General features: G+C 55.8%; 99 protein-coding genes and 1 tRNA gene (1 of these 100 running past the window's edge). 43 read left to right on the top strand and 57 right to left on the bottom strand.

The annotated features are described in order from the left end of the window. Positions 1 to 79 precede the first annotated feature (79 nt). The 3 genes from WCA10_RS10125 to WCA10_RS10135 all read left to right on the top strand — a co-directional run bounded on the left by WCA10_RS10125 (position 80) and on the right by WCA10_RS10135 (position 3,983). The gene (locus WCA10_RS10125) at positions 80 to 2,368 is read left to right on the top strand and encodes an RHS repeat-associated core domain-containing protein (RefSeq protein ID WP_472822393.1); all 2,289 of its coding nucleotides are present in this window, start codon (positions 80 to 82) and stop codon (positions 2,366 to 2,368) included. A 7-nt stretch (positions 2,369 to 2,375) separates the two neighbouring features. After that, complete coding sequence (locus WCA10_RS10130) at positions 2,376 to 3,056, top strand: hypothetical protein (RefSeq protein WP_472822394.1); 681 nt, start codon at positions 2,376 to 2,378, stop codon at positions 3,054 to 3,056. A gap of 66 nt (positions 3,057 to 3,122) precedes the next feature. Beyond that, entirely contained in the window at positions 3,123 to 3,983 is an 861-nt protein-coding gene (locus WCA10_RS10135) for a hypothetical protein (RefSeq protein ID WP_472822395.1), read from the top strand. Between the two features lie 500 nt (positions 3,984 to 4,483). Here the strand turns inward: WCA10_RS10135 and WCA10_RS10140 are convergent, their stop codons facing one another. From WCA10_RS10140 to WCA10_RS10180, 9 genes are all read right to left on the bottom strand, one after another. After that, positions 4,484 to 6,052, bottom strand: a complete 1,569-nt coding sequence (locus tag WCA10_RS10140) for a vWA domain-containing protein (RefSeq protein ID WP_472822396.1) — start codon at positions 6,050 to 6,052, stop codon at positions 4,484 to 4,486. A 71-nt stretch (positions 6,053 to 6,123) separates the two neighbouring features. Continuing rightward, the gene (locus WCA10_RS10145) at positions 6,124 to 6,375 is read right to left on the bottom strand and encodes a hypothetical protein (RefSeq protein ID WP_472822397.1); all 252 of its coding nucleotides are present in this window, start codon (positions 6,373 to 6,375) and stop codon (positions 6,124 to 6,126) included. Positions 6,376 to 6,422: 47 nt separating this feature from the next. After that, the gene (locus WCA10_RS10150; protein ID WP_472822398.1) at positions 6,423 to 6,644 is read right to left on the bottom strand and encodes a hypothetical protein; all 222 of its coding nucleotides are present in this window, start codon (positions 6,642 to 6,644) and stop codon (positions 6,423 to 6,425) included. Next, entirely contained in the window at positions 6,641 to 7,753 is a 1,113-nt protein-coding gene (locus WCA10_RS10155; protein WP_472822399.1) for a tyrosine-type recombinase/integrase, read from the bottom strand. Before WCA10_RS10155 ends, WCA10_RS10150 begins: the two co-directional genes overlap by 4 nt. 1 nt (position 7,754) lies before the next feature. Then, on the bottom strand, positions 7,755 to 8,042 hold the full coding sequence (locus WCA10_RS10160; RefSeq protein ID WP_472822400.1) for a hypothetical protein: 288 nt from the start codon (positions 8,040 to 8,042) through the stop codon (positions 7,755 to 7,757). 46 nt (positions 8,043 to 8,088) lie between these two features. Continuing rightward, positions 8,089 to 8,502, bottom strand: coding sequence for a zinc ribbon domain-containing protein (locus tag WCA10_RS10165; RefSeq protein WP_472822401.1), 414 nt, complete (start codon positions 8,500 to 8,502; stop codon positions 8,089 to 8,091). Continuing rightward, a complete protein-coding gene (locus tag WCA10_RS10170) occupies positions 8,499 to 9,278 on the bottom strand; it encodes a replication-relaxation family protein (protein ID WP_472822402.1) in 780 nt (259 codons plus the stop codon). The genes WCA10_RS10165 and WCA10_RS10170 overlap by 4 nt, the downstream gene beginning before the upstream one ends. Beyond that, entirely contained in the window at positions 9,265 to 10,641 is a 1,377-nt protein-coding gene (locus WCA10_RS10175) for a type IV secretory system conjugative DNA transfer family protein (RefSeq protein ID WP_472822403.1), read from the bottom strand. The genes WCA10_RS10170 and WCA10_RS10175 overlap by 14 nt, the downstream gene beginning before the upstream one ends. A 127-nt stretch (positions 10,642 to 10,768) precedes the next feature. Next, on the bottom strand, positions 10,769 to 11,524 hold the full coding sequence (locus WCA10_RS10180) for a DNA adenine methylase (protein WP_472822404.1): 756 nt from the start codon (positions 11,522 to 11,524) through the stop codon (positions 10,769 to 10,771). A 177-nt stretch (positions 11,525 to 11,701) separates the two neighbouring features. On the opposite strand from WCA10_RS10180, the gene WCA10_RS10185 reads away from it, so the two are divergent. Both WCA10_RS10185 and WCA10_RS10190 read left to right on the top strand, forming a co-directional pair. Continuing rightward, on the top strand, positions 11,702 to 11,863 hold the full coding sequence (locus WCA10_RS10185; RefSeq protein WP_472822405.1) for a hypothetical protein: 162 nt from the start codon (positions 11,702 to 11,704) through the stop codon (positions 11,861 to 11,863). A gap of 70 nt (positions 11,864 to 11,933) precedes the next feature. Then, positions 11,934 to 13,448 (top strand): recombinase family protein, encoded by a 1,515-nt coding sequence (locus WCA10_RS10190; protein ID WP_472822506.1) that lies wholly within the window; start codon positions 11,934 to 11,936, stop codon positions 13,446 to 13,448. On the opposite strand, the gene WCA10_RS10195 is transcribed toward WCA10_RS10190, so the two are convergent. The 3 genes from WCA10_RS10195 to WCA10_RS10205 form a co-directional block, all read right to left on the bottom strand. Further along, positions 13,435 to 13,797 carry a hypothetical protein gene (locus WCA10_RS10195; protein ID WP_472822406.1) on the bottom strand — a complete coding sequence of 121 codons (363 nt, stop codon included), beginning with the start codon at positions 13,795 to 13,797 and terminating at the stop codon, positions 13,435 to 13,437. The two genes, WCA10_RS10190 and WCA10_RS10195, sit on opposite strands and share 14 nt — an antisense overlap. A gap of 203 nt (positions 13,798 to 14,000) precedes the next feature. Next, complete coding sequence (locus tag WCA10_RS10200) at positions 14,001 to 17,171, bottom strand: DEAD/DEAH box helicase (RefSeq protein WP_472822407.1); 3,171 nt, start codon at positions 17,169 to 17,171, stop codon at positions 14,001 to 14,003. Between the two features lie 150 nt (positions 17,172 to 17,321). Continuing rightward, positions 17,322 to 17,573, bottom strand: coding sequence for a hypothetical protein (locus WCA10_RS10205; protein ID WP_472822408.1), 252 nt, complete (start codon positions 17,571 to 17,573; stop codon positions 17,322 to 17,324). Between the two features lie 2,358 nt (positions 17,574 to 19,931). Here WCA10_RS10205 and WCA10_RS10210 point away from each other — a divergent pair. Then, on the top strand, positions 19,932 to 20,285 hold the full coding sequence (locus WCA10_RS10210; protein ID WP_472822409.1) for a helix-turn-helix transcriptional regulator: 354 nt from the start codon (positions 19,932 to 19,934) through the stop codon (positions 20,283 to 20,285). A gap of 44 nt (positions 20,286 to 20,329) precedes the next feature. Here WCA10_RS10210 and WCA10_RS10215 read toward each other — a convergent pair whose 3' ends face one another. Then, complete coding sequence (locus tag WCA10_RS10215; protein ID WP_472822410.1) at positions 20,330 to 20,854, bottom strand: hypothetical protein; 525 nt, start codon at positions 20,852 to 20,854, stop codon at positions 20,330 to 20,332. Positions 20,855 to 21,001: 147 nt separating this feature from the next. After that, positions 21,002 to 22,351 carry a hypothetical protein gene (locus tag WCA10_RS10220; RefSeq protein WP_472822411.1) on the bottom strand — a complete coding sequence of 450 codons (1,350 nt, stop codon included), beginning with the start codon at positions 22,349 to 22,351 and terminating at the stop codon, positions 21,002 to 21,004. A 513-nt stretch (positions 22,352 to 22,864) separates the two neighbouring features. Between WCA10_RS10220 and WCA10_RS10225 the strand changes: the two genes are divergently transcribed. From WCA10_RS10225 to WCA10_RS10240, 4 genes are all read left to right on the top strand, one after another. Further along, positions 22,865 to 23,449, top strand: coding sequence for a hypothetical protein (locus tag WCA10_RS10225; RefSeq protein ID WP_472822412.1), 585 nt, complete (start codon positions 22,865 to 22,867; stop codon positions 23,447 to 23,449). Position 23,450: 1 nt separating this feature from the next. Next, positions 23,451 to 23,843 (top strand): hypothetical protein, encoded by a 393-nt coding sequence (locus tag WCA10_RS10230; protein ID WP_472822413.1) that lies wholly within the window; start codon positions 23,451 to 23,453, stop codon positions 23,841 to 23,843. An 858-nt stretch (positions 23,844 to 24,701) separates the two neighbouring features. Next, positions 24,702 to 27,320: an ATP-binding protein gene (locus WCA10_RS10235; protein WP_472822414.1), complete on the top strand. Its 2,619-nt coding sequence runs from the start codon at positions 24,702 to 24,704 to the stop codon at positions 27,318 to 27,320. Positions 27,321 to 27,996: 676 nt separating this feature from the next. Further along, positions 27,997 to 29,649, top strand: coding sequence for an N-6 DNA methylase (locus tag WCA10_RS10240; RefSeq protein ID WP_472822415.1), 1,653 nt, complete (start codon positions 27,997 to 27,999; stop codon positions 29,647 to 29,649). Between the two features lie 8 nt (positions 29,650 to 29,657). On the opposite strand, the gene WCA10_RS10245 is transcribed toward WCA10_RS10240, so the two are convergent. The 4 genes from WCA10_RS10245 to WCA10_RS10260 form a co-directional block, all read right to left on the bottom strand. Then, entirely contained in the window at positions 29,658 to 30,362 is a 705-nt protein-coding gene (locus WCA10_RS10245) for a hypothetical protein (RefSeq protein WP_472822416.1), read from the bottom strand. A gap of 32 nt (positions 30,363 to 30,394) precedes the next feature. Continuing rightward, on the bottom strand, positions 30,395 to 31,408 hold the full coding sequence (locus tag WCA10_RS10250) for a hypothetical protein (protein WP_472822417.1): 1,014 nt from the start codon (positions 31,406 to 31,408) through the stop codon (positions 30,395 to 30,397). Beyond that, a complete protein-coding gene (locus tag WCA10_RS10255; RefSeq protein WP_472822418.1) occupies positions 31,405 to 33,681 on the bottom strand; it encodes a sensor histidine kinase in 2,277 nt (758 codons plus the stop codon). The genes WCA10_RS10250 and WCA10_RS10255 overlap by 4 nt, the downstream gene beginning before the upstream one ends. A gap of 534 nt (positions 33,682 to 34,215) precedes the next feature. After that, entirely contained in the window at positions 34,216 to 35,325 is a 1,110-nt protein-coding gene (locus tag WCA10_RS10260) for a trypsin-like peptidase domain-containing protein (RefSeq protein ID WP_472822419.1), read from the bottom strand. Positions 35,326 to 35,354: 29 nt separating this feature from the next. On the opposite strand from WCA10_RS10260, the gene WCA10_RS10265 reads away from it, so the two are divergent. The 5 genes from WCA10_RS10265 to WCA10_RS10285 are packed head-to-tail and all read left to right on the top strand — an operon-like array spanning position 35,355 to position 39,307. Then, positions 35,355 to 36,221 (top strand): HAD family hydrolase, encoded by an 867-nt coding sequence (locus tag WCA10_RS10265; RefSeq protein ID WP_472822420.1) that lies wholly within the window; start codon positions 35,355 to 35,357, stop codon positions 36,219 to 36,221. Positions 36,222 to 36,229: 8 nt separating this feature from the next. After that, complete coding sequence (locus WCA10_RS10270) at positions 36,230 to 36,802, top strand: hypothetical protein (protein WP_472822421.1); 573 nt, start codon at positions 36,230 to 36,232, stop codon at positions 36,800 to 36,802. Positions 36,803 to 36,806: 4 nt separating this feature from the next. After that, positions 36,807 to 38,123 carry a methyltransferase gene (locus WCA10_RS10275; protein WP_472822422.1) on the top strand — a complete coding sequence of 439 codons (1,317 nt, stop codon included), beginning with the start codon at positions 36,807 to 36,809 and terminating at the stop codon, positions 38,121 to 38,123. A 4-nt stretch (positions 38,124 to 38,127) separates the two neighbouring features. Next, positions 38,128 to 38,637 (top strand): hypothetical protein, encoded by a 510-nt coding sequence (locus tag WCA10_RS10280; RefSeq protein ID WP_472822423.1) that lies wholly within the window; start codon positions 38,128 to 38,130, stop codon positions 38,635 to 38,637. Position 38,638: 1 nt separating this feature from the next. Continuing rightward, positions 38,639 to 39,307, top strand: a complete 669-nt coding sequence (locus tag WCA10_RS10285; protein ID WP_472822424.1) for a hypothetical protein — start codon at positions 38,639 to 38,641, stop codon at positions 39,305 to 39,307. 197 nt (positions 39,308 to 39,504) lie between these two features. Here the strand turns inward: WCA10_RS10285 and WCA10_RS10290 are convergent. The 6 genes from WCA10_RS10290 to WCA10_RS10315 all read right to left on the bottom strand — a co-directional run bounded on the left by WCA10_RS10290 (position 39,505) and on the right by WCA10_RS10315 (position 43,967). Then, positions 39,505 to 39,581: transfer RNA gene (locus WCA10_RS10290), tRNA-Pro, on the bottom strand. Positions 39,582 to 39,612: 31 nt separating this feature from the next. After that, the gene (locus WCA10_RS10295; protein ID WP_472822425.1) at positions 39,613 to 40,686 is read right to left on the bottom strand and encodes a tyrosine-type recombinase/integrase; all 1,074 of its coding nucleotides are present in this window, start codon (positions 40,684 to 40,686) and stop codon (positions 39,613 to 39,615) included. A 427-nt stretch (positions 40,687 to 41,113) separates the two neighbouring features. Beyond that, a complete protein-coding gene (locus tag WCA10_RS10300) occupies positions 41,114 to 42,532 on the bottom strand; it encodes a hypothetical protein (RefSeq protein WP_472822426.1) in 1,419 nt (472 codons plus the stop codon). A gap of 50 nt (positions 42,533 to 42,582) precedes the next feature. Further along, entirely contained in the window at positions 42,583 to 42,837 is a 255-nt protein-coding gene (locus tag WCA10_RS10305; RefSeq protein WP_472822427.1) for a hypothetical protein, read from the bottom strand. Positions 42,838 to 43,108: 271 nt separating this feature from the next. Further along, positions 43,109 to 43,531, bottom strand: coding sequence for a hypothetical protein (locus tag WCA10_RS10310; RefSeq protein WP_472822428.1), 423 nt, complete (start codon positions 43,529 to 43,531; stop codon positions 43,109 to 43,111). 40 nt (positions 43,532 to 43,571) lie between these two features. After that, the gene (locus WCA10_RS10315) at positions 43,572 to 43,967 is read right to left on the bottom strand and encodes a hypothetical protein (RefSeq protein ID WP_472822429.1); all 396 of its coding nucleotides are present in this window, start codon (positions 43,965 to 43,967) and stop codon (positions 43,572 to 43,574) included. 138 nt (positions 43,968 to 44,105) lie between these two features. Between WCA10_RS10315 and WCA10_RS10320 the strand changes: the two genes are divergently transcribed. Further along, on the top strand, positions 44,106 to 45,374 hold the full coding sequence (locus WCA10_RS10320) for a hypothetical protein (protein WP_472822430.1): 1,269 nt from the start codon (positions 44,106 to 44,108) through the stop codon (positions 45,372 to 45,374). Between the two features lie 105 nt (positions 45,375 to 45,479). Here the strand turns inward: WCA10_RS10320 and WCA10_RS10325 are convergent, their stop codons facing one another. From WCA10_RS10325 to WCA10_RS10360, 8 genes are all read right to left on the bottom strand, one after another. Beyond that, a complete protein-coding gene (locus WCA10_RS10325) occupies positions 45,480 to 45,638 on the bottom strand; it encodes a hypothetical protein (RefSeq protein ID WP_472822431.1) in 159 nt (52 codons plus the stop codon). 301 nt (positions 45,639 to 45,939) lie between these two features. Continuing rightward, positions 45,940 to 46,644, bottom strand: coding sequence for a hypothetical protein (locus WCA10_RS10330; protein ID WP_472822432.1), 705 nt, complete (start codon positions 46,642 to 46,644; stop codon positions 45,940 to 45,942). 492 nt (positions 46,645 to 47,136) lie between these two features. Next, positions 47,137 to 47,433 (bottom strand): hypothetical protein, encoded by a 297-nt coding sequence (locus tag WCA10_RS10335; RefSeq protein WP_472822433.1) that lies wholly within the window; start codon positions 47,431 to 47,433, stop codon positions 47,137 to 47,139. A 522-nt stretch (positions 47,434 to 47,955) separates the two neighbouring features. Beyond that, positions 47,956 to 48,348 carry a hypothetical protein gene (locus WCA10_RS10340; protein ID WP_472822434.1) on the bottom strand — a complete coding sequence of 131 codons (393 nt, stop codon included), beginning with the start codon at positions 48,346 to 48,348 and terminating at the stop codon, positions 47,956 to 47,958. A gap of 293 nt (positions 48,349 to 48,641) precedes the next feature. Beyond that, on the bottom strand, positions 48,642 to 49,772 hold the full coding sequence (locus tag WCA10_RS10345) for an AAA family ATPase (RefSeq protein WP_472822435.1): 1,131 nt from the start codon (positions 49,770 to 49,772) through the stop codon (positions 48,642 to 48,644). Between the two features lie 497 nt (positions 49,773 to 50,269). Continuing rightward, positions 50,270 to 50,569, bottom strand: a complete 300-nt coding sequence (locus WCA10_RS10350; RefSeq protein WP_472822436.1) for a hypothetical protein — start codon at positions 50,567 to 50,569, stop codon at positions 50,270 to 50,272. Further along, on the bottom strand, positions 50,550 to 50,858 hold the full coding sequence (locus WCA10_RS10355) for a hypothetical protein (protein ID WP_472822437.1): 309 nt from the start codon (positions 50,856 to 50,858) through the stop codon (positions 50,550 to 50,552). Before WCA10_RS10355 ends, WCA10_RS10350 begins: the two co-directional genes overlap by 20 nt. 345 nt (positions 50,859 to 51,203) lie before the next feature. Next, complete coding sequence (locus WCA10_RS10360) at positions 51,204 to 51,881, bottom strand: recombinase family protein (protein WP_472822438.1); 678 nt, start codon at positions 51,879 to 51,881, stop codon at positions 51,204 to 51,206. Positions 51,882 to 52,218: 337 nt separating this feature from the next. Between WCA10_RS10360 and WCA10_RS10365 the strand changes: the two genes are divergently transcribed. Continuing rightward, positions 52,219 to 53,223 (top strand): hypothetical protein, encoded by a 1,005-nt coding sequence (locus WCA10_RS10365; protein WP_472822439.1) that lies wholly within the window; start codon positions 52,219 to 52,221, stop codon positions 53,221 to 53,223. 232 nt (positions 53,224 to 53,455) lie between these two features. Here the strand turns inward: WCA10_RS10365 and WCA10_RS10370 are convergent, their stop codons facing one another. Together WCA10_RS10370 and WCA10_RS10375 are read right to left on the bottom strand one after the other, a co-directional pair. Next, the gene (locus WCA10_RS10370) at positions 53,456 to 54,400 is read right to left on the bottom strand and encodes a hypothetical protein (RefSeq protein ID WP_472822440.1); all 945 of its coding nucleotides are present in this window, start codon (positions 54,398 to 54,400) and stop codon (positions 53,456 to 53,458) included. A 71-nt stretch (positions 54,401 to 54,471) separates the two neighbouring features. Beyond that, complete coding sequence (locus tag WCA10_RS10375) at positions 54,472 to 55,884, bottom strand: tetratricopeptide repeat protein (RefSeq protein WP_472822441.1); 1,413 nt, start codon at positions 55,882 to 55,884, stop codon at positions 54,472 to 54,474. Positions 55,885 to 56,016: 132 nt separating this feature from the next. Between WCA10_RS10375 and WCA10_RS10380 the strand changes: the two genes are divergently transcribed. Next, entirely contained in the window at positions 56,017 to 56,553 is a 537-nt protein-coding gene (locus WCA10_RS10380) for a DUF3761 domain-containing protein (protein ID WP_472822442.1), read from the top strand. 231 nt (positions 56,554 to 56,784) lie between these two features. On the opposite strand, the gene WCA10_RS10385 is transcribed toward WCA10_RS10380, so the two are convergent. Then, a complete protein-coding gene (locus WCA10_RS10385) occupies positions 56,785 to 58,260 on the bottom strand; it encodes an RNA-binding domain-containing protein (protein WP_472822443.1) in 1,476 nt (491 codons plus the stop codon). Between the two features lie 350 nt (positions 58,261 to 58,610). On the opposite strand from WCA10_RS10385, the gene WCA10_RS10390 reads away from it, so the two are divergent. After that, positions 58,611 to 58,835, top strand: coding sequence for a hypothetical protein (locus WCA10_RS10390; RefSeq protein ID WP_472822444.1), 225 nt, complete (start codon positions 58,611 to 58,613; stop codon positions 58,833 to 58,835). A 582-nt stretch (positions 58,836 to 59,417) separates the two neighbouring features. Here WCA10_RS10390 and WCA10_RS10395 read toward each other — a convergent pair. Together WCA10_RS10395 and WCA10_RS10400 are read right to left on the bottom strand one after the other, a co-directional pair. After that, entirely contained in the window at positions 59,418 to 61,202 is a 1,785-nt protein-coding gene (locus WCA10_RS10395; RefSeq protein ID WP_472822445.1) for a M20/M25/M40 family metallo-hydrolase, read from the bottom strand. Between the two features lie 120 nt (positions 61,203 to 61,322). After that, positions 61,323 to 61,934: a hypothetical protein gene (locus WCA10_RS10400; protein ID WP_472822446.1), complete on the bottom strand. Its 612-nt coding sequence runs from the start codon at positions 61,932 to 61,934 to the stop codon at positions 61,323 to 61,325. A gap of 239 nt (positions 61,935 to 62,173) precedes the next feature. Here WCA10_RS10400 and WCA10_RS10405 point away from each other — a divergent pair, with 239 nt between their 5' ends. The 3 genes from WCA10_RS10405 (at position 62,174) to WCA10_RS10415 (ending at position 66,592) form a co-directional block, all read left to right on the top strand. After that, the gene (locus WCA10_RS10405; protein WP_472822447.1) at positions 62,174 to 64,501 is read left to right on the top strand and encodes a DUF6600 domain-containing protein; all 2,328 of its coding nucleotides are present in this window, start codon (positions 62,174 to 62,176) and stop codon (positions 64,499 to 64,501) included. Positions 64,502 to 64,924: 423 nt separating this feature from the next. Next, positions 64,925 to 66,004 (top strand): aldo/keto reductase, encoded by a 1,080-nt coding sequence (locus WCA10_RS10410; protein ID WP_472822448.1) that lies wholly within the window; start codon positions 64,925 to 64,927, stop codon positions 66,002 to 66,004. A 102-nt stretch (positions 66,005 to 66,106) separates the two neighbouring features. After that, positions 66,107 to 66,592, top strand: coding sequence for a DinB family protein (locus WCA10_RS10415; protein ID WP_472822449.1), 486 nt, complete (start codon positions 66,107 to 66,109; stop codon positions 66,590 to 66,592). Positions 66,593 to 66,642: 50 nt separating this feature from the next. Here the strand turns inward: WCA10_RS10415 and WCA10_RS10420 are convergent, their stop codons facing one another. From WCA10_RS10420 to larE, 7 genes are all read right to left on the bottom strand, one after another. Continuing rightward, positions 66,643 to 67,482, bottom strand: a complete 840-nt coding sequence (locus WCA10_RS10420) for an amidohydrolase family protein (protein WP_472822450.1) — start codon at positions 67,480 to 67,482, stop codon at positions 66,643 to 66,645. A 12-nt stretch (positions 67,483 to 67,494) separates the two neighbouring features. After that, positions 67,495 to 68,172, bottom strand: a complete 678-nt coding sequence (locus tag WCA10_RS10425; RefSeq protein ID WP_472822451.1) for an amidohydrolase family protein — start codon at positions 68,170 to 68,172, stop codon at positions 67,495 to 67,497. Positions 68,173 to 68,188: 16 nt separating this feature from the next. Next, on the bottom strand, positions 68,189 to 68,800 hold the full coding sequence (locus tag WCA10_RS10430; protein WP_472822452.1) for a class I SAM-dependent methyltransferase: 612 nt from the start codon (positions 68,798 to 68,800) through the stop codon (positions 68,189 to 68,191). A gap of 94 nt (positions 68,801 to 68,894) precedes the next feature. Beyond that, positions 68,895 to 70,781 carry a beta-L-arabinofuranosidase domain-containing protein gene (locus WCA10_RS10435; protein WP_472822453.1) on the bottom strand — a complete coding sequence of 629 codons (1,887 nt, stop codon included), beginning with the start codon at positions 70,779 to 70,781 and terminating at the stop codon, positions 68,895 to 68,897. 34 nt (positions 70,782 to 70,815) lie between these two features. After that, positions 70,816 to 71,565: a nickel pincer cofactor biosynthesis protein LarB gene (gene larB, locus WCA10_RS10440; protein WP_472822454.1), complete on the bottom strand. Its 750-nt coding sequence runs from the start codon at positions 71,563 to 71,565 to the stop codon at positions 70,816 to 70,818. Next, entirely contained in the window at positions 71,565 to 72,893 is a 1,329-nt protein-coding gene (larC, locus tag WCA10_RS10445) for a nickel pincer cofactor biosynthesis protein LarC (RefSeq protein ID WP_472822455.1), read from the bottom strand. Before larC ends, larB begins: the two co-directional genes overlap by 1 nt. Before the next feature lie 16 nt (positions 72,894 to 72,909). Continuing rightward, a complete protein-coding gene (gene larE / locus WCA10_RS10450; RefSeq protein WP_472822456.1) occupies positions 72,910 to 73,887 on the bottom strand; it encodes an ATP-dependent sacrificial sulfur transferase LarE in 978 nt (325 codons plus the stop codon). Positions 73,888 to 73,934: 47 nt separating this feature from the next. Here larE and WCA10_RS10455 point away from each other — a divergent pair, with 47 nt between their 5' ends. Both WCA10_RS10455 and WCA10_RS10460 read left to right on the top strand, forming a co-directional pair. Further along, positions 73,935 to 74,453 (top strand): hypothetical protein, encoded by a 519-nt coding sequence (locus WCA10_RS10455; protein ID WP_472822457.1) that lies wholly within the window; start codon positions 73,935 to 73,937, stop codon positions 74,451 to 74,453. 406 nt (positions 74,454 to 74,859) lie between these two features. Beyond that, entirely contained in the window at positions 74,860 to 75,393 is a 534-nt protein-coding gene (locus tag WCA10_RS10460) for a bactofilin family protein (RefSeq protein ID WP_472822458.1), read from the top strand. 17 nt (positions 75,394 to 75,410) lie between these two features. On the opposite strand, the gene WCA10_RS10465 is transcribed toward WCA10_RS10460, so the two are convergent. Together WCA10_RS10465 and WCA10_RS10470 are read right to left on the bottom strand one after the other, a co-directional pair. Next, positions 75,411 to 75,695, bottom strand: coding sequence for a helix-turn-helix domain-containing protein (locus tag WCA10_RS10465; protein WP_472822459.1), 285 nt, complete (start codon positions 75,693 to 75,695; stop codon positions 75,411 to 75,413). Continuing rightward, a complete protein-coding gene (locus WCA10_RS10470) occupies positions 75,692 to 75,991 on the bottom strand; it encodes a type II toxin-antitoxin system RelE/ParE family toxin (protein ID WP_472822460.1) in 300 nt (99 codons plus the stop codon). The genes WCA10_RS10465 and WCA10_RS10470 overlap by 4 nt, the downstream gene beginning before the upstream one ends. Positions 75,992 to 76,349: 358 nt before the next feature. Here WCA10_RS10470 and WCA10_RS10475 point away from each other — a divergent pair, with 358 nt between their 5' ends. Further along, on the top strand, positions 76,350 to 76,559 hold the full coding sequence (locus WCA10_RS10475) for a 2-phospho-L-lactate guanylyltransferase (RefSeq protein WP_472822461.1): 210 nt from the start codon (positions 76,350 to 76,352) through the stop codon (positions 76,557 to 76,559). Between the two features lie 510 nt (positions 76,560 to 77,069). Here WCA10_RS10475 and WCA10_RS10480 read toward each other — a convergent pair. Beyond that, a complete protein-coding gene (locus WCA10_RS10480) occupies positions 77,070 to 81,782 on the bottom strand; it encodes a 2-oxoacid:acceptor oxidoreductase family protein (protein WP_472822462.1) in 4,713 nt (1,570 codons plus the stop codon). A gap of 420 nt (positions 81,783 to 82,202) precedes the next feature. Here WCA10_RS10480 and WCA10_RS10485 point away from each other — a divergent pair, with 420 nt between their 5' ends. Continuing rightward, positions 82,203 to 83,090, top strand: a complete 888-nt coding sequence (locus WCA10_RS10485) for an SDR family NAD(P)-dependent oxidoreductase (protein WP_472822463.1) — start codon at positions 82,203 to 82,205, stop codon at positions 83,088 to 83,090. 237 nt (positions 83,091 to 83,327) lie between these two features. Beyond that, the gene (locus tag WCA10_RS10490; RefSeq protein WP_472822464.1) at positions 83,328 to 86,663 is read left to right on the top strand and encodes an alpha-mannosidase; all 3,336 of its coding nucleotides are present in this window, start codon (positions 83,328 to 83,330) and stop codon (positions 86,661 to 86,663) included. Between the two features lie 80 nt (positions 86,664 to 86,743). Here WCA10_RS10490 and WCA10_RS10495 read toward each other — a convergent pair whose 3' ends face one another. Beyond that, positions 86,744 to 88,093, bottom strand: a complete 1,350-nt coding sequence (locus WCA10_RS10495; protein ID WP_472822465.1) for a M20/M25/M40 family metallo-hydrolase — start codon at positions 88,091 to 88,093, stop codon at positions 86,744 to 86,746. A gap of 238 nt (positions 88,094 to 88,331) precedes the next feature. Between WCA10_RS10495 and WCA10_RS10500 the strand changes: the two genes are divergently transcribed. Continuing rightward, complete coding sequence (locus WCA10_RS10500) at positions 88,332 to 89,306, top strand: VWA domain-containing protein (protein ID WP_472822466.1); 975 nt, start codon at positions 88,332 to 88,334, stop codon at positions 89,304 to 89,306. A gap of 54 nt (positions 89,307 to 89,360) precedes the next feature. Here WCA10_RS10500 and WCA10_RS10505 read toward each other — a convergent pair whose 3' ends face one another. Next, positions 89,361 to 89,525, bottom strand: coding sequence for an FmdB family zinc ribbon protein (locus WCA10_RS10505; protein ID WP_472822467.1), 165 nt, complete (start codon positions 89,523 to 89,525; stop codon positions 89,361 to 89,363). A 622-nt stretch (positions 89,526 to 90,147) separates the two neighbouring features. Between WCA10_RS10505 and WCA10_RS10510 the strand changes: the two genes are divergently transcribed. The 4 genes from WCA10_RS10510 to WCA10_RS10525 are packed head-to-tail and all read left to right on the top strand — an operon-like array spanning position 90,148 to position 92,584. Next, positions 90,148 to 90,804 carry a peroxiredoxin gene (locus WCA10_RS10510; protein WP_472822468.1) on the top strand — a complete coding sequence of 219 codons (657 nt, stop codon included), beginning with the start codon at positions 90,148 to 90,150 and terminating at the stop codon, positions 90,802 to 90,804. Positions 90,805 to 90,833: 29 nt separating this feature from the next. Next, positions 90,834 to 91,796, top strand: coding sequence for a PLP-dependent cysteine synthase family protein (locus tag WCA10_RS10515; RefSeq protein ID WP_472822469.1), 963 nt, complete (start codon positions 90,834 to 90,836; stop codon positions 91,794 to 91,796). Beyond that, positions 91,793 to 92,233 carry a M67 family metallopeptidase gene (locus WCA10_RS10520; RefSeq protein ID WP_472822470.1) on the top strand — a complete coding sequence of 147 codons (441 nt, stop codon included), beginning with the start codon at positions 91,793 to 91,795 and terminating at the stop codon, positions 92,231 to 92,233. The genes WCA10_RS10515 and WCA10_RS10520 overlap by 4 nt, the downstream gene beginning before the upstream one ends. 39 nt (positions 92,234 to 92,272) lie before the next feature. After that, positions 92,273 to 92,584, top strand: a complete 312-nt coding sequence (locus tag WCA10_RS10525; protein ID WP_472822471.1) for a MoaD/ThiS family protein — start codon at positions 92,273 to 92,275, stop codon at positions 92,582 to 92,584. A gap of 87 nt (positions 92,585 to 92,671) precedes the next feature. Here the strand turns inward: WCA10_RS10525 and WCA10_RS10530 are convergent, their stop codons facing one another. Both WCA10_RS10530 and WCA10_RS10535 read right to left on the bottom strand, forming a co-directional pair. Further along, complete coding sequence (locus tag WCA10_RS10530; protein ID WP_472822472.1) at positions 92,672 to 93,424, bottom strand: LytR/AlgR family response regulator transcription factor; 753 nt, start codon at positions 93,422 to 93,424, stop codon at positions 92,672 to 92,674. A gap of 2 nt (positions 93,425 to 93,426) precedes the next feature. Further along, entirely contained in the window at positions 93,427 to 94,614 is a 1,188-nt protein-coding gene (locus WCA10_RS10535; protein ID WP_472822473.1) for a sensor histidine kinase, read from the bottom strand. Positions 94,615 to 94,803: 189 nt separating this feature from the next. Between WCA10_RS10535 and WCA10_RS10540 the strand changes: the two genes are divergently transcribed. Further along, the gene (locus tag WCA10_RS10540) at positions 94,804 to 95,742 is read left to right on the top strand and encodes a tetratricopeptide repeat protein (RefSeq protein WP_472822474.1); all 939 of its coding nucleotides are present in this window, start codon (positions 94,804 to 94,806) and stop codon (positions 95,740 to 95,742) included. A 101-nt stretch (positions 95,743 to 95,843) separates the two neighbouring features. Here the strand turns inward: WCA10_RS10540 and WCA10_RS10545 are convergent, their stop codons facing one another. Both WCA10_RS10545 and WCA10_RS10550 read right to left on the bottom strand, forming a co-directional pair. Then, positions 95,844 to 97,961, bottom strand: a complete 2,118-nt coding sequence (locus WCA10_RS10545; protein WP_472822475.1) for a radical SAM protein — start codon at positions 97,959 to 97,961, stop codon at positions 95,844 to 95,846. Positions 97,962 to 98,210: 249 nt separating this feature from the next. Beyond that, positions 98,211 to 99,245, bottom strand: a complete 1,035-nt coding sequence (locus WCA10_RS10550) for a hypothetical protein (protein ID WP_472822476.1) — start codon at positions 99,243 to 99,245, stop codon at positions 98,211 to 98,213. A 289-nt stretch (positions 99,246 to 99,534) separates the two neighbouring features. Between WCA10_RS10550 and WCA10_RS10555 the strand changes: the two genes are divergently transcribed. The 3 genes from WCA10_RS10555 to WCA10_RS10565 all read left to right on the top strand — a co-directional run bounded on the left by WCA10_RS10555 (position 99,535) and on the right by WCA10_RS10565 (position 103,854). Continuing rightward, positions 99,535 to 99,774, top strand: a complete 240-nt coding sequence (locus tag WCA10_RS10555) for a hypothetical protein (protein WP_472822477.1) — start codon at positions 99,535 to 99,537, stop codon at positions 99,772 to 99,774. Further along, entirely contained in the window at positions 99,774 to 100,574 is an 801-nt protein-coding gene (locus tag WCA10_RS10560; RefSeq protein ID WP_472822478.1) for a septal ring lytic transglycosylase RlpA family protein, read from the top strand. The genes WCA10_RS10555 and WCA10_RS10560 overlap by 1 nt, the downstream gene beginning before the upstream one ends. Before the next feature lie 136 nt (positions 100,575 to 100,710). Further along, entirely contained in the window at positions 100,711 to 103,854 is a 3,144-nt protein-coding gene (locus WCA10_RS10565; protein WP_472822479.1) for a VWA domain-containing protein, read from the top strand. Positions 103,855 to 103,860: 6 nt separating this feature from the next. Here the strand turns inward: WCA10_RS10565 and WCA10_RS10570 are convergent, their stop codons facing one another. The 4 genes from WCA10_RS10570 to WCA10_RS10585 all read right to left on the bottom strand — a co-directional run bounded on the left by WCA10_RS10570 (position 103,861) and on the right by WCA10_RS10585 (position 108,607). Next, entirely contained in the window at positions 103,861 to 104,064 is a 204-nt protein-coding gene (locus tag WCA10_RS10570) for a hypothetical protein (protein WP_472822480.1), read from the bottom strand. Between the two features lie 194 nt (positions 104,065 to 104,258). Further along, on the bottom strand, positions 104,259 to 104,834 hold the full coding sequence (locus tag WCA10_RS10575; protein WP_472822481.1) for a hypothetical protein: 576 nt from the start codon (positions 104,832 to 104,834) through the stop codon (positions 104,259 to 104,261). A 327-nt stretch (positions 104,835 to 105,161) separates the two neighbouring features. Further along, positions 105,162 to 106,829: a metallopeptidase TldD-related protein gene (locus WCA10_RS10580; protein ID WP_472822482.1), complete on the bottom strand. Its 1,668-nt coding sequence runs from the start codon at positions 106,827 to 106,829 to the stop codon at positions 105,162 to 105,164. Then, a complete protein-coding gene (locus WCA10_RS10585) occupies positions 106,826 to 108,607 on the bottom strand; it encodes a TldD/PmbA family protein (RefSeq protein WP_472822483.1) in 1,782 nt (593 codons plus the stop codon). Before WCA10_RS10585 ends, WCA10_RS10580 begins: the two co-directional genes overlap by 4 nt. 108 nt (positions 108,608 to 108,715) lie before the next feature. On the opposite strand from WCA10_RS10585, the gene WCA10_RS10590 reads away from it, so the two are divergent. From WCA10_RS10590 to gcvPB, 7 genes are all read left to right on the top strand, one after another. Then, positions 108,716 to 110,056 (top strand): M48 family metallopeptidase, encoded by a 1,341-nt coding sequence (locus WCA10_RS10590; protein WP_472822484.1) that lies wholly within the window; start codon positions 108,716 to 108,718, stop codon positions 110,054 to 110,056. A 71-nt stretch (positions 110,057 to 110,127) separates the two neighbouring features. After that, entirely contained in the window at positions 110,128 to 110,946 is an 819-nt protein-coding gene (locus WCA10_RS10595) for a hypothetical protein (RefSeq protein WP_472822485.1), read from the top strand. A gap of 73 nt (positions 110,947 to 111,019) precedes the next feature. Further along, positions 111,020 to 111,529, top strand: a complete 510-nt coding sequence (locus WCA10_RS10600; RefSeq protein WP_472822486.1) for a CcdC family protein — start codon at positions 111,020 to 111,022, stop codon at positions 111,527 to 111,529. 31 nt (positions 111,530 to 111,560) lie between these two features. Further along, positions 111,561 to 111,854 carry a muconolactone Delta-isomerase family protein gene (locus WCA10_RS10605; protein ID WP_472822487.1) on the top strand — a complete coding sequence of 98 codons (294 nt, stop codon included), beginning with the start codon at positions 111,561 to 111,563 and terminating at the stop codon, positions 111,852 to 111,854. A 123-nt stretch (positions 111,855 to 111,977) separates the two neighbouring features. Beyond that, the gene (gene gcvH / locus WCA10_RS10610; RefSeq protein WP_472822488.1) at positions 111,978 to 112,367 is read left to right on the top strand and encodes a glycine cleavage system protein GcvH; all 390 of its coding nucleotides are present in this window, start codon (positions 111,978 to 111,980) and stop codon (positions 112,365 to 112,367) included. 137 nt (positions 112,368 to 112,504) lie between these two features. Further along, a complete protein-coding gene (gcvPA, locus tag WCA10_RS10615; RefSeq protein WP_472822489.1) occupies positions 112,505 to 113,854 on the top strand; it encodes an aminomethyl-transferring glycine dehydrogenase subunit GcvPA in 1,350 nt (449 codons plus the stop codon). A 2-nt stretch (positions 113,855 to 113,856) separates the two neighbouring features. Beyond that, a protein-coding gene (gene gcvPB, locus WCA10_RS10620; RefSeq protein ID WP_472822490.1) for an aminomethyl-transferring glycine dehydrogenase subunit GcvPB crosses the window boundary here: on the top strand, positions 113,857 to 115,343 show its 5' portion. The gene runs 169 nt beyond the window's last position; 1,487 of the gene's 1,656 nt are visible here — the first part of the coding sequence; the start codon lies at positions 113,857 to 113,859; its stop codon lies beyond the right edge, outside the window.

The raw sequence follows: 115,343 nt of genomic DNA on the forward strand, positions 1-115,343 counted from the left end.
CTCCATGATCAGAATCAGAGACTATTTCTGTCCGAGCTTCACCATTTTTCGATGCTAAGATTGCCTGTCGGACTCGAGCATGAATGAGAACTGCGACAACAACGAGCCTAGAAATCGAACTAAATACCAGTACGACGCACGCAAGCGGCTCATCGAAACTGACTATCCAGACAGCACGACGAAAACCAACACCTATGACGGCCCTGGCAACCTGATCTCGGTGACCGACCAGAACGGCAACGTGGTCGAATACGCCTACGACGCAGCTAATCAGCTTCAATCCGTCACCCAGACCAACAGCCCCAACGCGCCGAACAACGTTACGTCCTACGGATACAACGTGCTCGGCGATGTCACGGGGCTGACGGACGCCAATAGTCACCTGACCGAAAACGCCTTCGATCTGCTCTCGCAGCCGATCTCGAAGACCCTGCCCGATGGATCGCACACCGAGACGCGTCAGTACGATACCGGCGGTAATCTCACCTCGCTGACACATTTCAACGGTAAAACCACGACGTACACGTATGACGCACTGAACCGGCTGCTCAGCCGGACACCGGACACGACAACCGGCGAGCCCACGGTTAGCTTTACGTACACGGCCACCGGCAAGTGGGCATCGATGGCCGATGCCAGCGGCACCACCAACTACAACTACGACAGCATGGATCGTCTGATTACGAAGGCCACGCCGGAAGGTACTCTAAACTACACCTACGACGCGGCAGGGTACCTTGCCTCCGTGAATTCCTCGCACACCAACGGCGTTTCGATGTCCTACACCTACGACAGCCTCAACCGGCTGAGCACTGTCGTGGACGCCCGCCTTGCCGGCAACCAGACGACGACCTACGCATACGACACCGCCAGCAACGTTGCTTCGGTCACATATCCGAACGGAGTGCAGTATGGCTTCAACTACGATGAGCTGAACCGGCTGAAACAGATTGCCACTTCGCAGACTGGGTATCTCTACACCTTCGACTCAGTTGGAAATCGCAAGACCTCAACGGAGCTGAACGGTCGAGCAGTGAACTGGAGCTTCGACGGCATCTACCGGCTCACCGGGGAAACCATAACTGGCGTACCGGGCAATGAGAACGGTACGGCCAGCTACGTACCTGATCCGGTGGGCAACCGGGCCTCGGCCACATCATCGATCCAAGGCTTGACGCCGACCGGCGGCACGTTCAATGCTGACGATGAGCTAGCGGGCGAGAGCTACGACTCGGATGGAAACGTGACTGCGACCGGCGCCAAGACCTTTGCATACGACACTGAAAACCATTTGATGTCGATGAATGGCGGATCGGTGACCTTCATTTATGATGGTGATGGCAATCGTGTGGCGAAGACCGTGAATGGGGTGACAACCCGCTACCTCGTCGATGATCTAAACCCGACTGGCTACGCTCAGGTTGTTGAAGAGCTGTCAGGTGGCGGAGCAGTTCAGCGCGAATACATATATGGCCTGCAGCGTATCAGCCAGAATCAAGTCGTTTCGAACACCTGGACTCCGAGCTTCTACGGATATGACGGCTTCGGAACCGTGCGCCAATTGACGAGTTCGGCTGGCGCGATCACCGACAGCTACGATTACGACGCCTTTGGTAACAAGATCAACTCAACAGGTACGACACCAAACAACTACATGTATCGGGGTGAGGCCTACGACAGCGATCTTGGGCTGTACTACCTGAGAGCTCGCTACATGAATCCGCTCACTGGAAGGTTCGTAAGCCGTGATCCAGAAAACGGCGTAGTTACCGATCCGAAAACACTGCACAAGTACAACTATGCCGGTGGCGACCCGGTCAATGCGATAGACCCGACTGGACGCGCTGAAATTGCGGAAACTATCGAAATTGATGCACATCAGGTCGCCAAAGATGTTGCGATCGTAATTCCGGTTGCTCTCGCAATTGAATGCTCATACGAGTTGCTTAGCGGCAAAACTCAGGTATGGGTTGCTTTGGGCCTTGTCCAACAGGCGAGCCCGGACAATGTGGAACAGACTGGACCTTGCACAATAAAGAAGAAGACCCGCAATGGTTGCGAGCCCGGCGAAGACAAGCACCACATGTTGCCGCAACAATTCAGAGGTTGGTTTGAGAAGTGCGAAATTCCGGATATTGATGCTCCAGAATATACGCGGTGCGTCCCACAGCAATGCCATACCGGTTCAGGCGGACTTCATTCCAATCAAAATGGCCCCGGGACCAGCTGGAACGGACGATGGAGCACATTTACCGGCGGAGGCGCAGGTGAATGTCCAGCAGGGGGGACCCAGGCGATCGACGGTTTCATGAATCAGTTGGCACAGGAATTCGCGCAACAACTCGAATGCATCGGGGAATCGGAATGAAGAATACATGATGCCGTTTTTCAACCTGACGTATCCACACTCCCAAGGACTCCTGGCTGACAACAATAAAAGTCAGGGCGAGCGAGAGAGAATTCCATGCCCTATCACGACGAAGCATTGGGATGGTCACCGCAGAATCAGCCCGCTCTACCTGGAAGTGAAACATAATCGCAGGGACGAGTTGATGATCTGGGGGGCCGGCCTCGGTATTCATGAGCAGATTCTAGGTGAATTCAAGAAGGAGGGGTTCACGGGATACCGAGTCGCACCCGCGTCCGTGCGCTTTCGCGACGGGTCGATTTCGACGGAGTACCAAGAACTCATCGTCACCGGGTGGGCCGGAATGGCTTCACCGGAATCTGGTCTGCGACTAACGATGAGTTGCCCAGCTTGCCATTACAAGGAATACAGCCCCATCACGAACTATGACAAAGTGATCGATTGGAACCAATGGACGGGGGATGACTTCTTTGTCGTTCATCCAATTGAGTGGTATAAGCTCTGCACGGAGCGGGTGGCACAGTGGCTTCTTGCTCGAAAGGTGAAAACCTTTCGTTTAGAAGAGGGGTTTGCGGAGCGGGCTCGGGATTCGCTTGTTTCGAAGTTTGGCTTTTCTTCAGGGCGCCTCACCAATTATCTCCCAGAAGATCTAGCGATCAAGTATGGCAAACCCCTCGGCCTTGAATAGAGCCAAATCAAAAACATCAAGCTTCCTGTTATGCACTAATGGCGATGGCCTGGAGTAAAACGAGAAATGCGGAAAATGGAAATCAAGCGGTTGAAACAAGAGGCAAGTCAGCTTCCCGCAGAGCAAAGACGCGGCGCAATTTCCGACCTTCTATCCGCAGCACAAAATCGTGATGACCGCGACGAGGCTCTTCTTGCTTGTATCGATTTATGCCATGATCGCTCAATCATCAAGGATGCGCTCACGCCGCATTCGCAAACGATTCTCGCGTTCTGGTCTGAGTATGTTCACACCGTACTTCCTTTGCAAAAAGATCCTCATAAGTTGGACTGGATCATCCCGGAGAACGGCTATTCTTCTGTGCGGCGCAGCGGCGGAATCTTGCTCGATCTAATGGGGTATCTTCCCATGGATCTCGCGGAGAACTCGCTACGAGAGGTCCTTTCGCTCACTGACCCGCACCTGAAGATGTTTGCCGCGTTGTCCATGCTAAGAAATCTGAAGCACGTCGAACCTACTGATCTAGACGCCATTGGTGCCAGTCACGAAACCCGATTGCTGTTCTGGGAGCAGTTGGAGACTCTTGAAATGCAATCCCTCATGCCCTCACTTTGGGCAATGCCACAGATGCTGGCCGCTTCTGATCTGTCCAGGTGGGCCGGCTCACCGTTCGAGCTAAGCGTTCCGCCCGAAGAGATCGAATGGATGGCAACATTCCCGGTCAACATCGACGCAAAGGAGGAAGAAATCTACCTCTTTCGGTTCCGCGAGTTTCCGAAGCCGTGGGAGCCGGACGAGGGCTGGTTTGCCGGAATCGCCGGACCATATCGCGGCGGAAAGCCACTCCGCGCACCATGGAGCCGCTTTGAGAGCTGGAATTCAAAATCTCCCAAAGAACATTTCCTCGTATTGATTGGGGCTTCCTGAGGAGGCTGGCGTCGATGAACAACGGCTGGGTGCACCAGGTCACTCCTGTGAGACTCGGATTCACCTACGATGCAAGGTCTGCATCTATGATAGTTTCCGCAACTTGTGCAATCGACGAAGTGTCGCCTACGGCGTCGGCAGGAGGGCGACACGTCACCCCGTTTCGGCTGCTGCGCAGTAACCTGCGGTTACCGCGCGCGAACCATCAGAAAACAAGCGGCTAATAGAAAAAAGTCGAGAATGCGGTTACCCTAGAGGCGAGCGCACGTTGCTGAAGGGGAACCTGATGAGCATCAACCCCTTAGCCCGCGACCGCTGGCGTTGCTCCCCCGGCTGCCTGGCAGTCTGCAACGCATGGGCCTTGCACGGCCCAAATCCCCATCCCAATCCCATCGGCGGTGACGAGTGAAGCCGCCCTTACGCACAAAATCAATCGGCACCAAAGTGAGCGAGGCGGAGTTCGCGCTGCTGGAGGAGCGTGCGCGTGGCGCGGGGCTGGTTCAGGGCTGAAGCGACAGCTCCCGCAACACGGAGTAATCCTTGAGATCGGCCTTCTCGCCACGAAAATAGTTCTCCCAGAATATCCGCAAACTTTGCCAATATGCTGCGGTTCGTGTCGCCCCATCGGCACCCATTACGTAGACCTTGACGTTCTTCAGATACGCAATCGGTTCACATCGGACTCTAATCAATGATCGTCGCAGGGCATTCGATGAAAACTCCAGATTCAATTCATTGGTGTTCTGCCGCATGTCCGAAAATATGACAAGCGTTCTCGCGCCAACGCTTGGTTCCTGCGCAAGAATCTGACCCGCCAACCTTAAAGCCCCGAAAACATCGGTGTGTCGAAAATCAGAATTGAGCTGAGCGCTCCGACCCTTCCATGCCTTGACCAATTGTCCTCTGGCGGCGTCAAGTCGCTCCCCGAAGTAGCCAGGCTCAGCGGAAGTCCGCGCCGACAACAATATATCTGGTTGCGAGAAGCTGTGGTCGGTAATGCCGATGATGGTGATCCGGGAACCGGCGGGGACCTTTGAGAGAACCCGCGACACCCCGTCAACGTTCTTTTGAAATTCACTCCTGCCGTCCGGACCCTTAACTGCGACGGATTGGGTGAGGTCGATCGCAATGACAAGGTCCAAGTGATCCTGGGCGTCAGCATGGCCAACCTGGCAAAGGGAGACAGCAACAAGGAGAATCAGAAGCTTCGTGATCGCACTGCGGACAGCATTCGAAAGCATCGCTCGATAGAAATCGCGCCAGAAGCGCGCGGCGAAGATTCCGGGTTCATTGTGAAGATCCACGACTGTCCGTATGATCAGAGTTTTCCGCCCGCGGATTTGCCGCAGCTCACCCCGGAGGGCTTTCCAATCTTCTGAGGGGTTGGGTGCGGACCGCCGCGCTTCGAGGAGCGCGAGCCCGGCGCCAACCTCCATGCTGAAGGCGACGAGCAGCATTGCGGCCTCGAGCAGACGTGTCGACCGGTCGTAGAAGTCGTTATCCTGCGCTTGGGTGGGCTGGGAATCGTCGATCACAACCGCCTGTTCCTGGCTCTGCCGAAGTTGTTGCTCGAACAAGTTGCCGCGAACGGCGGCAAGAAGCATCAGCCCGGTGACGGCCGCTGCCGTGGCAATCGCAGTCAGGACCTTCACCAGAATGGCATTATTCTCGAGCAGCTTCTCGACGAGGAACGGCGTGAGGACTGCGATCCCGACCGTGAATGGCCAACTCATCACGCCGAGCTGGAACGGCGCAAGAGTGAGAACCGTGAATGCGAAGCCGGAAAGCGTAAGGATCGCCGTAAGCGCCCAGCAGTAAATTGCCCTGCGGCGAAGCCGGCGCAGGTCTCCCGAGGGCGGGGCGTGATTGAGCAGGGTTCCGATGCGGTGCTCTTCCTCGCAAAGCTGGTTGTGTTCTTCCTTAAGGGCCACAATGGCGCCCTGATTTGAGAGCTCGATATGCTTTTGTTGGTAGTCGCAGATGCGCTCGGCATTCGCGACAAGGTTGTCGACGCCGCCCGCACCGAGCTGATGGGCTACCGCCTCGGGTTCCACTTCGTGATTCACCATAATTGCCTCCGGGTATGAAATTTGACTAACAAAAAGGAGCCGGCATGGTGCGGGCTCCTATGGTTGAGGGGTTAGTCGGACTCGAGAACCTTGCGCGCCTGCTGTAATTTGGCGAGCTCGCGTTCTTCCTTCGTGATCGCTTCGCGCATCTCGGTGACCTTCTCTTCTTGTTTCGTGATCTGCTCGAGAACAACTTCGACGGGGGTCTTCTTGATCCAGGGCTTGCGGCCCGTGGATGTTCCGGTTGTTGTTGATTGCGGTGGCGCCGCAGGTGTCGGCTTCGCCGCTACTGGCGAGGACGTAGCTTTCCTTGGTGTCGTCATAACGTCTCCTTGTTCTGGTTTGGTTGTGAAAGAGCTGAGATCGCCTGCTATGGAAGCAGGAGCAATAGACTGCGCAGAGTTGCGATCCTTTGTTCGAGCCCATCGAGTCCGCCCAGGGCGGCACGATGGGCTTCCGCGTCGAGATCGGTTGTGACTGTTGAGAGCTGGGACAGAATGTTCGCGTTGATTGTTTTGGCCCGTTCGAGGACGCAGAGCCGCAGCACTTCGTCCAGGTCACGCGGGCGTGATGGGGCGTTCGGTTTGGTCATTGGGTTGATCCTCCTGTTCCGGTTGCCTTACGTTCTTGGTTGTTGGCTGAAGAAGTTTCAAGTTGGTGTGCCTCGAGAGAGCGCACTTTCTCCACGTGCCACGTATCGAGCCGGTGGATTGCATCGCGGAGGGTGGGCAATTCAATGTGGGTGTAAATCGATTGCACATCGCCGCCACGGCTGTGACCCATGAGCTCTTTTCGAACGTCGGCGATGATGCCAAGATCGCCGAGGCGCGAATTGAACGTGTGGCGCAGGTCGTGAAATCGGTAGTGGGGAAGGCCCGCACGCCGGAGCGCGCCTGCCCACCCGGTTTTGATCCGGCGAATTGAATGGCCTTCAAAGGTGAAGATCACCCCGATGGGTTTCCGCAGCCCCGCAAGTAACTCGAGCACGCGGCTGGTCATGGGGACGAGGCGATGCTCGCCTTCGGCGGTTTTCGAGTGCGACACGGAAATGACCTTGCGGTCAAAGTCCACGTCCTCGAAGGTCTGGTTCAAGAGCTCGCCCCGGCGCATGCCGGTGTCGAGCGCAGTGATGACAATGGGCCGGAGATGATCGGAACACGCGGCGAGCAGTTTCAGCTCGTCGGCTACCGGCATCACCGGACGGCGTTTCCCGCGTTCCCGCACCATGCGGATGCGGGCGATGGGGTTTGTGGGAATGAAGCCTTCGTCCGCTGCCCAAAATAGCAAATGACGAATAACCTCGATATCCCGATTGAGCGTTGTTTGCGATAACGGCTTAGGGTCTTCTGCATCCTGGCGGCGCAGGTAGTCGGATTGACGTTGCTTGCGGTAGCGCAGAATATCATTTTTCGTGATCCGTCCGATGGGCATCTCGGCGAGGTACGGCAAGAACTGCTTGGCGCGCTCCCGGTGATAGGCTTTAACGTCCCCTTCCGCGAGGAACCTGGCATAGAGTTCGGCCATGGCCATCTCGGGTTTGAAGTTTGGGAGTTGGAAGCGCATGGTGTGCAATTCATCGCGCCACTTCTGCTCCAGGGTTTCAGCCTGGCGGCGATTTGAGGTCTCAAGCGAGCGCATGTGGCGAACGCCGTCAATCCAGATGGCCGACCAATACACATGGCCACGCTTGTAGAGACTCATTTCACTTACCTCCTTTCTGTTGCCGGAGAATCCAGGCAACGACCTGATTGCGATAGAAGATGAGCTTGCCTGCAGGGCCGGAGCGGAAGCAGGGTAAGCCCTGGGGCAGATGGCGTTGCCGGACGGTCCATGCCGAGCAGCCAATCAGCCGAGCGACCTCGCGGATCGTGAGCGGTACGCCTAGCGGGCTGCCGTCGGTGTGATCGATCGGCAAAGCGTTGACATCCTGGTACTGCGGGCAATGCTGCGGGTAGCTCTGCCCTAAGCCGGAAGCGGAAAAGGGGCGCATTTCAAACGATTTCGCGTTCGCGACCAAACCCGACCTGCGTCTCTCCTCATCTGTCGCCATCGTCCCTCCTTTTGCGCTTCACGAAATTGCGCAGAATATCCTGGAGCCAGTCCGGCAACTTGGACCAGACGAGCCATAGGGCAATGAGGAGCAGGGCAAAGGCGACCAGACCCTGCTGGAACTCGGTCGTCTTTGCGACAGCAACGAGGAACGAGAGAGTGACATAGAAGAGGAAAAGTCCGAGACCGAGCCGGATGAGGATGGCAAGGAGCTTCCACATGGCGGGCACCTTTGGTTGTGGCGTGGAGAGTTCGCGGCTCCCGCATTGGGAACACACATCGGCGCTGCGGGGGTTTGCGTGGTGGCGCGGGCAAAGTTTCACGTCGTAGCTGCGGCCGCAGTAGTTGCAGTAGAGGGGTTCGCCCGGTGTGATGTGTCCGCAGTTGTAGCAGTAGTTCATGGCTTGGGCTCAAAGATTGATTCAGGTTGATTGCTGTTGGGCTTCGTCCAAATTGGGCCGAAGAATTCTGTGCGTGCGTCGTCGAGAGTAGCGAACCGGAAGATCTTTTCGGTAACAGCCGATACGGCTTTGCGAATCGATTCAAGGCGTCGTTCCGAATTCACAAGGACGAGAGCGCGAAAGCGATCCTGGCCGAAGACTCGATGGAAGGCACCCGAGAGAGCCAGCTGGAGGTACTGGCGTGTCTTCTCCCGCCAGACGGCGAGGCTTTCGGTGCCGAGATCGACTTCTAGAAATGCCGCGAAGATTCCCGCAGGCGTAATAAATTCCATGTACCCATCCGGGATCAGTCGCAGCTCCGGAACAATAGTTTCGTGAAACGCCAGCCACCGATGGAACGTCACCCCTTGGCCCGGCATCTTCCCGAATTTGACCGTGCAGTAGATCGAATTTACCGCCAACTGGTGTTCCACAAATGCGTCTGCAACGAGCATTGCGCCTTGCGACCGGCGAGGACCGCGCGCAGGAGCGTCTGCAACGAGAGAACCTTTTTCTGAGAGCGCATAGAGTGCCTTTCGCCCTCCTCCGGATCCCAGGAAGAACCGCCGGACAAGTCCTGCGCGGGTCAACTTGAGGAGCCTCGTATTCGCGCGCGTCGTCGATCCGAACCCGGCAACGATCTTTGCTTGTTCGCGGTCAACGACCCGTAGCAGGGAAAGCTCCTTCAGGAATTGCCGGTCTCTTAGCTGCACGATCATGCGATTAGTCCCATCCATGAAGAACCTCATCTGTGGTTTGGTGGACTCGCGCATGACGATCCTTAATCTCGCGCTCGACATGCGCACGGGGGCGTGCGCTTTGTATCTGCACGCGCTTCAGGAGGTCGGCATAGCTGGCTTTCGGCTCCTGTACGGTATAGGCCGCAACTTCCATCCAGCGTTCCGCGCCGGATTTGAGGACAAAATGCCGCTGAGGGAGATTCTTGAGCCGCTCGGTCAGTGCCTTGCCGCCATCGAGCGCCTCCGAAACATTACCCGCGTCGGTGGCTGAGAGCTGGAAGAAGGCGTGTGTGCCGACCGAAAGAATGGCCGCACGCATCGCTGCCGGATATTGATCAAGGAACTGGTTTGCAGAAACGACCGAGACGCCGAACTTGCGGGCTTCGGAAAGCACCGTTTCGATCCCGCTATCGACGGCCACGAGATTCTGGATTTCGTCGGCGTAGATGGTAAAGAGCGATTTGCGCTCGCGCGTGAAAAGCGCATTCTTCACGACCGTGAAGAGGAGGCTTGCTAGGGTGAGCGCTTGTTCGCCGAGCCGGCCTTTATCGAGGTCGGCGATGACCCAATATCCCCGGTCCATCGCTTCCCTCATCGAAAAAGTGGAATTCTTCTGACCCACGATGTGGCGGAAGTTTGGGTCGGCGGTAAAGGCCGAAGTCTTGTTCAAAATCGGCTCGCGCATGACGGCGCGCATCGCTTCACTGGCCTGCCCGTAGCGCAGTTCGAAGTATTGGCGAACTTCTGCGTTCTCGACATTCTTCAGGCACGCCGCTCGGAAGCCGCTGTGGGTGAGCAATGGCGCGAGCTCGAGAAGCGTCATACTGTTCGCGGCGAGCACGAAAAGCGCGTTGCGTAGAAGCTCATCGGTGCGCGCTCCGAAGTGGTCGAGCCCCCAGCGCTGTTTGAGGATCGCGGCAAACTCCGCGATGGGGACGAAGTCCGGTGTTGCCTGCTCGAGTGGGTTGAAGCCTACCGAGACTTCACGATCCGACGGCGCAATCAGCACGACACGGTCGCTCAGGTGACGCTGAAGCCTGCGTTCCTCTTCGGCGATGGACTTCAAAAGGAACGGCGTCGTATCGCCATGGAGATCGAACCAGAAGAATCCGCGACCGGCTGCGATATCACTTTGTCCCATGGAGCGCAGAAGCGAGCTCTTGCCCGTCCCGGTTTTGCCGAGCACGGCAATGTGCGTGGTGCGCCGCGCCGAACTCAACGTGGCAGCTCGCGCGGTGACCGCTTCGTCGGTCACCTGGAGCCCCAGCGAAAGTCCCGACGCCTCGGGCTTCGAGCGCTTCTTTCGGTCCCGCAGACGGTTCCAGATGGAACTCACGAGATGTTCGAGGAAGTTTGCCATTTCAAGTGGATTTTGTTCGATGGGGCGGTGATATCGGTAACAGCTTCGGGCGAGCGCGAGAGGGGCACACTGATTTCTAAGGGGTTAGGTCGCAGAAAATCTCTAAGAAAAATTCTTGACCGTAATCTCAGAAATTTGTGATCAGCACTTCGCGGAACCGCCTCCCGGCGACTTTCTGGGCGGTGTAAGCAAGCTCGATGCTCTTCACCTTGAATTTGCGAAAGATCTCGCGCACCTCGGGCGTGTCATTCAACGACAGCACGAACTTGCCACGCAGATGAGCCAGTAGCCCCGCCATTTTCACGAAGTCGTCGTGGGTCAGGTTGTAACGGTAAAGTTGCCGGGCATAGTACGGCGGGTCGAGGTAGAAAAGCGTCTGCGGTCGGTCGAACTTCTCTAGAATCTTCTCGTAAGGAAGGCACTCGATCTGCACGCGAGCTAGCCGCTTGTGGGTCTCTTCGATGAGCTGCGGAATGCGTTCCGGGTTGAACCCGGGCGGCTGCACTACGTGGCACTTATAGTTCAGGCGGAGCACCAGGCTCGCGTAGCTGTTCTTGAGAAGATACAGATGCCGGGCTGCGCGCTGAACATCCGTGAGTGTCGTGGGATCCGTCGCCTTCAGCAGCACGTGCCAAGTGCGGCTCACGACCATGAACTGCAGATAGCGAACCAGTTCCTCGAAATGCGCCTGGCATATACGGAAGAAGTTCACAATCTCGCCGTCGAGATCATTGATCACTTCAACCTGTGAGGGCTCCTTGTGGAAGAGCACCTGCGCACCGCCGGCAAACACTTCGACGTAGGTCGTATGTTTGGGAAAGGTGGCAATGATCTGATTCGCAATGGCGCGTTTGCCACCGATATAGCTGAGGGGCCCGATCATGTGCGCGTAGAGGTGGTATTTGAGCGGGAGTGAAAGCGCCCCGACTCGACCTTTAGGGATCGGAGCGTGACATCACCTTAACGCACACTCGCACCAAATTAAAAGGCGCGCTTTCCCCTGCCCGAGCGAGGGTTAGCGCACCTTGAGGGTGGCCCGTCCACCGAGTAACCTTCTCTGATGAGTGTTCAAGCGTGGCGAGGACTCTATCCGGGCCTTACCGAGGCGGAGTTGCTTATCGCATCTGAAAACATCGATGCTTATCTGGAAATCGCATGGGAAATCTTCGAGGATTTACCGGAGCGCAATGGCGCAGTTGACCGCGAACTGAATGAGCAATAAGATTTTGGAAAGGTCGAATCCCCAATAAAAAAACTAATCTACCAAGAATCTGAACGACTACTTTGGATACATTCGAGTTTCCACCACCAAGCAGGGCGAACGCAGCGTTTCGTTGCCGGAGCAGAAGAGTGCCATCGAGCGCTATGCCATCCGTTCGAATCTCACCATTGTTCGATGGTTTGAGGAGCAGCAAACAGCAGCCAAAAAAGGCCGGCCGATCTGGAATCAAATGCTCAAAGGCCTGCGCGGAGGTGAGGTGCGCGGCGTCATTATCCACAAGATCGATCGTAGTGCACGCAACCTTAAGGACTGGGCCGATCTCGGTGAACTGATCGACAGCGGAATCGAAGTACATTTTGCAAACGAGGCTCTCGATCTTCATTCGCGCGGCGGCAGACTATCGGCCGATATCCAGGCGGTCGTGGCGTCCGACTACATCCGCAACCTTCGGGAGGAGACTAAGAAGGGCATCTACGGCCGCTTGAAACAGGGCTTCTACCCGTTCCGTGCGCCGATTGGCTACCGTGATAACGGCGCGGCAAAGCCGAAAACCATAGATCCCGACAAGGGCCCTCTTGTAAAGAAAGCGTTCGATCTTTACGGCGCAGGTCAATGGAGCATCCCCACGCTCGTCGATGAACTCTATCAGCGAGGGCTCCGCAATCTCACGGGAGGACGAGTCACGATACCCGGGTTGCATACTATTCTGCGGAACCCGTTCTACACCGGGGTTATGCGCATACGGGCATCGGGACAAACCTACGAAGGGATCCATGAAGCGCTGATTACCCAAAATCTCTTTGACCGGGTGCAGGATATCCTTCACGGCCGTGTGGGTACACGCGTTAACGTCCATGATCTTCCATTCCGTCGTTTCATCACCTGTGTGTCCTGTGGGAATTCCCTGATTGGCGAAGTCCAAAAAGGAAACGTCTACTATCGGTGCCACACGAGAGCTTGCGCGAAGACAAGCGTCCGGGAAGATACAATCAATACTCTGCTCGTAGACAAACTCAGTGGACTCACATTCACGGATCGAGAGAAGGCGCAGTTCACTTCACGAATCGCCGAAATGAAGACCCTATGGATAGCCAATCGCGAACATGAGCTACAGGGGCTTAAACTTAAAATTGAACAGACAACAGAGCGTCTCAATCGGCTGACCGACGCGTACCTGGAAGGTGTTCTCGAGCGCGAAATGTTTGAAGAACGCAAAGCTGGAATCATCAAAGAGCGACGGGCGCTGCAGGACCGACGGGCCGATTATGAAGCGAACCGGGCGTCAGTGCCGGACGAGCTCAAGAGATTTGTCGAACTCGCGGGAAGCGCGAATTCCTTGTATCAAGCCGCGTCCATCGCGAAAAGAAGACGACTGCTCAGAACCCTCATGTCGAACTGCACGATCCAGCAGAAAAAGGTTGAGTTCACTTGGCAAATTCCGTTCCGCCAGATCGCAGATCGTGAAAAAGATACAGATGGTGCCCCATCTACAGAGATAGGTCGAACTTCTGCCCTACTCCTCGATCAGCTGTTCACCTTCTTTGCCGAGCGCCCCGAGATCGACTTCTCAATTATGGACGCTTGATCGGCGCTTCGGAAGACGCGTTTTTCCCCTTCTTCGCGAGGGGTCCACGCCCGCGTGAAGGTGCGGGCGTGGTTTCCTTCGGCTTATAGAACGTGATCTTGTTGAGCTTCGGAAATGCAGTATTCAACATTTCGATGATAAAGAGTGCAAAGCAGAAAAACATTACCATCCAGGGAGCCATCACGACGCCCCAGAGTGAGCCAGCATATTCCCAGATTCCCAAGTGATACGAAACCGGATCGTTAAACGAGAGAGGTTGAATGGCGACAATGGTGACGATCGTGGGGACAGCGAAACATGCAATGTCCGCGACCAGAAACCACTCGAGCGCCTTCAGGGCAAAATGCACCGGCTTGAATATCTTCGAGATCACGAAGAATGTGTAGGCAAGGATCTATAGCCCGACCAGAGGGAAAAGAGAGAAGGCATCTTTCTGCTCAGTAGCTGTTCCTCCGGTATAGGTGAAGTATGTTCCCATAAGAATGGGAAAAAACATCGCAATTGCAAGGAGGAGTGCGAATTTCTGTTCTATTCGACTGAAGAGGTTTTCCATTAAGGCTGATATGGGGGCAAAAGCGGAGTACTTAGAGGAGTGTCTGCAGGCTGATGGGAGAGATTATGAGCGAGCCTTCGGACTTCAGCTACTTTGCGCTCGCTATTCTGCAAAGCCTTCAATAGGACATCATCTGAAGCTTTCTCAATTGCATCAGCTGTCGCGCAGTTCGCCTTGAGGAGATTGAGGTAGTCACCTCTAGTGAGACGACTTGCCGTTACGGATGCTAGTTCGGCAATCGTTGACGGAACACCCACTTCGAGTCGTACCAAAAGCAACTTGCAACGCTTTGAGAGATTAAGTTCCGGATGTAGAATCTCGGCGATCCGTGCAACAATCGACAGCAAATCGCAAGTTCGAGCGGTCACTGAGCGAATTGGCCCGGCCGCACCATCAAGCGATCCACCGAACTGCGTCAAAATGGCTTCTATATTCGCGACCGGCATATCGGTAACCCATAAAAGGCATGCAACTGCCTTCTTCGCTCTTAGGGTGCTTTGCGATTTTTCTGTGACATTCCATTCGAGAGCGGACAGAACGCCAAACGGAACACCCTGATTTCGTAGTTCGTTTTTCCAAGTCTGTGGTTCCTTCTCTGTGCTTTTCCGATTCAGGGGGAACAAGAGTGAATCAACTTCGACAGTTAATTGTGTCAATGCGATCAGCGTAGGATCTGTCATCTCTGGAGCCGCTACTCCCCGGAGCGCTCCAATAATGCGTGTTATCGACTCAACCTCTACTCCACCCTGACCGGCCAACCACCCGAGTTCCGTAAGGCGGTAACCGCCAGCGTCATTCTTTTCAATCAGACCGTGCTGCTCAAGATTTTCGACAGCGTGCGTCAATCTGGCCTGATCCCAGCTCCAACCGCTACTAGCCTGTGCTTGTTGGAATGCGGCAAAACTTCCGTTCAAGAATTCGACCATTTCGATCAGAGTTAGACCCTGGTTCGCATATCGTTTAGCAGCAACCAAGACCCTGACGACGAGCGAACGGGGATCGGTGTCCCTAAAGAGGAAACGGGATTCCAAGTCTTCCGGTGAGCCTTGAATATATCGAGTCCAAAAATCATATTCGTCTCTGTAGTTAACCGCCAGAAGGAATGAAGTCCCTTTGTCGCTGAAGCCAAGTCGCCCTGCACGTCCAACGATGTTTTTATACTCCGCTACTGAATATGGCGTTGGCCCCGGATGTTCAAGGCCGACGATGACGACAGCCTCTGCAGGAGTATTCACGCCCATTGCGAGCGTCGTTGTGGCCGCTATGACACGAACCTTGCTGTTTGGAGCGCGGAAACTTTCTTCTACCGCTAGGCGTTCATCCCGGTAGAGATCGGAGATATGAAAGGCTACGCCACCGCTCAGAACTTTCCTCAGCGCCTGCGAGGCGGTTGACGGATCTCCTGCCGGTAGAGCGTCAAGCGCGTCAGTGGCAGGAGGGAGGCCGAGAGATTCCGCAAGATAGTTCGCGCAACCGCGAGCGTCTCCTTTAGTCTCACGAAAGACAATCACCTGTTTCTTCTCGCTCACGAGCTTCCTGACGAGCGGGATTACCCAATCCTGGCTGGAGCCCTTTCGATATTCACTCCTACTATAAGCATCAATTCTTTTCTCCGAACCGTCCCCAGCATCTACATAACGAAACGTACCATCCGCGAGCAAAAGACCCTCATCGAGTGGAACTGGTCGCTCAGTTCGGCGAAGCAGTCGGGCATCAAGCCATCGTTCAAGTCCATTGGTACTGCCGATCACCGCGGAAAGCGCTATCAATTGAGGTTCGATTCCTTCGCGCCGCCTCATTCTGAGTAAGGTCAATACGAATTCGAGGTTGACGCCGCGACTAACGTCAGCAATCATCTGCACCTCGTCAACCACGACAAGCCCTACCTGTTCCAGAAGGTATGGGCTGCCAAGAACGAGCGAAGCAAATTTCTCATATGTCATAAGGCAGATGTCATACTGACCGCGCATTAAGGCTGGGATATCGTCACTGATTTCACCTGTCGCACGAATCGTTCTAATGCCAAACGGATCATAGGTGCGAGTGAATGCTTGGTGCTTATCGTTCACCAGCGCCTTCAACGGTAAAAGAAAGAAGCTTCGCCTCCTCTCCAAAGCACCCTTAATTGCTGCGAGTTCCCCGACCATCGTTTTTCCTGATGATGTCGGCGCAGAGACAACGATATGGTCTCCGCGAAGTAAATTGAATTCATTGATTGCATCAAGCTGCAACTGATTCAGTGCTGGAATCGCTCCAGCCCATGCTTTCAGAATTCCATCCGGAAATCCGCACACTGCAAGGTTTGAAATATCTGCGCCGATCTTCTGGGTCTGGAGTTCTGGAAAGGCCTTCCGGTAGCTGTCGCCCGGCACAAACACGGGCCAACTCACATCCCCATCGACCTTGCCTCGTATCGTCGGATTCTGATTTCTGCCGAGCACTTTGACGGCGTCGATTACATGTTGACTGACATATTTGAGCAGATCATAGATATTGATTTTGCCGCCGACTCGAAGTTCCGTTGCTCCCTGAAATGCTTCTAAAAGATAAAAGGTGAGATAGCCATGACCCACCTTACTATTTTCCCAAGCGGGCTCGTTTGCTGCGGAAGCGGTAAGGACAAGTCGCTGATTGCCAGAAAGCTGATCAAGTACTGCATCTTCCGACGCAACATCTCTCGAGGCGAGATCCATTTGGACGGCCTTTGCTCCCATACCTCCCGAGAAGCAACAATCCAGGGCGAAAATCAGGCGACGAGATGGGATTTTACTGAACCAATCGCTAAGAACATCCAACGGGATACCGGTCGTAGGCAGATTATCAAGGTCCGTATCGTAGGCAACGAGTTCATGACTGGGTGAACCGTGGCCCGAAAATGCTATGAAGACTACGTCGTCCGGATCACATTGGGTAAGGGTGGTGAATTCGCTTTCTATTGCGGCACGCGTCGCCTGGGCATCGGTGAGGATCATGGACGACCCGCCCAGCGTATCTGTGAACAAAGCATGCAAAGCGGTCGCATCGCGAGAAGCGCAACCCAACCACTTGATTTTGGGTGAAGAGTAACGATCTATTCCAATGAAGAGCCCGTGAAATGCCATCATCAAACAATAGCGCTGCGCGGGAAAACTGTAAAACGCACGCTTTTCTTTCGGGTAAAGGTCGAACAAAACGTAATTCCGATGAACGAAAGACAGAAGGAGAATATCCGAGGATGAACCACTAAACGAGATGCCATGCGGTGACTTTGAGAATCCCAAATTGTTCTGACGACCAATTTCACCAACTGTTCATGCAGGGTGCTTTCGGGAGTCATTCTCCTACACTACAACCAGCTTGTTGTCCTTCCGAATCAATGTAAATGGTTCGCCTATCGCATCCCCTGACAAGATGTAGAGATCGCCAACGTATCCGGGCCCGGTCATGGGCGTGAAATCAAACTTCGCTCCATATACCATCTCAGCGAATTCTTCTGGAGTTTCATCGCCGGTAAGCCCCCACGATTCCTTGACGGCCGGGACTTCCATGATCTCCTTCCACTCTTCGACTGATAGCGTTCTTGGCGTGTTCATCGGATATCGATTGAACTTTACCATGTGATCGCAACGCGTCAAGTGCGCGCCATCTGCGGTGAGCAAGCTACACAGGTTACTTCTAATGCCTTGCCTTCCTGGATTTCCGTTGAGCAGTACTAATGAGAAAAATGATTGCGATGACGATCAACGCAATCCCGAGGTGCTGCCCTAAAGTCATCGAATTCCACAGAGAAGCGATGATCGTGGCAGCATGATGAGCAGGATCGCGATGCCCACGATCACGCCGAGATGCCGTGGAGCATCACTCGGCTTCACCGCGCATACCGTTACGCAGAGCGCTAGAATGATGATCGCATACAAGCAATCGCATCACGAGAAGCGCAACCCAACCGCGCGATTCTTGGGGAGGCGTAACGATCTATTCCGATGAAGAGCCCGCGAAATGCCATTTACCAAAACAATAGCTCTGCGCGGGGAAGGTGCAAAACTTGGCTCTTCTTTCAAAGGTCGAGGGCATCACTATGAAGGAACCATGGAAGAAGAGCAAACGGAAGTTGGTCCATACCTGACAGCGAGTTCAGTCTGTATCCACAGGGAATTCACAGGTCTTATTCGATTTGCACGTCTTTTCAGAATCCCCGTTACCGAATCCTGGGGAAAACTAGCTAAAGTGCAGCCAATATTCGCCTCGAAGTAGAGAGTCGCACACCTTGAGTCCCACCAGTGACCTGCTAGGCTAAAGCCAAAGGTCGACAAACAGATTGATCTTTTAAAAAATACTGTGTCACAAACACGCGCACCCACCCACCTGCGGACCTATCGAAAGAAAGCAGGTCTGAGCCAGCGAGAACTCGCGGACGTCCTTGGTGTAGCCACGGAATGGCAAATCTCTCAACATGAACGCTCGCTTGCGATCCCGCTCTTTCTGAGCGCAATCTGTTACGAGATCGTCTTTCAAATTCCCATTTCAAAACTATTCCCTGGTTTCTATGAAGAATCACGGCAGAACATCGAACGCCAGCTGAATGAAATGGAGGAGCATCTGAAGGAAAGTCCGGAGAGGGGTCGATCTGCCGCCCTCATCGCTCGCAAATTGGAATGGTTATGGGAGCGGAAAAACTCTGGGGATTTGAATCCTAAACATGGAGTCGACCAATAACTCGCGAGTCCTTGCGCTCGCAGTTCGGCATCGCAGGATCGGATATGCTGCAATCGAACGTCCTAACTTTCTTCTCGATTCTGGAGCGCGGACGTACAAGACATCTAGGAATCTTCCTCAAATTCTCGTTCCGCTCTTTTCCATCTCTATGCCAACCATTGTCGTTGCGCGAAGGGCGGATCACAGATCAATTGAACATCGAACAATTGTGGACTCAATTCTTATAATGTTGCGCCAAGAGTGCGCTCAGAGGTCAATTCCGTTTGAGACTATAGATCTTCAAGACGTTCGAGGCGCGTTTCTTGAGGTGGGACGGGCGAAAGAACAAATTGCCGAAGCTGTCGCCCGAGCCTTTCCAGAACTTCATTGGTGCCTCCCACCCAAACGCTGCCAGCGACCGTGGGTCAGCGAAGGCTGGAACACGGTGCGGTTCGATGCCGTGGCAGCAGGCCTCGCCTATCTTGCGCGCGTCGAAGAGATGACCAATATGACGCCGCCATCCTGAGGGACAATCCCGGAGCCCTTTCGCCGGCCCCTCCACAGTTGGCCTAGGACCGAAAACTGGTCCGCCAAATCAAACAATCTGAGGGGCCGACGAAAGGGCTGACTGAATTCATTGGTGCATCTCTATCCACGGAACCCGTGTATCGAGATCCGTCTCAATCGGTTTGGATCGTCCGTGGTGAATGGTTCTCCATCAAACCGGAGGCGAATCGGTCTGCGCAAGGTGGCGACGTTCGGTCTTCCGGCGATCAGTCCCGAGGATGTGCGCTCTAAGGGTATAGCGGAATGTCACCGTGGCGAAGGCTGAAAGTCGAATTCAATTGTTTACAATGGACACTATGAATTCGAACGAACTGCTTTCCCTTATTGACGCGGAGATAGCCAATTTGCGACAGGCGAGGTCAATCCTTGCGGGACTCATCTCTTCTCCCGCGAATGCGAAGCCATCCGGAAATGTCGCGCGACCAACGATTGCGAAGAGAAGTAAAAAGCGCAAACTCACACCTGAAGGGAGGGCAAGAATAGCGGACGCGGTAAAGAGGCGGTGGGCAGCGCAGAAGGCTAAGCAAAAGACGAAACCCTAGTTGTCAGAATTGATGCCCCGCATATCTCTTGACCTCGGCTCGTTGCGACGGGAATCGTCAATTCATGTTGTCGATCACTCCGTTTTGAGGTAAAAGCCCAGCCTGCTAGACTTAGAGAGAAGTCAAGAATAAACCCTTTCACGCTCGATGACATCGACTTCTGTTGGGACATACCTCAGATTCCTTCGGAGGAAAAGCGGTCTAAGCCAGCGAGATTTGGCGCGAATTCTGGGAAGTGTCACAGCCAACCAGATTTCACGTCACGAGCGATCTATATCCCCTCCTAGCTTGCTCACGGTATTCGGATATCAGGTGGTGTTCCAGAAGTCAGTCTCGGATATTTTCCCGGGGCTCTTTCATGCGGTTGAAATCGGAGTCGAAGAGCGCCTTAGGGAATTTGAAAATGAACTCGGTAATAGCGCCGCGAGCGGGCGGGACGCTGTGCGCATTGCCAGGCGATTGGAGTGGTTTTGGGAACGCACGCACTCTGAGGCTGCATGACCCGCTGCGTGCCTCTTCATTCCGCATTCGTCGTGATATTGCGATCAACCTGTTTTGGCCCTGCTCTTTTCATTTCCTGAACTCGGCAAGCTAATGGAAAGGCGAAACTCGTGCTCTCCTTGTCCGGCGGGTACTGAGCTCACTTTGGTGGCTTCACAATCGAAGAACTGTTTCGCCAGAGATCGAATCAGTCGCATCGATGCAGAATCCGGCGAACTCGTAAAGGAAATCGTCGTAGCTCCGGTGCGTTCGACAGATTCGCGAAGATAGGCAGCAAAATACTCCAGAGCGAAAGCATGATTAGGAGTCGCCGCGGCGACCTGCCAAATAGCAATGCCACTTTGCGGGTCACTTGTTGGCATTGCAAGTAGATACGCCTTCAAGTCACCAGCATCTTGCTCTAATACCCGGCAGTAATCGGGATGAAACCTCGTCAAGAACCACAGAAGGTATTCAGACGGAACTGTAAATGTCGGGAATTTGCCTGCGAGCGATCGGATGAATGCGAAGTCCTTAGGTTCGACAGGTCGGATGTGCGTATTAAAGAGGGGTTGAACGGCCTTTTTCATTGATACCTTGGATGTCTCTAGGCGTGGCAATCTCAAGAAATGCACTTGAAATCTAGATCATTTCCCGTTTTGCGTCAAGGTCCATGAACGGGCAAACAGTCTTCCGGCCTCAATTGCTCCTGGATGCGTGATCCGCGGCTCGCTCACCTAGTCACTTGATCTACGCAGGTTCGGTCTCTCAGTTCCAGTCGGAATTCCAACCATCTGAACAAGCTTTTCGAATCGGTCGCTGTCTCTCACTGGATCCCATCGTCGCTCAACCTCTAAATGTATGAGCCAATCACAATGCTGGTCGTAGGCCTCCTCGAGGGAATCTAAACAACGATTAATGTCGTTAAGACCGGCAAATATGAGTGCTTTTGCGTACCCTGGGACGTAGGATATTGCACCTTGGTTATATAGCTCGTTTAGTTCATCGAGGGCTTGCTCGGCTCTCTGCCGGTTGCCGAGTTTCGCCTCCAAATGCCCAAGAGCCGCCAGTGCGGCGGGCATGTACTCATTTTCGAGCGAGAGCATATATTCCTTCAGCGCTGGTTCAAAGCGTCCTGCAGCTTCGTAGGCCCACCCGAGCATGACATGCCCTGGCGCGAATCCAGAGTAGAAGTCCCTAACTGTATTTTCCCCCAACTCGATTGCGCCATTGACGTCGCCAGCTAAGAGATGAATCCATCCCGCGCTTGCGTGAATAATAAGATCCGTAGGAGCAATTCGAGCAGCTTTTTCGACTGCCTTCACTGCGTCTTTCGGCCTTCTGGCTCCAATTAAGTAGTGTGCATAGGAGAGCAAGGTGGCTGAGTCATTGGGATCGATCCCGAGAGCTCCTTCGAGTTGCTCTTTCGCCTTCGGCCAATCGTAGTCATAGATCAGTGAGATTAACCCGAGCAATCCCAGAGCTCGCGAGGACCGAGGATCTTTTTTGAAGGCATCCTTTGCGTGCTGACGAGCCTCCGGTATTGCTTCCCGAGGAGGTTCTGCCGAGTACGCCGCCAGACTGAGGTTTATGTAATCAAACGCTGCGGTTACGTGCGCTTCCGGAAGCCCATGGGGATTGATCTTCAAGGCCAGTAAGCTTTGTCTCAGGCTGTCCCGCATCGACCGGACGGTGTGAGTATTGAAATGCAGCTCGGACGCCTTAAAAAGGTCACCCGCTCTTTCCAAATCGCTTGCGAAAATCGGTCGCACGTTAGCGACCAGCGAGAAACCAATTTCTCTGACTAATAAGAACAATTCGTTTCTGGCGACGCCGATCTTCTTCGCTATCTTTGAAAGATAGTTGTCAATTGGCGAGCGCCCGGCTGCCGGCATTTGAAGTGGTTCAACTGATTGCCGTGCAATTACTTCCTTTGGACGCTTGAGGAAGAATTCAAGTACTTCAAATTCCTTTGCGGTAAGTGGATCCGATAGGGGTTTCCCGTTTCTAAAGACCCGGCGACTCCGTGCGTCTGCAAAGAAATTACGGTAGAATTCGTAACCTATTACCTTTTCCGGTGTCGCCATAGTTTCAACGTACCGCGAGTTGCGCAAAGCCGCAAGGTGCAGGCGCTGCAGGACGGTAGTTAGCAGTTCTACAAACTCTCTACATTTCCCAACCTCAACCTGGGTTTCAATTAGTAGGTGAGGATTCAGTGCGTCGAAGTCCTCGCTGTTTACTACGTCGTGGTTGAGTCAATCACGAACGATGGAGAAGTTCTATGCCGCGAGTGATGCTTGTCGATTCTGACTCGGAACACGCCGAGCGTGTACGCAGACGTCTTGGAGTTGATGCGGTTGCAGTTGATGTAAACGCCGACCCATGGGAAGCCATGGCGGAGTTAAGAAGGTATAGTGCCGATTATGCCGTGGTGATTCTCAACGTATCGAATGCTTCGCTCCCTTGGGCAGACACTCTCACAAAACTTCAAGAGGTTTGCTTTCAGGCACGAGTCTATCCGCCACCACTCTTCCTTTGCACTTCAACCGCGAAGCGGCCCCCGGAGTTCGAGCTACGGATAGAACGGATGGGAGGACGTTATGTGTACGAAGGATAGCTTGACGGCTCTCGTGGAGAGAGTGGCTGTGCTCTTTGCTGAATCGAGACATCTGCAATCAGCAGGATTTCATTTCCGTATAGTGCATCGCTTCCACATGCCGGGAAGTAGCGGGTGTCTGGCAGGCGAAGAGATTCTTGGCGTGTTTCTCGTCTATCACGGCCGCGAGTATTGCCTGCGACTTTCGCTTGCGCTACGCATTCTTTTTGATTACCTCGCGCGACATTCGCGGTTCCCTCAAAGTGCGCGTCAAATCGAGCTCGGGATTCACGCGGATGATTTTTATCAAGATCACGGGAAGAATGCGAACCGCGGTTCGGCGCTTACGAGGAGACTCACCCGATCAGCAATCCGGGTATACATGGAACGCTTGCGACAAGCACTCGCATTAGCTTTTCAGGAAGCGGGAATGAACATTGACCCCAACAAAGTTTTGATCGTGCGGGAGACTGTAGGAAACGAGATTGGCTATCAACTAAAAGGAAGTTTTGCCTGTACACATATTGATCTTACGTCTCGCGATGCTCAGCCGTTGCGCCGAGGTATCGCCGGACAATTCGGGAAATGAAATGCCCACCAGTGTGCGCAAATTCGTTCGTCGTCGGGAGCGACCTCAAAACCGTGACGAGGCGACGCTGCGCACGCTGACGATCCTGATTCCCCGACGCTATAACCCGGATACGCAAGGCGCGCGAAAGCCGGTTGAGCTTTCCAAGCTCGTCCGCACGTTTCGTGAGATCCGGCAACTTTCCCCGGGATACTCCCTGCAGCGCGCAGAGGGATGGTACCGAGATCGGGATACGGGAAAAGGGATTCGGGACCATCATTTCCGCTTCGAAATCGACCTCTTTGCTACGCCATCGATCATTGCAGGTCTTTCCGGGTGGAAGAGAACTCTGGAGCGCAGGCTCGAACAACAATCGATCTACATGGCCCTCTCAAAAGGGGTCACGTGGCTATGAGCCATCGTATGCTCGAACGCTTCTGGCGCGCAGCATCACCGGTCAAATTTCGTCATCCCGGCGAGTTCTACCGTGCATAGATAACTGAGAATTATCAGTGGATTCAAGACTCCTTTATCGAAATCCGTCGCCTCACCGAACTCGTTGAAAGGAGGGCCCGGCGATTGTAGTGCTCGCGGTCATAAACGTGAAGAGTGCACTCGGCGCGTGCTGGATGCGCATAGCGAGCGACTCCCTCTGCGGAGCGCATGGCGACATTCCTCGATGCAAATTGACTGCATTTCTTCTGACAAGCAAACAGATTTCCGCCGACCAATAGGTTCGCGCGTGTGACAAAAGTCGCTTGTGTCTCGGCTAATGGCCGTAGACAAGCGAGGAGTCACGGTTGCAAGTATAGAGCGCCCATAGGCATTCCACTTGACGGGCTGTCTACTGTTTATATAATTAATTAGCCAATAACTGATTGCTCGCAATACATGCTAGATCACCAGCATAGACCTAATTTTGAGAATTCATCAAATTCCGCCGACAAACTCGCTGAAGAGGGCAAGTTGCGTTGGCCGCAGATCCAAGCGACCGTGGAAATGGTCGCTAGGAACAAAATGGCGGCAGAGTCGCAGTTTTCCGATTTTGATGTCATTCTTGCGGACTTCAAGGATGCAGCCACTCCAGAGGACAGGGCAACACAGCTTGATGCCCTCATTAGAATTCTGAAGTCGCTAGACAATTCTATGGAGCGCCTAACAGAATCGCGTTCTTCGTTAGAGGCGCTAGTATACAGCGTGCGACACAATTCATAAGGTCGCTACGGTCTAGTTGATTCGAACGCAAATGTTGCAACGACTCCGGGGGGTGACCATGAATTCCAGCATCTCTGCAATTAAAGCTCGTCTCGCCGAGCATATCGCTCGCGGATCCTGCGACAAGGCGGTGGTGTACGAGCTGTTGCCTGAGGGGCAGGGTTTACAAACTGAAAAGGCCCTTTGGGACTACAAAAGAGAGTTTCCGAGCCTGGACGCGCGCACAAGCCCGACCGACGAAGATCGACTTGCACACAACGCGAAGATAGCGGGTCTCGTGAAGGATATCGTCTCGTTCTATAACTCTTATGGTGGTTACATAGTGGCGGGGGTTGACGATCGAACGCGTGCCATCCTAGGCTTTGACCGAGATTTCTCTCCAGACGATCTGCAAAAACGCGCGCGCGCCGCGACTGGTCATGATATCGATTGCAACTATGTAGTGCACCAAGTTGATACACCTGAAGGATCTGCCAAAGTTGGTCTGTTGTATATTCCCAAAAGATCTTATTCATTGGCACCTGCACAATTCAGGCGCGATGCGCCTAAGCCTCCTGGAGGTGGACTGAGTTGCTACAAGACAAATGACATTTATTTGCGGATAGCGGACGAGTGTAAGCCCGCGCAGACTGCGGAGGAGTTCACGTTTCTATGTGGAGGAGCAAGGAGAGAAATATCTTTTGCGGATGAATTCCGTCACGGTAAGTTATTGCTCAACAATCTCGGCGCCCGCGATCCAGGGTTCATCATGTTTGTCGGCAGGGAATCCTATTTGAGGCAGCTGTGGCGCTGGGTATGTGATGGATTCACGCCTGTAAAACTCTTAGCCGGATTGGGTGGTGTCGGCAAGACTACATTGGCTCGCGAATTCGCGGAGGGCATTGTGAAGAATCCTCCTGATGGGACTCAGAAACTTATCTGGCTTAGCGCCAAGAAGCGTTTCTATACTGCCATTCGAGGAAAGTTTGAGCCGACGACGAGGGTTGATTTTCTCAACACGAAGACTCTATTGACCGCCATACTTCTAGAGCTCGGAACACCAGAGAAGCATTTGGATACTGAGTGGACGGCACAGGAATTGGAGGAGCAGGTAACCCAGGCGCTCCGATTGTTTCCTTCGGTTTTGATAGTCGATGACGTCGACAGCCTTGATTCAACTGAGCAGCAAGACGTCTTTCAGACTTTAATACAGATAACGGCCGAGACAATGGGAAGGGATCATGCTCCGTCGCTTGCGCTATTGACTGCCCGGCTTGACTTAGGCTGCGCGCCACGTCAACTGCTCAGGGTCACTGGCCTCGAGCTCCCCGACTTCGCTGAATACTGCAAAATGACGGCCGACGCCTGGCAAATTCCGTTCAATATCCGTGCCACGTCGCCGTTGATGAGAAAATTTCACCAAACGACAGACGGGTCACCGACCTTTGCTGCATCAATTCTCAGACTCGTGGAGGGTGGAGCAAATCTAGACTCCGTTCTGAGTACATGGAAAGGCCGAGACGGGGATGAGGTTCGGCGATTCGCATTTGAGAAAGAGCTTGATCAATTAAGTGAATCGCAGATCCGCACGCTTTATGCAGCTTGTCTACTCGGGCAAACATCGTTCGTCGAGCTTCAGACAATATTGAGCAGCGGTGATCGATTGCTCTCTGAAGACATTGCAGCGCTCCGGAAATACCACCTTGTGACTCTCAGCGAAGATATGCCCGGTGGGGCACGCATTGTTATTCCTAGCGCCCTCCTTTTGATGATGGACATGATCGGTAAGAGAGTTCGTGACCCGCATCGATTGGAGCACGCGTGCGTCGCGAGTCGCAAGGTTGTTCCCCAATTCATCTCGGAAGTCGGCCAAGCCATCGGGCGCGTGGCCGCGCTCTGGCACGAAAACAAACAGGATGATGCTCTGCAGGTAGCGCTGGTAACAGATCGGCGTTTTCCGAATAATCCGGATGTCAAGTGTCTTCTAGGACGTGCATTGTTGCTGGTAGTCCCGGCAGATCCCACGCAAGCAGAATTGCAGTTTCGGCGTGCATATGAGCTGAAATGCGTACGGCATGAGTTGGCGAGTTTGTGGCTCCAAGCAAAAGCCATGCGCGAGGACTGGGTGGGAATACTTGATATATCTAAACTGTTCGAACAGGATGTCGACAATATCCTTTCGAGAGCGTGGGCATACCTTCAATTGGGCGATATTGCTCTGAAGTCTGGTAACTTGAGGCGGGCCACTGAGCAGTGGACATTGGGACTTAATGAGATCGATCGGCCACCAAGGGACGTGAGTTTGCGAGGTAAGGAAATCCAGGCCGGACGTTTGGCTCGAGACCTTCATGAAAATTTGATTTATGCTCAAAACCGGCTCCTGGTCCGACCCGGTGATCGTCTGCAAGTGTGGCAGGCAGTTGTTGCGGGTGTCCGGCATGGTGTCAATGACGTCGCTGTTCTTCGATTGGGCGTGAATGCTTTATCGGACTGGTGGGGCGGCGTCGAACAGCGAAAGAGAATCGATAATGCAGCCGTTGAGATTATGCTTGATCAATTGAGACGCTTGGACATTCTTATTGCGGGACTGCGTGGCGGGCATCAAACTGACCCTGGCGTTATTGAGTCGTTCGAGTCATCGCGGCTTAGCCTTTATAAGCGAGTACAAGAGCTTGACGTGGGCAATGAATACAGTTGACACGAACTGTGGTCTGCCTCGCAAAAGGCCGACCTTTTGTGGGGTCAAGCAGGCCGATGAGTCGTCTGAGTGGACCTTCTCTGCGCCAAAATTGAAGGCATGCTCCGCATCCAGCGCCTTGTCTACCCGTTCTGCGTAATCGAACCGCTTGGCCATGTGAGGACACGGCCGCCCCAAGGCCCGCGATCGCTCTTGCGTCTCTGGCTTGGGACCAGAGGGCCTGATTGCGTTATCTCCCCAATGCAATTGATCACCAATGGATTGACCTCGACCCCCTGGTGCAATGCGCAGTAGATGTAGATGGAATTGTAGCGGCAATTGCATTGTCGATGTGGCGGTAGCTGCGCACTCGCACGTCTGCATTTGACGAAGAATCCTATTCGTTGGGCCAAGCTCGTTGATTTAGAGCAGGTCAGATCGAGGGAGAGGCATTGGTCGACAGCTAATTTCCGGAGTTTCGCTCTGAGTCTGGCTAGTGATTGCAGCTTTTCTCGAACCGAGATAGATCATACAAGAGAAGAATTCGCGATTCTCCTCTGCCTGCGCCTCATCGGCAGTGGAAGATGCCCGTGATCCTCCATGTTCCGAAAGCCATTCCAACGGCGCGAACACGGTCGATTAATGAGATGATCGTTGGGGGTTCACAACAGCAAATGGATGCAAAGGAATTCTGTCATTGACAGATTTGACCCAGGCTGAGATGGATTTGACGCGGAGACGCTCTCTCGGCATCTATTACACGCCGAAGAATGCCGCTGCGATTCTCGCAAAATGGGCAATCACTCGGGCCTCAGATCGCATTTTGGAGCCGAGTTTCGGCGGTTGCACAATGCTGGAGGCAGCCGCGACCCGTCTTCGGGATTTAGGATGCAGGACACCATCAGCCCAACTCTTCGGATTCGATGTTGATGAATCTGCTTTTGCGTACCTGCGACGCCTGCTCGGAAGCCGCCACCCACGGCAATTCCACAAGCGGGACTTTCTCACCGCTTCACCCAAACGTTCAAGCGTAGACGTTGTTATCGCCAATCCTCCGTTCGTCTCGTATCACCGGATGAATAAAGATCAACGTGAGGTAATCGGACTTTGGCGAGAAAAGCATAAGCCCGAGTTTCCATTGAATGCTAGCCTCTGGGCCTACTTCCTCTGTCATTCACTCTCATTTTTGGGCGAGGGAGGACGGATCGCATTTGTTCTACCGTCGGCCGCAGATTCTGCAGATTACGCCCATCCTATTCTGAGCCGTATTGCCTCCAGTTTCGATCGAATTATGCTCTTCCGAATACGGCAACAGCTGTTCATTCAGGCGGGCGCTGAAGAACGAACAGTGGTACTCCTTGCAGAAGGGCACCGCCAGAAGCGAGGGATACAGTCCAAGTACACAAGTCGATCAGTAGCGACTACCGTCGAACTGGCATCCTTTTTGGATGAGACTTGCGTTAAGAGGGAGCAGAAAGGCGCGCAGTTTGAATCAGTCGCACAAGCTTTGGACTTGCTTACCAAGCTCCGTCAAACGCCGCGGATTTTCAACCTGGGCTCGATTGCGAGTGTCAAAATCGGCGAGGTGATTGGGGACAGTCGATTCTTTTCTCGCTCTCCTTTGATGTGGCACGAACTCGGTATTTCGGCAGAATATTTGCGTCCGATCATCACCAAGACGCGGCAAGCGCCCGGCTTGCGGATTACAAAATACGAGACGAAAGGCCTCCTAGGCAGCATTCCAAGGCTGCTGGTCGTCGATGATTCCAAGCTCGCCGGCACCATCAAGGATCTTCTCGCAAAATATCCGACGGCCGCCAAACAGCGGAATAGAACTTTCGCAAAGCGGAATCCGTGGTATGCAGTTTCATACGACACTTCGGCGGATGCGTTCATTGGTTCTATTTCGCATAGCTTCCCACGCGTTATCTGGAATTCAGCAGGCATCTCATGCGCGAACGGTCTGTACAAAATCAAACTGCATCGAGACGCGCCTTATAGAAGCGCAATACCATTGGCTGCTCTTACTACGCCATTCAGGCTCTCTGCCGAAGCTCGCGGTCGCATCCGTGGGTCGGGCTTCCTCAAATTGGAGCCAAGTGATGTTTTGGAGCTAATCTTACCGGAAATCGATCTTGACGCGGCATCCATCAGGGACCTGTTTCGCCGGGTTGAAGCTCTTGTAAGGAGCGGAGAAATGGAGTCAGCTACACGCCTAGCCGACAAAGTACTCTATGTTGACGCTGGCATTCTCACTGCTTCGGAGTTAGCTGTGTTGAATGAAGCCTACCGAAAACTAAGAGGAGAACGAGTCCCGTTCGCATCCTTGAAGCGCAAATCTCCGATCTGAACATCTCTTCAGGCATCAACACCGAGCTCGTATAGATGGCTTTGCAGGAACCTTTGCTTTGCACTAGAGGCATTTGCGAGAAATCGCGCGCCAGCGACGAAATAGGGCTTCAAAATAGCTTGCTCCGCCCGAATGACACAGTTCCGCCACGTCGGATCACTGAGGATGGCCTGTGAGGCAGGATCAGTCTGGAATTCCAATAGAAGCCAATTCAACATCAAGGCAATACTCGTCGGTGGAAGGGGAATGCGAGGCTTTTCCCAAGCAGGATACAGAGACCTTAGGCGAACTTCGGTATACCCCGCGGCCAAATGATGTGGGCTGAATTTCCCGCAGAGTTGCATGTGAGCACTGGGTTTTGGCTCTTGCGCATTCCGCCGCTCGATGGGTTCGTAATCAAAATGAACCTTGCGGACAATTGGACTGGTTGCCGGATTGGCATACCTTGCGATCAGCAAGCTATATGAGGCATTGTTGACGGAAACATTATCTGATGCCGCCTCTACAAGCGCCCCGAGGTCGATTCGTCGAGGCACCGGTTTGCCCCGTCGATCTCCACGTAATCGGATTTCGAGAGTAAAACCCAAATGCACGTTAACTCCACCGCGGAACTCATTGATCGCTGATTGAGCTCCCGCAGCTGAGGTCTGAATCTGACCGAGTCGAGAGAACGAGCCTATCTGCATGATCTTTCGAAGGGTATCGATCTCCAAAGTTCGGATCGTCTTTAGGTCTGGATACACGACTAGCTTCTGCTCTTTCGGAGAATGAGTTTTGCATCAAACCCTGGGGTGACTGCTACGCTAGCGGGGTGCAGCTCCGAATACCTTCGGTTGACCACGCGGAGTGACGCACTGGACGACGAGTCTGAATAGACAACCACATCTGGGGGTGGATCCTTCTTTTTCGATACGTAGCACTGGCTGTAGTCCATCTCCGAAATACCGGGAAGGGCCCTGCCTGCGTATTGAGGAATGTCTGATGCATCTTCTCCAACTAACTCATAGAGGACATGTCGAGTAGCGCTTGCCCACCACCGCGGTTCGGACTTGGTGGCGAAAACGCCCTTATATAAGGCTCGGGTAAACAAGTGCTCCACCTTCGACAGCCCCGGAACAGTCAATCCAAGTGCGGTAGCAGTGTGAAGTCTGTCATGCAGGAATCCTGGTCGCGCCAACAGCTCATTCAGAATCCAGCGTGCAACGCGATGTTCAGTCGTCGAATGCGCCTCATCCTGGAATTCTTCTGGCAAAATCCTTAAGAGTTCGTCCCTGTCGCGTTTCGGCGGTTTCAAGCATTCAACGAAATGCAAGCGAACGCCTTTAGCCTCCGTGTGCAACTTTGGAAAATCGCGAGCAATTCCGTATAGGTCCTCGATGTGCTTTTCAAGATGCTGATATCTGAACAGCGCTGTGTATTCTGAAATGTCCTCTTGATCAAATGACTGCGGCCGATCGAACATAGCCGTCACGCAGACCATCGGAAGGCGAGGAAATGTATTTCGTAAAAGATGCGCAACCGATGATCCCTTAAGCCCAAATGGAAGAGCTGAATTGAAAATGTGATCAATGATCAAAAGTTGGGGTGGGCGATCCGCATTCTGCTTGCACCAGTCAGCCAGCGCTCCGAGGGCGTTCTGTTTGATTTCTAGCAGTTCGATCTTGGCATGTTGTGCTCCGATGCCTGCTTCGATGACGGCTCGAAACTGCGATATTTTTGTCTTCTGATCATCGATCCAGACAAAGCGCATGGTTTTCATGGCAATTCAACCTCAACGCAAGCACTCCAGGGAGATGGAGGGGGAATAAAATGAATGTCCCCACCGCGGGAACGACAAACATCCCTAGCGATTGCCAAGCCCAATCCACTTCCCGTGCCGAAAATTGATTCATCTTCCGGATTGGCCCGCTCTTCCAATCGGTCATATAGCTTTCCTGACGGATCAGATATGAACGGAGTAAATACTTCGTCAAAGAATTCAGGCGCTAACCCTAGCCCGGAATCACAAATCTGAAGAATGGTCTGATTACCAGTTCTTTTCGCGTCGATCTTGATAACCTTCGGGGATATGTCGGAAGCAATTACCGATTTGACGGAGTTCGAGAGTAAGTTTAGGAGAATCGTGTAGAGCTCTCCCTCTATCATTGGGCCTACCGTGAGGCTTGTTGGGATGTCCCGGTCATCAACCAGAATCGAATAGTTACTCGTTACTAGATGGAAACACTGAGTCGCTCGTTCGACCGCCGTTTTCAGGTGTAGATCAGTGAGTTGGTCATCCGCCTTGAAGGCTCCAACAATTCCGGTCATTGCGACCAGATTGTCGAAGCGTTCTTTGGTCTGAACAAGCTGTGATCCAAGCGCACTTAGGTCACCCGCATACCGAGGGATCAGCTTTGCCAACTGCTCTAGTCGAGCGGAAGACGCACCAAGTGCTCCGATTACTGTTCTGACTTCGTGGGCGAAGAGCAGAGTCAATGTTGAAGCAGATGCCACCATCCGAAGGTGGCGAAGTTGCTGATAGCTCTCAGCACTTGCAGTTTCCATGGCCCTAACAGTGCGGACCAGATTGGTTTCCGTTTCTTTCTGTTGTGCTTGAGGAAGGCGCTGAACGATCCGCTTTATTTCCCGCCGCAAGTACGTTGCAGCCTTCGGAACAATATCCTCTTTGGGGCCCTCGAGGTTCAGGACGGGCCTGATCGCCTTACGAGCTTCCTCAGCCTCTTCGCTTTCCTTCAGACGAATGTAATGATCTCGATGAATGTTGGCCCAGTCGACAGCAAACCGTGCAAACTTCCGAACCTCATCGAAGACCTCATTTTCAATAAACCCCTGCCGATCGATCCGAGGTACGAGACCTTTGATATTAGATGTAAGCTCGACCTGTCCGAGGTAATTTCGCATTCCGAGCATGTTGAGAAGCACACGGGAAGCATCAACCCGGCTAAGGCTGGCTGCGAAATCAAACAGCTCTTGTTCTGGCTTACCGACTCGGCGGCCTCGATCAGAGTCAATTCTGAGCCAATCGTCTCTTGAGTCTCCATACGGGAACATACGGAATCCATTGAAGCGGACTTGAATCCCTCCCCACTCGTCAACCAACTCGGTTAGCACGTAGTTGGATAGCAATTCTGGTTTTCTTGCCTCGTCTTTCCGGGTCGGTAGGATGCCAATTCGAAGGGACGCTCCCCGGATTCGCTGAAACTTCTCTTTGCTAGTGAACTTCTTAGTGCCGCCGAGTCCCTTGGCGTTCAGCGAGCAGGCCACATGGCCATCTTTGTCGATATTCGCTGTGAGAGTGCCCCAAGTTGCGTCGATGACCGCATCTCGGAGATCAATCGTCGTACTTGTCAGTCCAGGAGCCTCGAGGATTACGTTGAAGCCCGGGTCGTACTCAAATCCAGAACGTTTTACCCCTCGATTGCTGGCCAATACTGCGAGTTGGCGTTGTAAATACTCAAATCCTCTCGTTTGCCATTCATTCTCAACGCCTCCCCAAATCTCGAGAGTGGTTCCCGGTTCTCCAATGTTCGAGCTTTCTGTACGACCGAGACAGGAAACCGATTCGACGTCAATACCTGGCTTGAACGAAAGCCAATCAAATTCAATCACGGTTGTCTGGAATCTCGGCGGTCGGTCCTTTGTTGTGACGACCGCGCAAGTGGTGAGACGCAAGTAAAGACCAAGCCGGCGACATGCAAATCGGCCTATGCCCTTTGATCCTGTTTTAAGGCGACCGTATTTCGGACTGAGTCTATTTATGTTCTTGTTAGACGTTCCGATCTTCATCCAGAAAGTCCGCACATCCTCCAGATTCATCCCGAGCCCGTTGTCCTTAACGATGACCCGTGGCGCTAGACTTCTTTGCTGGAGAATCGAGACCCGGACTTCCGTTGCGTCCGCATCGTACGCGTTCTTGATTAACTCGGCGAGCGCGACGTGCACAGTTGACACGAGCTTCTCGCCCAATTCACCAAGTAGGGCGCTATCGACCGAAAACGAAAATTCTCTTTGACCTGTCGTTCTAAGAGCCACGGGTTCTCGCTGTCATTGTATTCGCAACACGCCTGAAATCAAAGTTTTTGCAATAATGACGTTGCTTCATGCTCGGGATTCGGAGTCGATCGAAGCAACGCTAAAACTTTGGACACAGCGCAAACGCAGGTTTCAACCTGATCGGGCTTGCGTGGATCAGGAACAACTAAGGGTGCATCCGCTGCGTGACCAGCCTACTTGAGACCGAGGAGGCTGGTTGCATTACTCCGTCCGCCGCGAGATCAATGTGCTATAAGGCTGTAGCAGATATCTCCTCGTTAATGTGCTGATCCGGGCATTCAGAAATGCTTTGCGGGCCTCATGGCTTCCTCCCCGTTCGAGAGACCCACGGGCGGCTTCGATCTCTCAACTTCGCAACTGCTTCGTTTTTGTGTCTCGGGGACACGAAATGATCGACCAATCGGTTGAAGGGCTGATTTAGTATCAGCATTCCGTGAGTAGCGAGTACCTTCAGTCGAACCCGAACGAGTACAGCTTCCGCTACAAATCGGCGTCTCGATACTCAGCCGACGTTTACTTCGTTTCTCCATCAGATTTCGAAGGCGAGACCTTCCGCGATACATTGCGAAGATCGGCCTCAAAATCCTGCTGCGTAAATGAATGATCCCCTCCGGCGCTATCTTCCGAGGGAGAGCCAGCCAGTCGCGAGTAGTTGGAAAATTCGTCGTCTTTCTCTTTTCTTTGCATCTTAAATTCCTCCAAATCGAGTAGTTCTTGAATGCGCCACGCCGGAATTACACCAGCCATTCCGGTATTCACCTCAACCCATTCTTGCGGAGACTTCTTCGTTTGTCTGTTGGCCAGAAGTATCGGATGGAAATCGCTAAGATGACTCCAGTCAATTCCCAGAAGCCAAGGGCCGTGCTGCGCCTGATTGTAGGGATGAGCGAGTGGAGTCATAAAATACGGCGGTCTAGCAAGAGTTGGATTAATGTACACGAAGACCGGCGAACCGCTATAGCCGGGAATTGATTTCATCTCGACCAAAAAACTATCTTGCGGATTGCCATGACGATCTTCTAGTGGCTCAGAGTTCATGCGAGATATATTGCCAAACCTCGCGGTCGGAAGATTCCCCTGTTTCCCATCGTGCCCCATAAACCGCCCCACCATAAAGACGTCGTCGCCGGGTCCGATCTGCCGATGTCTGACGGTTTCTGGGGTGACGAAAAACATGTCACTCGAAACAAAGTTGTACTCATAATCAGGCGAAAGCATGATCGGCGTTGCTGCAATATCCAGTTTGTCGGGATGAGGTTTCCAGTCCGATATTTCGGTTGGTATGCAATCCGGTTCACCATTTTTCTTGTTGACGCGGAGAATCACACGCGGGTCTGATTTTTCTATGCAGTGCCAATTCGTAACGGCATAGATCATCTTCATGTGGGGATTCGCTTCGAGGGGCACTCCCGCAAAAAACCCCGTGCCGCCTGTCGCCAGTGCCTTCTCAGCAGAGGCGACATCCGGGTAGATGTAAAACACGCTTTGAAGAACATTAGGGTCAATCGCTGGCACAGGATTCTCCGGCATTTGGTAGGCGATTCCCGAAGTAGAGTATCGCGTTACCCATATCTTGTCTCTGTCATCATCTTTCGTCTTTTGTTCGCCTAAGGTAGAATTCATTGAAGGCCTCAACGGCCCCATGAGCAAAAATGATCCTCTTGGCAGATATTGACAACACGCTCTACGACTGGCCGTCATTTTTTGCGCCTAGCTTTAGGGCAATGATCCACGCTTTGGCCAGAGAAATGAAGGTTTCCGAAGATCAGCTCTACGACGAAGCGAAGTCCGTGTTTGCCGAGCGGGGTTCACTAGAGTATGCCTATTGGATCCAGGAACTTGAGTCGGCCAAAGGTCTAGAGACCGAGAAGCTCAGAAGAATTGTCGAAGCGGGACGAGGAGCGTTTAAGAGCGTACAGAGTCGGCGGCTCGTAGCCTACCCAGGGGTTGTCAAAACCCTTGAGTGGCTTAGTGAGCAGGACGTGATGATTGTCGGAATAACGAATTCCTCCGTTTACCGCGCACAGCATCGGCTATATGATCTGAAAATCGATTGTTTTCTTGATGGGCTGGTCGCATGGGAGGGATTCGAGCCTTCGGTAAACGATCCTGCAAATCTAGGGTTCACACGCAGCGGACGAACTCGTCGACGCTCTCGAATTGAGGTTGAGCGAGTCCTGGCGCTGACCGAACAGAGCTGCAAACCCAATGAGGAGCATTATCTGCGCGCCCTCCGTCTCTTCGATTGTTCTGCAGATCAGGCGTGGGCGATTGGTGATAGCAAGGCGAAGGACCTTGAGCCCGCAGCCCGACTCGGTATTAAGACCATTTGGGCTCGATATGGTTCGTCATTCAACCCAAGCGATCGAGACATGGCCACGCTTTTGCGAATTACTCCGTGGAGTTCCTCAAAGATTCAGTCTACATATAACAAGAAGGACTTCGAGGCAGACTTTACGATCGATGCATTCGAGCAACTGAAGTCGATCATACCGCAAAAATACCCCACGCTATTTTGAGTCGGCAAATGCCACTTTCTCCAAAATTCGGGCTAATTCTATCTGGCTTGACTGGAGTAGGTAAGTCTACGTTGCAACAGGCGCTCTTAGATGATGGCTGCTGGGCTCCCCTTCTTCTGACATCTCGAATAGTCGAACTCTCGGAAGGTGAATCAATCAAGCACGTCTCTCGCGAAGAGTTGATATCCGAGATAAAGGATGGAAGGGTCGCGGCCCCTGTTTTCTTCGGCGATAATCTCTACGGTTGGCCGAAGCTGGATTTTGAAAGGATTCGACACGAGCCTGCGGGTTGCGTCATCGCGACGCGACCTTACACGGCCCTGTTGCTTGGTGCCAATATTCCGGGTTTGATTCCTATCTGGCTCGATATCCCCGAAGAGGCGCGTCTGGAAAGACTTCGCAAACGCGCAGCCCCTCGCGATCTCAATCCGCGTATCTCAGCGCTTCGATTGGCTCGCGATACTGAAGATGCCGCATATCGCGAACTCTTCGAGAATTGCGTTTCTGCGGACGATCGCTCACAGGAGACTCTCTCCCGAATACTTGAAATAGGTCTTGTTAACAGGGGAAAGGGTCGGTGACCAGGTGGGGCTTTTAGATAATGTCGAAAATGCCCTTGAGCGAGGTGACTTCACAGAGTTAGGCAGAGCTCTGCAACGTCAACAGATGCCTGATACATTCAGGGTTCTATTGTCACCCCGCGTTATCGACATCCTTACTCCTCAGTTGGGGAGCAAGGATATTGTTAACTGGATAATGAGACCGAGGACATGGGATATCGGTTCGTATAAGCCAGGAGCGAATTTCACCAACGGAGAGACGCTTCTGCATCTTCTGTGGCAAGATCTGTCGAGCCGCTTAAATCGAAAGATGGATGTAGCTTTTCAAAAAGTAGGGCTTCCAGCGACTGGAGTAGTCTTGTGTTTTTTTGAGGGTGCGGAGTTGAGCATTATCGTCGGCTACAAGCGGTCTTTGCATGGCGTCTTGTCATTTCGTCCTGTCACTGCTGTGTTCCGTCCTTACGGCGTTTTTGAGCTGCATCACTTGCTTGCGTCTTGCTCGCAAGAGCAGCGGCATCTGATCAAGAGCGCCGCATTGTCGGTACATAAGCTCGTGTTCCAACGCGGGGTCCTCACTCATGTTGATCGGCAAGCAGAGGATGACATTTGTGGCCCGACCATTGACACCGTTCTTCTTGGTGAAGAGCTTGCAGTCTGGCTCGAGAATCAACCTGCAGATTCGCGCTTGATCGCGCTTGAAGTGGGGCCAGGCAGTGGTTTCCTGTCAAGCTTGCTTGCCGGGGCGGAATGTGTAGAGCGACTCTATGCCGTAGACCTCAATCCCTCTGCTGTCAAATGCACTCTCAAGAACCTGTATATAAACGGCGCCAGTCTAAAGGCCTTAACCCCGAAAATTTCAGTCAGGGCGGAGAGCTTCGATGCAGCTGAATTTCCAGGACGCTTTGACCTTATCGTCAGCAATCCCCCGTATTTGCCTCTGTCTCCGGATCGCGATAATCAGACGGATTCTGAGGGATATGGATTGGCGGTCGGGGGGCTTCGGTTGTGTCAAGATATCATTAACGCTCTGGAGGAGAAATTGTCTCCGAGAGGTCGGCTTCTCCTTATGACAAGCAGCGCGTCAATCACGGAGATTCGAAGATTACTACCCGCTGATTTTCGGATAATCCCGGTCATGGACGGAGCCGGTATCCGAGTTCCGCTTGACGTTGATTCTATGTGGGAAGACTCGGAATGGCGGAAGCACTTGCTTTTGGAAAAACGGATTGAGGTGGATGAAAATGGCGACCTTTGGCACTACATTCAACCAATGTGGATCGACCGAAAACCAGAAATTGCAAATTGCGGATCAGCCGGCGACGGCAATAGTCCTGCGATTTAGAGACATGGTCACGGAGGCCGGGGAGACGATTGCAGAACATCGAAAGATATTTCGGCAATTTGGGCATGTTTGGTGGGGTTGGTGGTATCGCCAATCGGAATATGTCCCCAAAAACGTCCTTGAATCGCTGTTTGCCAAAACAAACTCTCCAAGTGTCCAAATCCTATTGTTAGATTCGGGAAACCTTCAAGTCTTTGGCACTCGCGCGAGTCGAGTCGTCGTTGCTCCAAGTATTGTCGGGATAAATTCGCCCGAATATCATGCCACTCCAGAATATTACCTTCGAGGTCGCTATCCAGCCTGGTTTCACTTCAGCTGTGATATTACTCCGATGGAAGTCTCTTCGCTCTGGATCACCGGAAGGCCTACATTGGGTGCAGAGTTTGATCAGATTCCAGGAGTGATCGCCCAATCTGAGAGCGTGCCTTTGTCCGCTCTCAGGGATGATCGACCGACATTTTGGCTTGCACGTGAGCTTGAGGTCCCACAAATTGCTTCATACAGGAGAAGCTAGTTTGAAAGGTCTCGATCCTGGTGAGGCTATGAATGTTCAGCAAGAATTGCAGCGACTTGCGTTCTACGGGATTGCGTCAGCTGATTCCTTTGCGATGCGCCAGGTCGCGCGTGCAGCATTAGCGGGACTCGCCGACTTGAAAGTCACGCAGCATCCATTAGGCTTTTACCATTTGCTTCTGTACAAACAGGGCGCATTATCCATGCGTCTTCACTATTGGCCACCACGCGATCGACCTCCGAATGTTGCTGTTACTCCTTTCCATGACCACATATGGGCACTTCAAAGCTGCATACTAGTGGGGGAAATCGAGAATGTTCTTGTCTCGCTCAGTCCTAATGAGATTGGTCCATATAATCTCGCTCTTATTGAGCAGATCGACGGCGTCGATTGTGTTGTTCCTAGTTCGAAGCGAGTTGAGATTTCCAAAGAAGAATCCACCATATATAAATCGGGCGAATCCTATTCGATGGCTCCCAGGCTGATTCACTGCACGCGAATTCAAGAGGGTCTGGCAGCAGTCACGATGGTTAGGTCTGAGGTTATCGAAATGGGTGGGCCATGGACATTGATTCCTGCTGGATATTCTGGGCAATCCCCGGCAAGAATTCTTCTGGACAATAGGAGATCCAGTGAATTGAAGTCGGAAATATGTGAGTTGCTGCGGTAGAGAGCCTTTGAAGGCACCAAGGTCAGCGCTCCAATTCGGAGTCGGTTGAATCGAGCATGCAAGTGGTTTTCAGCCAGAAACGCTACGATGGACTTCGCGGAGAATTGATTCTTGAACTTGAAGACTTTCAGCGCTACAAAATCGTCTACAGTGGACTTCTTAATCGGAAAATTACGAATGTAAGCTATTGAAAGTATTGGTCGGGGAGAGAGGATTTGAACCTCCGACCCCCTGGTCCCGAACCAGGTGCTCTACCAGGCTGAGCCACTCCCCGACATGTTGGTTAGTCCCAACAATTGTTAATTTTACAGCGCCCCCGCCGAAGCTGCAAACGCGGGCAAATTGGGACCATTGGGACCACCCGGCAATTTCTCTGCCAAATTTCCCTGTGCAAAAGCCCCGTTGAACAGAGCCACTTCTGACGCAATCCGTTGACGGAAATCGTCGTTGAAATGGGTGTAAATGGATGTTGTCTTGAGAGATGAGTGTCCAACCCAGTCTTTAACCAAATCTCCCGGAACCCCGCTCGCTTGGAGCACTGAAACGCGACCATGCCGGAAGGCGTGTAATCCTGCCGTTGCCAAACTCAGGCTCTTAAGAATCTGATTCAGCTTGCGCCTCACATTCCCCTTACAAAACGGTGTTCCATTCCGAGTAGCAAAGACTCTCCCACTTGCGCGTCCTGCCAGATGAGCGGTCAGAATTTCGACTAACGCGGGTTCGATATTGACCACCCGATACCCCCGCTTGGTTTTGACAGTGCCTTCCTGTCCATTCCAGACGCTTCGACGGATGAATATTCTTCCCGTCCTCAGGTCTAAGTCTTCAACGTGTAATCCGAATGCCTCACCGCAACGCATACCAGTTCCCGCCAATGTTGCAAACAGAGCCTTCCATTGACCTTTGGCAGCGAATACGACTTGGCGCATTTCATCAGGGCTAAGACACCGTTGCTCTCGGACTGGAATCTCTGGCAAACGGAGGTCCCAATCACTGCAAGCCTTCTTCCCAACAATCTGCTTCAGAACTCCAATGATGTTTTGAATTGTTTTGGGGCTGAGTCTCTTGCTTACTCCGTTGGGCCAAACGTATTCTGTACGGCTCAAATCGGAAATGAACTCCTGAACTCGCCTCTCGTCAATCGCATTCATCGGAAGAGAACCAAAACGAGGAATCAGGTATTTGTCCAAGTGGCTTCCCATTGTTTCTTGGCAAGACGGCTTGAACATGGACAGCCTATTCTCTTTCCACCATGCAGCTTCAGAAGCAAAGGTCTTGACTGCTGCTTCGGATTCGACACGCTCAAGATGAGAATCATCATTCAAACCCATCTCTTGCAGAATCGCTCGGAGCTTTCTCTTCGCTTCAGTCTTTTTCATCGTTGTGACGGAGCCGAGTGGGACTGACGTTCTACGCCGCTCTTCCATACCGGGAATATCGACGTAATAGCGCCCGTGCCACATTTGGCCCTTACGGACTACTGTTCCACTCTGTCCGGATCGGAACGACATGCTTTTCTTCCGTTTCCGATTCGGTGTCGATTGGGGGAGTATAGCATCAGCGTTCGCGCTGTTGATTCCTGTGGCTTGCTGAGGTTCTGTCTCTAATTGAGATATTTTTCCATCGTCTAACACCTTCTACCTATAGGTGCCGTACCGCGCGTCACGGGGCATTATGCGGCAGAGTGGCGTTAATATGGCTGAGAAGCCTGCTCTGACTCAATTCACTTCTATTGTAACATTAAATCTCTGTAAAGTCAAGATAAATATAGGGTTGTATTCATTTGAAACGTAATGAATACGCGACCTAAAGTTTCGAGGCCGACTTTTGACGACTCCCATCAACCACTTGAAAACTCAATTCGATATTCCTGCTCTTTGCTAGAACCTCTACACGTTTCGGAAGTTCTCGCTCTCGCTGGACTGAACCCGCATTGTCTTTATACCGAATTGCCAAGAAGGTCCCGTTTCTTACTTCATCGCTCCTCATGTATGACGGAAGCTGTTTCTCCAGCCCGTTCCAAAACGCGCCATTGTGCAGCTTCTTCACTTCCAAATGAGCACGTCTGCTGTATCCATTTGAGAATTTGAAGTCAACAGGTCCTCTGCCTAGATTCACTTCCGCATCAAGCGAAATATTGTTTGCACGACAGTAGCTCTGAGCTATTCCTCTGAAGAGCAATTGGGCTGCGTGTTCAGGTTTGTCTTTCCCCGTCAAATCCCAAAGTAGATACCATCCGCCTTGCTCCTCAACGAATAATTTGAACCGTGCGATGACTTGTTGAATAACAGCATTGAATGCGCGCTCGTCTTTCGGAGGTGCAATGACCATTGGGTTTTGACTCACATAGGAACGGGTAACCTCATCCCATTTCCAAACTCCGAGCGGGTCATTTGCAAAGTCGTAACCATTTTGAGGAGTCTTCTCTCGCTCGGTGCTCCACTCTCGAACAAGACCGGGATGCTTGTTCGCAATTTCAATTATCGATTTCTTATCAACCTTTCCCATAATCTCGTAATTCACGTCGTCACGAAGCATTGCGGTCTCATAGAAGTTCCACCAGTCATAGGCATTGAGTGTTGGCAGATCGCGAAGGAAACGTCGTGGAACGAGCAGAAGGGGTCCACTCTTAAAGGGATTAGTAGGCAGATTCATAATCTCTACTGCCCACAACAACCGCTGCGAATCGAAGCCACTCGCGAAAAGTGTGTGCGGCTCCACCGGGACCTTGTACTTTGCAGCAATGTCTTGAGTGTACTGAATGAGCATTGACTTGAGAATCGTGCAAGCGATGTCAGAGATGCGATCTGGGCCAATCCCTTCATTGAGCACACCAAGTTCTTCAAAGTGGCTAGGATGGGAAATCCCACGTCTGATTGCATCTTCAATGGCAAGCGCAATCGATCTGGCATATGTCATGCCACCGCCAGCCCCCTTTGTCCCCCTAGCTGTATATCCAAGGCAAAGCTCATGCGGTTCATGAAACGTCAACAGGCGCAGCGCTTTCTTATACGACAAGCTCTCGCGATTCGAGCTTTGCGCAATCAATGTGAAAGCAACATCAAAGTGTTTGATAAGCGTGGAATGTGCAGTCTTCCAGAAGCCCTCTTTCTCTTTGAAGATCAGAAAAGGGTCAACGAAGAGTTGAGTGTCAGCATCAAGAATCGGATCGAACCAGTCATCATTCGCTGTGACGTTTATTTGAAATTGGCCGCTAAAGAGCATTGGGACCCCAAATCACCGCTGATTGAGTCTGTCGGAAAGCTAGCAACACCTTACTTAATCCTCTTCACGAGAATCGTCTCGTTCTCGTCTTCGACCTTCAATTTGCATCCACCGCCAGCGGCATAGATGGTCACTTCAGGCATGTACGCATAGGAGTACGTGTACGAATACTCGGACTGCTGCCAGATTTGGCCATTCGACAACTTAAAGATTGTTTCACCCTCCCATCCTTCAAAGTCGCCGTCGATTGTGGTCTCTATCGCGGGAGTGCAACCGCTATGCACCGTGTTTATGGTTGAAGGCACTTTAGACGTAGCCTGCAATACGTGCGCAGTATATCGGTTCAACCATCTATCCAATGCCGCTCGCTGTAGGGGAGTAAGAGAGCCGATCCCCGATTCAACGAATTCATCGTTCGTCATAACAGAGGACATCTTGAGACTCTGATACTGTTGCGCGGTCAACGCGCAGACCGCAACAAAGAGTAAAGGCGCAACTCCGATCAGAAAAGGTTTTGAGAAGCTGCCAAGCGTAAACTTCCGAATTCTCATTGGGAGGCCTTCCTATTCTTGCTGCTCATTGCTTATGGTCCCAATTGCTCACAACATCATTATCGAGCGTGATGCGCAGAGCGTAGCGATTCACGCCGCGTGGATTGTACTTCCACACTTCGCGTTTCAACGTCTTCAGGAGCTTCCGGTCCACACCATGCGGATTCCCGAGAGAGTCCATTAGCTGCTCTGCCGTCTGTCCCTGCCAATAACGATGATTGAAGATGTGGTCAACAATCGTCGGGTCACCGTATTTGCTCGTCAGGAATTCAATACGCTTCTTTTGTTTCTGTTTGGAATGCAGCACTATCAGAACAATGATTCCGACGATTACAGCAATGGGGAACACGAACCCGACTGAATCACGAATTGCCAGGAATGCCCACACAATTACCGCAAGCAGTATCAGAATGCCAAAAGCGCTATTCTGTCCCTTCCGTCTAGCCATGTACCTCTCGCCAAAGATGCTGTGAAGGTGGATCAGGCAATCAGTTGCCTCTTGGCCTGTCCAGAACGCCTAGAATTTTGTACGTTTCAGATTGCATCTTCTTGCCGTCTAAGCTGACTGGCCAAATGAGCCTTGCATTATCTCCGTGGAATTCAGCTTGGATGCTTTCGACAATTGGCATCCGGCAACTCCTCCGATTCCCCACAGAACCAGCGAAGTGTTCCGCGAATTTGCTCTCGCAATTGACGACGGCCAGCCGTCCGTCTGGAAGTTCAAGCGTCAGGGTTGCACCATGGACCGTGAAGGACTTACCGACGGCTATATTGTTGTAAACCGCTGCATAGTCGTATTGGTCTTCCTTGTCCTGCTGATTGACAATCTTAACGCTCAACTTTTGCGCTGAAGCATATGCTCCAAACAGGGCAATCAGACACACTGCACATTTTCGGTACATTGGCAGGTTCCTCTTTCGCTGGGTTGGGGGAATTGTACGGCGAATCCAAAGTCTTTGTCTCGCCCGACATCACAGACGAATCACCTGAAGTAACTTAGACCATCCTGCCCCGAGGACTAAATGCTTTATGAGGGCGATCCTCTTGGGTATCGTTCTACAATTACTTTGATACCTCAATTGGAAAATCGGATGAGACGCCTAATCTGGATAAGAGTTCGAAGGCGAGTGGTCATTACTGCGCTTCGCTGGTGGAGAGCCTATTTCGCGCTGGCATTCGCTCGCCGGTTCGCATTTGCTTCAATTCCGTTCTTCATTATTATCACCTTAGCCATTTGGCATTTCCGGGGAGCAATTCATGTCCCCAAAACGGGGACTGATGCATGGATAGACATCTTTCTCGGGACCGTTCTACTAGCGATTGTGCCATTTGCGATGGCAGCTTACGGCGGACATATTGCAGCGGAGAGTATTCCAGAACCGAAAAGACGACGAAAAGTTAAGCTGATGTTTTGGGGAGCATGCGTTCTAGGAGTCCTGTTTGCCTTTGTACAGCAATATCGGGCCGTCAATCAGGACGCGGAAACCAAATCCAAGACAGGGCAAGTCGAAGGGGCGATTCTGGGACAGCTTCAGAGTTTGCATGAACAAGGCCCCATTCTTACGCCCGAACAAGTTGAGGCAAATAGACGCGAAAACATTCTGGCAATGCTTAGGGGCGAATACATCCTTCAGCACGATAATGTTTCTGCGGGAATTATAGAGGGGACGGAGGCTCTTCCTTCTGATTGGGTCGATGTGAGATTGAAAGACCTTAGAGAACAATGGACGGTAGCGGAGTCCCCAAGGAAGGCAAGTCAACCAGCCGAACAAAAAAGCTACATCAGTTGGTCTGGCGCACCGTCATTTGGACGGATGAAGCTTGGTGGAGATGCACATTTTCAGGTAGGAGACTTGTTTGGGTTTAATGTGGATTACATAAACAAAGGACCCAATGCGGTAGAAGTGACGTCCCAGTGCCAATCTGTATTTGTGGAACCAGATGACTCAGCGGAGGCGGAAAAGCGCGTCGTTACAGAATTCAAGAATTTCTGCGCCGCATGGGTGAAAGTTCAACCCCACGGAAAAAGCACAATGACTCCCGGTCTGGCGCTGTGGGTCTCAGCATTTGCACCGGAACAATCGTCAGCCGAGCCTACTTTTCCAAGACCGATTAGACGCATCACCCAAGATGATTTAGACAAACTGAAGAGTGCTCGGGAATTCGCATTCGTAGTAGCCGAAATTAACTACATCGACAACGGAAAGAACCGACAACTTCGTATGTGCTCTTGGTTGCAGCCGCCTGCGGACCCGCCGGGGATTTGGCATTACTGCGGTATCTTCAACTGACCTTGCGTGACTTTGCAAAGTGCGTTCGTTTTGTGAGAGCCGTTGACGTTCAGCGAGTGAGCTTACCGCTGTAGGCGCTGTCAACGGCTGGAGGAGTGCGCCGTCTTACGCTCGATAAATTGACGCGGTAGCATCGTAGGTCCAATTCCCCGTGTAGCGTCCGCCAAACGTTCCTGCACTGATGACGCCTTGGCCGTTATGGGAGAAGCGAACACTTTGCGTGATGTTAAAGCCGTTCACCACGTCGGTCCCTTGGCAAGTCACTCCCTCTAATGAATGGCTGTTTGCTCCGGTTGCGCCGTCATGCGAATACGAGACGGATAGCGCGGGGACTCTGGAATCGGCGGGAGGGTTCCCGACTACGGTGATGGATATGATGACTAGATAATCGCCAGCAACGCATTGCGTCGCCAGAATTGCAGGCCTGTCTTGATTGAGGCTAATGGTTGATTGGGCTGCCAATGTCCCGGATGGACTGTCGGCAGGAATCTTTACTGCTATTCCGGGTTGTGGATTGTTGGAATATCTTTGTGGGTATTCTTGCGTTAATGACATAGTTCTCCTTTTACAACTTCAGAAAGTTGACGCGAGTCAATGCAGGCGTAGGAACATTGAAGACTTTCTTGAATGTTTCCGCGCTCATGCGGTCTACTTCCACTTGCGTGTATTCACGCGGCTTGCCCGTATCCGGGTCGATGCCTTTGAACGTCTGCTGTGTCTCTCGCCTGTGCGCAATAGGCTCTTTGTGCCAAGCAGGAAGACGCGGCAGGTTCTCCAAGTCCTCCAATGGCTCAGGAGCGACAGCAGGCGCAGCGACAGGCTCAGGAGCGGAGACAGGCTCTTCAAAGAGACCGCTTGCTTTGAGGGACAGGAAGGCCGCTTTGTACATGCGCCTGTCGATTATCGGAATCCCGCGATTCGTGAAATATGAAAGCAGGGTTTCAATATTCTCCTGAGTCCCATTCCAACCAAGCGGGGTGCATTCCTCATAGAACGCTCTTGCCTCTGAACGATTGAATGCTTCGATTTCTTCGTCGGTATTAAATACGCGGCTGAAAAGGTCGTCTGGGATGTACGGAGTTTCTTCGTACCCAAGAGATAGCTTTCGTTGCGCCTCAATCAGTTTTCCTGCGTTCCGTGATATCTCTTGCAGCAACTGCGCTTCTTTAATCGGACGCTCTAGACGCTCTGCAATTTCGGCTTGCTCCTTGCGGTCCTGCTCAATAAATTCTATGTACTCACGTCTTGCTCTATCAGTTCTAAACCCCATACGTTCTCCTCATTCGTTCACGCTCGCTGGCTTCTAAACCCGCTACCAGCGCGTCTGCTTCTCTCTGCTTTTCGGCTTTGATAACCGGAGCCATGATTCTTGCTTTCTGCGAATCATTCAGCATTTGAAACTCTGACCAAGTTCCGATCTTCATTTCCGGGTGACCCCATTCACGCATCTCTCGCACGTACCGCTTGTATTCGTCCGATACGTTCGAGGTGGGGACGGGGACAGGTACGGGAGCCGGTTTCCCAATCTCAGGCTCAGGCGCAATCTGCTTCCTTGGTGCCTGCACCCTTCCCAGTTGGCACGACACGTTCTTACATCGGTAATCCCCCTGCGTCAATTTGTGATGTTGCTCTATGGTTCTTGTGGAGCAGACTTCGCAGACAACAGCCCATCTGACGGGGTTCCGTCCTTGAAAGCTCTCCACCCTCACTGTTCCGAATTTCCTGCCGGTAAGGTCGGCAAAGCCTCCCATTCGTTCTATTGTCATTGGTTCCATTCCTCCCGTTCTTTCTGCTCTGCAAGAATCTCAGTCACGTTCACGCCGTTAATGACGAACGGAAAGAGCCTTGCTGCTTCTGGTGTATTGTTCACAATGTCCTCAAGGCTGACGGCTCCCTGTGCCGATGGAAGCAGGTACGGCGTTCTTGTATGGCCACAACTCAAGTACACCGTGTCACTGTCGTTTTCCTGCCATGCTTCACTCAGCTTTTCAGCATCGCGGCAAACTGCGCAGAGCATCCTGTTGGCTCTTCTTCGGCCAATTCTTATTTGCTTTTTCATTTCTTGCTCCTAACGAAGTACAGCCATGGAGCAAGCCGTCTGCGTTCAAACTCCCGTCCTACCTTCTGTACGACATCAACACGGATACCAAGGGAAAAAGACAGGTCCACGGGAGCGGTACCTGCAATTTCCCTCAGCATGGCGTCGAAGCAATCTTCCTGTTGTTCTGTGTGTAAAGACGCTCGGACAGCCTTCTCAATGTCTGCGCAATGTTCCGCTCTGAAGAACAAACCAAGAGGCTTTCTAGCATCTGGGTCCGGGTTGTAGGCTGGTATGTTCCCGATATTTATGAGAAAGTAATGTTCGAGATAGCATTCTAGCGTTGCAATGAAGAGTGAACTGAAATCTTTCGAAACATCTTTGGGCCTGCGGCCTCTCTTAGCATTTCGTGACATTCCCTTCCTGTTCGTTCTATCTATAAAAACGTATTGAATACGTTTGGTCGTCCGTGGGAATCTACGCTCCCTTGCTTTTGTTGTTGCTACTACCTTAAGAGCGCCAGAATGCCTACCGGGGACACTTTTATTCGTCCTCTTCCATCTCCGCTCTGATACAAGCCATCTCTTCAGGAGTGAGCGCTTCGCAGAATTTTCCTAGTTCATGCGGACGCTTTTCAATAATGCTATGGCGACGTTTTGTCTTTTTAATGTGATTGAGCGTGTGTCTCCGTGCGAATGCGCGTAGCCGGGCCTTCAAGGTCGCTGTTGCTGTCGTACCGGGCTGTTGGAGCTTGTCTGCGTATCCGCCTCGTATGAGGGCCAAGAGAACGTCTGAATACAGGTCATTCTCGTCTACTGATGCGTCTAGAAATCGGCGTTTCTGATTGAGAATTGCGCGAATGGTGGTCTTTAGAGGACCACAGTAATTTTGGTGAACCATCTCTAGAAATAAGTTTGCTTCGATTGCTTCTGTCATTGCTCCTTTCCTTTGGATTTACTTCCACTGCTTACTACCTACTACTAGTCTCCGCAACATTGTGAACAGCGAATCCGCACTTGCTCCCCTGAATCCTGCTCATAACGGCAGAGGTAAACTTAGAGATGTGCTCTTCAGTCATTTGCCCATTGAGCTTCCGAAACTTAATTGCAGCTTGCGCTAAGGCCTCTCGGACCGTCTCATTTCCGAATCGAGTTAACCAAATTGCAAGTTGCTGTTTCGATGGAGCGGGAACATTGCTGTCGAACATGATTGTCCACAATTCCTGTAGTTCACTGATAGTGCTTTGAATCGTTTCCATGATTCTCCTCCGGTAGAAACTTCGAAGTGAAGTCGTGCATTTGCAGAGCATCGCGGTCAAGCTTAACTGTGTACGGGTCCAAGGATGAGCCTTTCAATCCGCTATCCTTCAATACGCCAGTTTGGATGAGGTTCGATAGCGCCTCAATCTTTTTTGCGTCCTTGCCTCCTACGTTCTCCAAGACAAACTTGTACAAGGCTCGGTCATCGGGTTGTGCCGAGATGTATGCGATGATGCGTTCGTCCATGCTGGCTTTTCGCTTCTTCTCCGCATTTATCTTTTGGGCTTCGCTCCACTTTGAAAAGTCACCACCCAAAGAGAAGTCCTTAACAACATCGCACCCTTCGGAGTTCACCACGACGGCGGCAAGGATGGTCGGAGCAAGCGGCCTGCCCATTCGACATTCGGCAGTGATGACCCGCTTTCCCCCTTCCTGATAAATAGCAACGTTTGAATCGAACTCACCACGGAGGGCGCTACTTCCCAACATGCTGTCGAAGAAGTCATCCCCCGTTGTTTTCTTTGCATGGAGTAGACAGAGGAAACTCACTTGGTGGAAGTCCGCCCGAAGCTGTTTCAGGTGGTCAAATACTTTGAGCCATGGCGCATACTCGTTCCTGTCCCGAACTCTGCCGAACTTCGCAAAAGTATCGACGACAATGAGCTTGATGCCGGGATGGTCTTTGAGGACTTGGCGAAGCGCACTAATGTTGTGTTCCATCTTCGACGACACGGAATCAATCACATGAATCGCTTCATCGGCCTCTGGGTTCCAGTCCAATACTTTGAGGCAGTTTTCAACGTGCTGGATAGGGTCTTCGGCAGAGATTAGTAAAACCTCTCCCCGCTGCGTTTCCCGTCCGAGGAACGGCTTTCCCTTGGCTACACACACTGCGGCGTACCGAGAGATGGAGCTTTTTGAATGTTTGGGTTTTGCAACCAGTGCGGCAAGTCCGCCTTGAGTGAGCAGACCTTCAATCAGAAACTTTGCTTTGGGGGCATCGGGGTTGCTGAACGGCTTGATGACGGTGAATCTAAATTCTTCCTGTATTTGCGTCTGAGCGCTACTAGGCGTAGCTGTTTCAATGTTCGAATTGTCCATGTTCTCCTTGTTTTAATTTTGTGCTGCTCGTACTTGTACTACTCGTCGTTTTACTCATTCCCCGCCGTGGTCCTAGAGGGAGGGTAACTGTCCATCAGGGAATTCTTGGCTTCGACTCCCAGAAAAACAGCGGGAAAGGGAAAAAAGGAAATTAGAGGAGGAAAGAAACAAAAAATAATTAATTCCTATATCTTCTCTCCATGTCTGTTTATCTACCTTCGTTTTTCTTTTTTCCTTTTTCCCACTCTATTTTTCTCCCCTTCCGTCTGGACAACCGAACCTGACGGTAACGGAGCCGACCCTTAGGACCACAGCCGGGAATGCAGAGTCGTCTAGCTCTAAACAACCTTCACATTATACCAAAAAGATTGGCGGTTGTCAAGATAAATCATTAACCATGTTATAGATGCAGGCTTACATAAAAACCTTTTACAGTAAGTCATCTTTCAAGCTCACTTAGCAGTTATCAACATCTATCGCCATTAATATGCGCCTCCTTATTTCACTTCTTTCTTCGTTAACTTCTCAGGATGGTAGAGCCGGTAGAGCATTCTCCGAGTCATTACCATCGACTCCTCAAATGCTAGTTCGTCCTCCCAGTGAAAGAATGGGTCGTAACGGAGCTTGCGTTCGTCTGCCGTGATTGGATGGAGGGCAAGATTGCATAGCTCTTGTAGCTCCTCTGGGTCTTCCGGGTGTACGTGGGGTAGGGCCAGTTGTGCTAGTTGGTGTGCGGTGGATTGTGGCTCTAGTGAGGCCAGTTCCTTTTCCATGGCTTTAATTGATTTCTGTTTCATTTGTCTCCTGTTGTGTCAATGCTTCAATGCGACGGCGCAAGTAGGCACGTCTATTGCTCGCCTTTCGTTTTGCTCTCTTAGCTTCCATGCGCTCGAATACCTGCTGTCGTGCCAGTCCGATCTGAGCGGTCACTTTCGATGGAGTAGGCAAGGACGTAACGCCTTCGCTCACCCAGACCCCATCTATCGCGCACAAGATGCGCGCTGCCTCAGTTGCAATGAAGGCATTCTTTACTTTGAGTAATGGGACCATGCTGTCCCTGATTGTTTTCTTGGTTGTGTTGTTCAATGGTTGTCTCCTCTTAAGTAAGAGCGCGACATCAGCACCATTCAGTATTTATTTTGTGGGCACGGAGGAGCGTATTTAGTACGCGGCATCAGGGAACAAGGGCGGGGATAAAGAGAGGGTTGGTTTGGCCGGGTCCCTTCTGCTCAAATCGCTGATGGGGTAGGCGGACCCCCACGGCACCCCGAAAAGATAGGGTTGGTTTGGGTGGGACCCTATCGACTTTAAAGGCTGATTGCAGAGCCTACAGAGCCGCTAGGGCGCATCGGGAGGACATGAAGCAGGCAAGGGATCGGAGAATTCCCTACAGGGCAACTGCACGTAAATGGAGGATGCCCGGTCACCATCCTAGCTCGCCTTCAATACTCGCTGAACCTGAACGGCAGACCATTCGCCACCACGGGGAGCGGGTGTTCCGTCCTTATTCAATGCAGCCGCGATCTGACGCAGCGAAACGGCACCTTGTTTCTGCTTTTCCTGAATGACTGGGAGCACATCGGCGCGATATTTGGCTGCGCTCTCACGGCGTTTTTTAAGGGATGCTTTCTGGCCCTTAGGACCAATGTCAGACGAATTCCCTCGAAGCCCTCCTAGGCGCGTACCACGAGCCTTGCAAGCGGCTAGAGCAACCTTTGTACGCGCTGATATGGCCTTGGCTTCTCCCTCTGCTACAGCCGCGAGGATGTGAACTACCATGTCATTCACCTGAGGCAAATCCACTGCCACGAACTTGACTCCCGACGCCATCAAAGCCGAGATAAATTCGACATTACGCGCAAGTCGGTCTAGCTTCGCTACCAGCAAGGTTGCTCTATGCAGACGGCAGAGCGATAGAGCCTGTGCGAGCTTTGGCCGGTCACGGTCACTGCGCTTGCCGGATTCCACTTCTACCACTTCCTGTATGAGCTTCCAGTTCCCACCATTCAGATATTCGGTAACGGCCTTTCTCTGTGCTTCCAATCCAAGTCCACTCTTGCCCTGCCTCTGCGTTGAAACCCTGAGATAGCCAACAAATTTGCCGGTCATAGGCCCTCCAAACCGAGTGTTACGTGTACAGCATCGAACATTGCTGTAAATGTAACATACTAGGAAAGGGAATTCAACATTACCAATGTGCAGGTTTTGATGGTATTTAGTACGTTTCCGGGTCCTGTCAGTGCAGATTAGCCGATTTCGACGTAAGGGCGGCTTAGGCGTGGTCTAGGGCCGATGGGACAGGAAAGCACAAACGTAAACAATACGCAAAGAGTTTTCTGGCCTCCCTGCCACTGCTCAGTGTTCTTTGGTAGTTGGTACTCCGCTCGATCTGAGGAAGGGAAGCGTAAACAATACGCAGGAAACCGCACGGCATATATTGAATCCTATGGATGAACTCACGCTTAAGGCTCTCATTGGGACTCTCCAATCATCCGAGGATTCGCTTGGTTTCTGGTTCCACCTTTCATCTGCCTTGGTGGTTGTAGGCGTTATTGCCGAGACCGCATTCGTAATCCAGGAATATTGGGATGATTTAGAAAGTTGGAAGCGCGGAATCGTACGCGTTCCAGATAGACCTCACAGGTCATGGTTCGCAGCGGAATTGGTGGGAGTCGCACTTGTAGCCGTTGGGGTCACGGGCGAGCTTTTCGTTGATATAGAGGCAAGCTCGCTTGAAACACAAATCAGAAATGCCAACGCACGGCTTGTGTTTCTGTTGGAGCAGAGAATTAGTGGGGTTGCGGAATCAGCGCAGAATACTGCTGGCGCGGCGAGAACTGCACAGGCGTCTGCGGATGCAGCAAAGGACGACCTCGACCAAATACACAAAAGGGTCGGGGTGTTGAATAGAGACATTGATGCCCAAGGCCCAAGATGGAGATTACTTTTCAAGGCAGCGCCAGCATTGATTGAGGAACTCTCTCCGTTTTCCGGGCAACAGGTGTTACTAGCGGTTTCTGGATCGCAATCCACCATGGAACCGGAGACGGGCAACACTTGGGGGGACATAGCGGGAATTCTCAATGCGGATGGTGCGAAATGGAACGTTGAACGGGGCGGTTTAGTTTTTCTGGAACGGTGGGCGTCTGAACAGGGCATAAAAATTGTCGTAAATTCAGCCGCTCCTTCTAGAACGCAGAATGCGGCGCGGGCTTTGAGCGAAGGATTATCTAGAGCGCTGCCTCCGTCGCCAGACAAAATGCTTGTCAGAATCAACCCAGATTTTGCAACTCAGCCTTGGAACCGTCAGTGGGTTGATGACAAAGAGAACCCTGTGATGTGGGTTCTTAACGATCCTGACTTAATCGTCGTGACCATTGGGCGGCACCCCCAGCAACAAGAGAACGAGCCGAACAACAGAACGATTAAAAAAAGATTCGGTGCACGTTGATGTGCGAGATTTGTATACTTTAAAATATGACGCTCGACACAATTCTCAATTCCATTGATTCCGAAATCGCACGGCTCAAGCAGGCCCGTGCATTGCTCTCAAACCTTACGAGCAAGAAGGGCGCTGCACCAGTCCGCAAACGTCGCAAGATGAGTGCAGCTGCTCGAAAGAGGATTGGAGATGCTCAGCGGAAGCGTTGGGCGAAGCGGAAGTCAAAAGCTTCTTAGTGAAATCATTCCGTTTTGAGCTCTTCCAGCTTCCTGTCCAATGCCTTTTCGCAGTCTGCCTGAGTAAAGAGATGTGCGGGTGTCTTGTTGGTGGCAGCTGGCCCGCCTGACCCATCGTTAAGGTAATCCGAGTACGGTTGCTCAATCACATCACCACTCAGTGCATTGACCTTTGTCGTGACAGCGTTGTTTATTCCATCCTTTGAGCAGCTAAAAATCGAATTGTCGCCCATAATCCCTATGCTGCCACCCTGAAGGGTGTAAGAGCTTGCACTGTTGACGGCCTTGCACTCCGGCTTATCGGACGAAGTTGTAGGGTAGTCAACCACGACTACACTGTTGCTCTTGAAATCAACCGTCAGTCGATGCCCCAAAGGACATTTGTTCAAGTTATCGTCATCGTTATCAGCAACAATATTCCCCGAAGTCCACGAGGATACTTTGTATTCAACTAAGTTGGCCGATACCAACCCACCGAATATTGATGCTTGACTCTCTTTGCAGAGCCGTTCGTCACGGTCACAACGGAGGTTCACAGCGATGTTCGATACCAATTTCTTGCCGGGGCTGTCATCCATCTCTTTCCAGTAGCCTTCCGCCGATGCGTGGGCAAATCGCCCGTATTCGTAGTGGCTTACTTGCAGGGGATATGGGGATTTTATGAGTTTAGGTGCATTTAAGAATCCGTGAGTAATGTCGAGAACCTCATATTGCCAATACTTGTCGTCTGACTTCACTTGAATCTGAACGCACGTCTTGAGCGATGGGCTGAAAAAGGATTCAAGACGGGAATAGGCTTGAGTCTTGTCGAGGCTCACCTGACCCCTGCTAGTGCAGTATTTGTTCAACTCCTGCAACAGCTCGTTTGACGAGTACACACCGGACTTGCAGGATGAAATGAAGAAGGAGAATGCAGCGAACGATATCGTTGAAGCACGCTTGAAGTTCATTTTCTAAACCTCTGGTGTCCGGGTCCAGAATCAGTTACCTTCAACCCGCGCACGATCCCGGTCCATTGTGCTTAGTTCTGCCGTGACGCTTCGTAGTCTGTCCTATAGGTCACGTTAAGCGGCTCCAGTTCGTATGCGCGCTGAAAGTGTTTCCGGGCTCCCGTCAGGTCATGGCCTTTCTCAAGTGCCTGAGCGAGCGAGTAATGCGTTTTCGACCTATCAAGCTTTGGTTCCATCTTGAATGCTCGCTCTGAAAGTTCGCGACATTCGCTGATTCGCACTTTGGTGCAGTACGCATTCCCAAGCAATAGCAGATCGGCTGCTTTTAGCTTGCCGCTTGCGAGTGCGGGTTGAAGCAAAGTTATCAGTTCCTGCGCTTGATCGAATCCGTCATCTTCGTCAGATTCCGTCATGAATAATTCTTCTGGGAAGGTGAACATGCTGAAGAAGGCGTCTTTGGAGATAGCTTCTTTCCTTGCCATCTCGGTTATCTTTACTTGGGCCTCATTGCGGGCGGCGGAGGCTTTCGCTGGCTGCTGTGCAGCATCGTAGATTTCGGCTCGCATGTATTGATATGGCAGATCACCGTCTGCTCGCGCTGCACTATCGACTTCGGTCAATGCCTCTTCAAACCTCTTATCAGCAAGGAGTAGTTTCGCGTATTTCAAATGGAGCTTCGATAGAGCAGCATCCGTCTTGGAGACGTTCACAAGCCCTTTCATCATTTGATGGAACGAGTCAGAAGTGGCGTTTCCATGGTATTGGGCATTGTAGATTGCGATTGTTGCAGCCATCTCCGTTTCGCTGCCTTCAATATCTCCCTTCTTGTACAGAGCGTTTGCAAGCCCTTCATGGGTACCCTCTTGGTTGTTGTCGAGATTTAGCGACGTCCGATAAGAGGAAACTGCTTCCTTGAACTGCCCGGCCTTGAATTGAGCGTCAGCGAGATTCTCCCAGACGCCCGCGTCAGTCGGGGATAGATCGGTCTCATGCTTCAGGATTGAAAGTGCTTCGCCAAATTGCTCTCTGTCTACAAGGAGAAATGCAAATCGGTCCTTGACGTAATCGTAATCGGTGGGATCATCGGCACGATTGGCTTTTGCAAGAACTGTACGGTCAATTCCTATTGCATATTCTGGATCGTCCACCGTTTTTGCAAGAGAACTCATTTCAATTTCATCAAAGTAGTTGTCAGGATTGTTTTTGAGCCAGTTGCCGTCTTCCTCCATCTGTGCACGAAATGCGTACTTCTTATTCAATAGGCTCGTTAGTTCCTTGTGCGCCTGTTTGTCATGTGGATTGACGTTCAAACGCATACGCAATCTCATCTCAATGCGATTGTCATCCTCCGTTGCCACCTTTGGTCTCTTCTGTTGGCTAATACATGGAGGAAGAAGGCATATGGCGGTCAGCATCAGCCCGCCGATTTTAAAAAGCCGCTGGAAACGGATGAACACAATATTGAACTCCGAGAGTTGATGCAATCCTATTCCGATTTCGATTGTCTTTCTAGTGTCCTGAATCGCCGTTGGTGTGTTTAGGTCTATAATCCTTGCCAACCTTAGCCACTTCCGTTAGACCTTCCCCAATTCGGCTTGGGACTACACGGAGGCTCTATGTCTCTGCTCAAGAAATCATTTCTGTTGGCGTTCCTGCTGACGCCGGTCTTCGCCTGTGCTCAGAGAATTCCCGCATCCGATGCGGGCAAGCATTTGGGAGAACAGGGAACCGTTTGCGGTAGGGTTGCAGAAGTAAAGCTCACGACGACGGTACGCGGAACGCCTACCTTCATTGACTTCGAAAAACCCTATCCCAACGAAACGTTCACTGCTGTCGTTTGGGAGCGTGACAAGGCCAGTGTCGGGAATGTTCCAAGAGTCGGCGCTCTATGCGTCACAGGGACGATCACCGAATATCATGGGCGACCTCAAATCGTCCTTCATAGCCGTTCTGATTGGTCAGCATCGCAAACAGCGCTGAGCAACAACAGGCATTACACGAACATTGACGGCCAGACCGTTCATTCACCCGCATATTCTTCCAGTGGCGTTCCAGCCGGGGCGACTGCACAATGTGCAGATGGGACGTACAGCTTCAGCCAGCATAGGCAAGGAACCTGCTCTCATCATGGGGGAGTGGCGAAGTGGCTTTAAGAGACTGGTTTTGATCGCCCTGTCAAGTCCAAACGCCTAAAGAGCGGCAGAGTATCAAGTACCCATCAAGTAAAGCGGCTTTGCGTATAATGTTGAAAACAAAGCAAATAAATGCAGGTGTTTTCGAGTCTCCATTCCGAATCCATTTAACGAATCAAGTAACCGAATCCCTATATCGCGCCTTGGGTCGAATCCCTTTAGCGAATCCTCTGATCGCTGTTAAATGCCGAATCACGTAGTTGTAGCCCAAAACGGAACGTACCTCATGAGTTTTGGCGCTGCATTCGCGTCATGAGGTTTGATCGCGTCCGCATCGAGAGCCTCTTTGATGAGACGCGATGCCTGAGCAGTATTCTGCGGCTGAATTCCGAAGCGATCACGAACCGAGGTATTTGTCATATGCTCTCGGTTGACGTAGCGAAGACATGCATGCAAATAGATCGCTCTCACTCGGTCTTCTCTGTCCATCTTCCTGAGCGGTTTGTGAGCAAAGAGGATCACCCTTGTGTTGCCTTCCGACACTTCAGCGAGAGGCGCAGGGAGTTGATTGACTTCCGTGCTGAATACGATTCTGTCCCATCCGCTTCCACGTTCTTCGCAAACGCCAATTCTCCGCATCAACGAAGCCAGAGCTTCATTGCGAGAGCGAGGAGGCAAATCGAGGAAACGCTGAGCATTCACCAATGGCTCGCCTGGGTTTGTGACTTCAATCCGATCATCAAATATTTCAACTGTCGGCCCGGACCCTGTGATCGAAAAATCCTGATGGATTAATGCATTTGCGAGTAATTCGCGAATTGCTAACTCTGGGTACATCGGAGTGTCTTCGCGTAAAGCTTGGCGAATCACTTCATTTGAGGGCAAAAGACCATTAACATACCCGATCAAACCTTCGAATCCGGTCCCGTATCCTCTGTTGCCAACCTGTTCCTTGACCGTCTCGACTTTACTGTTTCCTCGATATTGAATGACACGAACTGCCTTGCGCTTCAGGGGACCAAAGTTGTCGAGTCGTTTTGCGAACAGCACTGCACCAAGATTTGTCATGTCCCATTTGCCAGCACCGTTGGGAACAATCAAACTGTCCGCTTCTAAATATGCCAAAATCGGTGACACGGTTGTTGGAACGGGACGAGACAGCAACTCAAAGTAGGCTGAGAAATCGAGGAGATTTAATACTTCAATTTCCGTGAGATGGTCTGCCGCAATATTGCTTTCAAAAGGCACTATGTCGAAGATTCGCCACAGTTCACGCTCTTTTTCCGGAAAGTCCTTAAGCCTCTTCTTATAAGTGCCTACTCGAATGTACTCGTTTTGCTTGAATTGCACCGGGTGTCGCATTGCCCTGTCAATTTCAAGGATGACGAGGGAGGCACCGTCGATGTTTACTTCATAGAAATGGAAATTGATCTTCGGAGAAAGATTCTTCAGAAGCCAATTTTCAAGCTCCTCGTTTCCGATTCTCTCTTTCCTTGGTTCAAAGGTAGTACCCGTTATTGTGTGATCGCCATCCCGCACTCCCCAAATGAGGTAACCGCATGTCTTGCCCTTCAGCGCTGCTGAGTTGGCAAGGGCGGAGATGTATTCTCCAATTTGGTCTGGCTCTGTATTGTTTTCTTTAAACTCGACCCATTCTGTTTCAGTCGAGTATTTGCAGAACTCCCGCACCAAGCTGCATAGGCGCTCCTCTGTTCGTTCTGCTGGCATCGGTAAGTGAACTTTAGCATGCGCACCGAGCGTGCGGGGAGACGGCTCGAAGTGAGGTGCCTATGAAACCGAAAGCGGATTGCGGGAGGCGGATTTGCAGTCTGCATTGGGTCCAAGAAAATTGGGGACCAACCAACTCGGTTTTTGGGCGGATTTTTTGAAGCTAAGACGACATCGAATCAGTGGAATTGCAGGGATGCCGTGAACCCGAAAGGACTTTCAACAACGACTACTCAATTAAGAAATAGATGATGCAGAGCCATCGAGGGATGTGCGTAATTTACTCAATCCAAAAGATTCTGAGCAGACCAGCAACTTGATTGCCATACTCTTTACTTGACTCTGCAAAAATGCGCAAGATTCGCTTGCAGATCGACTTGAATGCGGTCTACTGTGAACTTCCCAACACACAGAAATTAGCGTTGGGGGAGGAGGACAAGTCGGAAATGGGTATCTTCGATGATTTCGTGGACAATACCCTAGATCATCTCGTCGATCAGGTCTCGGACCCGAAGACGTACACGGGCGATGATGATGATGATGATGATCGTGACCGAGATGATGAAGACGAATAACACAACTTGACGGAGGGCACCGCGAAGGCCAAGCGGTGCCCTTTTTTCATGCGTCGCAGGCTCTTCGCTTCATTCTTCGCGTCGGCATTCTTGAGACGACGCTGTGTGTCACAGGGGTTAAACCGAAAAACCGATGTTCGCTGTAGGTTCTTCTCGAATAGTACTTAAGCCTCCAGAATCGGAGGGTGGAAAAGTAGGAGGGAAATTGGGTCCAAGAATTGGGACCAACCAACAGGGTTTTCGGGCGGATTTTTGAAGCTAAGCGACACCGAATCAGTGAATTTCCGCTGTGTCCCGAACCAGGTGCTCTACCAGGCTGAGCCACTCCCCGAACTTGGTGTGCAGGTGCGTATCATCGGGCGCGGCCTGGTGCGTTTTCCCGCTTGGTACGCTCCGTCAAGTGTAGCAGAATCTCCGGCGTAATGCCCTGGCGCCGGAGTTGCTCAATCGCGTTTGCGTTCGGTACGAATCGGCGACACTCGGGAGCAGGTGCCGGGGTCGGGTTTGGATTGCGGTTGCAAAAAACTAAGCCCGCCCCTGTGTAGTGGGGCAGGCTCATATTCGGAACGCTCGGAACTGGTTCTACTGCTTCTCTTGGACCGGCGGTGGGACGGCGCCGGGGAAGATTCCCGGGATCGGTTCGCGCCGCTTTTGCTCGTCAACCGGGTTGGGCAACGGCTTACGCGGAATCATCTGGTCGCGCTGGGCGGCGTTATACACGAAGATCGCTTCGACCGTGGCAATCTGCTTCAGGTCGGCTGGCTGCAGACGCTCAACAACATCCTGGTTGGAATGGTGGGTGCGGCTTTCGTAGTCGAGGTCGTCCTGGATGAACTGGAAGCCAGGAATGCCAACGGCGTCGAAGCTCAGGTGATCGGTTCCGCCAGTGTTCCGCATTGTCAGCGTGGTTACGCCGAGGTCCTTGAGCGGTGCGATCCACTGCGCAAAGATGGGAGCGACAGCGGCGTTGCCCTGCGTATAAATGCCGCGAATCTTGCCGGAGCCATTGTCGACGTTGAAGTAGGCGGAGATGAGTTTCTGCTCCGGTTTGACTTCGAGAGGCCCGGTGGCGCGGCGCATGAATTCGGGCAAAACCGCCTGGTCAGGCGCCGTGGAGAGCGCAGCGGAGCCGAAGTGCTGCCGGCAGTAGCCTCTCGATCCGAACAGCCCCTCTTCTTCGCCGGTCCACAGGGCGATACGGATGGTGCGGCGTGGCTTGACGCCAAGCGCTTCCAGAATGCGCACGGCTTCCATGGCTACGACCGTGCCGGCTCCGTTATCGGTGGCGCCGGTTCCGGCGATCCAGCTATCCAGATGGCCGCCAAGCATCACGATCTGGTCCTTCAGCTTAGGATCGGTGCCGGGGATTTCAGCAACGGTGTCATAGGCATGTTCGTGCTCACCGGTGAACTTGGTATCGATATTGATTTCAACGGACACCGGAACGTGCGCCTCGACCAGCCGATAAAGACGGCCGTAACTCTCGATGGCAGCAACCGCAACTGGAATCTTCACACGCTTTTCGGCAAGGTAGGGTGTGCGGCCGAGCGTCGCGCCGTTGTCATCGAAGAAGGTGCCGCCGCTTCCGCCGCCATTCTTGCCATCGCGGCTGGGTTCAATGACCGCAGCGACTTTTTCGTCGGCAAAGAATTGCGCGATCTTGTCGATCATGCGCATGCGTTCCATATACGCGTGCATGCGCGCCTGCATTGCCGGGGGAAGGCCGCCTCCGCCACCGTTGACGGGAAATTCGGCGATCTCTTCCAGCTGCTGGTCTGTGTATCGCTCGAAGAGGGCCTTGTCTACCGGGGGAACTTCGCGCATGGGGCCGTAGAGGACGACTTTGCCGGCAAGCTTTCCTTTGTACCGGTCAAAATCCTTGTCGGTTTGGATGTTAACGAAGACCACGTCGCCGGTAACCGGTCCGGGTGTTGCCGGGGACCACGGAGTCGACTGCAGAATCAGAACCGCCGTGTCGGGGGTCACCATACGAGCCCACGTGTTGATCTGCTGCCAGCCGAGGCCGAACTCACCCCAATCTTCGAGGTGAGCATTTTCCAGCCCGATCTTGGTCAGCGTATCGCGTGTCCACTCATTGGCTTTCTTTGCATCGGGCGAACCGGTGAGGCGCGGGCCGATGCCGTCCATCAATGCTGACGCAAACTCCATGACGTGGGAATGATTCAGGCCTTCGTCCCGAATCCTCTGGTACATCGACATGTCGAGGGACTCGGTGGCTGGTTGGACTTCAGTGTAGGGATCGACTGGGGCGGGTGGCGGGGCCGGCTTTGGTCTTTCTGCGGCATAAAGAACCGCGGCAACAGCCAGCAGCGCCGCCGGGGAAAGGCGGGCGAATGAAATGCGCATCTTCTGGGCTCCGATGGGAATGGGGTGTGATACCTGTGGAGGAATTCTATGGTATCCAACCCCCCATTTGCCCACAAATAAATGCGGCATGCGCGGTCAGTCACCGGGCCGATGAGTGACTTAGTCGCTATTCTTTCCGTCCGCAGCGGCTGGCAGATCGAGAGCGACCAGGGCGAATCGAGTCTTCCCGTCGAGGGGATCTTCAAACCCGACGATATGCTGGTGGCGCTTCGATCCGGCCTTGAGTTGGAGGCCTCCGTGACCGCCAAAGTCCTTGTCATCGAATTTCACGTTTCCGTGATTCCCGCTGTCGCTGCAGTTTAGCCCTTCTGACGTCGCGGTGGGTGTGCCGATGGGGGCATTTCCCTGGCAGGTAATCACGTCACCGTAGCGGCCGAGGGCCTTCTTGTAAAACGCGGTCACCTTGTCCTGCGTATCGGAAGTGGCGTAATTCACCGCCCGCACGCGCAGCGTCCACTCACCAAAGCCCATGTTGATGTCGGCAGATTTGTCATGCTCCTTGTCTTTCACAATTTCAGCGCCCGGGTAGACGGGCAGCCCCAGGTCGGCGGCGGAAATCTGGTTCGTATTGACATGGACTCCGCCAAACGGTGTGTCGACCTGAACGTTCTTCTCGTTTCCATTTTTATCCTTGTCGACGTGGACCCGGCAGCCCGCAATTCCGGTTGCCATGGCTGTTCCCAGCACAATACAGATCGCCTTTCGATTCATCAGACTCACCCTCACTCTCTGTGATACGGTGCGGCACAGCCGCCGGTTCCGCTGGTTCCTAACCTGATTCCAACATCTTAGAGCTACTTGGTACTACTTTCTTTTAGGACCGGGGTTAGTATTCTCAGTAGTTTGTAGTCTCAAGACTGGTTCACGGTGGAAATGCGGGCGGTGAGTGGATGTTTTTCTGGCACCTCGCCTCGTGAAACCGGCGCAGTAGAAGACGAAAGGATCCTTGTATGTTTGCTCTCAGCTCCTCCAAACGAATCCTACTTGCTGCTGTGTGCGCCGCGGCAATGGCAGCGGCAGCTTCAGCTTGCGCGCAGGATGATCCTCCCCCCGAAGCCGGCCGCATCTCGTATATCTCAGGGAATGTGTCGATACAGCCGGTTACTTCGGACGAGTGGGGCCAGGCGTATCCCAATCTTCCTGTCGGTCCCGGCGACCGTATCTTTACCGATTCCGACGGACGCGCTGAGATCCAGGTAGGCCAGACCTATGTGCGCATCGGGCCGAACTCGGACATCACGCTCGTGGATGATTCAACCTTCAACATCAATTTTGGCATTGCCCAGGGTTCGATCCGCTTGCACAGCTTCGGGCTGTGGCCACGGCAACTGCTCGATATCAGCACGCCGAACGGTGACGCGGAATTCGGGAATGCAGGCGATCTGCGCGTAGACGTGCTGCCCACCGATGGCGCGACCATCTTCACCAACTTGGGGCAATTTGCGGACATTACGGCCGCGGGCGATTTCCGCCAGGAACTCGATTATGGCCAGTCGCTCGAACTTGCCGGTACAAATCCCGTTTCTCCGCAGTGGCTGCAACCTGCGGGGCCCGACGATCTCGATTCGTGGAGCCAGGAGAGGGATCAGCAACTTGCACGCGTTGCCTCGTTCCAATACGTCAGCCCCGACATTCCAGGAGCGGCCGACCTTGACGCCAATGGCGATTGGCAGCCGGCGACGGAATACGGTGCGGTGTGGTTTCCGCGCAATGTTTCGGCAGATTGGGAACCCTATCACAACGGGCACTGGATCAATCGCGATCCATGGGGATGGGTGTGGGTTGAGGATGAATCGTGGGGCTATGCGCCCTTCCACTATGGCCGGTGGGTCAACTATGAAAATCGCTGGGGCTGGGTGCCGGGACCGGTCAACATGCGTCCAATCTGGTCGCCCGCGCTGGTGGTGTTTGCCGGTGGTGTTCATTTTGGTGGCGGAGGCGGCCTTTCCGTCTGGTTCCCACTCGGACCAGGAGAAGCCTATCGTCCCTGGTATCGTTGCAGCCCGCGTTATATCGACCAGGTGAATATCACCAACATTCGCGAGTCTTCCCGGGTACACGTTCAGAGGACATACATCAACGTCGTCAATGTGACGAACAGGACGTATGTGAATCAGACGCGCGGCATGTCGGCAATGCGCCAGGATGATTTTGCCTCAGGGCGGTCAATGCGGAACGTCGCGGTGCGCGTCGACGCCCATGAGATGCAGCAAGCGCGGCCTTTGCTTCGACCTGAGGGGACTCCTACACCGCGGGCCATTGTGTCGCGGCCTGTTACACGGCCGGTTCCGGTTTCGAACCGGAGACCAGAACTGATCAATCAGCAAGGCAGGCAAATCGCGGCCAGGCCGGGCGCGACTCCGGTCGCGGCACCGGTAAGGCCGGCGCCTCTTATGCATCAACTGCCGGGTCGTACGATTGTGGCGGCTCCGGCGCATCCGGTTCCGAACCGCCCAGGGGGAGGACAGCTTCCTGGGGCGCAAAACGGTCGGGAGCAACGGACAGGTTCGCCGAATAATGGCAACACGGGCGGAGCGCCGCGTGCAAACCCGGTGGCTCCAGTCCAGGGGATTCAGCGTCCGATGAATCCGCAGCTGAACCAGAATCCGCCGCCAAACAATAACGATCGTCAACAGGGACCGCAACCGGTCATGCCTGGCGTGCAGCCATCAGGCCGGCCAATGCAGCCGCCTCCGAATTCACAGCAGGATCGGCCGAACCAGTCGCCGAACAATAACGATCGTCAGCAGGGACCGCAACCGGTCATGCCTGGCGTGCAGCCAACAGGCCGGCCAATGCAGCCGCCTCCGAATTCACAGCAGGATCGGCCGAACCAGTCGCCAAACAAAAACAATCGCCAGCAGGGACCGCAGCCTGTGATGCCTGGAGTGCAGCCAACAGGCCGGCCGATGCAGCCGCCTCCGAATTCGCAGCAGGATCGGCCGAATTATCAGCAGGATCGCAGGCCAAACCAGCCACAGCCCCAGAATCCGCCTCCACAGCAGAATCGTCAGGACTTCGCCCCGGTGCAGCCCACCAGGTACCCGGACCAGGTAGCTCCGCCGGCAAACAATCCGCCGCAGGGACGGCCGAGTTCTCCTCCGCAGGAGCAGCAGCGGCCGGTGACACCTGCGCAACGACCGGTGTATCAGCCCCAGCAGAGGCCGGCTCCTCCACCGCCAAACCGCCAGGCTGCTCCGCCACAGCAGAACAAGCAGCAGAACGATCAGAAACAAAACAAGGATCAGAAGAAGGACGACAAGAAGAAACACGACTAAGCAAACTCAAAATGAATCAGGGCCGCTGCGCATCTACGCAGCGGCCCTTTTGATTGAGAATTCAACCAATCCGGCGCCTGAGATTGCGATGAATCCAGGCGGGAGAGATCAAGAAATGGGCTGCCAGCATCCCAGCCAGTTCTTGAGATTAGTGTGCCTGGTGCCCGTCTTCGGTCTTTCCATCTGCAGTGCCGCCGGTTGCCCACAGGATGCAGGCGAAGAACACTGCAGCGATAACGGGTACGACAACGAACGGGGAAGTAATCATGTTTAAGCTCCCTGAATCCTAGATTAGCAAATCGGCCGGCTTTCTTCATGCGAGGCGCCGCAAAACGTGGCCAGGCGCGCAGGTTTATCATGGAGTCGCCCGTAACTTGGGCCGGTGTCCGTGATCCAACCAGGGATCCAATCAGGAGCAACTCCATGAGCGAGAACAATTCTGCATCGCCCCGCAACCGGGGCCGTCGCGACTTTTTGAAGATTGGCGGAGCCGCCACCGCGGCGCTGCTGACTCCTTCCGCGTTTGCCGTAACGCCAAACAAGACTCTTCCGGCCCTGCCTTCAAATCCGCGGACCCCGGAGGCCATGCCCACCCGCAACCTTGGCAAGACGGGCTACAAGGTCGGCATCTTTTCGCTGGGCGGCCAGGCGGCATTGGAGAAACCGAATAATTTTGACATCGCTGTGCCGATTGTCGACCGCGCGCTCGATCTTGGTGTGAACTACCTCGACACGTCATCGATCTACGGGGGGCCCGATCGCTGGAGCGAGCAGTATGTGGGCAAGGTGATGGCGAAGCGCCGCAACGAGGCATTCCTCGCAACCAAGACTAAGGAGCGGACGCGGGATGGCTCGATGCGCATGATCGAGAAGTCACTCCAGTTGCTGCAGACCGATCACGTGGATCTCTGGCAGTTGCACGATGTGGGCACCATCTACGACGTCGACCAGATCTTTGCAAAAGGCGGCGCGATGGAAGCCTTGCTCGACATGCAGCAGCAAAAGGTGGTCCGCTATCTCGGCATTACCGGACACTACCGGCCGGATGCGCTGATCGAGTGCATTCACCGGCATGACTTCGATTGCATTCTGATGGCGATGAATGCGGCCGATCCGCATCACTACAGCTTCAACGAGGCGCTGCTGCCGCTGGCCGTCGAAAAGCAGATGGGCATTATCGGGATGAAGATTCCGGGCCGTGGACGCATTTTGTCCACCTGGACGCCGCCGCCGATTGAGCAGCAGAAGCACTCATGGGAAGGCATGACGATCCAGACCGACAAGCCGGGCACGCTGACCATGCGCGAAGCGATGTACTACACTCTCTCGCGGCCGGTGAGCACTGTGATTATCGGATGCGATACGACCACGCAGCTCGAAGAGAATGTTCACCTGGCGCGCAATTTCACGCCGATCAATGAACATCAGCAGACAGAGTTGGTGGCGAGGGCCGAGCCGTGCGCCAAGCCATCGCTGTTCTTCCGGTTTTACGACCGGCCGTAATAGAGACATGCAACGAGGAAGCCTCACCTCACCCGGGTGGGGCTTTCGTCTTTTTTGCGTACATCACTGTGCGAGCTTTCCGATTCTGCTAGCATGCCGCGCATGAATCAAACAGCTTCGCGTTACGACTTTGCTGCTCAGATCCTCGCGAGCAAAAGTTTCTTTGAGCGCTCAACCAGTGTTCTGGAAGAGGCCGACTCACAGTTTCGCCCGCGCGAAGAGATGATGACGGTGGCGAAGCAGGTGGCGCATACCGCACAGACTCTCGACTGGTTCATCGATGGAGTGACACGGCCCGGAGGATTCGATCTTAACTTTGAAGAACAGAGCAAAATCTGGAGAGAAATGAAATCGCTCGCGGAGGCACGCGCGACATTCGCCGCTGCATGCGAGCGCGCCGTCGAGTTCCTGCGATCGAAAACGCCGGAGGAACTTGCGCATCCGCTTCCACCGGGCCCGATCATGGGTGGGCAGCCGACGAGCGAGATCGTATGGGCCATGGTGGAGCATACGGCCCATCATCGCGGCGCTTTGGCGGTGTATGCGCGGCTGCTGGACAAAGTTCCGCCCATGCCATACGGCGGCTGAGTTGGAATTCTCCAGTAAGAGTGGTGACTCGTGGGATCGGCGGAGTACTTTTAGCGAATTCCCACCGTGCCGGTCACTGACCGTATCAGCGCGGCCGAATAGTATCCAACGCCGTCCTTGAAAACCATCTCCACCTTTTCGACGTTCTCGATCTTGTCCGCAGGGTTGCCGTCCAACACCACGATGTCGGCCGCTTTGCCCGGAGCGATGGATCCGATTTCAGCATCCTTGCCCATGTATTTCGCGCCGTTCAGTGAAGCAATGCGGATCGCCTCGACCGGAGTGAATCCCGCCTCGACCAGCAACTCAAGATTGCGCTGGTCACCAAAGCCTGGGACCACGCCGCCATACCCGGTAGGATCGCAACCGGCCATCAGCAATCCTCCGGCCGCGACAAATTCATGCTCGAATTGCATTTCCTTGTGAAGGAGTGTTTGTCCCAGTTGCTGTTCAGCGCTACCTGCTCGCACGGTGAGGTACTCTTTTGCGGCTTCCACGTTCAGGGTTTTCAGGGCGGCGCTTTCACGCTCCATCGGAGGACGATTGCCGGCCATCGTTTCAAATATGGCCAGCGTTGAAGTAATTGCCACATGATGCGCAACCAGGTCGGCGATCATCTCGCGCACAGGAGCGCCTTCGACGTCGACGTTGTTTGCGAGATAGTTCATGGTTTCACGCTGACTCGGGCATTGGTCCGGCTTCTTGCCGGGCAGAAACTCGGTGTCCACCACGAGACCGTGTTCAAGGTTGTCGATGCCTAAAGCCGCGGCCTGCTTGAATCCGATGGAGCAGAGGTGGCCCGTGATTTTGAGTCCGTGCGCGTGGGCGTGATCGATTGCGGCTTTCAGTTCGTCCGCAGTGAGGTAGTTATACGCCTTGAACGAAGTCACGCCTTCCGCTGCTCAATAGTCGACGAGTCGCGCCGCATCGTCGGGATCGCTGAGTTGATGCATCTGGATGGCGAACGTGCCCTTGCCCTCAAGGTACGGTCCCGTGATGTCGAGCTTTGGCCCGGGAATCTTTCCAGCCTCGATGGCGCGCTTCAACTCGAGATCGGTGTAGGGCTCGAGACTGCCGCCGGTGCGGGCTGTTGTTACACCACCGGCAAGGTAAAGGCGAGGCGCACTGTCTGCCGCCTCCGCATAGAGGGCGAGTCCGTCGGCGGGGCGATCGGGCAGCGGGTAAAAGAGATGCTCGTGCATGCCGACGAGGCCGGGCATCACGGTCTTGCCCGTCATGTCCAGCACCTTCGCATTCGCCGGATAGTTGCCGTGCGATCCGGCATTCTCGAGGACCGTAATCTTTCCGCCTTCGATCACGATGCGCATGTCGTCCTGTGGCGCGGCGCCGGTGCCATCGATAACGCGCACATGGTCGAGCACCAGCACGGGGGCATCTTCTTTGACGTAGGTCGCGAGCGGAGATTTGTGCTGAGCCGCGCACGACAGGCTCAGTGCAGCTGCGATGCAGACGATTGCTGCGCGCTCAAGATTTTGCATCAGATTCGGGCCACCGGGGAAGAGATTGGGTTCCTCGTTGCAAGTCTCCGTCACCGTGCGGGCGGTGTCAATTGGAAACACGGAGCCCGAGTGCACTTCAGCCTCTTCTCTTCCTCAAGACCCAGGTTGTCATGCAGCGATAGTCCTGCACGATCGTGGTTTTGAGGGGATCGGCGAGCACCGCATTCAGCTCTTCGACGAGGTCCATCAACATCTCTTCGTCAACCAGAAACCATTTCGAACCATCACCGACGACGAAGATATTTCCTCCCACTCTCTCGAAATCCATGCCGATCCTTGACCCCAATCGGCAGAACAGCATTCCACCTGGTCGCAGGACTCGCCAGAGCTCTGCCAGCATGCTTTGAAAGTGCTCCTCGTCGCGCGCAAAGTGGAGCACGGACGAGCAAATGACAACATCGGCGAATCCATCGGCGAAAGGCATGCGCTCAATAGGCGCGACCTGAAAATTCTCTTGCGGCAGGCCCGTCATCAAAGACGCGGACAACTTACGAACGTGGTCAATCGCATTCGCGTCCAGGTCCAGCGCGAAGACCTCACAGCCTTCGCGCAGAAGGTAAACGATGTTTCGTCCATAACCGCATCCGGCATCGAGCACGCGCATGCTGGGCGCGATGTTCCCGCGCAAAACCTGGTCGAAGACATAGATATCGATTTGCCCGAACTGTTCCTGAACGGTCAAAGCCACAGCAACCCCTTTTCTGATTAAGAGATTCGAGAAAGCGGGCTTTCAAACTCTAAAAGACCAGGGTGAAAGGACCGCAGCCGGAACTCGATTCGCGTCAGACTTCAACGTTCTGGTACAACCGGTAATGCTCATCGTCGATTGCTGTAAAGGGGCGCATCGCGATGTTGCCAGTCGCCGTCTTGGCCTGCCAGTTGGTGGAACCTTCTGCGACTTGGGCGACGGAAGCTAATTCTTCAGGACGCACGGTGGCGGGGATTTTTCCCACGGCAAAAAGTGCCAGCGGGCCATGCACCGCGGCCACCAGTTTCGGATGTTGCGGATCGACTGCTTGAAGCGTGGTGGGCATATCGAATTCCACTTCAATGCGATCACCCTTTTTCCACGTGCGATGAATGCGAGCGAACTGCCCGGGCGTTGGGCTCGTTGCTGCACGCTTGCCGTTTACCGCGATCGATGTTTTCGGTCCTGCCCACTCGGGAATGCGCACGAACACCGCAAACGCGGCGGGTTTTTCGGTCGCGACTTCGATCTGGGTTGAGGTGCTATGCGGATAATCGGTGCGCTGTACCAGGCCGACACGCTCGCTGCCGCGCTTCCACGTTACGCGCGACGGAACAAAGAGATTCACATAAACGCCTTCGTCATCGCCAAAGTACGAACTGATGCCGTAGTCGGCGGTGATTTGCGAAAAGGTTCCCGTACAGCAGTGCCATTTGTACGGGTGATAGACCTTCGATCCGTCCTCGTTGTAGTCGGAGTAGTAGAAGCCGTGCCCATCTTCCTTGATCGGTTTGGCGCCCAAGATGCAGTTGTAGAGCACACGTTCCATGCTGTCGCCGTAGCGGCTGTCTTTGGTGGTTCGCAGCAGGTAACGCGTGATCTTGAAATGTGCGTAGGAGCCGCACGGCGTCTCGAAGCTCGAATGCGTCTTGGTCAGGCTTTCGCCAATATCGCCGCTGCCGGGTTTGCGAAAATTCTCGTCCGGTCCCCAACCGCCCGTGGCAAAGCTTTGCGCACGCACAAAGTCGAATCCGTTGCGTGCGGCGCGCAAATACTTCTCGTTGCCCAACACGAAATACGCTTGCATCGCACTGCTCATGGCGTTGACATGACTATAGGCGTGCTTGCCCGGGAGCACATTGTCGCCGGCTGCGAGCGGATCCCAATACCAGCTGTCTGCGAGGAAATGCTGCCCCATTTCCTTGTAGCGAATGCCGGCGCCGCGCTGCCAGGCGAGAAAGAAGTTCTCCGGCAGCGTGTACGGCTCATCCCAGCAGAACGAATCATCTCGATGCGGACGCGCATATTGCTCGGCACGCGAGACTCCACCAGGCGGCAGATATTTCATGACGGAATCGAGCGTCACATCGAGGGCCTTGAAGGCCTGCGGGACGCCGGTAAACTCCTGTGCGTCGATCATGCCGATGGAGATCTTGTCGTAGGTGTAGGCGGGGAAGCGGTTGTCGTCCCAGAAGTGCGGTGTGATCGCGGGAGCGAAGCCGGTGACGAGCCGGTGTACTTTCTCCCGTGTGGCCTTGTCGCCGGTGGCTGCATAATCACGTGCAAGACCGGAGAGATACTGTCCAAAGCTGTGGCCGGGAGCGAAGCCATTGTTGCCGGGCTTGTCGAGGTTGCCCAGCGGCGCCCAACTGTACCAGCCACTCATGTCTTCACCGGGCGCCGGCAATCCGGCGCGCTGGCGAAAAGGCTTCAGGAGCGAATCTTCGTCGAGCGCGCGATAGAACGCGTGATTGCGATCGAATTGCTCACGCAGTGGTCCTTCCTGCAGCTCGACGTCGCCGTAGCCGAACTGGCTGAGCGGCGGCGTGATCTGCGAGGGCTCATGTGCATCCCCGAATCCTGCGCGCGGACGAACGAGCGCCGCTGCAGCAGCGGCTGCGCCGGTTTTGAGAAACGTGCGGCGGGATTGGGTCCGACTGATCGAGATGGATTCCCCCGGATGGATTTTAACGCCCGGCATCCACAGCCGGAATTTATCGGTAATTGCGGCTCAATCAATCCATGTGATTGATGAGGGAAGCAATGCAGGCTGCGCCGAATCCATTGTCGATGTTGACAACGGACACGTTGGGCGAGCAGGTGTTCAACATGCCCAATAGCGCGGCGACGCCGCCAAACGAGGCGCCGTATCCCACGCTGGTGGGAACGGCCAGCACCGGGGCATTCACGAGGCCCGCTACCACGGTCGGCAGTGCGCCTTCCATGCCGGCGCAGACGATGAGGACGCGCGCGGATTGCAACGATTGCTTCTGCGCCAGGAGGCGATGGATTCCGGCGACGCCCACGTCGGCGATCAACTCCGTTTCGTTCCCCATCAGGCGCGAAGTCACGGCGGCTTCCTCGGCGACCGGCAGATCGCTCGTGCCGGCGCAGACTACGCAAACATTTCCTTTGCCCACCGGAGCTTTTGCCTGCTCAAGTGTAATGGCGCGGGCCATTTCATGATAGGTTGCACGCGGTTCAATGTTTCTGACTGCTTCGAAGCATTCGCGGGATGCGCGCGTGGCCAGTACATTGCCGCCCGCTTTCGACATGTGCGTGAAGATCCGGGAAACCTGGCCGGTGGTCTTTCCTGCAGAGAAGATCACTTCTGGCATCCCGGTGCGCAGGGCGCGGTGATGGTCGAGCTTGGCAAAGCCGAGGTCTTCAAACGGAAGGTCTTTCAAGCGTTCCAGTGCCTCCGCGACAGAGGTGCGTCTTGACTCCACGTCCTGGAGCAGCGCTTCAATTTGCGAGCGATCCATTAGCGCTCCTCCTCGTTTACAGCAGCGAACATGCGGCGGGCTTGTTCCGTTACTTGTTTCAGCGGAACGGAATGCGTAGCGGCGATTCGCCGGCAATCTTCATACTCCGGTGCTGCGTTCGCAACTTCACCTGACGGCCAGCGCGCGATCTTGATGCGAACGGGGCCCCACTCGGTCTGCACTTCCTTGAATTCGCGTGCGAGGGATACCTTGTTCTCGATGCGCCAATGCATGCCGATGGTGGTGGTCTCGCGAAAGAGAAGATCGCGCAATGCGGTCACCTTATCGGGATGGCACAACACCGTGAATTGCACGCCGGTGCGGCCCTTTTTCATCTGCACGGGAATGCGATACACGTCCCAGGCGCCGGCTTCGAGCAGCACTTCGCTAACGTAGGCAATCAACTGGGGGCTGGAGTCGTCGATCACGGTCTCCAGGATGGCGATTTGCTCGGCACCGGTGTGCTCGGCAGCGTCTTCGCCCACGAGCAGGCGCAACAGGTTGGGCTGGCTCGGCGTGTCGCGTCCGCCGGCGCCGTAGCCGGATGCCGAGATGCGCATGGCGGGCAATGAAGCGTACTCCACATTCAACATGCGGAGAATTGCGGCGCCGGTAGGCGTGACGCGTTCCATCGCAGGGCCGGAAGCGTAAACCGGTGCATCGCCGAGCAGCGCAAGCGTCGCGGGCGCGGGCACGGGGAGCGTTCCGTGTGCGCACTCGACGGTGCCGCTGCCGACATTCAAGGGCGAAGCCATCCAGCGATCGACCCCGAGATGCGCGCACCCGACGGCCGAGCAGACAATATCGACAATGGTGTCGACCGCGCCGACTTCGTGAAAGTGAACCTTTTCGATCGGTATCGAGTGGATCTTTGCTTCGGCCTCACCGAGCAATTGAAACGCTCGGCTTGCGCGGGCTTTTACTGCATCCGTAATCGGCGCGTGATCAATGATTCCGAGAATCGTGGAGAGAGATCGATGCGGCTGATGATCGTGTTCGTGAGCGTGATCGTGCGTGTGGACCGTGCCGTCCGCGTGGCGGTGTTCGTGGGAGTGTGCGATTGTTGAGCCGTGCTCATGCGCGTGAGCGGCATCGTTGTGACTGTGCGCATGATCTTGTCCGGATATGTCACCGTCTTCCACGATGACATCGACCTTGGTTCCGGCGAGGCCGCCGCGGCTGACCTTGCGCATTTCAAGGCGCGCGCCAACGTTCAATGCCGCGGTCGTCTCTTCGAGCAAGGCAAAGGGCACGCCCGCATCCACGAGCGCGCCAAGCAGCATGTCGCCGCTGATGCCGGAGAAGCACTCCAAATATCCGATTCGCATGGAGATGAAATTGTACCTACGCGCCGCGCCGCATCAGCACTTCTGCCGGCAGCACCGCGTTTAATGACCCGGAGCGAAACCCTGTGCAATCGAGCGCCACGTATTGAAAGCCGGCCTTTCGCAACTCGGCTGAAATTCTGTCCATCATGTCGAGCGTAAGCGCGCGGGCCAGTTCAGCGCGGGCGATCTCAACGCGAGCAACTTCTCCGTGGTGGCGGACGCGGAACTCCCTAAATCCTAGCTGGCGGAGGCTCTCTTCGCCGCGCTCGACCTGCTCAAGAACTTCGCGTGTTACGGTGCGGCCGTATTCGACACGCGACGAGAGGCACGGTGCAGCAGGGCGGTCCCATAGCGTGTAGCCAGCTGCTTTCGCCAATGTCCGAATCTCCAGTTTCGTCAGTCCGGCTTCGGCGAGGGGCGCCAGCACTTCGTGTTCCTCGGCGGCGCGCTGGCCGGGGCGGTAGTCGCGGCGGTCGTCGGCATTCATGCCGTAAGCAATCTGCACAAAGCCGAGTTCCACGCCCAGTTTCTTCATGCCATCGAAGAGTTCTGTTTTGCAGTGGAAGCAGCGGTTGGCATCGTTGCGTTGATATTCGGGCTTGTCGAGTTCTTCAGTTTGAATTACGCGCAGTGGAATGCCCTGCGACTCGGCAAAGGCATTTGCCTGCTCCATGTCACGGCGGGCAAGGCTTGGCGAGTCGGCGAGCACGGCGAGCATCTTCGCGCCTAAAACACGATGCGCCGTTGCTGCGAGGAAGGCCGAATCGACGCCGCCGGAGTAGGCAACCATGACGCTGCCGAGCGCGCGGAGGCGGTCTTCGAGCGCGTGCAGCTTTTCTGCTGTTGCTGCGGGATCGAGAGCGATGCCGGGCGTTGTCGACACAGTGCGATTATACCTGCGGGCTTGGATGCGCAGGTTGGCTGGCGCGTATGTTGCTGCACGCCTCAACTCTTTGAGCAGCTTCAATCTGAGGATCGATGGCCGGGCGCGCATGCATGCTGTATACTCCGGGACGATTGCAATTTCAGGAGGAATCGACTATGCGTTTTCAGGCAATGATGAAATTGACGGGCGCCGTTGCGCTGGCAGCGGCCATGATGGCAGCGCCGGTGCGGTCGCTGGCCCAGGGCGGCGGCACGATTCTGAAGCCCGCCGACACGCAAAAGCTGCTTCCTTCGAGCGTCTACTACAAGGCCCAAGTGGCGCCGACGCAACTCCGGAACTCGGCGGGCATCAAGTTCTCTGACGGCTACTATCTGCTGGCGACGATGGTCGACACGAGCGGCTACTCGAGCGATGTGGCGTCGAAGTACCAGGCATATTTCATTACCGAGGTCCCATTGAAATTCGGAAGCGAGAACCTGCCGGCGGGTGTTTACGGCGTTGGGTTTGTGGGCGGTAAATTCGATGTGACGGATGTGGGCGCTCACGATGTTTTTTCAGTGGAAGCGGGGACAGATGAGGCGCTGAAGCGGCCGATGCCGCTCCAGATCATGGCCGACCCGTCGGGCGGTTTCCGTCTGTATGCAGGGCGGAAGTATGTGAAGTTCGCACGATAGAGTGCGATTTTCCGGTCAGATTCGAACGCGGGCCTTCGGGTCCGCGTTTTTGCGTTAATCGCAGAGGCGCAGTTTTGCCAGGCCCCCTCCCACCCATACTCTGGAGAGAAGTTTGCTGTTTTCTGCAGCTTACGAGATGGCTGCGGCGCGAGAGCCGGTGAGGAAATCACGCGTGGACATGTGTTAGACGGCTCGCTCATCGTGATGAAGCCGCGATGAAGGGGCACGGCGGATCGCCAGTGGGTACGTTCGGTTTGCGAAGGTCTCGTCCCGTGACGATACCGACGTAATGGTTCGAGTGCGATGTTTCGTGGGTACAATCGTGGAACTCTTCAAGCTTGTGCCGATTTACCTAAATCCCGCCAAGTGCGCCGCAACAGACGAGAGACGAAAGGATCCATTCTCCATGGCAACGTTCACGCAGACCGGCAACGCCAACGCTCAACCGTCCGCCTCATCTCTCGCTGAGATGCCCGCAACCCAGAACTCCTCCGCAGCGAATCAGTATTCGATGATCGGGAAGTCGATCATGATCAAGGGCGAGATTCTCGCTTCCGATCCGGTGTATGTGTATGGGAAGGTGGAAGGCTCGATCACCGCGCCGGAGCACCGGGTGACCATTGGCAAAGAGGGCACGGTGAAGGCGAACATTCGCGCCCGCGAGGTTGTGGTCATGGGCGACGTGTGCGGCAACCTCGATTGCCGGGAACGGGTGGAGATTCGCGCTGACGGTTCGCTGATGGGCGACCTGTCCACGAGCCGCATTTTCATCGAAGAGGGAGCGGTACTAAGCGGTTCGATTGACGTGCACAAGCCGACCAAGAAGGAAAAGGCGGAAGTGCGCGAGGAGCAGGCCGTGGAGCCGGAAGGCGAGGAACTTGAACGCAGGGGCGTGGTGAGTTTTCCGGTGACGGAGATGGTGGAGGAGATTGCTTCGTAACTCGTGCCCAGGTCTCGTCAGGCCACCTTTTTGACACGCATTGTGACCCGCAGTCCGGCGGCGGCGGCCATCTTGACAAGCATGTCCAATGCGAAGGCGTCGATCTTGCCGTGGACCAGGTTGGAAATGCGCGGCTGGGTTACGCCGAGCAGTTTTGCGGCCTGCGCCTGGGTCAGGCCCTCGTGCTTAATGTGGCGGATGAGGGCCGACATGAGGGAGGAGCGGAGTTTTAGGTTTTCTGCTTTGACCGGATCGGGTTCAATGGCGTCCCAAACGTTTTGGTAGATTCTGGTCTTCCTCATTTTCCTATCTCCCGTACCAGTTCCTTGTAACGCCGCTTGGCCAGTTCGATGTCTCCGGTGCTCGTCTTCTGCGTCTTCTTCTGGAAGCAATGGAGAACGAAAACCGCGCGTGGGAACGTCGCCACATAGATTACGCGAAACGCTCCGTCACTCGCGCGTATCCTGATCTCCCGTACACCGGAGCCGATGTCGGTCATCGGTTTCCAGTCATCGGGATCATCGCCTTCCTGGACCTGAAACAGTTGAAAGCCCGCCTTTCGCCGGGCTGTCGCAGGAAACCGGGACAGATCATCCAAAGCGCTGCCTCGAAACTCGATGGGCCTTGGGGGTCTATCCACGAGGGTAGTATACAGAATTTTGCATAATCTCTACCGCGAATTATGGGATCGGGGTTCGCGCTATCCCAGGTCCCAAAGGCGGGACCCCTCGATTTCGCTCAGGGCCCGTGACTTTTTGAATGCTCTGTTGCAGATTGTCCCGGCTCCGGGTGAAACGGCACGCGGAAATGCCTGAATTTTGGGCCGTTTGCGCCTCGACGCGCGCCACAGATCGCCCTCCTCCTGCAGGTCGAGCCGCACGCCTTCACACGCCGCCATTGTTTGGTGGTACTTTTCTTGTATGGCGTCGTCTCACCTGCGCGGAGGTGCAAACGATATGAAAGAACTCGTCTTTGAAGTGGTTCAGGAGGCCGATGGCGGCTACACGGCCGAGGCTATTGGCGAGAGCATCTTCACGCAGGCCAATAGTTGGGAGGAGTTGCGCCTCCACGTGAAGGAGGCTGTGCAGGCGTTTTATTTCGACTCCGCACCGCCTGCTTCGATCCGTCTGCGGCAAGTACGAGACGAAGTGCTGGCCGTGGCATGAAGCTGCCGCGCGACCTGAGCGGAGAAGACCTGATCAAGCACCTTTGCAAGTATTGGCATTACGCCAGGATTCATCAAGTCGGCAGTCACGTCATTCTGCAAACCAGCAGCCAGGGTCCCACCGTATTGCTGTCCCGGCACACACACCTTTGCGAGTTGGGACGTTGAATGCGATTCTCTCCACAGTCGCGGCGCACAAAGGCGTGACGAAGGACCAAATACTCCAGGGCATCTGATCTTTTGCCGGCGCAGGTCGCAAATCGGGGCATGCTGTGGGGAACCGGTTGGTAGTTCAGCGGACTCCACAACGACCGTGGAAGAGCAGATCCTTCGCTCCGCTTATCCCATTCCCGTGAACATGAGTGGCGCCCCAAGCTGATCCGTTGAAGATGAGACGGTGAAAGTGGGGCTAAAGCAAGAACGCGGACCTTGCGGTCCGCGTTCTGCTTTCATCGTTTGGGTTAGTCTTGCGGCATGACTGAAGTCATGCCCTGATACAAGCCCAACCGAGTTATGCCTTGGCTAGTGCCGGGGTTGCGGTGCCTAGTTTCTCTGCCAGCATTTCGTGGGCGTGGGCGAAGAACTCATCTTTGGCGATCTTGCCTGCGTCTACTTCGGCCAGGAGCGCTTTCTGCGCGATGTACTCCTTATTGACTACGCCTGCTTTGGACTGGAGCATGCGCCAGGACTTGCGGCGCTCTACGCAGAACATGACGAGCTGGCGGGAGAGCGCGCGGTACTCGATCTTTCCGTTCTCCTCGTACTTGATGTAGACGCCGAAGTCGGGAATGAAGGAGCGGTGCGCTGGGTTCAGGTAGCGGCGATAGACCACATCCTGCTGCGTGATGCGCACCAGCATGTTGTCGAGATGGAGGAGTTTCTCGGCCGCCTCGGGCTTGATCTTCTTGAGGTGGTTGCGGAAACGGGCTTCTGTCACGCACCAGTGAGCCACGGTGTAGCGCATGGTTTCACCGGTGGACTTGAGCTTGGTCTCGTACCAGTCGAGCTCCTTGCTGGGGTTGCCGGTGACGTCGAGCGCTTCCTGGTAGGTTTCGCCGAGGCGCGGGTTGAAGACAAACTCGGGTACGCCGCGGGAGTCGCGTACGCGCTGGGCCTGGAAGAGCGCCATGTCGTCAGGCACGCCGTGCTCGGGCTGGCAGGTGGTGAAGCATTGCAGGAACATCGTTCCGCGATATTCGAGGCCGTCGAGAATCGCGCGATAGAGCTTCGGCGCGTTGGCCATGGAGACCTGCGCGACGAAGGGCGATCCGTGTCCGGCGAGGAAGGTTTCGGCGACTGTCTTCTTCTCAGTGTTTTTGCCCTGCGTGGCCGAGCCGAAGACGTTCATGTCGTTGCCGCCGAGCATCGGGGTGGAATCGGAGTTCTGTCCGCCGGTGTTGGAGTAGACCTGCGTATCGAGCATCAGCGCCTTGATGTTGGGGCGGTTCTGCAGGATCACCTTGGACATGTTCTGGTAGCCGATATCGCCCATGCCGCCGTCGCCGCCGACTACCCAGACCTTGGGCAGTTCGACGATTTCCTGATCGGTCATCAGCGCGTCGGTGAAGTGGGTGAACTCGTAGAACTCGCGCTGCGTGATGCCCTTGCCTTCGCGAGTAAGGATCACATCCGTGAGGCGCTCGGGGATGACGGAACGGCGCGCGTGGTCGACGATGAAGCTTTCGCCCATGAGCCAGCCGATGGTGATGCCGTCTTGGAAAAGCGAGTTCATCCACGGATACGGATGCGGGTTGTTGGGCGAGGTCGATCCGTAGACGGTGTTGCAACCGGTGTGCGCGGCCATCGCCATTACGCTCATGCCGTTAGCAAGGCGTCCGTCGACGGGCTGCAGCGACTTGTGGTTGAAGGCCTCGGTGAGCAGGACCGCGGCGAGCGCTTCGATCATCTGTGCATCGGTGATGGGGCCGTGGGCTTCCTCGTGCGCGGCGATGCGGGATTTGGTGTCTTCAGTCTGCTCGCCGCCGAGGCCGAGAATCAGATGAGTGATGGCGAGGCGAAGGGTTTCGTACTCTTCGGGGTTGGCCGCCTTGAGTGCTTCGAGACGGGCTACGCCGGCTTTCTCAAGATCGCCGGCCTTGGCTACGAGGCGGTCGGCCTTCGCGTGGAAGACGGGGCGCATGTAAGCTTCGGTGACGGCAGCGATGGAGCGGAGCACGCTCTTCTCGCCGCAGCCTGCGCAGGCGCCGTCGCCTGAAACCAGCGCGTCGTAGTTGCGGCGAACCATGAGCATGTTGCGCAGCGTTGCGGTCTTCGAGTCGGCAGGATTCGCAGCGTTGAACAGGCCCAGGTATTTCTGCGAAGTGTCGGGCAGCAGGTTGAGGAAGGCGGTGCCGGTCTCGTGCTCGGCGTTGACTTCGGTGGTTTCCTGCACCATCTTCAGCGCCATGTGATCGCCGCAGGCGGTAACGCAGGCCGCGCAACCTTTGCAGAGATCGCTGACAAAGATGGAGAAGATACCGCCCGTACCGGGAGCCTTGCGTTCGGGCGAGGAGAAGATGGCGTTGACCTTTTGATAGGCCATCGGCACCTTGTCGATGATCGAGTAAAACTGAGCCTTCGCATCGGCGGAGAAACCGTCGACGCTCTCGGTGACTTCGCGAATGATCTTGGGCAGCGGCGTGCCAGTCTTCATTTCGGCGACCATGCGCTGGCGTGTCTGCTTCTCGATCTCGGGAAGCTTGGCCATCATCTTGGTGCGCTCGGCGGCGTCGCCCACGTAGCGGGAGACGGCCATGGTGAGCACGGTGCCCAGATCCTGCGAGGTGTTGGGGAGCGCGGTGTCAGGGCAGACGGAGATGCACTCCATGCACTGGGTGCAGTTTTCGGGGATGTAGAGCGGGGTTTCGCGGCGCGCTACGTACTTTGAGGCAGTGTCGCCGGTTGCGGCGGCGATGACGCCCATGGCAGCCAGCGGAGTGGACGGCTGGTCGTAGCCGAAGTGCGCGCGGAACTCGGAGTCGAACGTCTCGATGCTCGAGATGGGTGGGCGTTCGTTCTGTCCGGCAGGAGGCGGTGTGGAACGGCAACCGCCGGTGGTGCAGCTGTCACCGCCAACGGTGGCCATTTCGAGAATCGGCAGCAGCGGCTGTCCGCGCAGGGAGGACTTGTCGGCTGCGGCCATTTCGCCGATGGCGATTTCCTTGACGCGCTCGAAGCCCTGGGTCATGACTTCCATGTTGGAGTTGACGACGGCTTCGCCGAGCTTGCCGAACTTCTTGACGTACTGCTTCATCACGACGGTGCGGTACTGCTCCGGCGTGATGCCGAACTCCTGCAGCATGGGGCTGACGGCGAAGAAGGCGCCGAGGAAGGCGTTGCCCTGCATGCGGAGTTGAAGGTCGGCGCGGTCGGTGGCCTTGCGGGCGATTTCAAAGCCGGGCAGCGTGTAGACGCGAATGTTCTTCTCGATGATTTGTTTGCGCGCCCACATGGGAAGGTTTTCCCAAGCGCGCTCGCCTTCGGCGTCGGATTCCCAGATAAGTGCGCCGCCAGGCTGAATGCCGTCAAGCGGATTGGTGTGGGTGAAGGCCTTGGGATCGCAGCAGAGCACAACCGTGACGTGGCGCAAATCGCAGTTGACGCGAATGCGGTCTTTGGCGGCGACCATGAAGTAGCTGGTGGGCGCGCCCTTCTTTTCCGAGCCGTACTTGGGGTTGGCGCTGACGTGGATGACTTCCTTGGGATTGCCCTTGTCGTCGACCAAACCGTCGCGCTCGTAGAGCAGATCGTTCAAGTCGCCAAGTATGGCGCCGAGGTTTTTGCCGGTGGTGATGGCGCCCCATCCGCCGATGGAGTGGAAGCGGACTGCCACTGCGCCTTCGGGGAGCAGGGAAGGCATTTCGTCGCCGATGACCGTGTAGGGATGGTCGATGCCGAGAACGAAGAAGCTGACGCCGTCGGCCGCAGTCTTACCGTCTTTGCGGGCCCGGCCGGCGGTGGCGTATTCATAGGCGCCGATGATGTGTTCTGGGCGGAAGTCGCGCGAACCGAGGCCGTAGCTGCCGGAGTAGATGTGCGGCACTTCGTCCATCGACAACGCGGGGAGGCCTTCGGAGGCGGCGTGGCCGGCGGTCTGGATGGCTTTCGAGAGGGCAGTGCGGATGTCGCGGCCGAGCGGGTTGTCGCCACTGAGGGCTTCGTCGGTGCGCTCGAGGATGATGACGTTCTTCTTGCCCTTGAGCGCGGCAACGATGGCGGCTTCAGGAAAGGGGCGGATGACGTTGACGTGGATCGAACCGACCTTGACGCCGCGGGTTTGGCGGAGGTAGTCGACGGCGGCTTCGATGTTTTCGGCAGCGGATCCGAGGGAGACGAAGACGGTGTCGGTGTCGTCGCACTTGTACTGAGAGAGGAGGCCGTAATAGCGGCCGGTGAGCTTTCCGAAGTCGACGTAGGCGTCTTCGAGGAACGGCAGGATCGGCTCGGCGAAGTTGTTGCGGCGCGCGATGATGCCGTTCATGTAGTGTTCCTGGTTCTGGACGGGGCCAAGGAGGACGGGGTTGGTCAGGTCCATCATCTTAGGGACGCGACGGCGGGTGGGTCCAAACAGAACACGCTGGGCCTCTGTCGGGCAGTCGATGATGTCTTCCGGCGCGCCGAGGTATTCGCGGATCAGTTCCGATTCATGTTTGTAGAAGGTGCGCTCAAGGTGGCTGGTGAGGAAGCCATCCATGATGTTCATGCCGGGGGTGAGCGAAAGCTCGGTGACGCGCCGGAGGATGAGGGCCTGGTCTGCAGCCTGCTGAGCGTCCTTGCCGAAGAGCATGATCCAGCCGGTGTCGAGCGCGCCGTAAATATCGTCGTGGCCGCAGTGGACGTTGAGGGCGTGCTTGGTGAGCGCGCGGGCGCCCACTTCGAGCACCATGGTGGAGCCCTTGCCGGGAGCGTGATAGTACTGCTCGACGCCGTAGACCACACCCTGGCCGGAAGTGAAGTTGACCACGCGCTTGCCGCAAACGGAGTGCGCGATGGCGCCGCCCTGGGCCGCGTGTTCGCCTTCCGTCTCAATGGCGATGGTGTTGTGGCCGAAGACGTTCAGGTTGCCCTCAGCGTAAGCCTGCTGGAAGAGCTCGCCGCCTTCGGTGGAAGGCGTAATGGGATAGAAAACGCCGGCATCGGCGATGCGGGTCTCGGTGTGATACGAGACGAGCTGGTTTCCGTTGGCTGTAACTCGAATGCCGGGATAGCGAGCGGCTTCCTTCATGGTGTCCCCTCCGTGCGTAGGCACCCCGAGGACGAAGACCTGTCCACGGGGACCCCAGTGATTTCCGATACTTACTCTGCGGCGAGGGGCCTGCAAACGCTTTCGGGGTGAGCCCATCGAAAGGCCGCAACGGTCCCGCAACCTGCGGTTCGTTCAATCCAGCCTTGGCTGCCGTGCGCATCAGCAGTTGCAAGTGGCTGGATTCATTGGTTCTGCTGACCGCGGTCGAGCTGCGGCTCCGATCCAATTTCCCTTGTTAAGTTCAATTGCCACAACGGAATTGCGCGAGTAACCCAAGGGGGAGCTGCCCGTGAAAACGGCCTGTATATCAGTATGCACCCGCGATGCGAGACGGTGTACCAGCGTGTACCAGTGCGTGGGATTTGCCGCGGTATCGGCCGCTCGGTTTGGAACTCGGGTGTGGCTCTATACTTGGACCGATTCAGCGACATGAATGACGAGGATGTGTCGCTGGGGAAACTGGAGTTGGGAGCGACCTCCACCGAGAAGGGTCAAATGGCTACCAAGAAGCAAACACCCAGACCGCAGTATGCAATCTATCCGAGCCTTCGCGGCCGGGCTGTTCTGGTGACCGGCGGAGCGACTGGGATTGGCGCCTCGATTGTCGCGCACTTTGCCAGCCAGGGGGCGCGGGTGGCATTCTTCGACATTTTGGAAAAGCAAGGACAACGGCTAGCCAATTCGCTTGCGCCGGGAGTCGCTTCGGCTCCCTTGTTCTTTCCTTGTGACCTGACAGATGTGGGAGCTCTGCAAGCCGCCGCCAAAGCGGCGATTGCTGCGCTGGGCGGCGTCGATGTGCTGGTGAACAATGCGGCGAACGATCACCGGCACCGGATTGAGGATGTGACGCCGGAGTACTGGGATGCGTCGATGGCGGTGAATCTGCGCCCGCAGTTTTTCATGATCCAGGCAGTGCTGCCTACGATGAAGGCAGCGGGACGAGGCAGCATCATCAATATGTCGTCGATCGCGTGGATGATCCCGTCAACGGGAGTGCCGGTTTACATCGCGGCGAAGGCGGCGATCGTCGGACTGACCCGTACACTTGCGCACGAATGCGGCCCGCAGGGCATTCGCGTGAATGCGGTGCTGCCGGGAGCGATCGCGACGGAGAAGCAGAGACGGCAGGTCTATACGCCGGAGTACAAGGCGGAGATCATGGCGTCGCAGGCGCTGAAGCGGGACATTTTGCCGGAGGACGTGGCGCGGCTGGTGCTTTTTCTGGCTGCGGATGATTCGAGCGCGATTACGAATCAAAGCTACGTGGTGGATGGGGGATGGGTGTAGCGCGCCGTTGGCGCGCAGGGACATAGGGACATAGGAATTGAGAAGAGGATTTGATGCGCTCGTTGCGGCAGATACACGGGGCGCGCTGCTGGGGTACGTCGAATATTTAGAGCGGACTCCCGGTGCGCCGGACAAATAAATGCTTGACCAGAGTAGGATTGGAATCGTTACCATTCTTGCTGCAGTTTGCCGTAAGATTCTGCAGACGCCAGATTCCCAAGGGAAAGGAACTCCCAAATGTCCAAAGAACATCTGCGCCCGTTTGTGGGTCTACTGATCGCTCTCACTTTTGTATTCGCCGCCACGCTGCCATCCCCGCGAGCCAATGCGCAAACGGCTGTGGAGGCCGTGAACGTTGCGGCAGAGATTAACCGGGTGGCGTCGAATCTGCCGCCCGAGTCGCGCGAAGTGATCACGCGGCTGACCATGCTGCGCGAGCTTCCCGGCGGCGTATGGAAGATGCACGGAGGCGACCTGGCGCACGGCGAAGACGTGAGCCTTGATGATTCCAGCTGGGAGACATTTGCCGTGCCCGGCAAAGCGCCGAACGATGCGCTGTGGTTTCGTACGACTTATATTGTTCCCGACACACTGAACGGGTACGACCTGACCGGGTCGCGCGTCTGGTTTCAGTTTCACGCCGAGGCCAACGGCCCGATGCCGGAGATTCTCTACTTCAACGGGCGCCGTGTTGCGCTCGGCGACGACCTTGAGCCTGTCGTTCTGTTTGACAACGCGAAGCCCGGCGATAAGGTCACGGTCGCGGTCAAGCTGCTGCACACGGTAGATACCAAGTCGATCCGTGGCGCCACCCTGCGAATCGAGTTTCCTGAAAATCGGCCCAACCCCGACGACCTGCGCACGGAGTCTCTGACCGCGGCGATTTTGGTTCCTTCGCTCGCGCCGCAGGATGCGTCGCAGATCGCTACTCTCAACGGCGCGATTGCCGCGGTGGATATCAAAGCCCTCGATGCAAAGGATCAGAAGGCCTTTGACGAAAGCCTGAAGGCTGCGCACAGCAAACTCGAAGCGCTGCTGCCGCTGATGCAGACGGCGACGTGGCACCTGACCGGCAACTCGCACATCGATGCGGCGTGGCTGTGGCCGTGGACCGAGACCGTCGACGTGGTGAAGCGGACGTTCGGCACGGCGCTGCAATTGATGTATGAGTATCCGCAGTACACCTACACGCAGAGTGCCGCGGCCTACAACGAGTGGATGGCGGACAAGTATCCCGACCTGAATGCGGAGATCAAGAAGCGCATCGACGAAGGGCGCTGGGAGATTGTGGGCGGCATGTGGGTGGAGCCCGATTTGAATTTGCCGGACGGTGAGAGCCTGGTGCGGCAACTGCTGGTGGGCAAGCGCTGGTACAAGCAGGCGTATGGCGTGGATGTGCGGATTGGCTGGAATCCGGATTCGTTCGGGTACACATGGCAGCTTCCGCAGATCTACAAGAAGAGCGGCGTCGATTATTTTGTGACGCAGAAGATGACATGGAACGATACGAATCAATTGCCGTTCAAGCTGTTCTGGTGGGAGTCGCCGGACGGTTCGAAGGTGCTGGCGTATTTTCCGCACGATTATGCGAATGACAATCTGAACCCGACGCGGCTGGCCGCAGACATGGTGCAGGCGCGGCAGCGCGCCACGGGCCTGACGGACATGATGGACCTGTACGGGATCGGCGATCACGGCGGCGGCCCGACGCGCGCCATTCTCGACCAGGGAGTCCACTGGTCGGAACCCTCGGTGCCTCCAAAGGTTGTACCGCAAATGCCCTTTGGCACAGCGCAGAGTTATTTCGATCATGTCGAGGGCCAGATCGCGCCGGAGAGCAAGGTCTGGAATTACCAGTCGATTGCCAAGGGCTACGAGTATCCGCCGGCCGTGCCTGGAAGAGTCTCGATCCCGACTTGGAAGAGCGAGCTGTACTTCGAGTATCACCGCGGGGTGATGACCACGCAGGCGAACCACAAGCGCAACATGCGGGAAAGCTCAGAGGAAGTGCTCAATGCGGAGAAGTGGTCGTCGCTTGCATGGCTTGACGGACTGAAGTACCCAGCGACCGAATTGACGGAAGACTGGAAGAAAGTATTGTTCAACCAGTTCCACGATCTGGCGGCGGGTTCCGGCATTGGCATTATCTATAAGGATGCGCAGAAAGACTACGACGTGGTGCGCTGGTCGACGGACGAGATCGCATCGAACTCGCTGGACACGGTGGATGAGCGCGTGAATACCACGGGCGCAGGCGTGCCGGTGGTGGTCTACAACCCGCTGGGTTGGGCGCGATCGGGCGAAGTGACCGTGCATGTGCAGACCAGCAAGAGTACGGTGAGCGCGACGGGCGCGCAAGTTGTGGAGGTGAAGCCGGACGACAAGACGGACTTCGCCGATGTGAAGCTGCACGTGTTGCACGTGCCGGCGCTGGGCTACAAGGTAGTGTGGGTCAGGAAGGGCGCGGCAGAGCGCGATGAGCACCCGGTGAGCGCGAAGGATTCGGGGGACACCATCACACTGGAGAATGAAGCGCTGCGCGTAGCGGTTAGTAAGCAGAGCGGATGTATCACGAGCCTGTTTGAGAAGAAGAGCAACTTCGAGACGCTGGCTTCGGGGGCGTGCGGCAATCAGCTGCAGTTCTTCAAGGACACGCCGAAGGATTACGACGCTTGGAACATCGACCCAGGAACGCTGGATGTTCCGCCGATGACGATCGAGCATGCGGATTCTGTTGAGCTCTTGAAGACCGCGGAGCCGACAATTCGCATTATGAGTCACTGGGGCAAATCGAAATTCGTGCAGACGATCGGGCTCTCGGCAGACGGTGATCAGATCAATGTCGATAATCGGTTCGACTGGCACGAGTCGCATGTGCTGCTGAAGGCGGCGTTCCCACTGGCGGCAACAGGGCCGTTTGCGACGTACGAGATTCCGTACGGCACGATCGAGCGGCCGACGACGCGCAACAATTCGTGGGAGAAGGCGCAGTTTGAAGTTCCTGCGCAGCGCTGGGCGGACCTGGGAGATGGAACTCACGGATTCAGCCTGATCAACGAGTCGAAGTTCGGCTATGACGCGGTCGGCAATCTGCTGAGGCTAACGCTGTTGCGCTCGCCCAAGTGGCCCGACCCCGATGCGGACATGGGGCATCATCACTTTCACTACGCGCTTTATCCTCACGCGGGAACGTGGAAGGATGCGATGACGATTCGCCACGGTTGGGAATACAACTACCCGCTGACGGCCCTCGTCACGACGGCGCATGCGGGCACACTGCCCGCCAGCCATTCCTTTGCTTCGGTCACGCCAGAGAACGTGGTGCTGACGGCGGTGAAGAAGGCGGAAGATGCGAAGGGATTGATCTTCCGCGCGTATGAGTGGGCCGGGAAGGATGCGACGGTAGAGTTCCATGTGCCGCCGGGTGCGACGGGCGCGACGGTGACAAACATGATGGAGACGCCGGAAGGTTCGCCCCTGAGTGTGACTGGCGATGTGGTGAAGGCGCCGATTCATCCGTTCGAAATTCTGACAGTGCGGGTGGATTATCCGAGCGGCGGACCGAAAGAGTAGTACTGAAGCACAAATAGGAAGACGGCGCGGCTATTGTCGCGCCGTCTTCATGTACGCAGTTAGAAACAGCTCTCATGGAATTATTTCGCTGCGACCTTGGTGAGATCTGTGTTCTGGTCGATCTGGCTGAGACGGTACATCAGCAGGGCATCGCGCTTGGTGTTGATGGGCTGCGCGGATAGATCGATCGTCTCGCCGGGAGCATGCGCGCCTTCGCCGGTGGCACCGATTCCGGCCAAACCCGGGAGAAGATCGGCGACGAAGGCGATGTCTCCGGCGCCGCGCTTCATGGGATCGAGCTCGGGCATCTGTTTGAAGCCGAGGCTTCGGTTTTGCTGATTAAGGATAGCCAGGAGCGCGCGGCTTTCGGCGGTGGGCGCCATGGCGGGATAGGCTTCCCCGAAGGTGATCGTCGCGCCGGTGTGGGGGAGATGATTCGCAACGATCTCCTGCATCTTCTTTTCCACGCGAGCGGTCTGCTGGTTTGAGAGGGTGCGAATGTCGCCGCTTGCGTAGGCCACGGGTGGGATGACGTTGTCTTTGCCGGTGGCGGCGGCGTTGTTGCCAGACTCATCCACGTGAACGCTGGTGCCGCCGACGATCATGCCGATGTTGAATGTGAGATTCTCTTCCGGAAGCTGGGTGCGAAATGTATCGAGGATGCGGGTGAGCTCATAGATGGCGCCAAAGCCCATGCGCACGGAGAAGATGCCGGAGGAGTGGCCGGTTTCTCCCGTGGTGTTGATGTGCCAGGTGATGGCGCTGCGGCGGCTCACGCTGCCATAGAAGACACCGTCCAGGCGCGGGGTGCCTTCGAACTCCAGGGCGACGTCGCTGTGATGGGCGGCTGCGATCATGTCGCGCCGCGAGATGCCGACGGGCTCGCCATGCGCCTCTTCATCGCCACTGAGCACCACGGTGATTTCGGTCTGTTTGAGCACGCCGGCGGCCTGCATGGCTTTCAGCGCGTAGAGCATGATGACGAGGCCGCCCTTCATGTCGTTGACGCCGGGGCCGGGGCCGATGCTGCCGTTGACGCTGTAGGTCTGGAACGGGCTGGTCTTCTCGAACACGGTGTCCATGTGACCGATGAGCAGCATGCGCTTGCCGCACTTGCCTGGCTCGGGGCACGGATGTTCGGCGACGAGTACGCCGGCGGGCTTGATCTCGTCCATCGGAAACCATTGGACGTTGAAGCCGAAATCGGCCAATTGGGCCTTCATGATGTCGGCGACAGCCCGCACGCCTTCAAGGTTGTGCGTGCCGCTATTGATGTTGACGAGTTTTTCGAGCAGGTCATTGGAGGCCTGCTCGTTCGCGTCGATGTAGGTCACGATGGCGTTCTCTTTGGGAGAGAGCGATGGTGCGGTTTGGGCGAGCAGGACGGAGGTAAACGAAATAGCCAGCAAGGGGAAGATGATCAGACGCATTTTCATTTCTCGCCGAGGATAGCAGCCGGAAGCCGCAATGGCGAAGAGCGGAAATCGGGCGATCGCGGCCTGACTGAAGTTCGAGCTTGTTGTTCCGGCGCGCTGCTACAATCAGGCCACTGTTTCTCTGCGCGATCCCACAAGCAAGCCATGAAAGGATTCTGCAGATGCTGCTGCGCCTGTGTCATATCTGCAGAATCCGCCTGCTGCGAAGGCTGCCGGCAGGAGCGAGGGGTCTGTGAGGGCGACGTTGAATGCGCACCTCGCCATCGGAATTGCTCTGCCGCTTTTGGTGCTGTTCGCGTGGGCTGCGGGAGCGGCAGGGCAATCTGCGGCTTCGCAGCAGGACCAGCCGACCTACACCCTGAAGCTGCCAGTCGATGAGGTCAGCTTGACATTTCAGGCGCTAGACGATGAGGGGCGAACTGTCGACGATCTAAAGATCTCCGATTTGAGATTGTTCGATGGCGGGGCACCAGTGCGCCGCATTGTTGAACTTGATTCCGTCAAAGATGCACCTGTTCGCGTCGGGATCCTGCTGGATTCAAGCGAATCGATGGAATCAAGCCGGGAGCGCAGTCAAAGCGTTGCGATAGATATTGTGCGCAGTCTCGTCCGCCAACCTCCCGATCGCGGTTTTGCCATGGACTTTGCCGGGTTGTCGCCGGTCGCACAGGAATGGACGAACGATGTGCGAACGCTGGAAGTAGCGATCCGCAACCATCGGGTTGCCTCTCACGCGGAGGCGTCTTTGCGCGGCACGGCTTTGTTCGACGCGCTGTACCGCGCTTGTCTGAACGAATTCGGACACTCGGAAGGCCCGCTGAGCCGGAATGTCATCGTGCTGTTTTCAGACGGCGTGGACAATGCAAGCCGCGGTGACATGAAACTCGCGATCGACGAGTGTCAAAAAACGAATGCCGCGGTATACGCATTTCGATTTGATGCGCCAGAGGCGATGTCTACGGGACCGGCCACGCTGGCTGAAGTTGCCGCGAAGACGGGTGGGCGCGTGTTTCACGGAGAGGACGGAGATACGCAGATTGCCGACGATGTGCGGATCGTGGAGACCGACCTGCGCAGCCAATATCGCCTGATTTTCAAACCGCCGGAGGTGAAGCACGACGGCACATTTCACCAGGTTGAGCTGGATGCGCCGTCACGGCCGGTAACCATCCGCAAGCAGACGGGGTATTACGCACCGGTGCGATGACACAGCATTCCCGGCGGCGCCGAGATCTGCCCTGAAGCAGGAGAGTTTGCCGGCCTAGCTCTTCTTTGCGGTTACCGCGGAGAAAGCCGCCACCAACTGGTGCACGCGCTTGCCGCCGCAGTTTGGACACTTGATTTCAGCCTTCTCGACGTCGGAGATGTGAAGGTTCTGGGTGAATTCCTTGTCGCAGTCCTGGCAGTGGTAGAGGTATTGAGACATAATTCAACTCCGTGCCACATCATAGTCCCGGAAGCTGTGGACGGCAGATGAATTGAAGGTGAGCGCGTGAATTGTCAGCAGTGTGAGCCATGGAGCGCTCGCGGGGCATAAATGCTTGCTCGTAAGGTTTTTATTATCAATTGTCAGCGGAGGGGCACGGACAGATACTCACTGAGAAATCGCAGGTGAACCCGTGCCAGGCGCTGCCGTGCTCACTGCGTTTGCGACGATTCCGGTCGCCGCTGAACCACGCGAATCCATATCGGTGACTGAAAGATTACGGAGTTGCGCATCGAAAGACCGGCCTGGATCATCTGAGTGTTGTATATGTTTGGTTTGCGCTCAAATGAAATCGATCAGGCGCTCGGCTGTTGACATGGACTGATGGAACGCACTAGCCTGCAGATAGTTAGCAAGGTTTGACGTCGCTCCCCGAACTATGAAGGCATTCTCTCCAACCCGCGTTGCTTGCTGTTGTCGGTGCAGCATGCGGGTCTGTGTCAGAGAGAACTGAACTAGTTTCAGCTGCATCTCATGACCCACCCGCATTGATTGCGAGTGGGTTTTTTGATTTTGCGGCCGGCTCAAACTGCTAAGAATTCTCAACGAAAGAAGAATCCAAATGTCTCTTCGCATTAACGACGTTGCACCTGATTTCACAGCAGAGACCACGCAAGGCGCCATTCACTTCCACGAATGGATCGGCGACGGCTGGGCCGTGCTCTTTTCTCATCCCAAGGACTTTACCCCGGTGTGTACGACAGAGCTGGGCGCGGTGGCCGCCCTCGAAAAGCAGTTTGCCCAACGTGGGGCGAAAGTGATCGGCCTTAGCGTTGACCCGGTTGCAAGTCACAGCAAATGGGCGTCGGACATCAAGGATGTCGGCGGTCATGACGTGAATTATCCGATCATCGGCGATCCGGAACTGAAGATTGCGAAGCTCTACGACATGCTCGCGGCGGATGCCGGTGACTCGTGCGAAGGCCGGACGCCTGCGCTGAATGCACCGGTGCGTACGGTATTCGTGATCGGGCCGGACAAGCGCATCAAGCTGACGCTGTCCTATCCGATGACGACGGGGCGGAACTTCGATGAGATTATTCGTGTTCTCGATTCGATCCAGCTCACGGCGAAGCACCCGGTTTCAACTCCTGCGAACTGGAAGCAGGGTGACGACGTGATTATTGCGGGCTCGGTTTCGAACGAACAGGCTGACAAACAGTTCCCCGGCTACAAAACGGTGAAGCCTTATCTACGCACCGCGGCGCAGCCGCAGTAGGAGATTCTGTTTCGGGAGAAAACGCGGTGGTGACTTCGATCGCAGAGACGAAATGGCTGAGCCGGATGGAACGGCGCCATGGCTCCGTGTTGATGGAGCGCATTGGCAACACGCCGCTGATTCGACTCGACGGCGTGGTTCGTCGACTGCCTGAAGTGACGCTGCTGGCGAAAGCGGAGTGGATGAACCCGGGCGGAAGCGTGAAGGACAGGGCCGCGGCGGCGATGGTGCGCAAGGCGCTTGCCGACGGCTCGCTCCGCAAGGGCAAGACTCTGCTGGATGCGACGAGCGGCAACACGGGGATCGCTTTTGCGATGCTCGGAGCGGCGCTCAGTTTTCCGGTCCTGCTGGCAATGCCGTCGAACGTATCGCCGGAGCGCAAACGGATTCTGAAAGCCTACGGCGCCGAGGTGGAGTGGACCGATCCGGACCAGGGATCGGATGGAGCTATCCGCCGGGCTCGGGAGATGGCCCAGAACGATCCTGACAAATATTGCTACATGGATCAGTACTCGAATCCCCAGAATTGGAGAGCGCATTACGACACGACCGGGCCGGAGATCTGGCGGCAGAGTGGCGGAACCCTTACGCACTTTGTGGCGGGACTCGGCACGAGCGGAACATTTGTGGGAACGGTGCGAAGGCTGAAGGAACTGAACAAGGAGATTCAAGCGGTGAGTGTTCAACCCGATTCGCCGTTCAATGGTCTCGAAGGATTGAAGCACATGGCGACCGCGCTCGTTCCCGCGATCTACGACCCCTCGTTGGCGGATCGAAATGTGGAGGTTGAGACAGAGGCCGCGTATGCCATGGTCAAGCGGCTCGCGCGCGAAGCCGGATTGCTGGTGGGTATCTCCGCGGCGGCCGCGGTGGTGGCATGCGAGCGCATTGCCGAAGAAGAAGCGGCGGAAGGCCGTGCGGCAACCATCGTCACGGTGTTGCCGGATTCGGCGGAGAAGTACATGAGTGAGCGCTTCTGGGAGGAGGCATGAGCACGCTGATGGTGCCGCAGGCTGTCTACGATGCGTTCCGTGCTCATGGAGAGGAGACGTATCCGCACGAGTGTTGCGGGGCGCTGCTGGGGCGGCCCGATGCGAAGGGGTGGCACGTGATGGAGTCGATCCGGGCCGGCAATACGCGAACCGATTCGGCGCACAACCGCTACCACATCGCTCCTATCGAGCTGGTTCACATTCAGCGGAGCGCGCGCGATAAGGGGCTGGAGATTGCCGGTTTCTATCACTCGCATCCCGATCATCCAGCGCAGTGGTCACCGACAGATTTCGCCGAAGCGCATTGGCTGGGATGTTCATACGTGATCACGTCGGTAGCCCAGGGCAAGGCGACGGTGACGAATTCATTTCTGCTTGCCGGTGAGAACGAAGAAGAGAAACGGTTTGAAGACCAGGGGATCGAAATTGAGCCCTAGCCTGCTTATGACTTCACAGGATTTCGAGGAGACGAAGAAGTGACTACTCAACGAGGACCCAATCGCATGACGATTTTTATTCCAACGCCGCTGCGAACCTATGCGGACGGCAAGGATGCCATTGAAATCAGCGCGGGAACGATCGCCGATGCGCTGGATGCGCTCACCGGAACCTATCCTGAACTGCGCAAGCATCTGTTTACCGGCGAGGGCAAGCTGCGGTCCTTTGTGAATCTGTATCTGAACGACGAAGATGTGCGCTACCTGCCACAGAAGGAGAATTCCGAAGTATCCCCCAATGACACGCTCTCGATTATTCCTTCGATCGCCGGAGGTTGTTCGCCGATGTAGCGAGTGTCGATCGCGTGGATTGCCGAGGCCGTCCCATGCGGGACGGCCTTTTCGTGCGCGAAGTTTTAGGAACGCCGGGCCGGCGCATTATTTGCCGAGCAGGCGGTCGACGGCGTCGCGTTGATAGCGGGACATGCGCAGTTCTTCGCCGCTTTGCAGCACGACAATGTGGCTGCCTTGAAACCAGGGCTGGACCTCGCGGATGCGGCGCACGTTGACGATGGTGGAGCGGTGAATGCGAATGAACTCGCGGGGATCGAGCTTCTCCATCAGGGCCTGCAGGGTTTCGCGCACATCGAAAATCTTGCGCGAGACGTGCAGACGGGCGTAGTTGCCCTCGGCCTGGATCCAATCGATATCGGCGACAGGGACGAAGATGATGCGTCCTCCGTGGGCGACGGTGAGGCGCTGTGCGTAGTCAGACTGCAGTCGCGTATCGAGCAAGGCAAACAGACGCTGGGCTGCATCCTTATCCTGGCGGCCGAGGCAGCGTTCGCGGGCTCGCGTAAGGGCACGGGCGAGGCGATCGGGTGCGAAGGGCTTCAATAGATAATCAACGGCGTTGGAGTCAAAGGCTCGGATAGCATAGCGATCGAAGGCCGTGATAAAGATCGTGACGGGCATACGCTCGGCGCCAATGGCTTCGGCGACCTGAAACCCGTCCATCTCGGGCATCTGTACATCGAGAAAGACGAGGTCGGGGCTGGCCTGCCGGATGGCGTCGACAGCCGACTCGCCGTCACCGCATTGTCCGACGATGGTGATGTCGCGCTCTCGCTTGAGCAGGCGGAGCAGGGCCGTGCGCGCGAGCGGTTCGTCATCGACAATGAGGGCGCGCATGATTATCCAGCAACCTCCGGTGCAGGTTGCGGCTGCGCTTCTTCCGATTTACGCGCAGGTAGAGTAATGACGACTCCGGCACCTCCCTTGGCGAGCGGACGGAAGAACAACTGACCGCTGGCACCGTAAAGTTGCTCAAGGCGTGCGCGGGTGTTGCGCAGCCCTACGCCGCGGAGAAAGAGTTGCTCGGTGGCACCTTCGACCACGCTGTTCGAGTTCCACACCTCGATGTGAAGTTCCTCATTCCGCTTCTGCACGAAAATTTCGACGCAATCTGAACCTTTGTGCTTGCCGATTCCGTGGCGGATCGCATTTTCGACCAGCGGCTGAAGAATGAGCGGCGGCACAAGCAGATTGAGAGTGTCGGTGTCGGAATGGGTTTCAACCGAAAGCCGGTCGCCGAACCGCCGCTGCTGGATGCCGGTGTAGAGATCGAGGAATTCGAGTTCGCGGGCGAGGGGGATTTCGTTGGACTCAATCTGGTCGATGGAGATGCGTAGAAGTTCGCTGAGGCGAAGCAGGACATCTTCTGCGGCTCGGGGATCGTCCTGCACAAGCGTGATGGCAGCCTGCAGGGTGTTGAAGAGGAAGTGGGGATGGATCTGCATGCGCAGCTTTTCGAGCTCCGCGGAGGCGAGGCGGGATTCGAGTTGGGCTTCACGCAGTTCTCTTTGACGGACCTGCTCGCGCAGGTGCGCAAATGCGGCAATGATGACAATGACCCAGTAGGAGACAGCACCGACCAGGCCGCGGCGATCAAACCATTCGCCCGTGAGAGCGAAGGGCAAGCCTCGCAATTCAAAATTGGTTTCGTTGTGGATGGAGTAGATCGATCCAGCGAAGCCGCGGCAGAACGCTTGCGTCGTGAGGCAAACGATACAAACGAGCGCATGCGGGAAGAAGATTCGAAGAGTCCAATCGCGACCGACGATGGGGTAGCGCAAGCCAAGCTCGTAGATGATCGGCGAGACGAGCGCAAAAACGTACCAGTTAAAGGTAGCCCAGGCGACGTAATGGGCGGTAGGCAGGGTGTAGCCTCGCGCCGCGTCAGAGACGAATACCTGACTGCTCTCGAGAAGGACAATGCCTGTCCAGCACAGAAGGGAGAGTGGCAGCTGTCGCAGATACTGATGCAGCCAGCTACGGTTAGCGGCTCCATCGCGAAACGGAATCTGCAGCGAGAAGGTCATCGAATCTCCCTTCTGTTGGTTATAGAGCCTCTGTGCCGGGATGGAACAGCGATTCTTAAAGCGAGAAGAGCACGATTACGATTCGCCCCATGCGCCGGACGATTCACCCCGGCAAAGATCGATTAGGCCCCTTGACATAGGAGTGACAGGCGCTTCCGGCCTACTCTCGGCACAGAAGGAGACCTGCGAATGCGTACTGAGAAGAGGATGTTGACGGTGGCGGTGACAGGCATCGTGGTGGCGAGCATGACCGGCATGGCGCAGCGCAATACGCCGTTCGCGGGCCAGATACGAGAGCAGGAGATTGCGGTCACGTCGAAGGAAGGCAAGACAGATGGAACCGCATGGCTGAAGCTCGCAGTGCTCGACCAGGATGCGGCGCGCTACGACGATGCGGAACGAGCATTTGAGAAGGCAGTTCATCTCTTGAAGGCAAAGGATCGCGACCTTTATGCCGACGCACTCGATCGCATGGGCACCATGTACGTGGAGCGGGGGAAATTCGCAAAGGCTGAGCCGCTGGAAAGGAAGGCGCTGGCTATCCGCGAAGATGCGCAAAATGAGGTCGCGATTGGAACGAGCTATATGCACCTGGCGTTGCTTGCCTATGGGAGACACGATATAGCCGGCGCGGATACCGATGCGGGGATGGCAGTGAGCCTGCTGGTTCCAGAGAGTCCGCGCGATCGAGCGGTTGAGGCGACGCCGGAAGAGAAGATGTCGGCGCTGGTTGATTTGTCGTTGATCAGGTGCGCACGCGAAGACTGCCCAGGCGCGATCCCTGAGCTGAATCGAGCTCTGCGTATTGCGCACGCGAATTACGAGGCCAATAGCATGCCGGTGGGACTTCTGGATTTCCTGTTGGGCAACACGTACTGGAAGTCAGGAAGCTCGATGAAGGCGCCTGTGTTGATGAAGCGCGGCATTGACGAGATGCAGCAAGCACTGGGATGGGGGCATCCGACGTACATCGCGGCGTTGATGCAGTATCGGAGCGTGTTGGCGCAGACCGGAAGCAACGCCGAAGCCGAGGAGGTAGGCCAACGGATTGCGTTGCTGGAGGCGTCGCCTGGGTCCGGCAGACGGCCGGAGAAGAGCGGCTTGCTCGGGATAAATTCGCTGCGGTAAGAGTTGCTGATATGCAGAAAGGCCGTCCCAAGCAGGACGGCCTTTCTGGTGAAAGAACCAAGGTTCAGAGGTTCAGAACTACCTCCCCAGGAAGATACTGATTAATCGCCGGCTACGGGCTCTTTTTCCGTGTGCCGGTTGATGGGCGAGGCGGCGTTGTTTGAGGCGGGGCGGATGGAGTCGAGGCTTACGAGGCCCTCGACCGGCTTTTCGCCAAGCACGTGCTCGCGATAAAGCTTGGCCATCTTGGCGTTTTCCGCGTCCGACTTGATCTTGGTATCGCGGGCGCGAATTTTTTCTTCGCGAGCGTTCTTGGCGATGCCGAGGTTGTCGAGGGTGTGGTTGGCTTCAGAGTTCACGTGCTCCATGTTGAGCTTGAGCTCGTGGCCCACGTAGTTCATGCCCACCTTTTTGCCACCGGCGAAGATTTCGTGACGGCCGTGCTCTTCGTACCACTTGGTCAGAGTCGCGGTCATGTGCATCTTCTCGATGATGTTGCGCCAGCCCACGCCGGTGTTGTACGCGCAGAAGCTGATTTCGCCTTCCTGCGTGGCGTAGGGAATGATGCATTGCTCAGTGCGGCGGAAGTCGTAATTGAACAGGTCCTGGAACCACATGCCGGCGATGAAGAGGAAATTCCATCTATCCGACCGGCGCTTCTCAATGTCCTTCATGGTGCGGTCACCCTTGACCGAGCCGTAATCGCGTCCGGTGGCGTTGAAGGTCTTGTCCATCTTTTGCAGCATGTCGGTGATCTTGAAATGGGTGGGTGCCTGGAAGGGATCGTAGTTGCGCAGCAGCGCGAGTCCGAATCCGAGTACCGACATCCACTTGCCGCGTGCCGCATCGTTGACCTTGGCCAGATCCTTGGCAACCTGGTCCATGTGCAGGAAGGCGGTGACGGGCGCCGCTTCCTTGGTTTCCTTGTCGATCATCAGCGCCATGCCGATGCCGCAGTTGGGGTGGCATCCGCAGGAAAGCTGTCCCCACTCTGCTGTCGGCCCGTGTACCAGATCGGCCCAGTCAGAGAAGGTGGACATGAACGAGATGGGGAACCAGTCGCGCTCGGGAACGCCGAGACCAACCTGATTCTTGACGTCGTGCGCCATGTGCGAGAGCGTGTAGCGCTGCGCCAGACGGCGCTCTTCGCTGATGTCCTCGTCGCGGCCGGTGAACGAAACAGGCTGGAAGCTCAGGAAGCTGATCTTCTTCGGATTGTCGAGTGCAAACTCGATAATGCGGCCGACTTGCTCGTTGTTGATGCCGTTGATAATGGTCGTCACCGGGACGATGTCGACGCCGGCTTCATGCAGATTGTTGATGGCCTGCAGCTTTACATCGAACAGGTTGCCGACCTTGCGGTGCGAGTTGGCAGCGTTGCCGATACCGTCGAACTGAAGATAGACGTAGCGCAGACCGGCTTCGGCAGCGGCGCGGCACAGCTCTTTCGACTTCGCAAATTCAATCCCGTTCGAAGCAGCCTGCACCGAGTTGTAGCCAACCTTGCGCGAGTAGGCGACCGCGTCAAGGAAGTAAGGCGACAACGTGGGCTCGCCACCGGAGAACTGAACGCTCATCTGCCGCTTGGGTTTCATCGTGATGGCGTTGTCGAGCATGGTCTTGATTTCGTCCCACGTAAGTTCGTGGACGAAGCCGACCTGGTTGGCGTCCATGAAGCACGGGTCGCACATCATGTTGCAGCGGTTGGTGAGGTCGATGGTGAGCACCGAGCCGCGGCCATGGGTGACGGTCGAGGTGCCGTGGTTGTGGAGCTTCTCGTCGCCCTTGCCGTGGGCGCGAATGTCGCGGCCAGGGAAGCTCTCTTCGAGGTGCTTGAAGAAGGCGGGGTCGATCGACATCACGTCTTCGAAGTGGCCGTGCTTGGGGCAGTCCTTCACCATCAGGATCTTGCCGTCGCGCTCGATGATCTGGGCCTTGATTTCGCCGACCTTCTCATTGAGCAGCACTTCATGGGGCAGCTTGCCATCCAGAATCTGCTTGCGAATCTCGGGGACGCACTTGGGGCAGAGCGAGTCTGTCGTACGGGGCCAGCCCAGCGGGGGCTTCTCTTTCTGATAGCTCTTCAGGAGTGGCTTATCGCTCCATTTGGGGGTAAACGACGCGTTGGGGCTGATGCGGTTCAACCGCTCATAGACCACCCACGCGCCCTTTGCCGCGTATACCGCGGTTTTCTCGGCGTACTTCATCGCTTTGGACATATTGGTGCGATCTCCTTAAGAAAGAATGCGCTGGACTTTCGATGGGGTTCGGCCACGGTACCGCCGGAACCTGAAAACTCAGTACAAGAGTAATGAGGAGGGCCCGTCAATCCAACCGGGGTGCAGCGAACGGGGATATGGGGGGGTGAATGGCGATTGGAGGGGTTCGAATGGGGTTCGGCACGAGGATTGGCTGGGGTCCTGCAAAGGCTTGAAGGTGCAATGGTTTACCCGGCAGATTCCCGCATTCTAAGGCGCTCCCGCGGGCTCGGTGTGAGCAACCTGGTTGATGATCTCCTGCACCAGGACGATGCGGACGTGGATGCGACGGGCCAGATCGGGCAGGAATTCGGTGATGAAGTTGTCTGTGGGGGCAACGGCGAGCCCGAAGGCATAGCGTCTCGCGGTGGAGGGCAGATTCGTCTTTTCGCCAGGGACGTAGAGGTTGGCAATCTCCAAATCGATGGGGAAGCCGACGAGGTCTGCATAGTTCAGCATGCCCTTGCCGTTATCGCCTTGCGTCCAGAAGACCTGGGCAACGGCGTGGAAAATCCGGCGCTTGACGGTGGCTTGCGGCATGCGGTGGTAGTGCGGATCCTGGTGAACGATTGACGGAATGAGGAATGTGCCGAAGAACTCGCCGGTCATATCTTCGCTGTAGCTGACGCCGACGACTTTTGCGAAGCCGTGCATTCCGGGTCCGTAGTCGGAATGCGAGTCTGACCCGACAGCGATGGCGGCGTTGCCCAAAATGGTGACAGCGTTGAAGGGATCGAGCAGGTTCTTGACTGCGAGCCGGGCCTTTTCCTTGGGGGAGAGGGGTTTGACTTCGGGCCCGTTGATGAAGCGCTGGTAGAAGTTGATCAGGGGCTGCGGGGGGCATGGAGGCAGTTCGGGGGGCGCGGCCACCTGGGCTGACGTTTCGCCTGCCGAGGTTGGCGCTGTCGGTTCAGGGGGAGCAAAGCCGGCAACCGCTGCGATGAAGCCGGAGCCGGTTTCGGTGAGAGCAATGCCGGCCGACTCGCTCTTGGGAATCAGGCGGCATGGGCCCCTCTTTGCATTCGCGTGCTTGATCGCAGGGAGCGGCGCTTCGGGCAGGGAAGAGGCGGGGCTCACGGGATGTGTTTGTGCCGAGGCCTTGGTGGTTGCCGGAACCAGGAGTGACGCAAGCACCACAGCCCGGAAGAAGCGGAGTCGGCGTGCCGGCCTGCAGCGATCTGCAATGTGGCAGTGCAGGCGATTCGCGTCATCCCCGAAAGAGCAGGTGCTCAAAGAACGGGTCATCAAAGAGTAAATCCTTGCGTAATGGAACTTTTCTGGTGCTGATTCGTAGACCACGGAGACCCAACCGGCTCCAAGCTCCTCTTGATCCCAAGGACCGCGATTGTTCTAGTATGTCGGACGCAAAATACTCAGAAAAAGTAACTTGGGAACCTCGAAAGAATTGGCGATTGGCGCTCGATCGGGCTGCTGCGCCTGTTGTTGTGTGAGGCACGGCGCAGTTACGCAAAGCTGCTCGCGGCATTGACGCGGGCAAGGGCGGCATCGAGACTAGAAAGTGAGGTTTGCTGCTATGAGTTCCTATCCTCCTCCACCCCCCCCACCTCCTCCGGGCCCCGGCGTGGGCCACCGCATCGAAGAAGCCATGGAACTGATCGAGATGGAACTGCGCCACGCGATCGAGTATGTGAACGACGCGGTGATTCCGCAGGTTCGCTCCGAATCGATTGTAGCGATGCGCAAAGTGTCGGACACGCTGCGCAATCTCGCGGATCGCATGGATAAATCACACCAGCAGGGTCCCCGGACCTGATGACGGATGGTCAATGCGCGAACGCGCGTCGGGCCGCATGGCTCGCAGTGCTGTCGATGGCCGCCGTCGGGATAACTGCCTGCGGACACAAGCGGCAGCCGCAGCCAGTGCCGCCAACAGCGACCGCTCCGCCGGTGTACAACACGCCTTCGTATCCGGCTCCCGCGCCACGGCCAAGCACGGGCGGCATCCCAATTACGCCTGTTCCTGAGGGAGGCATCAGCGCCGAGGACAAGGAATTCATCCTTAGCCATCGGCCGATTTACAGCGAAGAAGGGCAAGCCACGTGGTACACCGCTCCCTACAAGGGACGTAAGGCCGCCAACGGCCAGGTGTTCAGCGATGGAGCTTTGACGGCCGCGCATCGTACGTTGCCGATGGGATCGCTGATCGTAGTCACCAATCTCAGGACGCGGCAGGCCTCGGCGATGCGGATCAGCGACCGCGGCCCCTTTGTCCCGAATGCAATTCTGGACTTGACCAAGGCGTCGGCGCAGTCGATCGGTATCTGGCCGGGGTCGGGCCGGGTGCGCGTGGACGTGTACGGGACACCCAAGCCAATGGACGTGGGCGGACGCTGGTGCGTGCAGATCGGGCCGTTCACGAGCGCGAGCAAGGCAATCAGGTTCAAGGAAAAATTACTGCGCGACTATGCGGGCTCGCGCGTAATCGAGTTTTCGGGCGAACGCAGTTACTGGGTGCGCATCCGCCCTGAAGGCGACGACCGCGAGCAAGCCGAAGAGATGGCGCGGCGCTTAGAGCCGGACGAGGGCGTGGCCTATCTGACGCGGCTGGATTGAAGAGACAGCCGGATTTCCACGCGAAACGAGACATTCGTGGGGGAATAGCAATGCCCAATCCGTCAAAGATTCGCTGAACCTTGATTGGTCCTTGGTTATCCAAGAAAAAGTGGCAAGGCTTTCTAAAGAGGTTGGGATGCGCAAGCTGGCACTTTTGCTTGCCTTTGCCGGATTCATGCTTCCGGCATTTGGGGCAAAGCGGGTTACGGTTGACGAGTTGGAGCGGACGCTTGCGGCAGCTCAGGGCTTGCCCGATGCGGAGGTCGCGCAGAAGTTGTCGGATCTCGAATTGACCGAACGTTTGAGCAGAGTCCGGTTTGATCGCCTTGAGGCAAGCCTGCACGGAGAGAAGGCGCGGCAGGCGCTCTTGATCCTGGCAGATACGTCGGCCTTTCTTGAACCTCCCGCAGCGGAAATTCCTAACCAGTCCACCCCGGACCTTGCCGCACAGCGCAAGATCATGGCACTGACTGTGCAATACATTTCGCAGACGGTTCACCAGTTGCCGAATCTTTTTGCCACGCGCGTTACCACCAGCTTTGAAGACAAGCCGGCCGCATTTACTGCTCATGGCGGCGCTGCTTCTACCATGTACCTGCCGATTCATTTGGTGGGCCACTCGGCGGTCACGGTGACTTTCCGGGACGGCCGCGAGGTTGTGGAGAAAAGCAAGCTGGACCCGCGGACGCGAACGCTGAATACCTCCGGAGTGTTTGGACCAATACTCGGCACTGTGATTGTGGATGCAGCCCGGAGCAAACTATCGTGGAGCCACTGGGAACAGGGCCAAGGCGGACTGCTGGCGGTTTTCAGTTTTGCCGTCCCAAAGGAAAAATCTCACTACACCATTACGTACGATTCTGTTCCCAACGAACCAAACCCTTGCTCCACCACTCCTCAGACCTTTAGCGAGGTGGTCGCCTATCACGGCGAAATGGTTATCGATTCAGCGAGCGGATCGATTCTGCGCCTGATGCTGCAGGCGGACATGAAGCCGGATGAATTCACCGTCAAGTCCGGCATTGAAGTGGAATACGGTCAGGTCACTATCGGCGGCAAATCTTATTTTCTTCCCGTGAGGAGCGTGAGTTCTTCGCTGGCGCATACTGTACAGGTGGTCGAGGGGGACTGTCCCCTGCTTCAGGAGGGGAAGTGGCTCAAGACGTCGCTGAACGATGTGCTTTTCGAGAACTATCACGTCTTCCGATCGGATGCGACCATACTGACGGACAGTGAAGCTGCGAAATTGGAGAGCCAGCCTGCTCCGGTTCCGAGCGACGATGGCTCGACGCAAACCGAGGGGGCAAACCTTTCTCCGCCAGCCGCTACAACCGCCGCAAACACTCCACCACCATGCAGTGCAGAGGCTGCGTCCCCCGCAAGCTCCGATGCGAATCCTTCGATCGCTTCTCCCGCTGCGAACGCGCCGGCTTCTTCGGTTGCCTCGGATCAGGCGACCGCTGCGGACAATCCTTCGGCGGGAGCCGTGACAACTCCTGCGACGCCCTCGACCGCCGCGACCGGTGTGCAGGCTGCGGAGCAGGAGTCGTTGCTTAACGACATGCCCGTTTACCGCACCAATGCGCGCGACGTGATTGTCGACGTTGTGGTGACCAAGAGCAATGGCGACCCCGTGGAAGGTCTTACCAAACAGGACTTCGAGGTGAAGGAGGACGGCAAGCCGCAAGCCATTGATTTCCTCGAAGAGCACACAGCAACATCTTCGGCGAGTGAAGAGCCACGACCGTTGCCGACTCTGCCGCCGGGCACTTACACGAATGCCCCGCTCGCCCCTGTGGGAGATTCGGTCAACGTGCTTCTGCTCGATACGTTGAACACACCGCAGCAGGATCAGGCGTATGTCCACAGTGAGATCGTCGACTTCCTGAAGAAGATGCAACCGGGGACGCGGATCGCGATTTTTGCGCTGGGATCAAAGCTGCGTTATGTGCAGGGGTTCACGACGGATACCGCAGTGCTGCTTGCCGCATTGAACGACAAGCAGAAAGGTGCAGCGCCCGTAAAGCGGTCGGCGGATCGAGGCGACGGCGCCGACAACGCGGCGGATTTGGAACGCTTGACCATGATGCAGTCCTTTGGCGTTGGATACCTCAGAGACGCGCTGGCCGACCAGAGTTCCTTTGATTTGGGAACCAGAGTTTCGATGACATTCGAGGCGCTCGATCATCTTGCGCTTTATCTGGCGGGCATTCCTGGCCGCAAGAATCTCATCTGGTTTTCGAGTTCATTTCCCGTCGTACTCTTTCCCAGCATTGCGCAGCGTGCGACCATCGAAAAATCCCCCAATATGCGTGGCTACCTGAAGCAGGTCAAAACGACCGCGGATATGTTCACCGCTTCCCAGATCTCGATCTATCCAGTGGGCGCGCAAGGGATGATGGTGGAACACGTGGGCGAAGCCGACAGCGCAGCTCCTGGTGCAGCGGAAGTCAATGGTCATTTCGGCAATCTGGACGATGGCCCGATGAGCAACGGCACGATGACGCCATTGATGGGTGGCGCTGCGGATCGTGCAAACACGATGGCGGCCATGCAGCAACTCGCCTCCTCTACCGGCGGCAAAGCTTACTTCAATACCAACGATCTGAACGGCGCATTGAAACGCGCAATCAACGACGGCGCCCACTACTACACGCTGAGCTATTCCCCCAGCAACGCGAAGATGGACGGTACCTATCGCGACATCGAAATCCATCTCAAGAAGGGTCATTACACGCTGGCATATCGCCACGGATATAACGCCAATGCTGGTTCGCTGGCTGAGACGACAGCGGGAATAGATCCGATGGCCCCGGTGATGAAGCTCGGAATGCCCGGCGCAACGGGAATTCTGTATGGCGTGCACGTGACGCCGATGACGACTCAACCGCCGTCCGGCGCTGCTCGCGCGGGACAGAACTCGAAGCTTGGCGGGGCAACGGTCCGCTACAGCGTGGACTTCTTTGTTCGTCTGGCGGACGTGGCACTTCAGATGGACTCAAAGGGCGAGCACGACGGAAAGATTGAAGTTGGGCTGATGGCCTATGACCGCGATGGCAATCCTGTGAACTGGGACAGAGTCACACTGGGTATGGACCTGCGACCGGCGGAATTTGAAGCGATGCAAAAGTCCGGAATTCCGGTCCACATGCAGCTGGATCTGCCTGATGAAAATGTGAATCTCGTGACCGGCGTCTACGATTGGGGCGGCGGGAAGACCGGATCGCTGGAGATTCCGGTGGAACCGGGTCAGGTGGCACCCGCTTCCGCTGTTCGTTAGAAATTGTTAGTTGCGAACGAACCACCGTGCCAAAGTTCCGCCGATAAGCATGCACATTCCCATGCCGAGGATCACGTAGGCAAACTGGTGTGGATTGATGGGCACTTCCGGAACCGGATGCGGTCCAAGCCAGCGAAGCAGGATGCCGATGAGCATGCAGATGACGCCGCCGATCTGAGCTCTTTCGCCGACACGGATTCGACGCGGCATATTGTCCTCCCTGTCATCTGCATGAGATTCGCGGGATTCGAGCGACAGTATCACATGATTCCTCGCGCACGCGATGCAATAAATGCATCTTGCACGTGGACGCATTTGTAGACAACAAGATCACCGACCCGACTCGGCAGCATTCTGAAGCTGGCTTCGCTAACTCGAGTAGCGGTGAAGGTCCCTGGAGTGTATTACTGGGCTGGTTTTGGCGCGAAGGCGATAGAGATGACTGGATGCACCTCCCAGAGCGTCTTCGATGCCATGCCTTTCTTTCCGCGGCCAGTCGTGTGATCAGGCTTGTATTCGTGATCGTCGTCGTAGAACAGCGCGCCCGTTACGGTCACATACACTGGGTTCTTCATTACATGGACACTGCCGATTTTGGGTTCGGTATTGTGAAGCAGTTTGAGCACTACCCAATCCCGCACTCCCTCCACCTGAGCCGATATCTCTGTGGCGTACTCACCTGAAGGAACTTCCACGATGATGCAGTTGTCATCGGTGGTGGGAGGATTGGAGATCGTGTGTGGCTGCGGGCTGAGTTGAATATGAAAGTCACAATCATCCGCTTCAAAAGCCACGAGGTACAGCCATCCCGAGATGGTTACGAGCTTATTTTCCTTCACCGGTTGATCGTTGATACGACTGGTCCGATAACGCGGGTCATTCGTTTTTACGTCCTGGAGCGGGGGGAGTTTGTCATCGCTGAGCGCATCTGCCAGGGTCATCCTGGTCGTGGGAGCGCCGGCCGGAAGGCTGATTTTCACGGGCCATCTCGCCTTGCCGGGCTGTACACATGGCAGTGGCGCCGCACTGGAATTCAATACGCTGGCAAGAAAACTCAAAAGAGTCATCCAGAAAAATAGCGCCGCTTTCCTCATATGGCTGCTCCATTCCCGATTGGTGGTATCGAAAAAGAGTAATGTAGATCGGTCATCAGCGCAATCTCGGCGTGGTTCGGTGCTGGCCGCCGTTGCATTCTCTACACGATCCTGTGCAGATGGTAAGCAGATCCTTCACTCCGCCTACCCCCAGGACGCGGGTCCATGGGTCCCCCAAAACGCTTCGTTCAGGATGACACTGAGAATTCGGACTCAATCCGGCGGGGGATAGTACGGCAGCTTGTCGTTGGTCTCGTTGGCGCGCTTAACCGTGACGTCGTCGAACAGCAGCGCCGGAGCCAGTACGGTTTCCGGAATGTCGGAGGCGTAGTTGGCCACCCAGAGATTCTTGCCGGCGGCCTCGACGCCTGCACGCAGCGCGCGCTGGTCGAGGTCATCGAGCACGGCTCCGCGGACCAGGGTGCGCTTGCCCTCCATGTCGATCCGGTAGAGCAGGCGCGGTGTCGCTTCGGCGCCGAGGGTTTCGACAAAGTACACGCTCTTGAGGCCGCGATCCTTGCCGAGTTGAATCAGCTTGCGATTCAATTCCTCATCGCTGAGTCCCTGCTGCGCCGTGACCTTCATGACGCCGATGACGGGGTGCGGGGGGCCGGTGACGCCGGCGCGGGCGTGGCCGTTCGATTCGGGAAAGTCGCGCACCGGTGTCCGGCCAATGAGGTAGTTCTCGAGGTGGCCGTCGGCAACCAGCTTCACCGTTTGCGCCGGGACCGCTTCATCATCCACGGAGTAGGCGCCGACGAGATCCTTGCCGTCCCAGGTCTTTAGCGCGGGGTCGTCGATCACGGTGAGAAACTCCGGCATGATGCGCGCGTGGTAGCTCGATGCAAATGGTCCGTTGGTGCGCGCTTCGGTTCCCAGCTTGGGACGCGTGGCGGACACACCTGCGGCAAGCAGCGCGTGGAGAGTGTCGGCGCTGGCGTCGGCGCTGAGCAGCACCGGGCCGTGATACTCCTCTTCAACCAAAGGAGCTTTGCGAAGATCGCTCAATGATGAGATGAGAGCGACGACGTGCTTCTTGAATTCGTCAGGGCTGTCGAGATCGCTCAACGCTATGCCGCTTGTCCCGTAAGACCGATCGAGACGCATGCCGTCGTCGGCCTGCGTGCCTACACCAAAGGTCTCGGAGTAGCTGCTCGCCGACTTGCGCACGATGGCGCCTTCGCTGGAGACGATCCAAGTGGTAATAACGCGCGCGTGGAAGGCCGCGGTCGAATACTGCACATCGCGCTGAACTGCACGGACGGCGGGATCGCTGCGATAGATGCCGCTGTCGCGGGCAACGCGATCGGTCCATGCCGATTCGTCGAGCGAGAGCTTGAGCGGCTCGGCCAGTGAGAGGATGGGCTTCGCCTTGCTGAAGTCGTCGGCCTGCGGAGGCGTCTGCACCTGCTTGAGCTCGGCCTGCTTTTGCGCGTAGGCAGCGAGCGCGGCTTTATAGGCCTGGTCGGTGCCGGTCCAGAGAGCCGAGCGCAAGGCAATGGGATCGTCGTCGATGCTGGTGAGCTGCAGAGCGCCGTCACCGCGGGGGCCGGAGTTGTCGGTCTTGTAATCGCCGACACGCACGCTGATGCGCGCGATGCGTGCGTGGCTGTGCTGCGATCCTTCGGTGGCGCCGTAGGCCGCGCGTGTCTCATAGTCGTCGATGTCTTCAATCCGGTACTCGATGAAGTAGGGCTTCTCGAAGCCGGGCAACTGCAGATGCGCCATGCTGCGATTGAGTTCTTCCAACATGGCCTTGAGTACGGGATCTTTGTCGGCCTCCGCACGCGTGGTCTGCGCGGGGGCCCGGTGCGGTGCGAGGATGGCGGCAGCCAGAAGTCCCGCTGCGAAGAGATTTCCGATGGGGCCCGTGCGCTTCATTGTGCCTCCTTTGTCGATCCGGCCGATGGCGCTCCGGGAATGGCCAGGATCGGCGGGCGCTGCGTGCCCTGCTGCTGGCGTTGCGTTTCAATCTCGCTTACCAGCATGGCCGGGGCGACGGCGCTGACCGGAACGGTGCCCGACTCGGCGCCGCACTCGCCATTAAAGACTTCGCTTTTGTCGCTGGTGGCGAGAATGCGCTTCATGGCGGCAAGCGGCGTGCCCACAATGCTGACGCCGCGGACAAGCTCATCGGGGCGGCCATCGGCATACACGCGGTAGACAACGAGCGGGATGACCTGGAAGGCCTGCGGGGCGCTGCGCGTGGTGACAGCAAAGCCTGAGGAGATGTCTTCGAAATAAAGGCCGTATGCCTTGCCCTGCTTCTTCGCTTCGTCAATCAACTGCGTGCGCAGGTCGGCTTCGGGCTCGGTCTTGGTGGAGGTGACGATGAGGTTGCCCTGGCGCCCGGTGGGCATGCGGCCGGTTTGCGCGCGGCCGTGGCCGTTGGAGGCCGCGAAACTCGCGATCGGCAAACGCGACATGAGGAATGTTTTGAGCACGCCGTTCTGGATGAGTTCGACGCGGCGCGCCTTTTCGCCTTCATCGTCGTAGGTGTAGGTGCCGCTGAGCCAGGTTTTGCCGAAGGTGGTCATGGTAGGGTCATCGGCGACGGAGAGGAACGGCGGCAGGACCTCTTTGTTCAGATCTTTTGTAAACGTCTGGCCTTCTTCGTCGCCGCGCTGGCGCTGGCCTTCGAGGCGGTGGCCCAGCACTTCATGGAAGAAGACGGCGGAGGCGCGGCCGGAAAGAATGGCAGGGCCATCGAACGGCTCGGTGACGGGAGCCTTGCGCAGGGCCTCCAGGCTCTTGCCCAGTTCGCGAACCGCGGCTTCCATCTCCGATTGCGAGGGCAAGCCGTCAACATTTTCAGCTTCGAAGGTCTGGGCGCGGAACAGGTCCATGCCGTCATCGGCGCGGGTTACGGCGAACACCACCACGCGCGCCAGCATGTGCGAGTCAATCACGCGCGATCCTTCAGACGAGGCATAGTAGTCGGTCTCGTTCTGCACGGTGAGCATGGCGAGATTCTGGTAGACATCGGGATATTCGCGGAAGACGCGGCTCAGCGCTTTTACGCGTTGTTCCCAGGCGGTATGGTCGACGACAACCGGCGGCGCTGGTTGGGAGACGGAAACCTGGGGCGACTCCTTGCTGAAGTCGGGCGAGTTGTCTTCTTCCCTGGCGCGTACCTGGGCTTCCGTCTTGACTCGAAGATAGTTTTCAAGCGCGGTGCCATAGCCCGCATTGGTGGCTAGCCACAGAGTGCGCGCCAGCGCAACGCGATCGTCACCCAGCGGCAGCGGCAGGCTGTTGACCGCGGAGGCGCGATGATTGCCATGCGTGTTGTCGAGTTTGGGGTCGCCAATGCGCACCTGCACGTCGGCGATGCGCACATGATTGTTGGTGCTGTCGGCCAGGGCGCCATATTCCGCGCGAATAGTGACGGATGTCGCGTCAGCCACCGAGTAACTGAGGAAGTAGGGCGGCAACAGCTTGTCGGCGTCCTTCTGGTTAGGCCCGGGCTTACCCAGCGACGTGAAGGCGCGCTGCAGTTCGCCGGTCATGGTGTCGAGCAGGACTGGGGAGCCAGCGGTGGCTCCACGGGTGTCGGCGTGCATGGACATCGGCGCGTTCTGGGCAGATGCGGCGATGCAGCCGGCGGCGACGGCAAGAACAACAGAAGCCGTGCTGCGCAAACCGCTTCGGCGAAGCACCGGGTGCCTCTTTAGGGAGACAATGGGGGTGAGCGTTTGTGCTTCTTCAGTTGAAAACATCGGTAAACCTGATTGTCTCAAAGTCGTGCGTCTGTGGAGGGAAATCTGATGGCAATTGTCCGGCGCCCGATGCGCGCAGGTACCGTAGCTGTTTTTCTTCTTCTGCTCACTTTCGCTGCTGTCGCGGCCCAGACGGCCAATGCTGCGCAGAGTCAGCCGCAAGCCGTGGCGAGCCGCAATCAGCCTCACTCTGAGCAGGCGTACGCGCTGCCGCCGGACAAACTTGCCCAGGCCATTGCGCTCAACAAGATCCGCGTGTCGCTGGATTTTGCCGGGTCGCTCTGGGGCCTGATTGTGCTTGGATTGCTGCTGGCTTCCGGTGCGGCTGCATGGTTAGACGCATTTGCGCGGGAAACGACGCGGCGGCGCTGGCTGCAAGGGGTTTTGTTCTTCTCAATACTGTTGGCGATCCTTGCCCTGGTCAATCTGCCGCTCGACGCCATGGGGCATGCGGCCAGCCTGCGCTACAGGATCAGCGTACAAAGCTGGCCGGGGTGGTTGGCCGACCAGGGCAAAGGGCTCGCGGTTTCATCGGGGATCGGGGTGCCCCTCGCGCTCCTCTCTAACTGGATTGTCCGCATTTCGCCGCGCCGCTACTGGCTGTGGCTGTGGATGATCTCGATCCCGCTGATCATGATCGCCGTGTTTCTGGCGCCCATGGTGCTCGACCCGCTCTTCAACAAATTCGAACCGCTTGAGAAAAAGCATGCAGCACTGGTGGGCAAGCTCGAAGAAGTTGTGGCGCGCACCGGCACGGCGATCCCGCCGGACCGCATGTTTCTGATGAAGGCCAGCGAGAAGACTAACGGCATCAATGCGTATGTGACCGGCATCGGATCGAGCAAGCGCTTTGTCATGTGGGATACGACGACCGACCGCATGCCGGACGACGAAATCATGTTCATCTTCGGCCATGAAAGCGGGCACTACGTCCTCAACCATATCCCCACAATGCTGGCCGAATTGGTGGTTGGTCTGTTCTTTGTCTTCTGGGCCTGCGCGCACCTGGCGGAGAGCATGGTGCGCCGCTTCGGCGAGCGCTGGAAAATCGGCCCGGTCGCCAGCCGGGCGGGATTTCTGACGCTGTTCTTCGCCTTTTCAATTGCCGGGTTTCTGATGACGCCGGTGGGCAACGCCGTGAGCCGGCACTATGAGCATGAGGCCGACATCTACGGGCAGGAGGCGATGCACGGGCTGGTGCCCGATCCGCAGAAGACCGCGGTGTCCTCGTTCAATCACCTCGGCGAAGCGTGGCTCGACGACCCCAACCCCAACGCGTTCGTGGAGTTCTGGTCGTACAGCCATCCTTCGGTGCAGGAGCGGGCAGAGTTTGCAGAGCACTACGACCCATGGGCGAACGGCGGACATGGGAAGTTTTTCGTCAAATAGTTGCGAATTGAAGATTCTCGCGCCCGATTCATCGCTACCATGATTCAAGGCACAACGAGACTTGAGAAAGAATGATGCGTCGAGACACGCTTTTGGTCCTTCTGACCGTTGCAGGCTCCGCTCTCTCATGGTGGCCTTTGATCATTGAGCCAAGCCTTGATTTGCCTTGGTGGCTTCCGCTAGCTATCGTTCCGCTGTGTGCCGGCCTGTCGACGATTTTATCGGGTGGGCTTTGGCTGAGGTTCGTTGTTGCGTCTGTTGTTGGCACATTCGCCGGACTGTGCAGCGGTTACGCGATCTGGCCGCCGTCGGATCCGATTGCCGCATCCTACACGCTTTTCGCAATAGGCGCGGCCCTCGGGGCGGCGGTGCTTGTGTCGCTGGCGGCATGCCTGGTTGGGGCTGCGATCTCGGTGAGTGAAAAGTACAAGCGTGTTCTCTGGCTCTTGCTTGCATCCGGCGTTGCGTATGGGCCGATCGCTCTCGCACTGACACCGCCGCTCGTTGCGCACAGAGTGGCGCGTAATGACCGAATCGCCGCAGAGAGATTCTCTTCATTGAAGGGTGCGGTGGAACAGACGATCGCGGAATCTGGCAATCTGGCCAGCATCTGTAATCCGGCTGCGTTGAGACGGCACTACTCGGGACCGCCGTTTCGTGAAAAAACCTGGAACTATATTGCCGGAAACTACGTTACGGAAGACGGATACGCGGTCGGAATTTGGGTCTATTGCCCCAGTCCGGATGGATACATGATCGACGCGATTCCGGCGCGAGGAAAAGCCGACGGCACGCGGCGATTCTGCACCGACGAATCCAAGAAGGTTGGCTGCGGAATGGATTGGGATCAATCGCGGAAACGTAGTGTTTGCACCCCTTGCGCCCAATAAGGTGTCGGTGCGTCCCCACAACTGGAGTCTTTTGGCTGTCGCACGGACTCCCGAAATCCCATAAAATAGACGCATGGTGGCGCTTCCCCTCTTCTCCTCCGTCTTCGGCAAAGCTGCCGGCTCGTTTATTGCTGCAGGGGCAGGAGCTGTCGCCGTCATCATCTGGAGGATGCGGGAGACGCGCACCGCCGTTTCACTCAAGAAAATCATCATCCCGCCGCTCGGTATGGCCACCGGGTTCTCGATGTTTGCGGACCCCGCGTTTCGGGTCCCATGGATCTGGGCGGGCATCGCATTTCTGATTGGCGCCGTTGCCCTTGCGTGGCCCCTGCTGTTGACGACGCGGCTGGAGCGCCAGGGAGAGGCGGTCATGATGCGGCGATCCAGCGCCTTTCTCGCTGTAATTCTGGTGCTGGCTGCGATCCGCCTGTTCGCACGCGGTTACTTTGACAAGATCCTGACCGCACCTCAAACCGCAGGCATCTTCTTCATCCTCGCCTTCGGGATGATCGTGATCTGGCGCGCCAAGATGCTGGTGGACTTCCGCCGGCTGACCGCCGATCTGGAAACCAGCGCGGCCTGAGCGGGCTTGCCACGTTTCGTACAATTTCAATATGCAGTTCCTGACGCTTTCACGACGCCGCACCGACGCATTTCCGCCTGATGCTTTTACACCGGAGCTCAATGCCCGCGAGGGCCAGCGCGTAAAAGAACTCTACGCCGCCGGCATCCTGCGGCAGGTGTGGCGAAGGGGCGACGTCCCCGGCGCAACCATCTTGTGGGAAGCGGCCAGCGAGGCCGAAGTGCGCGAAGCTCTCGGCAGCCTACCCATCTTCAAGGCCGGGATGCTCGAAGTGGCTGCCTTTGTCCCGCTCGAACCCTACCCGGGATTCGGGCCCGCGAAGTAGTCTCAAATTTGCTTCAAAAGCGGTTTTTGATCGCGCCAATCCCGCTTTTCCTCAGTCCCCGCGCGCCGTTCCAAGGTCGTACACTGTAGCTTCATTTGCTTTCCGAAAGGAGCATGTTCTTCTATGGCTTATCCGGCGAATTATCGCTATACCCGCGAGCATGAATGGATCTCGCTCGACGGCAAGATCGGGACCGTCGGCATCACCGACTACGCTCAGAACTCCCTGGGCGACATTGTCTACGTTGACGTGCCGAAAGTGGGCGACTCCATTACCGCCAATGCGTCATTCGGGTCGGTCGAAAGCGTCAAGGCGGTCAGCGACCTCTACTCGCCCGTCACTGGCACCGTGACGGCGGTGAACGAGGAACTGAAGACCAGCCCCGACAAGATCAACGAAGCGCCGCACGAAACCTGGATCATCAAGATCGAGCTGTCTAATCCCTCGGAATACGAGAAGCTCCTCGACGCCGCATCGTATGAGAAGTTCGTTTCGGAAGAGACGGGGGCGTAAATGCGGTTCTCAGTCGTCAGTTCTCAGTTTTCGGTTAGATACCGAAACGGGATATCTGGCGACATACGACGGAACTGACAACTGATGACTGAAAACTGATAACTGAGTATTGACCACTGGTCCCGGAGGGACCATCCATGCGCTACCTACCAAAATCTCCTGCCGAGCGGGAGCAGATGCTCAAGGCGATCGGCGCCAAGGCGATCGACGATCTCTTCGCCATCATTCCGCCCGAGTATCGGCTCACCCGCGACCTCGACGTCCCGCGCCAGCAGGCCGAGAGCGAAATCATCGACTACTTCAAGGCCGCCGCGCAGAAGAACGCCACCGATTACGCGAGCTTTCTGGGCGCAGGCTGCTATCGACACTATCGCCCCGTGATTATCGATGCGCTGGTGCAGCGCGGCGAATTCCTCACCAGCTATACGCCGTATCAGCCGGAGATTACGCAGGGCACCCTGCAAGCAATCTTTGAGTTCCAGACCATGATCGCGGAGCTGACCGGCATGGACGTGGCCAACGCCAGCATGTACGACGGGTCTACGGGCGCAGCGGAAGCGGTGCTGATGGCGATGCGCGTCACGGGCAGACACAAAGCCGTCGTCGCTTCGACGGTGCATCCGGAGTATCGCGAAGTGCTGCACACCTACCTGCAATTCCGCGACATGCCGACATCGGAAATCGGCTACGTCGCCGAGACCGGCCGCGTGGATCTCGACGCCCTTGAAGCGTCAGTCACCGAAGAGACCGCCGCAGTGCTGGTACAGAGTCCCAACTTTTTCGGAGTGATTGAAGACATTCCGGCGATTGCGGAGATTGCGCACAAAAAAGGCGCGCTGCTGATCGTGTCGATTGCCGAGGCGGTTTCGCTGGGCGTTGTCCGGCCGCCGGTCGAGGCTGACATTGTCAGCATGGAAGCGCAGTCGTTCGGCGTCGCACTCAGTTATGGCGGGCCGTTCTGCGGCGTGATCGCAGCCAGGGAGCAGTATCTGCGCCAGATGCCCGGCCGCCTTGCCGGCCAGACCGTCGACAGCAACGGCAATCGTGGGTTCGTTCTGACGCTCTCCACCCGCGAGCAGCACATTCGCCGCGAGAAGGCGACATCCAATATCTGCACCAACCAGGCGCTGGTTGCATTGATGGCGACGATCTTCCTGACGGTTTATGGCAAGGAAGGCATTCGCGAACTTGCCGAACACAATCTCGCCAAGGCAGACTACGCCGCCAAGACGTTGAGCGCCCAGCCCGGCGCGAAGCTTCTGTTCAAGGGCGCGCCGCGCTTTCACGAATTTGTCTTGCAGACCCAGGAACCGCCCGCGCAATGGAGCCAGCGTCTGCTCGACGAAAAGATCGTTGGCGGCATCGATTTGCGCCGCTGGTATCCGGAGTTGAAGAACGCAACGCTATGGTGCGCGACGGAAGTGGTAACCCGCGCAACCATCGACCACGCGGCGAAGGTGCTGGCCGCCGCGCCGGTGGAGGCATAAAAATGGCGACATCTGAAATCGCAATCTCGAAAACCATCGGCAAGGTTCGGCCCCACCAGACGCAGAACGAGGGTCTCGTTTTCGAGAAGTCGTCGCCGGGCAAAAAAGCTTACAAATTGCCGCCGCTCGACGTGCCTGAAGTCGATTCCGCTGCTCTGCTAGGCGCCGCAAGGCGCGATAAAGGAGCGGAGCTCCCGGAACTGAGTGAGATCGAGATCATTCGCCACTTCACGCGCCTCTCCACCTGGAACTACGCCATCGATCTCGGCATGTATCCGCTCGGCTCGTGCACCATGAAGTACAACCCGCGCGTCAACGAATTCGTTTCGCGCATCGAAGGTCTGGCCGAGGCGCACCCCTACCGTCCCGAGTCGCTGGCGCAGGGCGTGCTCGAAATCATCGACCTGCTGCAGCGCTGCCTCATCGAGATCACCGGCATGGACACCATCACGATGCAGCCCGCAGCCGGCGCACATGGCGAGTTCACCGGCATCCTGCTGGTCCGCGCGTGGCATCAGTCAAAGGGCAACGCACGCCGCAAGGTCATCATTCCCGACTCGGCGCACGGCACCAACCCGGCCACCGCGGCCATCTGCGGCTACCAGGTCGAGAATCTCAAGTCGAACGCCGACGGCGGCATCGATCTCGAAGCCCTCACGCGCCAGGTGGACGAAGACACCGCCGCCCTGATGCTCACCAATCCTTCCACGCTCGGTGTCTTCGAAAACGAAATTCACAAGATTGCCGACATCCTCCACGCCAAGGGCGCGCTGCTCTATATGGATGGCGCCAACATGAACGCCCTGGTGGGCAAGGTGCGCCCCGGCGACTTCGGTGTCGACGTGATGCACCTCAACCTGCACAAGACGTTTTCGACGCCCCACGGCGGCGGCGGTCCGGGCTCCGGCCCGGTGGCCTGCAAGGCGTTTCTTGAGCCGTTTCTGCCGACGCCGGTGCTGGTGCGTACGGAAAATGCGGCGAACAGCTCATCGACTGAAGGCTGGGAAAGCACGAACGCGGACGCCGCCTCTTCCGGTGCTGCACCTTTGTTCCGCGCCCCCTCTATCCAGAGCGGTTCGTCGGACAAAGTGGGTGGCGGCGATGCTGAAGCTCCTTCGGGTTCGCTTCACTGGGACTATGACCGTCCTCAATCGGTGGGGCGCGTGCGCGCCTTCTACGGCAACACTGGCATGTTCATTCGCGCGCTTGCTTATATCCTCGCCAACGGACCCGACGGGTTGAGGCAGACCACCGAAGACGCCGTGCTCAACGCCAACTACATCCGCAAGAATCTCGAAGACCTTTACGAGCTGCCGTACAAAACACCCTCGATGCACGAGGTTGTTTTTAGCGACAAGCGGCAGGCGGTCAAGGGAGTGAAGACCGGCGACATCGCCAAGCGCCTGATCGATTACGGCTTCCATCCGTATACGGTAAGCTTCCCGCTGATCGTGCACGGCGCGCTGATGATTGAGCCGACAGAGAGCGA

The sequence above is a fragment of the Occallatibacter sp. genome (assembly GCF_049582745.1).
Taxonomy (GTDB): domain Bacteria; phylum Acidobacteriota; class Terriglobia; order Terriglobales; family Acidobacteriaceae; genus Telmatobacter.

What these genes read in the sequence shown, in the direction of transcription:
- WCA10_RS10380 (WP_472822442.1), top strand. Translation starts at nt 56,017, where the DNA reads ATGTCTCTGCTCAAGAAATCATTTCTGTTGGCGTTCCTGCTGACGCCG.
- WCA10_RS10225 (WP_472822412.1), top strand. Translation starts at nt 22,865, where the DNA reads ATGTGTACGAAGGATAGCTTGACGGCTCTCGTGGAGAGAGTGGCTGTG.
- WCA10_RS10455 (WP_472822457.1), top strand. Translation starts at nt 73,935, where the DNA reads ATGCGTTTTCAGGCAATGATGAAATTGACGGGCGCCGTTGCGCTGGCA.
- WCA10_RS10125 (WP_472822393.1), top strand. Translation starts at nt 80, where the DNA reads ATGAATGAGAACTGCGACAACAACGAGCCTAGAAATCGAACTAAATAC.
- WCA10_RS10280 (WP_472822423.1), top strand. Translation starts at nt 38,128, where the DNA reads ATGGTCACGGAGGCCGGGGAGACGATTGCAGAACATCGAAAGATATTT.
- gcvPA (WP_472822489.1), top strand. Translation starts at nt 112,505, where the DNA reads ATGCGCTACCTACCAAAATCTCCTGCCGAGCGGGAGCAGATGCTCAAG.
- WCA10_RS10385 (WP_472822443.1), bottom strand. Translation starts at nt 58,260, where the DNA reads ATGCCAGCAGAACGAACAGAGGAGCGCCTATGCAGCTTGGTGCGGGAG.
- WCA10_RS10505 (WP_472822467.1), bottom strand. Translation starts at nt 89,525, where the DNA reads ATGTCTCAATACCTCTACCACTGCCAGGACTGCGACAAGGAATTCACC.
- WCA10_RS10320 (WP_472822430.1), top strand. Translation starts at nt 44,106, where the DNA reads ATGCTTTATGAGGGCGATCCTCTTGGGTATCGTTCTACAATTACTTTG.
- WCA10_RS10360 (WP_472822438.1), bottom strand. Translation starts at nt 51,881, where the DNA reads ATGACCGGCAAATTTGTTGGCTATCTCAGGGTTTCAACGCAGAGGCAG.
- WCA10_RS10145 (WP_472822397.1), bottom strand. Translation starts at nt 6,375, where the DNA reads ATGACGACACCAAGGAAAGCTACGTCCTCGCCAGTAGCGGCGAAGCCG.
- WCA10_RS10180 (WP_472822404.1), bottom strand. Translation starts at nt 11,524, where the DNA reads ATGATCGGGCCCCTCAGCTATATCGGTGGCAAACGCGCCATTGCGAAT.
- WCA10_RS10265 (WP_472822420.1), top strand. Translation starts at nt 35,355, where the DNA reads ATGATCCTCTTGGCAGATATTGACAACACGCTCTACGACTGGCCGTCA.
- WCA10_RS10535 (WP_472822473.1), bottom strand. Translation starts at nt 94,614, where the DNA reads ATGACCTTCTCGCTGCAGATTCCGTTTCGCGATGGAGCCGCTAACCGT.
- WCA10_RS10310 (WP_472822428.1), bottom strand. Translation starts at nt 43,531, where the DNA reads ATGGCTAGACGGAAGGGACAGAATAGCGCTTTTGGCATTCTGATACTG.
- WCA10_RS10350 (WP_472822436.1), bottom strand. Translation starts at nt 50,569, where the DNA reads ATGAAACAGAAATCAATTAAAGCCATGGAAAAGGAACTGGCCTCACTA.
- WCA10_RS10570 (WP_472822480.1), bottom strand. Translation starts at nt 104,064, where the DNA reads ATGCCGCGTCGAATCCGTGTCGGCGAAAGAGCTCAGATCGGCGGCGTC.
- WCA10_RS10210 (WP_472822409.1), top strand. Translation starts at nt 19,932, where the DNA reads ATGACATCGACTTCTGTTGGGACATACCTCAGATTCCTTCGGAGGAAA.
- WCA10_RS10565 (WP_472822479.1), top strand. Translation starts at nt 100,711, where the DNA reads ATGCGCAAGCTGGCACTTTTGCTTGCCTTTGCCGGATTCATGCTTCCG.
- WCA10_RS10435 (WP_472822453.1), bottom strand. Translation starts at nt 70,781, where the DNA reads ATGCCGGGCGTTAAAATCCATCCGGGGGAATCCATCTCGATCAGTCGG.
- WCA10_RS10530 (WP_472822472.1), bottom strand. Translation starts at nt 93,424, where the DNA reads ATGCGCGCCCTCATTGTCGATGACGAACCGCTCGCGCGCACGGCCCTG.
- WCA10_RS10580 (WP_472822482.1), bottom strand. Translation starts at nt 106,829, where the DNA reads ATGAAGCGCACGGGCCCCATCGGAAATCTCTTCGCAGCGGGACTTCTG.
- WCA10_RS10390 (WP_472822444.1), top strand. Translation starts at nt 58,611, where the DNA reads ATGCGCAAGATTCGCTTGCAGATCGACTTGAATGCGGTCTACTGTGAA.
- WCA10_RS10590 (WP_472822484.1), top strand. Translation starts at nt 108,716, where the DNA reads ATGGCAATTGTCCGGCGCCCGATGCGCGCAGGTACCGTAGCTGTTTTT.
- WCA10_RS10150 (WP_472822398.1), bottom strand. Translation starts at nt 6,644, where the DNA reads ATGACCAAACCGAACGCCCCATCACGCCCGCGTGACCTGGACGAAGTG.
- WCA10_RS10155 (WP_472822399.1), bottom strand. Translation starts at nt 7,753, where the DNA reads ATGAGTCTCTACAAGCGTGGCCATGTGTATTGGTCGGCCATCTGGATT.
- WCA10_RS10230 (WP_472822413.1), top strand. Translation starts at nt 23,451, where the DNA reads ATGCCCACCAGTGTGCGCAAATTCGTTCGTCGTCGGGAGCGACCTCAA.
- WCA10_RS10365 (WP_472822439.1), top strand. Translation starts at nt 52,219, where the DNA reads ATGGATGAACTCACGCTTAAGGCTCTCATTGGGACTCTCCAATCATCC.
- WCA10_RS10175 (WP_472822403.1), bottom strand. Translation starts at nt 10,641, where the DNA reads ATGGCAAACTTCCTCGAACATCTCGTGAGTTCCATCTGGAACCGTCTG.
- WCA10_RS10215 (WP_472822410.1), bottom strand. Translation starts at nt 20,854, where the DNA reads ATGAAAAAGGCCGTTCAACCCCTCTTTAATACGCACATCCGACCTGTC.
- WCA10_RS10545 (WP_472822475.1), bottom strand. Translation starts at nt 97,961, where the DNA reads ATGTCCAAAGCGATGAAGTACGCCGAGAAAACCGCGGTATACGCGGCA.
- WCA10_RS10595 (WP_472822485.1), top strand. Translation starts at nt 110,128, where the DNA reads ATGATGCGTCGAGACACGCTTTTGGTCCTTCTGACCGTTGCAGGCTCC.
- WCA10_RS10140 (WP_472822396.1), bottom strand. Translation starts at nt 6,052, where the DNA reads ATGGTGAATCACGAAGTGGAACCCGAGGCGGTAGCCCATCAGCTCGGT.
- WCA10_RS10540 (WP_472822474.1), top strand. Translation starts at nt 94,804, where the DNA reads ATGCGTACTGAGAAGAGGATGTTGACGGTGGCGGTGACAGGCATCGTG.
- WCA10_RS10400 (WP_472822446.1), bottom strand. Translation starts at nt 61,934, where the DNA reads ATGAATCGAAAGGCGATCTGTATTGTGCTGGGAACAGCCATGGCAACC.
- WCA10_RS10405 (WP_472822447.1), top strand. Translation starts at nt 62,174, where the DNA reads ATGTTTGCTCTCAGCTCCTCCAAACGAATCCTACTTGCTGCTGTGTGC.
- WCA10_RS10605 (WP_472822487.1), top strand. Translation starts at nt 111,561, where the DNA reads ATGCAGTTCCTGACGCTTTCACGACGCCGCACCGACGCATTTCCGCCT.
- WCA10_RS10300 (WP_472822426.1), bottom strand. Translation starts at nt 42,532, where the DNA reads ATGCTCTTTAGCGGCCAATTTCAAATAAACGTCACAGCGAATGATGAC.
- WCA10_RS10250 (WP_472822417.1), bottom strand. Translation starts at nt 31,408, where the DNA reads ATGAAAACCATGCGCTTTGTCTGGATCGATGATCAGAAGACAAAAATA.
- larE (WP_472822456.1), bottom strand. Translation starts at nt 73,887, where the DNA reads ATGCGCGCCCGGCCATCGATCCTCAGATTGAAGCTGCTCAAAGAGTTG.
- WCA10_RS10170 (WP_472822402.1), bottom strand. Translation starts at nt 9,278, where the DNA reads ATGGATGGGACTAATCGCATGATCGTGCAGCTAAGAGACCGGCAATTC.
- gcvH (WP_472822488.1), top strand. Translation starts at nt 111,978, where the DNA reads ATGGCTTATCCGGCGAATTATCGCTATACCCGCGAGCATGAATGGATC.
- WCA10_RS10560 (WP_472822478.1), top strand. Translation starts at nt 99,774, where the DNA reads ATGACGGATGGTCAATGCGCGAACGCGCGTCGGGCCGCATGGCTCGCA.
- WCA10_RS10130 (WP_472822394.1), top strand. Translation starts at nt 2,376, where the DNA reads ATGATGCCGTTTTTCAACCTGACGTATCCACACTCCCAAGGACTCCTG.
- larB (WP_472822454.1), bottom strand. Translation starts at nt 71,565, where the DNA reads ATGGATCGCTCGCAAATTGAAGCGCTGCTCCAGGACGTGGAGTCAAGA.
- WCA10_RS10160 (WP_472822400.1), bottom strand. Translation starts at nt 8,042, where the DNA reads ATGCGCCCCTTTTCCGCTTCCGGCTTAGGGCAGAGCTACCCGCAGCAT.
- WCA10_RS10185 (WP_472822405.1), top strand. Translation starts at nt 11,702, where the DNA reads ATGAGTGTTCAAGCGTGGCGAGGACTCTATCCGGGCCTTACCGAGGCG.
- WCA10_RS10260 (WP_472822419.1), bottom strand. Translation starts at nt 35,325, where the DNA reads ATGAATTCTACCTTAGGCGAACAAAAGACGAAAGATGATGACAGAGAC.
- WCA10_RS10205 (WP_472822408.1), bottom strand. Translation starts at nt 17,573, where the DNA reads ATGAACACGCCAAGAACGCTATCAGTCGAAGAGTGGAAGGAGATCATG.
- WCA10_RS10270 (WP_472822421.1), top strand. Translation starts at nt 36,230, where the DNA reads ATGCCACTTTCTCCAAAATTCGGGCTAATTCTATCTGGCTTGACTGGA.
- WCA10_RS10135 (WP_472822395.1), top strand. Translation starts at nt 3,123, where the DNA reads ATGCGGAAAATGGAAATCAAGCGGTTGAAACAAGAGGCAAGTCAGCTT.
- WCA10_RS10520 (WP_472822470.1), top strand. Translation starts at nt 91,793, where the DNA reads ATGAGCACGCTGATGGTGCCGCAGGCTGTCTACGATGCGTTCCGTGCT.
- WCA10_RS10165 (WP_472822401.1), bottom strand. Translation starts at nt 8,502, where the DNA reads ATGAACTACTGCTACAACTGCGGACACATCACACCGGGCGAACCCCTC.
- WCA10_RS10330 (WP_472822432.1), bottom strand. Translation starts at nt 46,644, where the DNA reads ATGGGGTTTAGAACTGATAGAGCAAGACGTGAGTACATAGAATTTATT.
- WCA10_RS10600 (WP_472822486.1), top strand. Translation starts at nt 111,020, where the DNA reads ATGGTGGCGCTTCCCCTCTTCTCCTCCGTCTTCGGCAAAGCTGCCGGC.
- WCA10_RS10475 (WP_472822461.1), top strand. Translation starts at nt 76,350, where the DNA reads ATGAAAGAACTCGTCTTTGAAGTGGTTCAGGAGGCCGATGGCGGCTAC.
- WCA10_RS10235 (WP_472822414.1), top strand. Translation starts at nt 24,702, where the DNA reads ATGAATTCCAGCATCTCTGCAATTAAAGCTCGTCTCGCCGAGCATATC.
- WCA10_RS10480 (WP_472822462.1), bottom strand. Translation starts at nt 81,782, where the DNA reads ATGAAGGAAGCCGCTCGCTATCCCGGCATTCGAGTTACAGCCAACGGA.
- WCA10_RS10220 (WP_472822411.1), bottom strand. Translation starts at nt 22,351, where the DNA reads ATGGCGACACCGGAAAAGGTAATAGGTTACGAATTCTACCGTAATTTC.
- WCA10_RS10495 (WP_472822465.1), bottom strand. Translation starts at nt 88,093, where the DNA reads ATGCGTCTGATCATCTTCCCCTTGCTGGCTATTTCGTTTACCTCCGTC.
- WCA10_RS10555 (WP_472822477.1), top strand. Translation starts at nt 99,535, where the DNA reads ATGAGTTCCTATCCTCCTCCACCCCCCCCACCTCCTCCGGGCCCCGGC.
- WCA10_RS10395 (WP_472822445.1), bottom strand. Translation starts at nt 61,202, where the DNA reads ATGCGCATTTCATTCGCCCGCCTTTCCCCGGCGGCGCTGCTGGCTGTT.
- WCA10_RS10370 (WP_472822440.1), bottom strand. Translation starts at nt 54,400, where the DNA reads ATGAACTTCAAGCGTGCTTCAACGATATCGTTCGCTGCATTCTCCTTC.
- WCA10_RS10335 (WP_472822433.1), bottom strand. Translation starts at nt 47,433, where the DNA reads ATGAAAAAGCAAATAAGAATTGGCCGAAGAAGAGCCAACAGGATGCTC.
- larC (WP_472822455.1), bottom strand. Translation starts at nt 72,893, where the DNA reads ATGCGAATCGGATATTTGGAGTGCTTCTCCGGCATCAGCGGCGACATG.
- WCA10_RS10415 (WP_472822449.1), top strand. Translation starts at nt 66,107, where the DNA reads ATGAATCAAACAGCTTCGCGTTACGACTTTGCTGCTCAGATCCTCGCG.
- WCA10_RS10490 (WP_472822464.1), top strand. Translation starts at nt 83,328, where the DNA reads ATGTCCAAAGAACATCTGCGCCCGTTTGTGGGTCTACTGATCGCTCTC.
- WCA10_RS10465 (WP_472822459.1), bottom strand. Translation starts at nt 75,695, where the DNA reads ATGAGGAAGACCAGAATCTACCAAAACGTTTGGGACGCCATTGAACCC.
- WCA10_RS10340 (WP_472822434.1), bottom strand. Translation starts at nt 48,348, where the DNA reads ATGACAGAAGCAATCGAAGCAAACTTATTTCTAGAGATGGTTCACCAA.
- WCA10_RS10460 (WP_472822458.1), top strand. Translation starts at nt 74,860, where the DNA reads ATGGCAACGTTCACGCAGACCGGCAACGCCAACGCTCAACCGTCCGCC.
- WCA10_RS10410 (WP_472822448.1), top strand. Translation starts at nt 64,925, where the DNA reads ATGAGCGAGAACAATTCTGCATCGCCCCGCAACCGGGGCCGTCGCGAC.
- WCA10_RS10550 (WP_472822476.1), bottom strand. Translation starts at nt 99,245, where the DNA reads ATGACCCGTTCTTTGAGCACCTGCTCTTTCGGGGATGACGCGAATCGC.
- WCA10_RS10295 (WP_472822425.1), bottom strand. Translation starts at nt 40,686, where the DNA reads ATGAAAAAGACTGAAGCGAAGAGAAAGCTCCGAGCGATTCTGCAAGAG.
- WCA10_RS10345 (WP_472822435.1), bottom strand. Translation starts at nt 49,772, where the DNA reads ATGGACAATTCGAACATTGAAACAGCTACGCCTAGTAGCGCTCAGACG.
- WCA10_RS10510 (WP_472822468.1), top strand. Translation starts at nt 90,148, where the DNA reads ATGTCTCTTCGCATTAACGACGTTGCACCTGATTTCACAGCAGAGACC.